The following is a 110,553-nucleotide window of genomic DNA, read 5'->3' as shown; positions in this document are numbered from 1 at the left end:
TCGCGCACGCACAACACGGCCTGCGGCATCACCGGCATTCTTTGCTACGGCGCCGGCACTTTCCTGCAAGCCATTGAAGGCGGGCGCACGGCCATCAGCGAACTGTATGGCCACATCCAGCGCGATGCGCGCCACAAGGATGTGGTGCTGCTGCACTACGAGGAAATTTCCGAGCGCCGCTTCGGCGGCTGGACCATGGGGCAGGTCAACCTCTCCAAGCTCAATGCCTCGACCCTGCTCAAGTATTCGGAGAAGCCTGAGCTCAATCCGTACGCGGTGTCGGGCAAGGTTTCTCTCGCGCTGCTCGAAGAGTTGATGGCCACCGCAGCCATCGTCGGGCGCCATTAAGCCCCGTTTTCCGGGGTGCCGCTTTCCGCCTTCGCGCTGATCCTGCTCGCCGGGATCATTCATGCCAGTTGGAACATCGCCGCCAAGAAGGCGAACGGCGATGCGCGCTTCGCGTTCCAGAGCGGCGTGTTCATGGCCATCGTGTGGGCCCCCGTGGGCATCACGCTGGGCTGGCGCGTGGTGCCTAACTGGGGTCTGCAGGAGTGGGGTTTCATCGCGCTGAGCGGCGTGCTGCACGTCTTCTACTACGTCATCCTGCTGCGCGGCTACCGCAAGTCGGATCTCACCGTGGTCTATCCGCTCGCGCGCGGCTCGGGCCCGCTGCTGTCGTCGCTGGTCGCGATCCTGTTCCTGGGCGAGCGCATCAGCCTCATGGGCGTTGCGGGCATCGCTGGCGTGGTGCTCGGCGTGTTCCTGGTGGCGGGCGGCCCGGGCCTGTGGCGCAGGAAGCATGACCCCGCCCAGCGGGCGCGGGTGCACAAGGGCATCCGCTACGGCGTGCTGACGGGCGCCTTCATCGCGGCCTACACGGTGGCCGACAGCTATGCGGTGAAGTTCCTGGCGATGTCGCCAATCCTGCTCGACTATTTCAGCAACTTCGTGCGCGTGGGCCTGCTGCTGCCCGCGGCGCTGCACGACCGCGCCACCACTGCGCGGATGTGGCGCGCGCAGTGGAAGTACGCGCTGCTGGTGGCGGCGATCAGCCCGGTCTCCTACGTACTCGTGCTCTATGCGGTGCAGCAGGCGCCCATATCCCATGTCGCACCGGCACGCGAGGTTTCGATGCTGTTCGCCGCGCTGATCGGCGGCCATCTGCTGCGCGAGGGCGACCGCCTGCTGCGGCTGCTGGGTGCCGGCTTCATTGCCGCCGGCGTGGTGGCACTCGCGCTGGGGTGAGGACGATGAGCCCGGCGCTGCTGTTCGGCTGCGATTTCTCTTGCGCACCCACTTCGCGAAAGCCGATCGTCGTGGCCAGCGGCAGCATCGGCAGCATCGGCAGCACCAGCGGCGATGTGGGCGAACTGGTGCTGGCGGGCCTGCAGCGCTTCACGGCACTCGATGCCTGGGCCGGGTGGCTGCGCCGCGAACCGGCGTGGATCGGCGGCTTCGATTTTCCATTCGGGCTTCCGCGCGAACTGGTGGAGCATCTGCAATGGCCGCGGGAGTGGAATGCGCTCATGAGCCACTATGCGGGCCTGAGCCGCGCCGAGATCCGCACCACCTTCGCGGCCTTCTGTGCCGCCCGCCCGGTCGGCGGCAAGTTCGCGCACCGGGCGACCGACGGGCCTGCCGGTTCGAGCACGTCGATGAAATGGGTCAACCCGCCCGTGGCCTTCATGCTCCATGCGGGCGTGCCGCCGCTCCTGGACGCGGGCGCGAGCCTGCCGGGGCTGCACGTCGGCAGCAACGGCAGCCGCGTGGCGCTGGAGGCCTATCCGGGGCTGCTCGCGCGCGAACTGGTCGGGCGCCGCAGCTACAAGAGCGACGAGCCTGCGAAGCAGACGCCCGAGCGGCTGGCGGCGAGAGCCGACCTGCTGGTGGCGCTCGAGGCCGGCACCACGCGGCTCGGCCTGCGGCTGGCGCTCAGCGGCGCCCAGCGCATCGAGCTGCTCGGCGACGCCCGGGGCGACCACATCGATGCAGTGCTTTGCCTCGTGCAGGCCGCCTGGAGCGCGCAGCGCGCTTCCACGCCCGGCCCGGGCTACGGCTTGCCGGAGCAGTTCGATCCGCTCGAGGGCTGGATCGTCACGGCTTGACCCTTCCGTCCTACAGGGTTTCGCGCCGCCGGCCATCCTTGCCTGCCCGGTCCGAAAGCTAGAGTGAGTCGTGGCCTCTGTCGGGCCACGACTTTTCCTGCTCCCTGCGAGCGACTGGAGGATTTCAAATGAACAATATTCGTCAAGCAATCATCGCCATGCCGTCTTCGCGCGCATGGTTCGCCGTGCTGCTGGCCGGCGCCGCGCTGACCCTCGCTGCGTGCGACAACGCGGGCAACCGCACGGCGGGCGAGAAGCTCGACAGCGCCATCGCAAAGACCGAGAAGGCGGCCGACACGGCCGCCGCCAAGACCGCGGAGGCGCTCAAGGACGCCAAGGCGAAGGTCGATGCCTCCAGCACCGCCGCCGAGGTGAAGGACGCCGCAAAGAGCGCTGGCGCTGCCGTGAGCGCCACGGTGGACGACGCCGCGATCACGGCGTCGGTGTCCGCGGGCCTTGCCAAGGATCCGGATCTGAGTGCGATCAAGATCGACGTCGACACCAAGGGCGGCGTTGTGAGCCTGAAGGGCCCCGCACCCACGGCGGCAGCCAAGGCGCGCGCCGAGGAAATCGCCAAGGGCGTGCAGGGTGTGACCTCGGTGAACAACCAGCTCGAGGTCAAGGGCTGACCGTTTCCTTCGCTCTCTCCCAGTAAAAAGCCCGGTTCGTCCGGGCTTTTTTGCTGGGAGAGAGAGGGCCGCTTTCGGCCCCGGAGACCGCGCTCAGTGGCCGAGCCAGTCCTTGAGCTCGTCCGCGTGCTCTTCCTCGTCGGAAAGAATGTCTTCCAGCATGCGCCGGGTGGTCGGATCCTTGTCGCCGATCAGCGCGATCATCTGCCGATAGGTTTCCACGGCGATGCGCTCGGCCACGAGATTGGCGCGCACCATGGCCTGCAGTTCGGTGGACTCGTCGTAGCTGGCGTGGCTGCGATCGAGCAGGTGCGTTGGATCGAAGTCCGGCTCTCCGCCCAGCTGCACGATGCGTTCCGCAATGCGGTCGGCATGGCCCGACTCTGCGTTGGCGTGCACCAGGAATTCTTCGGCGATCTTCGGCGACGACACGCCGTTGGCAGTGAAATAGTGGCGCTTGTAGCGCAGCACGCAGACCAGCTCGGTGGCCAGCGCGTCGTTCAGCAGCTTGAGGACATCGTCGCGCCAGGGGCCGTAGCTGGGCGTGACCGCTCCTTCGTCGAGGCTCTTGGCCGCGGCACCGATGGCCTGTTCGTCGAGCACCAGGCGCTGATGTCCTGCCGCACCCTTGGCGGTGGAAGCATGGGCATTCATGGAGAATCCTTTCGTGGGCTAGTGTTTTTCTGCATCAACGTGTTGACGACGTCAGCCACGTCGGATGTCTTGAGTACAGCCGCCAGCACCGCCGTGAAGGAGAGCAGGCGCCACGGCTTGGTCAGCACGATCACCGCCCCCGTGGCTGCCGCCAGCGCCATGAGCTTGGCGGGTTCCTTGCGGGCATAGTGTTCGAGCACGGGGCGCGCAAGCTGGCCCACCGCGTGGGCCGGATGACGGCGCCACCAGCGCTCGGTCATGCTGCGCGCCATCGATGTCCATTGATTGCGGCTGCGCGCCGAGGACTCACGGTCCATCGGTTCGCCGGCGGCGTGCATCCCTGCCGGATGTTCCTGCGCTGTGCGGCGCCTGCCGCGGTAGCCGTCCTCCGGCTCGTCCTCGCCGTTCAGCTGCCTGACGAGCGCACGGCGCGAGACGGCCAGCCGCTCCTGCGGCGTCAGGAAACTGCGCTCAGTTGCGTTCATGGCGAGCTCCCGCTTCGTGCAATGCCCTCAGGTCGGCATCGACCTGGGCACGCAGATCGTCGAATCCATAGCCGGGGAACGGCCGGGCCGCCATCCAGGCGCAGATCGCGGCGATCACCAGTGCAACGCCGGGCACCACCACCAGGACCCAGTGGAAGCTGCCTTGAAGCACGCCCAGCAACACGGCAACGCCGATGAGCCCCAGGGCGAGCATGGCGCTGGCCGCCGCCAGCACGCCGGCAACGATGCGGGCAACGAGGCCGCGCCCCGCTTCCGAGGCTTCCTGTCTTATCAGGGCGGCGTAATTGGCGGCGTGGTCGGCGATGAGTTCCGGATGCCCGAGCACCGTGGAAAAAATCGGATGAAGCATGGTGCGCGGAATCGGTGGAACTGCGTGCGCGTCTTCAGCGGATCAATAGTCGTCCCGGCGGTTGCGGCTGGCCAGCACGATGAGGGCGGTGATCGCGGCGCCGGCTGCGGCTGCAATCAGCACCGAGCGCACGGGCTGGTCGGAGATGTAGCGTCCGGTGACGTCAGCCGCCTGTTCCAGCCGGCGCTGTGCGCGTGCGCTCGTGGTCGAGGCTGCATCGAGGCCGCGCTGCACCGCCTGCTGTACGCGTGCTGCCAGTTGCTCGACCGCAGGTTCCGCGTCGCGGCGCAATTCGCGGACCTTCTCGCCGGCCGCATTCACCGCGTTCTGTGCATAAGCCCGGGTCGTTTCCACCGCATCGTTGGCGGTCTGGCGGGCCTCGTCGGCAAGTTGCGAGGGAGTCTTGGTCGTGTTCATGAATTTTCCTTTCCGGGAGAGATGAATTGCGGGAGCCTGTGGATCGTACCTACGCTACTTGCGTCGTAGCAAGCCGGCCAGGAAACTGGCGATGGCAAGCACGGCGAAGATCACGAAAAGGATCTTGGCGATCCCTACCGCGCTGGCTGCAATGCCGCCGAAGCCGAACACGGCGGCAATCAGCGCGATGACCAGAAACACCACGGCGTAATACAACATGTGGACTCCTTCGAGGCTTCGCTCGTCGTTTCGAAATTGCTCGTTCAAAGAGGAATGAACAGCACATGGCCAACCTTAAGTGGACCCCCTGCGAGGGGCTGTCAGCGGCTGGGCGCGGGGAGCGTAGGAGATGGCCGAGTTCCTCGCGCGCGGATCCATGCGGAAATACCGAAGGGGTGCCGGCCGGAGCTCAGATCGGCTTCGCGATGGGCAGCATGGCGCTCACGCGGGTTCCCCGGCCCGGCGTCGACGAGATCGTGAGCTTGCCGCGGGCCGTCTCGACCCGGTGGCGCATGCCGGCGAGTCCGTGCGTCGACGGACGCACGCGCTGGGGGTCGAAGCCCTTTCCGTTGTCGGCCACTTCCACGACCGCGTGGCTCTCGTAGTTCTTCAGGACGATCGTCGCTTCGCTGGCCTCGGCGTATTTGCCGATGTTGGTCAGGCTCTCCTGCACCATGCGGTAGATCGTGAGCTGGCGCGATTCGTCCATGGCCACCGGTTCCAGCGCCATCTGGACCTGGATGCCCGAGCGCTCGGCGAACTCGCGACCGAGAATCTCGAGCGAGGCGACCAGCCCGAGATTCGACAGCGACGACGGCCGCAGGTCTTCGATGATGCGGCGCTTGAGCGCGATGCCGCTGTTGAGCAGCTCGGTCAGGTGCTGCAGCCGCTGGGTGGCGTCGGGCGCCTCCAGCAGCCTCGACTTGAGGCGGGCGACGTCCAGCTTGGCGGCGGTCAGCAGCGAGCCGAGCTCGTCGTGCAGTTCCCGCGCGAGATAGCCGCGCTCGGTTTCGCGCACGTCCTGCAGGTGGGTGGCCAGTTCGGCCAGCGATGCGGTGCGTTCGCGCACTTCGTCTTCGAGCGCGTTGCGCTCGCGCTGCAGCGTTTCCTGCTGGCGCTCACCGATGGAGCGCAGCGCATGCGCCTGCCGCAGGTACAGGAAGAAGGCAATGAATGCGGCAAGCGCCACGATGGCGGTACCGATGCGCGCCAGCCGCAGCGACTTCATCACCTGGATCTGGCTCTGGTGCAGGGTTTCGCTGCTGATGTCCGCCAGCTCGCCAGCCGTCTTGCGAATGGAATCCATTTCCTCGCGTCCCACGTCCGTCGTGATGACGAATTTCCAGGCCTCGTCCTTGCCGTCCTGCCGCAGCCGCACGCTCATGTCCATTTCGGCGATCTTGCGCAGCACGTGGTTCGAAAGCTCCGCCAGCCGCGCGCGCTCGGCCGGGCGTTCGGCGTACAGTTGGCGTAACGCCGCAAGGTGGCCGTCGACCTGCTTGACCGCCGTGTCGTAGGGTTGCCGGTAGCTGGCCTCGCCGGTCAGGAGGTAGCCTCGCTGGCCGGTTTCGGCATCGAGCATGTTCTGCAGGATCTGGTTGAGCGTACTGCGCACCTTCAGCGCCGCGTCGATGTCTGCCAGGGCGCGGCTCGACTGGCGGTATCCGGCCTCGTTGATTCCAACGAGGGCCAGCGCGGCCAGTGCCGCGAGCAGCAGGCTCACGGCCATTTTTGGAGGGGCTAACCAATGCATGAAACTTTCGAAGGTGCTTTCAACACAAGTTCGTGAATAATTGACAACAACCAGGGGACCGGCATGCCGCGGCTTCCACAGACGCGACACAACGAAGAAAGTAACAGATGATCAAGATTGGAATTGTGGACGACCACGCCATCGTCAGATCGGGCCTGAGGCAGTTCTTTTCCGAACACGTGGACTTGCGCGTGGCCGGCGAAGCCGCCAGCGGGCGCGAGGCCATCGAGCTCGTGCGAACCACGGAACTCGACGTGCTGGTGATGGATCTTTCCATGCCGGGGCAGAGCGGCATCGACGCGCTCGCCATGATCCGCGCCAAGGCGCCGGACGTGGGCATCCTCATCCTGAGCGGCTACCCCGAAGAGCACTACGCGATGAATCTCATCCGCCAGGGTGCGAGCGGCTACCTCAACAAGGAGTGCGAGCCGATCGAGATCGTCAACGCCATTCGCACCATCTCGCTCGGCCGCCGCTACATCACGCCGGCCGTCGCAGAATTGCTGGCGCGCCAGCTCGACCGCAAGGACGACGCGGCACCGCACGAGCAGCTGTCGGAAAGAGAATTCCAGGTGTTCCTGAAGCTCGCCAAGGGCGAGACCGCGGGCGACATCGCCAAGACGCTGTCGCTGTCGGTGAAGACCGTCAGCACCTACCGCACCCGCTTGATGGAAAAGATGAACCTCTCTTCCAACAGCGACCTCACGTACTACGCACTGAAGAACAAGCTGATCGATTGACGGCAGCAACCGGCCGTCGCTGGAGAAGAGGCTGCCGGTTGCGGCTTCCTCTTCAGCCTGTGCCGCCGGTGGAGCGGTGAGCCGCCGCCTCGAGGATGCAGAAGTCGACCAGGGCGTCGATCTCGTTCGACTTGTCGAACACCGCATCCACGCCGAACTCGGCGCATCGCCGCCGGATGTCGGGGGTTGCATAGTTGCTGAGCACCACCACTTTCTGGTTCGCCCTGCGCGATGTGCAGGCCTGGAGCACGCCCAGGCCGCTGCCTTGCTTGAGGAAAAGATCGACCACCGCCAAGTCCCACTCTTCGCTGTGGTCGTGCAGCCACTGCCTCGCATGCGCTTCGGTTTCGGCGAAGCCGACCACCGCCGTGCAGGTAAGTTCTTCCAGGGTGCCAATGAGGTTTTCACGGATCGTGAGGTTGTCTTCGACGATGTATGTCTGCAATCTTGTCTCCATGCCGAACCGCGCTTCCTCTGACGTTGGCAGGTGTCTTCGACGCCCCGCGGGCGAATGCCTGCACACCGGAAATTTGAGGCGTCGCCGACGAGCATCATGCAAGGTTCGGAGGAAGGGTGTTGTAGGCGGGTTCTGACGAAGGCGCCGGCGAGGCCGTTCCGTAGGCAATGCCTCACGGTTTCTGCGGGCCATTGCCGACCTGCGATGCGCTGCATCGGATATATCCAGTTGGCATGGCAACGAACGTCCTTCACAACCGGCCGCTCTGGCTCAAGCTGCTCGCGGCTTTCGTGCTGCTGCTTGCCGCACTGGCGGTGCTCCTGGCGTTCTTCCCATGGGACACCTTGCGCGGGCCGGTGAATCGCTACGTCAGCGAGAAGACCGGGCGCAAGTTCGAGATCACGCGCCGACTCGACGTGGGGATCGGCCTGCGCGGAGCCACCGTCAAGGCCGACGGCATCGAATTTGCCAACCCGTCCTGGGCCCGCGACCCCTACCTGGTCAAGGCCGAGCGTGCCGAGATCGACATCCGGCTCTGGCCTCTCATCACGCAGAAGGTCGTGATCCCGCGCCTGACGCTTTCTTCGCCCACGCTGGGCCTGCAACTGGAGCCGGACGGGCGCCGCACGTGGGCGCTCGGCAAGGACACCTCCGATCCTGGCACCGTTCCCGTCATCGGCCTGATACAGGTCGACGGCGGCGCGGTCGATTTCCTGGTCAGGCACCTGGGCGTCGACCTGCATGCGGACGTGAGCTACGACACCAGCCGCGGCACGCTTCCGCTCGGCTATCGCATCAAGGGCCGCTACAAGGGCCAGCCGCTGAGCGCCGAGGGCCGCACCGGCGACGTGCTGCAGCTCAGGGCGGCCGGCCAGCCGCCGTTCCCGCTGGAGATCGATGCCGCGGCCGGCCACGCGCGGCTGAAGGCCTCGGGAACCGTGACCGACTTTGCCGGCCTCGACGGCATCGAGGCCAAGTTCGATCTCAAGGGCCAGACGCTTGGCGCCCTGTTCCCGTTGCTGGGCATCGCGCTGCCCGAGACCTCGCCCTACGCGCTGAGCGGCGATCTGCGCAAGCGCGGCAAGCTGTGGGAGGTGGCGGGACTCAAGGGCCGGCTCGGCCTTTCAGACATCGCCGGCGACATGCGCTTCGACAAGGCCGGCCAGGTGCCGCACCTCGCGGGCGAACTGCGCTCCCGGGTGATGGACATGGACGACCTGGGGCCGCTCATCGGCCTGCCGCCCACCGAGCGGTCGGCCAAGGCGGTGGAAGGCGTGGCGCCGCCGCCCACCATCACGCAGGTCAAGCGTCGGGCGGGCGGCAAGGTGCTGCCCACCGCGCCGCTGGATTTCGAGCGCCTGCGCGCCATGAATGCCGACGTCAAGTACACGGCGCAGCGCATCCAGAACGTACGCGAAATCCCGCTCGACCGCGGCGGCGTGCAGGTCAAGCTGAACAACGGCGTGCTGACGCTCGATCCGCTCGACTTGGGCGTAGGCGGCGGCAAGCTGGCCGGCGCGATCCGCATCGATGGCGCGAAGAACCCGGCCGATATCCGCGCATCGCTCGACCTGCGCGGCGTGCAGCTCGCCCGCCTGTTCCCGAAGCTGGAAACCACGGGCAACAGCGTGGGCCGGCTCGATGGCCGCATCAACCTGTCGGGGGCCGGCAGCTCCGTGGCCAACTGGCTCGGGGGCGCTTCCGGCGATGTCGCAGTGATTTCCGGGCGCGGCCAGTTCGGCAACCTGCTGCCCGTCTTCGCAACGCTCGTGGGGGGCGACATCATCAAGTTCCTGCTGCGCGGCGACCGCAACGTCGAGCTGCGCTGCGCGGCCCTGGCCTTCGACGTGGACAAGGGGCTCATGACCGGGCGCACCCTCGTGCTGGACACGACCAATGCCGTGTTCTATGCCACCGGCCAGGCCAACCTTGCGGCCGAAACGCTCGACTTCGTGATCCGTCCGGAGCCCAAGAGCAAGAACATCCTCTCGCTGCGCACGCCGTTGGTCGTCGGCGGCACTTTCGGTTCGCCGTCGGGTGGCGTCAAGGTGGCCCCGCTGGCAGGGCGCGGCTTGGCCGCGCTCGCGCTCGGCACCGTCAACCCGTTGCTGGCGTTGGCCGCGACCATCGAGACCGGGCCGGGGCAGGATTCGGACTGCAAGGGCGTGCTGTCGGATGCGAACCGCCCGACCGCCGGGGCCGCAGCCCAAGGCGCTGCCAGGGCGAAAGGCGCCCGGCAGCGTTGAGACAGGCGCTTCAGGCCGGGCGCTGCGCGCAAACGCTGCAATGCGGATCGCGCGCCACGCGCAGCGTGTCGAAGCTGGTGCTTCGTCCATCGAACATCAACAGCTTGCCTGCGAGCGAGGGGCCGATGCCGGCCAGCAGCTTGAGCGCTTCGCTGGCCTGCAGCGTGCCGATGGTTCCTACCACGGGGCCGAATACGCCCAGCACTGCGCAGCGCGTTTCCTCGAAGGCCGCGTCGGGCGGAAACAGGCAGGCGTAGCAGGGCGAGGCGGCATCGCGCGTGTCGTAGACGCTCAACTGGCCGTCGAAGCGGATCGCGGCGCCTGCCACCAGTGGCTTGGCATGCGCCACACAGGCGCGGTTGACGGCGTGCCGCGTGGCGAAGTTGTCGCAGCAATCGACCACCACGTCCGCCGCCGCGACGAGCCGCGAGAGCAATCCCTCGTCGGCGCGCAGGGCGTGCGTTTCGATGGCGATGTCGGGATTGATGTCGCGCATGGCCTGCGCGGCGGATTCGACCTTGGGGCTGCCCACGCGGGCGTGGGTGTGGGCGACCTGGCGCTGAAGGTTGGTGAGGTCGACGTCGTCGTCGTCGACCAGCGTGATGTGGCCGACACCCGCGGCCGCCAGGTAGAGCGCGACCGGCGAGCCCAGCCCGCCGGCACCGATGACAAGAACACGGCCGGCACCGACACGCGTCTGCCCGTCGATGCCGAACTCCTCGAGAAGAATGTGGCGCGAATAGCGCAGCAGGTCGTGATCGTCCATGCGCGCCTCGGCCCGCCTCAACGGCTTCAGTTTTCCTTCTTCTCTTCCTTGTTGTCGACGATGACCTGCGTCTTGCTGACCAGCACCGGCTGGCCCTTGAGGCGGTTGAGCGCCTGCACCAGCGGAAAGTCCTTGTCGGTGCCGAATTCGGGCACCTTGCGGTCCTGCGGCGGCTTCTTGGCTTCTTCCTCGAGGCGCTTGCGGGCTTCGTCGCGGGCCTTTTCGCGTTCCGGGTCCTTCGTTTCAGGGCCCTGGCCGCTGGCCAGGTGCTTCTCGAGGTCGGCCTCGCGCATGCGCAGGGCGGCGAAGGGGCTGCCCTCGGCGCTTTCGTCGATCAGCACGTTGGGCACGATGCCCTTGGCCTGGATCGAGGTGCCGCTTGGCGTGTAGTAGCGCGCCGTGGTGATCTTGAGGCCCGTGTCCGGTCCGAGCGGACGCACCGTCTGCACCGAGCCCTTGCCGAAGGTCTGGCTGCCCATGACGGTGGCGCGCTTGTGGTCCTGCAGCGCACCGGCCACGATTTCGCTCGCAGAGGCCGAGCCTTCGTTCACCAGCACCACCAGCGGCACGTTCTTGAGGGCCGCGGGCAGGTTGCGCAGCGGGTCGCTGCCGGAGCGGCGCTGGTAGAACTCGGGCGCCGCCTTGTAGACGGACTTGCTCTCGGCCAGCTGGCCGTCGGTCGAAACCACGGTGACGTTCTCGGGCAGGAAGGCGGCCGAGATGGCGACGGCCGCGTCGAGCAGGCCGCCCGGGTCGTTGCGCAGGTCGAGCACCAGGCCCTTGAGGTTGGGCTCTTCCTTGTAGATGTCCTCGACCTTCTTCACGAAGTCGTCGACCGTGCGCTCCTGGAACTGCGACAGCCGGATCCAGCCGTAGCCCGGCTCCATGACCTTGCCGCGCACCGACTGGGTACGGATTTCCTCGCGCGTGATCGTGACCGGGAAGGTGCGGCTTTCGTCCTTGCGGAAGATGGTCAGCAGCACCTTGGTGTTGGCCTCGCCGCGCATGCGCTTGACGGCCTCGTTGAGCGACAGGCCGCGCACGGCCGTGTCGTCGATCTTGGTGATCAGGTCGTTCGGCTTCAGGCCCGCGCGGAAGGCCGGCGAGCCCTCGATCGGCGACACCACCTTGATGAGCCCGTCTTCCTGGGAAATCTCGATGCCCACGCCGACGAAGCGGCCGGTGGTGCCTTCCCTGAATTCCTTGAAGGACTTCTTGTCGAAGTACTGGGAATGCGGATCGAGCCCGGCCACCATCCCCGAGATGGCGTCGGAAATGAGCTTTTTCTCGTCGACCGGCTCGACATAGTCGCTCTTGACCATGCCGAACACCGCGGCGAGCTGTTGCAATTCCTCCAGCGGGAGCGGCGCGAGCGAGCCGCGTGCAACAGTCTGCAACGAGACGGTGGTCAAGACGCCGGCAACGGCGCCAGCGGCGACCCAGCCGGTAATCTTCAGTTTCTGACCCATCATGAGTGATTGTCCTTGTCGGCTGTCGAACCAATATACACAGCTTGGAAGCAAATTGCCTGCCGGGGTTCCACGGGGGAGTGCCGCCGAGGGGTTTTCTTTCTTCAGCCCTTGCCTTGCGAGGCCACCGCTGCGGCGGCCTTTTCGGCGGCCGCAGCGTCGCCGAGGTAGTAGTGGCGCAGCGGCTTGAGTTCGTCGTCGAGCTCGTAGACCAGCGGAATGCCGTTCGGGATGTTCAGGCCGACGATGGCGTCGTCGGAGATGCCGTCGAGGTACTTGACCAGCGCGCGAATCGAGTTGCCGTGCGCCGCCACCACCAGGCGGCGCCCGGTGCGGATGGCCGGCGCCATCGACTCGTTCCAGAACGGCAGCACGCGCGCCACCGTGTCCTTCAGGCATTCGGTCAGCGGGATCTGCTCGGGCGACAGCTTGGCGTAGCGCACGTCGGAGCGTTCGCTGCGCGGATCGTCGGCTTCCAGCGGCGGCGGTGGCGTGCCGTAGCTGCGGCGCCAGACCAGCACCTGCTCGTCGCCGTACTTCTTGGCGGTTTCGGCCTTGTTCAGGCCCTGCAGGGCGCCGTAGTGGCGCTCGTTCAGGCGCCACGAATGCACCACGGGCAGCCAGGTGCGGTCGAGCTCGTCCAGGGTGTGCCAGAGCGTGCGGGTGGCGCGCTTGAGCACGCTGGTGTAGGCCACGTCGAAGTCGTAGCCCTCGGCCTTGAGCAGCCGGCCGGCCTGCTTGGCCTGCTCGATGCCGGTTTCGGTCAGGTCGACGTCGGTCCAGCCGGTGAAGCGGTTTTCGAGATTCCAGGTCGATTCGCCATGGCGGATCAGTACCAGTTTGTGCATGTGGGAAGCCTTTGGCAGCGCTTGGGAAAACCAGCATTCTAAAATCCCAGGTTTGCCATCCAAGGAACCCCCGTGAAATTGATCGAATTCGTCACCGCGAACTGGATGCTGATCCTGATCGCACTCAGTTCGGGTGGCATGCTGGCCTGGCCGCTGGTCCGCGGCGCCGGCGGCGGCACGCTCACGGCCCAGGGGGCGGTGCATCTCATCAACCGCGAACGCGCGGTGCTGGTCGACGTGCGCGAACCCGAAGAGTTCGCCACCGGCCACATGATCGGCGCCAAGAACGTTCCCCTGAACCAGCTCGAGGAGAAGCTGACCGGCGCGGTCAAGAACAAGGGCGTGCCGCTGCTGCTGGTGTGCGCCACCGGAGCCCGCGCCCAGCGCGCCGTGGCCATGGCCAAGAAACTCGGCTACGAGCAGGCCCAAGCGGTTTCCGGCGGCCTGAAGGCCTGGAAAGACGCTAACCTGCCGGTTGAAAAAGCTTAAGTCTTCCCAAGGTAGAGCGTATGCAAGCCGTCAAGATGTACACCACCGCCTTCTGCCCGTACTGCGTTCGCGCCAAGCAGATCCTCAAGTCCAAGGGTGTCGAAGAGATCGAGGAAATTCGCATCGACAGCGATCCCGCGGCCCGCAGCACCATGATGGAAATCACGCAGCGCCGCACGGTGCCGCAGATCTTCATCGGCGGCACCCACGTCGGCGGCTGCGACGACCTGGTGGCGCTCGACGACCGCGGCGGCCTGATGCCCCTGCTGCAAGGCGCCTGATGCACAAAGCAGCCGGGCGTCACGGAAGCGGTCCGGCCGCGGGGCGATAATCGCCTGCTCATTCATCTGCAGCCCGCTGCGGGAACCTCTCCCCGGCGGGCATTGTTTTGATCCTCGAAAGTTCAGCCATGGCCGACCAGCAAGCCCAAGATCCCGTTTTCCAGATCCAGCGCGTCTACCTCAAGGACCTGTCGCTCGAACAGCCCAATTCGCCGGCCATCCTGCTCGAGCAGGAGCAGCCCACGGTCGACATCCAGCTCGGCGTGGACGCCCAGCCGGTGGCCGAAGGCATCTTCGAGATCACCGTGTCGGCCACCGTGCAGACCAAGATCCAGGACAAGACCGTGTTCCTGGTCGAAGCCAAGCAGGCCGGCATCTTCGAGATCCGCAACCTGCCCGAAGACCAGATGGGACCGATCCTGGGCATCGCCTGCCCGCAGATCGTCTATCCGTACCTGCGCGGCAACGTGGCCGACGTGATCCAGCGCGGCGGTTTCCCGCCCGTGCACCTGGCGGAAATCAACTTCCAGGCGATGTACGAGCAGCAGCAGGCGCAGGCCGCCGGCCAGCCCTCGCCGATCGTCACGCAGTAAACCCGGCACAGCGCCGCCAACGCCGATGAAGATCTGCGTTCATGGCGCCGGTGCCTGGGGCACGGCGCTGGCTGTCAACGCGGCGGGACGCCACGAGGTCACGCTCTGGGCGCGCGATGCGGCCCAGGCGGAGGCGATTTCCAAGGCGCGCGAAAACGTCCGCTATCTGCCCGGCCTGGCACTGCCGCCCGCACTCACGGTGCGCGCCGGCGATCTGCACCAGGCCCAGGCGGGCGCCGAACTCGTCGTGGTGGCCACGCCCATGGCCGCCCTGCGCGAGCAGCTCATTGCCTTGCGCGGTACGACCGCGCCGGTGGCGTGGCTGTGCAAGGGGGTCGAACCGGCGCTCGATGCCTCTCCAGCCTCCTATGGCCTGCTGGCCCACGAAATCTGGGGACAGGTCGCTCCCGAGCTGATAGCGGGCGTGCTCAGCGGCCCGAGCTTTGCGCAGGAAGTCGCCGAAGGCCGCCCGACGGCGCTGGTGGCCGCAAGCCCGCATGCCGCGGTGCGCGACGCGCTGGTCGATGCATTCCACGGGCCGGCCCTGCGCGTCTATGCCAACGACGACATCGTAGGCGTCGAGGTCGGCGGCGCCGTCAAGAACGTGCTGGCCATCGCCACCGGGCTGTGCGACGGCCTGGCGCTGGGGCTCAATGCGCGCGCGGCGCTCATCACGCGGGGCCTGGCCGAAATGACGCGCTTCGGACTGGCGCTCGGTGCGCGCGCCGAGACGTTCATGGGCCTTTCTGGCCTTGGCGACCTGGTGCTGACGGCCACCGGCGACCTCTCGCGCAACCGCAAGGTGGGCTTGCTGCTGGCGCAGGGCCAGACGCTGGCGCAGGCCGTCGCTTCGCTGGGCCATGTCGCCGAAGGTGTCTATTGCGCGCGCACCGTGGTGCAGCGCGCGCGGGGCCTGGGCGTGGAAATGCCCATCGCCGAAGGCGTGGTCGCGCTGCTCGACGGCCGGCTGAGCCCGCAGGAGGCGGTGGCCTCGCTGACCGGCCGCGATCCGGTGCCCGAGTCGGTTCGTCCCTGGATGCGTCCGGGTCGCGTGCCATGACCATGAATTACACACAAGACTGAAGAGACAAGACAGCCATGAGCCTTCGCTTTGATTTTTCGGCGCCGGCCGTGGCCGCGCTGGCCCAGGCCGACGCCGCCCGTGCTCTGCAGGAAGACGTGGGCGATGGCGACCTGACCGCCTCGCTGGTCGACCCCGGCCGCCGCGCCCATGCCCGCGTGCTGGCGCGCGAATCGGCCGTGCTTTGCGGCGCGCCCTGGGTCGAAGCCACCGTGCGGCAGATCGATCCGCAGGCCCGCATCCGCTGGCTGTGCGGCGAGGGCGAGCGCTGCGCGGCCGACCAGACCGTGCTTGAGATCGAGGGCACGGCGCGCGCACTGCTGACGGCCGAGCGCACCGCGCTCAATTTCCTTCAGCTGCTGAGCGCGGTGGCCACCAAGACGGCCCTTTACGCCGATGCGGTGCGCGGCACGCGCGCGAGCATCGTCGACACCCGCAAGACCCTGCCGGGCCTGCGCCTTGCCCAGAAGTACGCGGTGCGCACGGGCGGCGGCGTGAACCACCGCATCGGCCTTTACGACGCGGTGCTCATCAAGGAAAACCACATCGCCGCGGCCGGCGGCGTGGCCGCGGCGTTGCGTGCGGTGGCCCCGGCGGCAAGGAGCGCGGCCTTCGTCGAGGTCGAGGTCGAAACGCTCGCACAGCTGCGCGAGGCGCTGGCGGCGGGCGCGCGCATGGTGCTGCTCGACAACATGGACCTGCCGACCTTGCGCGAGGCCGTTCGCATCAACGGCGAGGCCGGCGACGACCGCAAGGCCGTGCTCGAGATATCCGGCGGCGTGACGCTCGAGGGCCTGCGCGCCCTGGCCGACACCGGTGTCGACCGCATCTCCGTCGGCGCGCTCACCAAGGATGTGAAAGCGATCGATTTCTCCATGCGTTTCCAGGAAGGCTGAGCGCGTCCATGGCTGCCTCTTCTTTCGTCATCGACGTCGACTACGAACAACCCGCGGCCGAGGCCGGCGCGGCCTGCGACACGCGCCATGCCTGGGCGCGCGTGCCGCCCGAGCCCTCGCAAGATGAGCGCAGCGCGCTCAAGGAACGCATTCGCCGCCTGCTGCGCGAGCGCAATGCCGTGATGGTGTCGCACTTCTACGTGCACCCGGACCTGCAGGACTTGGCCGAGGAAACCGGCGGCATCGTGAGCGATTCGCTCGAGATGGCGCGCTTCGGCCGCGACCATGCGGCGCAGACGCTGGTGGTGTCGGGCGTGCGCTTCATGGGAGAGACCGCCAAGATACTCTCGCCCGAGAAGCGCGTGCTCATGCCCGACCTGGACGCCAATTGCTCGCTCGACCTGGGCTGCCCGGTCGATGAGTTCAGCGCGTTCTGCGACCGGCATCCCGACCGCACCGTGGTCGTCTATGCCAACACCAGCGCGGCCGTGAAGGCGCGCGCCGACTGGCTCGTCACCTCGAGCTGCGCGCTCGACGTGGTGAGCGCGCTGCACGCCCAGGGCCGCAAGATCCTCTGGGCGCCCGACCGCCACCTGGGCGACTACATCCAGCGCCAGACCGGCGCCGACATGGTGAGCTGGAACGGCGCCTGCATCGTGCACGACGAGTTCAAGGCGCTGGAGCTCGAGCTGCTCAAGAAGGCGCATCCGGCCGCGAAGGTGCTGGTGCATCCCGAATCGCCGGCCGACGTGATCGCGCTGGCCGATGCGGTGGGTTCCACCTCGGCCATCCTGGGTGCGGCGCAGCGCATGGACGCGAGCGAATTCATCGTTGCCACCGACACCGGCATGCTGCACAAGCTGCGCACGCTGAACCCCGGCAAGACCTTCATCGAGGCCCCCACGGCCGGCAATGGCGCCACCTGCAAGAGCTGCGCGCATTGCCCGTGGATGGCGATGAACGGGCTGGTGGAGCTGGCGAACGCGCTGGAAACCGGCGCGGGCGAAGTTCACGTCGATCCGGCGCTGGGGCTGCGCGCGCGCGTGCCGATCGATCGGATGCTGGCGTTCACGGCGGGGCTCAAGAACGGGCAGGCGCCGGGGCGCCTGGTCGCGGGCATCGGCGCGGCCTGAGGTCTTGTTCCCTCTCCCCGAGGGGAGAGGGAGCGAGATTCAGAACTCCAGCGTGCAGCTGTCGCCTAGCGCCTCGCGCCACACGCGCACTCGCGCGAGCGAGGGCCGGAATTCGGGCAGCGCGTCCGCAATGAACAGGCACAGGTTCTCGAGCGTCGGTGGATGCAGCCCCGCCACGTCGTCGAGCAAGTGATGGTCGAGCTGCTCACGCACGTCGTCGAGCCGCTGGCGCAGCAATCCCAGGTCGATGACCATGCCCGTCACGGGATCGCGCTGGCCCGCGATCCAGACTTCGGCATGGTAGGTATGGCCGTGGATACGGCGGCTGCCCTCGGTTTCGATCTCGCGCTTGAGCGTGTGCGCGGCGTCGAAGAAAAAGCGTTGGCTGATGGTGAATCGCATTGAAAGTCTCCGCGCTCAGCGGATGCCGGTGATCTTGTGGGTCTGCACGCTGAGGCGCCAGGCCGGATGGCGCATGCATTCGGCAATGCACAGCTCGGTATGGGCCACGCGGTCGGGCCCGTCCATCGGCTGCAGGAAGCGGTGCGTGAACTGGCCGGTGCGCGCCACCTCGTCGAGGTCGAACCCGCCCTGCGGCCACACCAGCTTCAGTTCCTGCCCGCGCTGCTGCACCCATGGCGCACCGGCCTTGGGGCTGATGCAAAGCCAGTCGATGCCCTCGGGTGCGGCGACCGTGCCGTTGCTCTCCACCGCGATGCGAAAGCGCCGCGCATGCAGCGCGTCGACCAGGGCGGCGTCCACCTGCAGCAGGGGTTCGCCGCCGGTGAGCACCACCAGCCGGTGCTCGGCATCGTCGGCCGGCCATTGCGCGGCGATGGTGTCGGTCAGCAGCTCGGCATCCTTGAACTTGCCGCCCAGCGTGCCGTCGGTGCCGACGAAATCGGTGTCGCAGAAACGGCAGACGGCCGTGGCGCGGTCCTCCTCGCGGCCCGTCCACAGGTTGCAGCCCGCGAAACGGCAGAACACGGCCGGCATGCCGGCCTGGCCGCCTTCGCCCTGCAGGGTGTAGAAGATTTCCTTGACGCTGTAGGTCATGAGGGCATTGCGTCGATTTCGAGGTTGTCGATCAGCCGCGTGCCGCCCAGCCGCGCCGCGGCCAGCGCCACGAGCGGTTCGCCAGCCGAGGGCGCCTGCAGGTCGGAACGGCGCCGCAGCACAAGATAGTCCGGTTGCCAGCCGCGCTGCGCCAGTGCCTGCATTGCCCATGCTTCGATCGCGGCCAGATCGCGTTCGCCGGCTTGCACGGCTTCGGCCATCGCCTTCAGCGCCTTCGAGAGCTGCACGGCTTCCGTGCGCTCGGCCTCGCTCAGGTAGCCGTTGCGCGACGACAGCGCGAGCCCATCGTCCGCGCGGAAGGTCTCGCTGCCCACGATCTCGATCGGCAGCGCGAACTGCCGCACCATGTGACGGATCATCATCAGCTGCTGGTAGTCCTTCTTGCCGAACACGGCCACGCGCGGCTGTACGCACTGGAAGAGCTTCATCACCACCGTGCACACGCCGACGAAGAAGCCCGGGCGGAAATGGCCTTCGAGGATGTCGGCCAGCGCCGGGTCCGGGTGCACCTTGCAGGTCTGCGGCTCGGGGTAGAGTGCCTTTTCGTCGGGTGCGAACAGCACGTCGCAGCCGGCCGTGCGCAGCTTCTCGCAGTCGCTGTCCCAAGTGCGCGGATAGGTGTCGAAATCCTCGTGCGGCAGGAACTGCAGGCGGTTGACGAAGATGCTCGCCACGGTGATGTCGCCCAGCGGCCTGGCCTGCCTGATCAGCGCCAGGTGGCCCTCGTGCAGGTTGCCCATGGTGGGGACGAACGCGGGGCGCTTGAAGGCAGCCAGATGGTCGCGCAGTTCGGCGATGGTGTGTGCGATGTACATGGTCTCGGTTCCTTACTTACCAGGCGTGGAGTTGATCGTCGGGGAAGCTGCCGTCCTTCACGGCGCGCACATAGGCTGCGAGCGCCTCGCTGATGCTCGAAGCGTCGGCCATGAAGTTGCGCACGAACTTCGGCATCCGACCGAGGTTGATGCCCAGCATGTCGTGCAACACCAGCACCTGGCCGGCGGTCCCCTTGCCGGCGCCGATGCCGATGGTGGCGCATTGCTTCAGCTCGGTGGTGAGCTCGGCGGCCAGCGCGGCCGGCACCATCTCGAGCACCAGCATCGTCGCGCCTGCGTCCTGCAGCGCATGGGCCTGCTGCTTGAGGAGCGCGCCGGCGTCGCCCTTGCCCTGCACGCGGTAGCCGCCCAGTGCATGCACGGTCTGCGGCGTCAGGCCCAGGTGCGCGCACACCGGAATGCCGCGCTCGACCAGGAAGCGCACCGTCTCGGTGGTCCAGCCGCCGCCTTCGAGCTTGACCATGTGCGCGCCGGCCTGCATCAGCATCGTGGCGCTGCGCAATGCCTGCTCGCGCGATTCTTGGTAGCTGCCAAAGGGCAGGTCGGCAATCAGCCAGGCCGTGCCCTGCACGCGGCGCAGGCCGCGCGAGACGCTGTCCGTGTGATAGCGCATGGTGTCCAGTGTCACGCCCACGGTGCTCGCAAGGCCCTGGCAGACCATGCCGAGCGAATCGCCTACCAGCAGGCAATCGATGCCGGCCGCATCGGCCATGGCCGCAAAGGTGGCGTCGTAGGCCGTGAGCATCGAAATCTTCTCGCCGCGCGCATGCATGTCGGCCAGGCGCGGCAAGCTCACGGGCTTGCGCTGGGCAGGCGGCGAGGCGGGCGGCAGCGTGCCGTAGGGCGTGGCAGCTGGCGGTTCGGAACGGGTGGTGGTGTTCGACATGGTTGGGTTTCTCCCTGCGGGCGTCGGTGGCCGGGCATCCTTGAGTGAAGAAAAGACGAAAACGGGGTGGGTCAGTCGGCCGGCGGCACCAGCACCGTGGGCGCGGTGGGCTCGGCGAGCGAGGGATAGTCGCGGCTGAAATGCAGGCCGCGGCTTTCGTGGCGGGCCTGCGCGGAGCGCACGATCAGCTCGGCCACCTGCACCAGGTTGCGCAGTTCGAGCAGGTCGCGCGTGACGTGGAAGTTCGCATAGAACTCCTGGATTTCGGCTTGCAGCAGCGCGATGCGGTGGCTCGCGCGTTCCAGGCGCTTGTTGGTGCGCACGATGCCGACGTAATCCCACATGAAGCGGCGCAGTTCGTCCCAGTTGTGGGAAATGACCACGGCCTCGTCGGCGTCGGTCACCCGGCTTTCGTCCCAGGCTGGCAATTCGATGCGCTCGCGCGCCGCTGCCGCGGCAATGGCGCCGGCCGCAGCGCGCGCGAACACCATGCACTCGACCAGCGAATTGCTCGCGAGGCGATTGGCGCCATGCAGCCCGGTGCAGGCGGTCTCGCCGATGGCGTAGAGGCCGGACACGTCGGTGCGCCCGGCAAGGTCGCTCAGCACGCCGCCGCAGGTGTAGTGCGCGGCCGGCACCACGGGAATGGGCTCGCGCGTGATGTCGATGCCCAGTTCCGCGCAGCGCGCGAGGATGTTGGGAAAGTGCTCCTTCAGGAACGCCGGGCTCTGGTGCGAGATGTCGAGGTACACGCAGTCCAGCCCGTGCTTCTTCATCTCGAAGTCGATGGCGCGGGCCACCACGTCGCGCGGCGCGAGTTCGGCACGCTCGTCGTGCCTGGGCATGAAGCGCGTTCCATCCGGCAACTTGAGCAGCCCGCCCTCACCGCGCACCGCCTCGCTGATCAGGAACGACTTGGCGTGCGGGTGGAACAGGCAGGTCGGGTGGAACTGGATGAATTCCATGTTCGACACCCGGCAGCCCGCGCGCCAGGCCGCCGCAATGCCGTCGCCGGTGGCGGTGTCCGGGTTGGTCGTGTAGAGGTACACCTTGCCCGCGCCGCCGGTGGCCAGGATGGTGTGCGGCGCGCGGAAGCTCAGCACTTCGTCGGTTTCGTCGTCCAGCGCGTAGAGGCCCAGGCAGGCCGGGTCGTCCAGGCCGAGCTTGGTTCCGGTGACCAGGTCGACCAGCGTGTGGTGCTCGAAGAGCGTGATGTTCGGCGTGCGGCGCACGCGCTCGATCAGCGTCTGCTGCACGGCCGCGCCGGTGGCGTCGGTCACGTGCACGATGCGGCGCTGGCTGTGGCCGCCTTCGCGCGTCAGGTGCAGGCCGCCGCCTTCCTCCGAGAACGGCACGCCGAGCTCGCGCAGCCAGCCGATGGTCTCGGGCGCATGCTCGACGACGAAGCGCGTGGCCTCGGGGTCGCAGAGGCCGGCGCCGGCCACCAGCGTGTCTTCGACATGGGCGTCGAAGCTGTCGCCCGCGGCCAGCACCGCGGCGATGCCGCCCTGCGCCCAGGCGCTGGAGCCGTCGTTCAGGGCGCGCTTGGTCAGCACGGCCACGCGGTGCGTGGGCGCCAGGTGCAGCGCGGCGGAGAGGCCTGCGAGGCCGCTGCCGACGATGAGGACGTCGAAGTCGTGCACGGCGGATATCTCGAAAAATAGGGGTGGGTTCAGGCCGGCGAGTAGGCCAGCCGCACGTAGATCGGCGCGAAGGCTTCCGCCTGCGTGATGTCGATCAGCGTTTCCTTCGCCAGCTCGAGCATCGCGATGAAAGTGACGATCAGCACCGGCGCGCCGCGCGACACGTCGAACAGCTTCTCGAACTCGACGAAACGCTGCCCTTGCAGGTGGCGCAGCACGATGCTCATGTGCTCGCGCACGTTGAGTTCCTCGCGCGAGATCTTGTGGTGCTGCACGAGCTTGGCGCGCTTCATGATGTCGGCCCACGCATCGCGCAGCTCGATCACGTTCACGTCGGGAAAGCGCGGCTTGAGCGACTGCTCGATGTAGACCTGCCCCTTCCAGAAGTCGCGCCCGTAGGTCGGCAGGGCGCTGATGGCGGCGGCCTGCAGCTTGGTCTGCTCGTACTCGAGCAGGCGGCGCACGAGCTCGGCGCGCGGGTCTTCGGCCTCTTCGCCGTCCGCCACCTTCTTGGGCGGCAGCAGCATGCGCGACTTGATCTCGATCAGCATCGCGGCCATCAGCAGGTACTCGGCCGCGAGCTCGAGGTTCGTCTGGCGGATCTCGTCGACGTAGCTCAGGTACTGCCGCGTGAGCCCCGCCATCGGGATGTCGAGGATGTTGAAGTTCTGCTTCCTGATCAGGTAGAGCAGCAAATCCAGCGGGCCTTCGAAGGCCTCGAGGAAGACCTGCAGCGCCTCCGGCGGGATGTACAGGTCCTTCGGCATCGCGAACAACGGCTCGCCATAGAGCCTGGCGAGCGCGACCTGGTCGACCACTTCGGGCATGCTGGCCACGAGCGTGTCGTTGTCCTCGTTGCCCTTCATCGGGTGTTTGCTATCATTTCAATAGCTATTGCGGCGGCGGCGAACGATGGATGCCGGCTGGGCACCATTACTTGACTTGGGTCTGGTAGACGTACGGCTGCTGCGGCACGCGGGCTTCGCTGTACTCCTCGAGCAGGCTGCGGTCGAGGTGCTTGTCCCAGAGCAGGGCGCGGCCGGCACGCTGTTCGGATTCCAGCGTCGGCTTCTTGGCTTTCATCTCCTCGATGAAGTTGGTGATCTCGGAGGTGTAGTGGGGGCGGCGGAAGATGGACATAGACTGGACCTTTGTAGCGCGAATTTTACCGGGGATGGAATGAAGCAGCGGCAACGGTGGCAGATCGGCATGGCAACGGCGTTGTTGGCGGGGGTGATCGGGCTTGCGGGCTGCGATCCGCAGCGCATTGGCGAACTGGAGGAAGGCGTCTCCACCGAAGCCGATGTGCGCGCCAGATTCGGCGAGCCCGAGAACATCTGGGACGTGCCGAACGGCCGCGTGCTCGAGTACAACCGCCAGCCGCAGGGCCAGAAGAACTACATGATCACCATCGGCGCCGACGGCAGGATGAGCGCGCTGCGCCAGGTGCTCACGCCCGAGAACTTCGCCAGGGTGCAGCCGGGCATGATGATGGAAGACCTGCGCAAGATGCTCGGCAAGCCGGCAAAGATCACGCCCTACGCGCTCAAGCGCGAAACCGAGTGGGAGTGGCGCTGGTTCCAGCCGCCGAATTCGCCCATGGTGTTCACCGCCACGCTGAACGACGACCAGCGCGTGGTGCGCAGCGGGTCTTCGCCCGACCGGGGCACCGAGGCGAACTAGGGCGTGTTAACACTAATTGAACCGACCATGAGGGATGCGAGATACTTCATGCATGGAGATCACTCAAGCCCAGTTCGCCCGGATCGAGCACTGCCTGCCTGTGCAGCGCGGCAATGTCAGCCTCTCGAATCTGAGTGTGTTGAACGCGATCCTGTATGTCGCCGAGCATGGCTGCAAGTGGCGAGGCCTGCCCAAGCGCTTCGGCAACTGGCACACCATCTACACGCGCATGAACCGATGGTCCAAGAGCGGCGTACTGGATCGCGTGTTTGCCGAGCTTCAGCAGGCCCAGGTCGTGCGCATCAGGATCGAGGTGGTGTCGCTGGACAGCACCATCGTGAAGGCTCATCCCGATGGCACCGGCGCGTTAAAAAAACGGCCCCCAGTCGATCGGAAGATCCAGAGGCGGGTGGACCACCAAGATTCATATGGTTGCCGCGGATGCTCGAACGGCCGTAACGTTCTCGCTGTCACCGGGCCAAGCGCACGATGCACCCGCAGGACGCGCTTTGCTGAGCAGCTTGGGTGCACCCGACAGACCTGTGCACCTGCTCATGGATCGCGCTTACGAGGGCAATGAGACACGACAGTTGGCGCTCGATCTGGGCTTCATCCCCGTCGTGCCGCCGCTGAAGACTCGGCTCGAGCCGTGGGAGTACGACCGCGAGATGTACAAACGCCGCAACGAGGTGGAGCGACTGTTCCGACGCCTGAAGGGCTATCGCCGCATCTTCTCTCGCTTCGAGAAACTCGACGTGATGTTCGTCGGCTTCATTAGCTTCGCGCTGATCGCCGACGGACTTCGTTTGTGTTAACAGGCCCTAGTCCGCCGCGTGCGGCTGGCCGCTCGTCAGCTCATCGGCAAACCCCGAGCGCACGATCACCTCGAGCGGCTGGGGCTGCAGCGATTCCACCCGCAGCAGCCCGCCGCGCGCCAGCACTGCCCGGTGCAATTGGCGCAGCGCGTCGACGCCCGTGGCGTCCAGATAGATGAGGTGCGTGGCGTCGAGCACCACCGTCATGCCGCGCGGCGCGCTTTCGGCGGCGTTGACGGCCTCGTCCAGCTTGGCCGCCGCCCCGAAGAACAGCGCGCCATAGAGCCGGTAGGTGAGCACCGGCGGCTGCATCGTGACCAGCTCGACGCTGAAAAGCCCGCTCATGCGCCGGACGAAGAGCGCGCAGGCGAGCACGATGCCCACCTGCACCGCCACCGTCAGGTCGAACACGACGGTGAGGAAGAAGGTGCCGAGCATCAGCAGCCGGTAGTGGCGGCTGAAGTGCCGCAGCTGCCCCAGCGTGAACTCGCGCCATTCGCCCATGTTCAGACCCACGAAAACGAGGATGCCCGCCAGCACCGCGAGCGGCACGTGGCGCGCGAGCGGCGCGGCCAGCAGCACCACCGCCATCAGCGTGAGCGCATGCACGATGCCCGCGATCGGCGAACTGCCGCCGGAGCGGATGTTGGTCACGGTGCGCGCGATGGTGCCGGTGGCCGGCATGCCGCCGAAGAAGGGCGTCACCAGGTTGGCGATGCCCTGCGCCATCAGCTCCTGGTTCGGGTCGTGGCGCGGCTGGCCGCTGAACTGGTCGGACACGCGCGCGCACAGCAGCGACTCGATGGCGCCCAAGAGCGCGATGGTGAGCGTCGGCGTGACCAGCTGCTTGACCGTTTCCCATGAAAAGTCGGGCAGCGCAAAGGCCGGCAGGCCTTCGGGAATGCCGCCGAAGCGCGTGCCGATGGTTTCCACCGGCAGCTCGAAGCCCCACGACACCAGCGTGAGCGTGACCAGCGCGACGATGGGCCCCGGCATGCGCGCGCCCACCTGCACCGCGCGCGTGCGCGCCATGCGCCCCGCCAGGCGCTGCACCGCATGGCCCACTTTCGATTCGCCCTGCAGCAGCAGCGGCCAGATCACCAGGCCGACCACGCAGGCCAGCCCCAGCGCGAAGGCGTAGGGGTTGAAGCTGCCGATCTGCAGCGCCATGGCATGCAGCTGCGAGAACACGTCCGCCGGCATCTTGGCGATCGTCAGTCCGAGCAGGTCCTTGAGCTGCGACAGAAGAATGAGCACCGCAATGCCGTTGGTGAACCCGACCACGATCGACAGCGGCACGAAGCGCACCAGCCGGCCGAGCCCGAACAGCCCCGCCGCGAACAGCAGCACGCCGGCGCAGGCGGTCGATATCAGCAGGTTCGCCACGCCGTAGCGCTCGACGATGCCGTAGACGATCACGATGAACGCGCCGGCCGGCCCGCCGATCTGTACCGCCGAGCCGCCCAGCAGCGAGATCAGGAAGCCCGCGATGATCGCCGTCCAGATGCCGGCCTCGGGCTTGAGCCCCGAGGCGATGGCAAAGGCCATGGCCAGCGGCAGCGCCACGATGCCCACCGTGGCGCCTGCCCCCAGGTCCCTCAAGAAGCGTTCCCGGCTGTAGTCCGCCATGGCGTCCAGGAGGCGCGGGCGAAAGCGGGTGATGTTCAGCGGTGACTGCATGTGGCGTCCATTGTGTACTGCGCGCTACGTGCGCAGGAAAGCTTGCGCCGTGGCGCAGGACGCAGCCGCAAAGGCGCTGCTGGCTCAGTCGCTGTCGGGAATCACCGCATCGGCGGCCGCGCCCACGGCCTTGCCGGTGATGCGCGCGGTGCCGATGGCTGCATCGGCCGCAAGGCCGACCGCGCCGGCGCCCACGCTCACGGCGGTGCCGGCCACGGTGACCACGGCGCAGCCGCCCAGCAGCAAGGCGCCAGCGAGGCCGAGCGCCGCGAGAACGAAAAGTCGGAAGCGGGAGCGAGGGCTTTGCATGCGCGGATTTTGCACCCGCGCGCTCACTGCCGCAGCAGCCCCGCCAGGATGGCTTCCCGGTCCTGGTCCAGCCGCGGCGGCTGCCGCAGGACCTGCGTGCGGTGTCCGCCCACGTGCACCGGATTGCCCGCCACCGTGAGCGACCGGCCGCCCTGCGTGCGAACCTGCACCAGCATCTCGCGCGCCTGCACCTGCGGGTCGTTCACCACCGCGGCCACGTCGTTGTAGTCGCCCGTGGGAATGTTGTGCTGCATCAGCAGCGCCTGCCAGTGCGTGCAGGGCGCCGAGGCCAGGCGCTGCTCGAGCACTTGCTTCAGCGCCTCATGGTGCCGGCAGCGCGCGGGATTCGTGGCAAAGCGCGCATCCTCGGGCAGCGCCGGCAGTTCGAGGGCCGCGCACAGGCGCTGGAACAGCGCGTCGTTGCCCGCCGCGATCACGAACCAGCCGTCCGCCGCGCGGAACACGTCGAACGGCGTGATCGACGGATGCCGCGAGCCGATGGGTCCCGGCGCGCGCCCGTCGGCCTCCATGCGCGAAATCGCGTTCTCCAGTAGCGCGACCTGGCAGTCGAGCATCGCCACGTCCACGCGGTCTCCCAGGCCGGTGCGCCCGCGCTGCAGCAGCGCGGCCTGCGTGCCGATGGCCGCGTACAGGCCGGCGCCCAGGTCGCCGATCGACACGCCCACGCGCGTCGGCGGCGCGCCTGGATGGCCGGTCAGGCTCATGATGCCGCCCATCGCCTGCACCACCATGTCGTAGGCGGGGCGCCGGCTGTAGGGGCCGGTCTGGCCGAAGCCCGAGACCGAGGTGAACACCAGCCGCGGAAAGCGCCCACGCAGCGTGGGCCAGTCGTAGCCGAGCTTCTCCATCGTGCCGGGCCGGAAGTTCTCGACCAGCACGTCGGCCGTGGCCAGCAGCTGCTCGAAGATGGCCCGGTCGGCCGGCGCCTTCAGGTCCAGCGCGATCGACTCCTTGTTGCGGTTGACCGACATGAAGTAGGCCGAGTCGCCCTCGACGAACGGCCCGATCTGCCGCGCGTCGTCGCCCAGGCCTGGTTGCTCCACCTTGATCACGCGCGCGCCCAGGTCGGCGAGCAGCAGCGTGCAGTAAGGCCCCGCAAGCACGCGCGTCAGGTCGATGACGGTGAAGCCCTGCAGCGGGCCGCCCTTCGATCCTTGCGATGTGGCCGGCGTCATTCGACGGTCGCGCCGGAACGCTCGGTGAGTTCCTTCGACTTCGCGCCCTCGGCGAGCGCCCAGCTGCGGAACTCGGCGAGCGACTTCGAGGGCGCCGATTCGTTGCCCGATTTCTCGAGCCGCGCCTTGACCTCGGGATCGTCGAGCGCAGCCACGCTGGCGTCGAACAGCTTCTGCGCCGTCTCCGGCGGCAGGCCTGCCGGCGCGAACAGCCCGAACCAGAAGGTGTAGTCGTAGCCCTTCACGCCGGCCTCGGCGACGCTCGGCACGTCGGGGAAGAGCGGCGAACGCCGGCCCGAGGTGACGGCCAGCACGCGCAGCTTCTGGCCCTGCGCCATCGGCAGCACCGAGGGCGGCGTGCCGAAAGTCAGCTGCACGTCGCCGGCGGCCACGGCCTGGATCGACGGAGCGCCGCCCTTGTACGGCACGTGCAGCATGGTCACGCCGGCCGCCTTCTCGAACGACAGGCCCGCCAGATGCGTCACCACGCCGGTGCCCGACGACGAATACGCCAGCTTGCCCGGCTTCTGCCGCGCCTCGGCGATGAGTTCCTGGACGTTCTTCGCGCTTACGTCCTTGTTGACCGCGAGCAGCATCGGCGCGGAGCTCCAGCGCGAGATGGGCACGAAGCTCCTGGCGCCGTCGTACTTCACGCCCTTGTAGAGCAGCTTGTCGCTGCCGTAGAGATTGCCGCTGCCCAGCAGCAGCGTGTAGCCGTCGGGCGCCGCCCGCGCGACCTGGTCCGATGCGATGGTGGTGCCCGCGCCGGGCTTGTTGTCGATGACGATCGGCTGCCCGAGGATCTTGCCCAGCTTGTCGGTCACGATGCGCGCCACCGTGTCGGCGCCGCCGCCGGCGGGGAAGCCCACCACCAGCGTGATCGGGCGCGAGGGGTAGCTGTCCGCAAGGGCGCCGGCCGAGGCCAGCAGCGCGGCCGCTGCGAATGAAATGGCGCGAGCCTGGTGCATGTCTTGTCTCCTGTGTGTTGTCGAGGGGCCGAGGGGGAGGGCGCGCTCAGCGGCCCTTGAAGACCGGCGGGCGCTTCTCGCGCCAGGCGCGGCCGCCCTCGGCCAGGTCTTCGGATGCGACGGCGCGCTGCACCTCGCGCTGGATCGAGGCGGCATCGGCCGTGCCGCGCGCGATCTGGTTCAGGTGCTTCTTCATGCCCAGCAGCGCGAGCGGCGCCATGCCGGCCAGCGTGGTGCGCAGGCGCAGAACCTCCGCGTCGAGCGCCGCCGCGTCCTCGACCAGGTGCGTGAGGAATCCGCATTCGCGCATCGCGCTGCCGTCGAGCTTATCGGCGGTCAGAAAGAGCCGCTTGGCCGTGTCCAGCCCGAGGCGGGAGACATAGCGCTCCATGCCGCTCTGGTAGTAGTGCAGGCCGAGCCGGGCCGCGGGCATGAACATCTCGGCGGCCCGCACGCCCACGCGGAAGTCGCAGGCCAGCACCAGGTCAGTGGCGCCGCCGAAAACGCCGCCGTGCACCGCCGCAATGGTGACGGCGCGGCAGTTTTCCAGCGCATCGACCATGTCGCCGAAGCTGCGGCCCTCGGTCTGGCTGCTGGAGGCAACCTCTGATATATCGTAGCCACTGCAGAAATGTTTGCCCTCCGAGCGAACGACCAGCACCAGCACGTCGGGCGAGCCGTTCACCGTCTCCAGGTGGCGAACGAGCGCGGGCAGGTCCTCCGGCGTCAGCTTGTTGGCGGACTGCGGACGGCGCAGCGTAAGGTAGGCGACGTGGCCGTCGATCTGGAGGGTGGGAAGCATTGATGTACCAAATAAGTCAATTGATATATCTACAAGGTTAGCTAATATCCGCACACCCATGCAACCCGCGAAAACCCTCGACGCAAGCAGCCTGCAGGACCAGATCCGCGGCCGGCTCGAAAAAGACATCCTGGACGGCACGCTGTCGCCCGGCATGCCGATTGACGAAAAGGCCCTGGCCGCGAGCTTCAACACCTCGCGCACGCCGGTGCGCGAGGCCTTGCTGCTGCTGAGCGCGCGCGGGCTGGTCGACATCGTTCCGCGCACTGGCATCTACGTGCGCCAGCTGCGCGCGAACGAACTCGTCGCCATGATGGAAGCGCTCGGCGAACTCGAAGGGGTGCTGGCGCGGCTGGCGGCGCTGCGCATCGGCCCGGCGCTGCGCGGCGAACTGCAGCGCGCGCTCGAAGGCACGGCCGCGTGCGCGCAGGCGGACGATGCAGAGGGCTACCAGCGCGCCAATGCCGCGCTGCACGACGTGATCTACCGCGCCAGCGGCAACCCCTTCATCGTCGAGCAGGCGCAGACGGTGCGCCTGCGCATCGCGGCCTACCGCGGGCGGATGTTCGAGAAGCCCGGGCGCCTGGCCGCCTCGCAGCGCGAGCACGAGCGGGTGGTGGAGTGGATCCTGAAGGGCCACGCGGACAACGCCGCGGAGGCGATGCGCGACCACATCTCGGTGGGCGGCAAGGTGTTTGCCGACCTCGTGCTGGTCAACAAGCTCGGCTAGTTACCCAGCCGTACCCTGTTTCTCAACGAACGCGCATGCCCGGCGTCGCGCCCGGCCAGGGCTCGAGCACATGGATGCCGGGGTTGGCTTTTTCGTCGCCATGGCTCGCCGCCAGCACCATGCCTTCGCTGAGGCCGAACTTCATCTTGCGCGGCGCCAGGTTGGCGACCAGCACCGTGAGCTTGCCCACGAGCTGCTCGGGCTGGTAGGCCGAGGCGATGCCGCTGAACACGTTGCGCGTCTTGCCCTCGCCCGCGTCGAGCGTCAGGCGCAGCAGCTTGGTCGAGCCCTCGACCTTCTCGCAGGCCACGATCTGCGCGATGCGCAGGTCGATCTTCGCGAAGTCGTCGATGGTGATGGTGGGGGCGATCGCTTCGCCGCCCGGCAGTGCATCGGTCGCCGTTTCCACGGCGGCAGCAGGCGCCGGCTCGTCGGGTTCGAACAGCTGGTCGACCATCTTGGCGTCGGCACGCTGCATCAGGTGCTTGTACTCGCCGATGGCGTGGCCGGTGGGCAGGCTCTGCGCGGCATCCGCCCACGTGAGCGGCTCGATCCCGAGGAAGGCCTCGACGTTCACTGCCAGCGCCGGCAACACCGGCTTCAGGTACAGCGTGAGCAGGCGGAAGGCCTCGATGCACACCGTGCACACGTCGTGCAGCCGGGCCTCCTGGCCTTCCTTCTTGGCCAGCTCCCAGGGCTTGTTCTGGTCGACGTACTCGTTCACCTTGTCGGCCAGCGCCATCACCTCGCGCAGCGCGCGGGCGTAGTCGCGGCCGTCGTAGAGCGAATGCAGCTGCGGCGCCGCGTCGCGCAGCGCGAACAGCAGTGCGTCGCCGTCGGCCGACACCTCGCCCAGCCGGCCGCCGAAGCGCTTGCCGATGAAGCCCGCCGCGCGGCTCGCGATGTTGATGTACTTGCCCACGAGGTCGCTGTTGACGCGCGCCACGAAGTCCTCGGGGTTGAAGTCGATGTCCTCGTTGCGGCCGTTGAGCTTGGCCGCGATGTAGTAACGCAGCCATTCGGGGTCCAGGCCGATCGAGAGGTACCTGAGCGGGTCGATGCCGGTGCCGCGGCTCTTGCTCATCTTCTCGCCGCTGACCGTGAGGTGGCCGTGCACGTACACCGCGTCGGGCGCCTTGCGGCCGCTGAAGTGCAGCATCGCGGGCCAGAAGAGGGTGTGGAAGGTGATGATGTCCTTGCCGATGAAATGCACCTGCTCCAGGTCAGGGTCGGCCATGTACTCGGTGTACGAGATGCCGTCGCCGGCGAGCTCGATGCAGCGCTTGTCGAGCAGGTTCTTCAGCGACGCCAGATAGCCCACGGGCGCGTCGAGCCACACATAGAAGTACTTGCCCGGCGCATCGGGAATCTCGATGCCGAAGTAGGGCGCGTCGCGGCTGATGTCCCAGTCGCCGAGGCCGCCCTTGCCTTCGTCGTCCTTGTAGAGCCACTCGCGGATCTTGTTCTGCACTTCGGACTGCACGTGGCCTGGCGCGGCGGTCCATTCCTTCAGGTAGGCCTCGCAGCGCGGGTCCGAGAGCTTGAAGAAGAAGTGGTCGGAGCTGCGCAGCTCGGGCTTGGCGCCCGACAGCGCCGAGTAGGGGTTGATCAGCTCGGTGGGCGCGTACACGGCGCCGCACACCTCGCAGTTGTCGCCGTACTGGTCCTTCGAGTGGCAGTTGGGGCATTCGCCCTTGATGAAGCGGTCGGCCAGGAACATGCCCTTGGCGGGGTCGTAGAACTGCTCGACGCTCTTGGTTTCGATGAGGCCGTTGGCGCGCAGGTCGCGGTAGATGTCCTGCGCGAGCTGGTGGTTCTCGGGCGCATCGGTCGAGTGCCAGTTGTCGAACGAGATGTAGTAGCCGTCGAGATACGGCTTGCGGCCGGCCGCGATCTCGGCCACGAAGGCCTGCGGCGTCACGCCGGCCTTGTCGGCCGCGATGGTGATGGCCGCGCCGTGCGCGTCGTCGGCGCAGACGAAGTTGACCTCGGCGCCATTCATTCGCTGGTTCCGCACCCAGATGTCGGCCTGGATGTATTCCATCATGTGGCCGATATGGAACTTGCCGTTGGCATACGGCAGGGCGGTGGTGACGAAGAGCTTGCGCGTGGCGGACATCGGGGAGGGCGCTTTCGGGGAGTGGCGAACTTGCGGGGAACCCGACATTTTAGGTGGCGGCACCGCAGCATGCCGAATGCCGTCGATCCGGGTGCCTGCATCGGCGGTTTTGCCGCGTCGGGCGGACCCCCGGTGACCCGAAAGGCGCCGGGGTGTCTCCGGCGCGACGTATGCTCCATGTCGCGCGTTTCGCCAACGCTCTCTCCTGATATGGCGAAGAGATATACAAGATGGATATACAGAAAGCGAGTTTCCGATGACCACCCCCATTCCCGCAACCCTGATTCCCGGCGATGGCATCGGCCCCGAAATCGTCGACGCCACCCTGGCCGCGCTCGATGCGCTGAAGGCGCCCTTCGAGTGGGACCGCCAGATTGCCGGCCTCGGCGGCGTCCAGGCCTCGGGCGATCCGCTGCCGCAGGCCACGCTGGACAGCATCCGCCGCACCCGCCTGGCCCTCAAGGGCCCGCTCGAGACGCCCTCGGGCGGCGGCTACCGCTCGTCGAACGTGCGGCTGCGCGAGGAGTTCCAGCTCTATGCCAACCTGCGTCCCGCGCGCACCATCATTCCGGGCGGCCGCTTCGACAAGATCGACCTGATGGTCGTGCGCGAGAACCTCGAAGGCCTGTACATCGGCCACGAGCACTACGTGCGCATCGACGGCGACCCGCACGCCGTCGGCATGGCCACCGGCATCAACACGCGCCAGGGCTGCCTGCGCGTGCTCGAATACGCCTTCGAGACCGCTATTGCCACGGGCCGCAAGAAGGTCACGCTGGTGCACAAGGCCAACATCATGAAGGTGCTGACCGGCCTGTTCCTCGAGACCGGCCTGCGGCTCTACGAAGAAAAGTACAAGGGCAAGTTCGAGCTCGACACCATCATCGTGGACGCCTGCGCGATGAAGCTGGTGCTCAATCCATGGCAGTTCGACATGCTGGTGACGACCAACCTGTTCGGCGACATCCTGTCCGATCTGGTGGCGGGTCTGGTGGGTGGCCTGGGCATGGCGCCCGGCGCCAACATCGGCGCCGATGCGGCGATCTTCGAGGCCGTGCACGGCTCGGCACCCGACATCGCCGGCAAGGGCATCGCCAACCCCACGGCACTGCTGCTGGCCGCCGCGCTGATGCTAGAGCACGTCAGGCTGCCCGAGATGGCCACGCGCCTGCGCAAGGCCATCGACGACACGCTCAACATCGACAAGGTACGCACCGGCGACCTGGGCGGCAGCGCCGGCACGGCGGCGTTCACCAAGGCGCTGGTCAGCCGCATTCAAAACGGCTGAAGCAACTGCGCCGCGGCTGCGGGGTTCCATGAGAAAGCTCCTGCTCCTGCTGGCCCTGTGCGTGGCCGGCGCAGCCAGCCTGGCATCCGCGGCCGCCGAGACGCGCTACACCGTCGTGAAGATCGATCTGCGCCGCGAACGGCTCGAGCTGTTCCTGCGCGACGACTCCGGTGTCGAGTTCAAGCGCCTCGACCGACTGGAAGCCTGGCTCGCCGCGCGCAACCGGCAGCTCCTGTTCGCGATGAACGCCGGCATGTACCACGCGGACTTTTCCCCGGTTGGCCTGTTGGTGCAGGAGGGGCGCGAGGTGGCGCCGCTCAACCTGGCGGCCGGTACGGGCAATTTCTTCCTCAAGCCGAATGGCGTGTTCCTGGTGTCGGATGCGGGGCCGCGCGTGGTCGAGTCGTCCGAATATGCGGCGCTGCCGAAGGAGGGCGTTCGGCTGGCGACCCAGTCGGGACCGCTGCTGCTGCGCCGCGGCGTGGTGCATCCCGCCTTCATTCCGGATTCCGACTCGCGAAAGATCCGCAACGGCGTGGGCGTGTCGGGACACACGGCAATCTTCGTGATCAGCGAGCAGCCGGTGAACTTTTACGAGTTCGCGCTCTACTTTCGCGACGTGCTGCATTGCCGCGACGCGCTCTATCTCGACGGCACCGTGTCGGCGCTGCATTCGCCCGCGCTGCGGCGCACCGACTTCACCAGGGAGCTGGGACCGATACTCGGCGTGGCGGTGCCGTGACCCCGGCCTTTGCCGCCAGCGTTTTCATTCAGGATTCCTTGAGCAATGACCCAGGCCCTTCCCATTCTTTCGCTCGTCGAAACCCGCGTGCTCGGCGTGCTGGCCGAGAAGCAGCGCACCGTGCCCGACAGCTATCCGCTGACGCTCAATTCGCTGGTGTCCGGCTGCAACCAGAAGACCAGCCGCAACCCGGTGCTCGAACTGAGCGAAGCCCAGGTGCAGGCCGCCATCGACAGCCTCAAGGGCTACAGCCTGGTGGCCGAAACCAGCGGTGGCCGGGCGTTCCGCTACGAGCACAACATCGACCGCGTGCTGCGCATTCCGTCGCAGTCGGTGATCCTGCTCACGGTGCTGATGCTGCGCGGCCCGCAAACGGCCGGCGAACTGCGCATCGCCTGCGACCGCATGCACAACTTCGCCGACATCTCGTCGGTCGAGGGTTTTCTCGACGAGCTCGCCGAACGCCCGGCCGGCGCGCTGGTGGTCAAGCTCGCGCGCCTGCCGGGCGCACGCGAAAGCCGCTGGGCGCATCTGCTGAGCGGCGTGCCGGCGGAAGAGCCGGCCGGGACTGGCGGCGCATCGGCCGACGGGGCGTATGCATCGCACGATGCATCGCACGATGCATCGCTCGGCGAGGTGGCCGCGCTCAAGGCCAACGTGGCGCGGCTCGAGGCCGAACTCGCATCGCTGAAGGCGCTGGTGGGACGGGTGTGCTCGGAGCTCGGGATTTCCGAAGCGGGTTAGCGATCGGCAACAGCCCATGCCCGAGCATTCGGATTTTCCGGCGAACGATGCGCGCTCGCAGGCCTTCATCCGCGACGGCTTCTTGCGCATCGACAACGCCTTTTCGCGCGAACTCGCGGCCGAGGCCCGCGCGATCCTTTGGCGCGACACCGGATGCGATCCGCACGATCCGTCGACATGGAGCAAGCCCGTCGTCCGGCTCGGCATGTACGCGCAGCAGCCCTTCGCCCAGGCTGCCAACACGCCGCTTCTGCACAGCGCCTTCGACCTGCTCGTCGGCCCGGGGCGGTGGCTGCCGTGCCGCAGCATGGGCACCTTCCCCGTGCGCTTTCCCTCGGCCGAAGACCCGGGTGACGCCGGCTGGCACATCGATATGAGCTTCGGCCTGGAGAACTCCGACTTCATGTCGTGGCGGGCGAACATCCGTTCGAAGGGGCGTGCGTTGCTGATGCTCTTCCTGTTCTCGGATGTGGGCGACGACGATGCACCCACGCGCATCCGCGTCGGCTCGCATGCCGACATCGCGCGGCTGCTGATGCCCGCGGGCGAGGACGGCCTGTCGCTGGGAGAGTTGGCGCGCAACGGTTTTGCCGAATCCGCCGAACGGCCCGAGGTGCTGGCGACAGGCGCGGCGGGCACCGTGTATCTTTGCCACCCGTTCCTCGTGCATTCGGCCCAGCCGCACCGTGGCACGCGGCCGCGTTTCATGGCGCAGCCGCCGTTGCTGCCTGCGCAACCCTTCAGTCTCGAGTCGCAGGCACGCTGCCCTGTGGAAGAAGCGATCCGGCAGGCGCTGAGCGGCTGAACGCGCCCGGCTGGCCCGGCACTACCGGCGCATCGATCGGTTTCGCCTGCGCAGGCTGCGCCTTGCTGGCCAGCTGCAGCAATTCGTCCACCTCCCAGTGATCGTCGGCATGCACGCCGTACTTGCAAGCCACGATGCGCCCGTGCGCGTCGACGAGAAAGTCCGCCGGCAGGCCCAGGATGCCGTTCTCGGCCTTGGTGTAGAAGCGCCTGGCCGCCAGGATCCACCGCAACCCGCTCCAGAAGACGCGGGGATTCAAAAGCGCCCGTACGGAGGTCTCGACCCCGAACGCCTTGAAGTGCTTCTTGCCTGCGTCGGCGACGCAATCGAACGGCAGCTGCGCCTGGTACTTGAGCATTTCTTCGCGCGAAGAATGAAAGAACACCACCTGGCGAATGCCCGCCGCGGCAATTTCCGCCTGGCGCCTGCCCATGGTGAGCAGATGGAAGTTGCACACGGGGCAGCCCGCGAAACGCCGGAACTGGAGATGCACATGACGCGGCACCGGGTCCGGAACGTGGACGGGCTTGCCGTGGATGGTGCTTGCGGCAATGGCGGGAGCCGTGTCCCCGGGCGCGAGTTTCATGCAATTCATTCCTTTAACGTACAGTGTACGTAATTGAATATACTCGCACCTTCAAAACTGCGTCAAGATCCGTTGCCATGGGACGACCCGCCAAATTCACGCATTCGCAACTCCAGGCCGCGGCGCTGGCGCTGGTCGACAGGGAAGGGCTTGCGGGCCTGTCCATGCGCGCACTTGCCGGCGAGCTCGGCACCGGCGCCATGACGCTCTACAACTATGTCTCGCAGCGCGAGGACATCGACCTGCTGGTGGTGGAGGCGGTGATCGGCGAAGCGCGCTGGCCGCTTGTCGACTACGCGCAATGGCAGGACGAAGTCCGGGCCATTGCCACGGCGTTGTGGCAGGCGGTACGGGCGCATCCGCATGCCATTGCGTTGATCCTCACGCGCCGCAGCCGCTCGCCGGCCGTGTTCGAGGTGACCGAAGCGCTGCTGCGCGCGCTGGCCCGCAACGGGCGCTCGGGACAGGCCCTGCTCGTCGCGTTCCGCGCCGTCTCCGGCCTGATCACGGGGCTTGCGCAATCGGAACTCGCCGGTCCGCTGGCGCTGCAGGCCTCGGAGTCGGCGGAACTCACCATCGCGCGGTTCCGGGCCTTGCCGGCCGAGCGCTTTGCACACCTGATCGACATTGCCAACGCAGCCGCGGGCAGCACGGCCGATACCGAATTTCAGGCGAGCCTGGATTTGCTGCTCGCGGGGCTGTCCGCAGACCGCGGCGGCGGTGATCGCTGATCGGCTTCAGGCGGCCTCGCCCCATCCGAAGAACCGCAGCACCTCGCCCTGCTGGCGCATCGCGTCGGCCCGCCCGAGCGCCATCAACTCGCGCGTATAGCCCGCCTCGAACAGCAGGTAGCTCGCGAGCGCGCCGCCCTTCACGTTGGCCGCAACCTTGGAGCCGCCCAGCAGGTGGCGCACCGCGCCGGGCAGCGCATCGACATGGCGCGCCGCGATCACGTCGAGCCGCTCCGACGGCGAGATCACCAGCAGGTCGAGTGGACGTAGCGAACTCGACTTGCGGGCCTCTTCGGGAATGAGGCCGAGCGTGAGGTTGATGCGCCGAAGCCGCTCGATGTCCACCGCCAGCGCATCGAGAAAGATGCTCGACAGCGCATGGCCCGCGATCTGCGCCATGGTGGGATAGCCGCTGTAGGTGTTGGGCGCGTCGGTGTCGCGCGGCTCGTGCATGCGTCCCGCGCCAACCACCAGGATGCGCTGGGCGCCGAGGTGGATCGCCGCCGCAATCGGCGCCGACTGGCGCATCGAGCCGTCGCCGAAATATTCGGTATGCCCCTGCATCGGCAGCGCAGTGGCCGGAAACACGAAGGGAATGGCCGACGAGGCCAGCAGGTGCGCATGGCTGATGCGGTCGCGCACCGACAGCCGCTGCGAACGCACCCAGGGCTCCATCGGCTCGGCGGCTTCGAAGAAGGTGACGTGCTCGCCCGAGCTGTAGCTGGACGCGGTCACGGCCAGCGCCTGCACGTGGCCTTCCTGCATGAGCCGGGGCAGCCGGTCGAGCGGCACCATGCGGGCCAGCAGGTCGGCCAGCGGCGCGTTGTCCAGCAGCGAACGCGGCTTGATGCGCATCCAGCTGGCCGCAAAACGCCCGAGACCGAGCAGCATGCGCCAGTGCGTGCCGCTGCCGATGACCGAGAGCGAATCGGGGCGGTAGACCTGCTCGGTGCGGGAATCACGCCAGACCTGCGCGATGCGCGCGACGGCGTCGTCGAAGTCGTCGGCGCCGCAGGCCAGCGCGGCCGCGTTGATGGCCCCGGCCGAGGTGCCTGTGATCACCGGAAAGGGATTGCGCTGGCCCGCAAAGCCCGCCACGCGCCGGATCTCGGCAATGGCCTCCAGCACGCCGACCTGGTAGGCGGCCCGGGCGCCGCCGCCGGTGAGCAGGAGACCGGTGGCGGGGGAGGTCTCTGGCATTTGATTGGTGTTGTTGTCCCCGGTGGGGGAAAGGCGAAGCGTGCGCACCTGGGAGCGAGCCATGAGACCCACTAGACTACCCGCCATTCAGGAGTTAGATCAATGGCACTCACCCCAGAAGGGATCATGGACGCGCTCAAGGCCGTCGCGGATCCCAACACCGGCAAGAATTTCGTGGCGACCCGTTCGCTCAAGAACCTGCAGATATCGGAGGGCGACGTGTCGTTCGACCTCGAGCTCGGCTACCCGGCCAAGAGCCAGCACGCGGCCATGCGCAAGGCGCTGGTGGCGGCCGCAAAGGCGGTGCCGGGCGTGAGCAACGTCTCGGTCAACATCACGACCAAGGTCATCAGCCATGCGGTGCAGCGCGGCGTGCAGCTGATGCCCAACGTGAAGAACATCATCGCGGTGGCGTCCGGCAAGGGCGGCGTGGGCAAGAGCACCACGGCGGCCAACCTGGCGCTGGCGCTGGCGTCCGAGGGCGCGGCCGTCGGGCTGCTGGACGCCGACATCTACGGCCCGAGCCAGCCGATGATGCTGGGCATCGAGGGCCGGCCCGAGAGCGAGGACGGCAAAACCATGGAGCCGCTCGAGAACCACGGCGTGCAGGTCATGTCGATCGGCTTCCTGGTCGACCAGGACGAAGCCATGATCTGGCGCGGACCCATGGCCACCCAGGCGCTGGAGCAGCTGCTGCGCCAGACCAACTGGAAAGACCTCGACTACCTGATCGTCGACATGCCGCCCGGCACCGGCGACATCCAGCTGACGCTTTCGCAGCGGGTGCCGATGACCGGCGCGGTGATCGTCACCACGCCGCAGGACATCGCGCTGCTCGATGCCAAGAAGGGCATCAAGATGTTCGAGAAGGTCGGCGTGCCGATCCTGGGCATCGTGGAAAACATGGCGGTGCACATCTGCTCCAACTGCGGCCACGTCGAGCACATCTTCGGCTCCGAGGGCGGCAAGAAGATGGCCGAGCAGTACCAGATGGAATACCTGGGCGCGCTGCCGCTGGACATCAACATCCGGCTGCAGGCCGACAGCGGCAAGCCGACCGTGGTTGCCGACCCCGACGGCGAAGTGGCCGGCATCTACAAGGCGGTCGCGCGGCAAGTGGCCGTGGGCATTGCCGAAAAGGCCAAGGACTTCTCGGCCAAGTTCCCGACCATCTCCATCAGCAAGAACACCTGATCGGCGGCGCGCCCGTGAATCTTCTCGCGTCGATGCGCTATCTCGTTGCGCTCAGCGAGCACAAGCATTTCGGCCGCGCGGCGCAGGCCTGCCACATCACGCAGCCGGCGCTGTCGAATGCGCTGCGCTCGCTCGAAAGCGAGTTCGGCGTGGTCATCGTCAAGCGGGGGCGCGCGTACGTGGGCCTCACGCACGAAGGCGAGCGGGTGCTGGCCACGGCCCAGCGCATGCTGCGCGACAACGAGGTGCTGCAGCAGGAACTGCGCAGCGAAGAGGGCCATCCGCGCGGGCGGCTCCGCATGGCGGCGGTGCCCACCGCCATTCCGATGCTGTCGCGCTTTGCCGCGATGCTGCACGAGCTGCATCCGGGCATCGTGCCGGCGGTGCTCTCGATGAGCTCGCAAGACCTGGAAACGGGGCTCGAAAGCCTCTCCGTCGACCTGGCGCTCGGCTACACCGAGCGCATGCACCTGCCGGGCATCAAGCTCACGGCATGGCCGCAAAGCGTGGAGCATTACTTCCTGCTGCGGCGCGCGGCCAAGCCCTCGGCCGACCGGCTGCGCATCGGCCGGCCGATGTCATGGGCCGAGGCCGGCAAGCTGCCGCTGTGCCTGCTCACGCCCGACATGCACAACCGCTCCATCATCGACCAGGCGCTGCGCGACGCCGGCATCGCGCTGGAACCGGCCATCGAGACCAACTCGGTACTTACCCTGGCATTGGCCGTGCTCGCGGGCACCGTCAGCAGCGTGTTGCCGGGGTCGATGGTCGCGGCCGTGCGCAGCTACCGCGAGCTGGAGGCGCTACCGCTGGTGGGGCCCGAGGTCAAGACCCCGCTGGGCTTCATGACCCAGACCGGCGTGCGCCCCTCGCGCGCGCTCGATGCCGCCCTGGTGTTCCTGCAGACGCCGGCGTGGCGCGAGCAGGTGCGGCTGCACAGCGGCGCGCTCGGCGAATAGACGGCCCGCGGGCCGTCGGGCCTGTTTCGGCGGTTTCCGCCATTTAGTTATTGAATCGATCGATGTGCCGATCGAATTTGACGCGCCCCGGGCCGCCCCACACACTCGGTCAGGCTCCAAGCATTGCTGGGGGCATTTCCGAGACATCGAAAAAAGGCCCAGGCAGTGAACAACCACCCAGCCACGACCCGCGAGACAACAACGGCGGCCAGCACGCACACCATCGTGCCGCTCGCCACCGCCGACGAGATGCGCGAGCGCATCCGCCGCAAGAGCAAGCTCAAGGGCCGCCAGCCCGAGGAAGCGGCGCTCGTCGAAGTGCGCACGCTGATCGGCGCGCGTCCCGCCGAGGGCCACCGGCGCGACCTGCTCATCGAGCACCTGCACAAGCTCAACGACGCCTTCCGCTGCCTGCACGACCGCCACCTGGTGGCGCTGGCGCGGGAAATGAACATCCCGATGGCCGAGGTCTACGAGGTTGCGACCTTCTATCACCACTTCGAGGTGGTGCGCGGCGACGATGCCGCGCCGGGCCTCACCGTTCGTGTGTGCGACGGGCTGGCCTGCGAACTGGCCGGCGCCAAGGATCTGATGGCGCGGCTGCCTGCGCTGCTCGGCGCCGAAGGCGGCGACGTGCGCGTGATTGCCGCGCCCTGCGTCGGCCGCTGCGAGCAGGCGCCCGCGGTGGTGGTCGACCGGCAGGCCGTGCCGCTCGCGACCGAAGAGAAAGTGCTTCAGGCCCTGAAATCCGTGCCGGAAGAAGCTACGGTTGCCTATTTCGACGCCGCCGCGTTCGCGCAGAAAAGCATTTCGCCACTGCCCGGCGCGGTCGAGCGCATGCCGGCCTTCACCGACTACGTCACCTACCGCGCGCATGGTGGATACGCGCTCGCCGCCGCACTCGTCAACGGCGAGGAAGACGCCGAGGCCATCATCAAGACGATGGAAGACTCGGGCCTGCGCGGCCTGGGCGGCGCGGGCTTTCCGGCCGGGCGCAAATGGCGCATCGTGCGTGACCAGCCGGCGCCCCGGCTCATGGCCGTGAACATCGACGAAGGCGAACCCGGCACCTTCAAGGACCGCACCTATCTCGAACGCGATCCGCACCGCTTTCTCGAAGGCCTGCTGGTGGCGGCGCAGATCGTCGGCATCGAGCAGTGCTACATCTACCTGCGCGACGAATACCACGACTGCCGCGCGCTGCTGGAGACCGAGCTGGCCCGGCTCCAGGCCGATCCGCCCTGCGCGCTGCCGCGCATCGAGCTGCGGCGCGGCGCGGGCGCCTACATCTGCGGCGAAGAGTCGGCCATGATCGAAAGCATCGAGGGCAAGCGCGGCGAACCGCGCATGCGCCCGCCGTACATCGCGCAGGTGGGCCTGTTCGGCCGCCCGACGCTGGAGCACAACTTCGAGACCCTCTACTGGGTGCGCGACATCGTCGAGAAAGGCGCGGCCTGGTTCAGCGGCTTCGGCCGCCACGGCCGCAAGGGCCTGCGCAGCTTCAGCGTGAGCGGCCGGGTGAAGCACCCGGGCGTCAAGCTCGCGCCCGCGGGCATCACCGTGCAGGAGCTCATCGACGAATACTGCGGCGGCATGCTCGACGGCCACTCGCTCTATGCCTACCTGCCGGGCGGCGCGTCGGGCGGCATCCTGCCGGCGCGCATGAACGACATTCCGCTCGACTTCGACACGCTGCAGCCCCACGGCTGCTTCATCGGCTCGGCCGCCGTGATGGTGCTGAGCCAGCACGACCGCGCCCGCGACGCCGCGCTGAACGTGATGCGCTTCTTCGAGCACGAGAGCTGCGGCCAGTGCACGCCCTGCCGCGTCGGCACCGCCAAGGCCGCGGCGCTGATGCATGCGCCGGTGTGGGACAACGCCACGCTCGAAGACCTGGCGCAGGTCATGGGCGACGCCTCCATCTGCGGGCTCGGCCAGGCGGCCCCCAACCCGATCCGCTGCATCCAGCAATACTTCCCGGAGGAGGTGGCATGAACGCCCCGTCCAAGCTCGCGGAGCTGATGCCGCAAACCATCGAATTCACCCTCGACGGGCAACCCATCCAGGCCTTCGACGGCGAGACCATCTTCAAGGCGGCCGAGCGTCACGGCGTCGACATTCCCCACCTGTGCTTCAAGGACGGCTACCGCCCCGACGGCAACTGCCGCGCCTGCGTGGTCGAGGTGAAGGGCGAACGCACGCTCGCTCCCAGCTGCTGCCGCAACGTGACGGCCGGCATGGAGGTGCAGGCCACCAGCGAGCGGGCTCTCAAGAGCCAGAAGATGGTGGTCGAGATGCTGCTGTCCGACATGCCCGACGAGGGCTACAAGTGGATCGGCGACGACGCCACCCAGCAGCACGGCGAACTCAGCGCCTGGGCGAAGAAGCTCGACATCGCGGCGCGGCCCGAACTCAAGGCGCTGCGCCGCAAGCAGCCGAAGGCCGACATCTCGCATCCTGCGATGGCCGTCAACCTCGATGCCTGCATCCAGTGCAACCGCTGCGTGCGCGCCTGCCGCGAGGAGCAGGTCAACGACGTCATCGGATACGCTCTGCGCGGTGGCGACAGCAAGATCGTGTTCGACCTCGACGACCCGATGGGCGACAGCACCTGCGTGGCCTGCGGCGAATGCGTGCAGGCCTGCCCGACCGGCGCGCTGATGCCCAAGAGCCACATCGGCTCGCAGCAGGTCGACCGCAAGGTCGATTCGGTGTGCCCGTTCTGCGGCGTGGGCTGTCTCGTGACCTACAACGTGAAGGATGAGAAGATCGTCAGCGTCGACGGCCGCGACGGCCCGGCCAACCACAACCGCCTGTGCGTGAAGGGCCGCTTCGGCTTCGACTACGCGCACCACCCGCAGCGCCTGACCAGGCCGCTGATCCGCAAGGCCGGCATGCCGAAGGACTTCGGCGATGCGCCGCGGCCCGGCGACTGGGGCGAGGTCTTCCGCGAAGCCACCTGGGAAGAAGCGCTCGCGCTCACCAGCGGCAAGCTCTCGGGCCTGCGCGACACCTACGGCGCCAAGTCGCTCGCGGGCTTCGGCTCGGCCAAGGGCAGCAACGAAGAGGCCTACCTGTTCCAGAAGCTCGTGCGCACGGGTTTCGGCAGCAACAACATCGACCACTGCACGCGGCTGTGCCACGCCTCCAGCGTGGCGGCGCTGCTCGAAGGCGTGGGCTCGGGCGCGGTGAGCAACCAGGTCAACGACGTGGAGCATGCGGGGCTGATCTTCGTCATCGGCTCCAACCCCACGGCCAACCACCCGGTGGCCGCCACCTGGATGAAAAACGCCGCCCAGCGCGGCGCCAAGATCGTGCTGGCCGACCCGCGCCGCACCGACATCAGCCGCCATGCCTGGCGCACGCTGCAGTTCAAGGCCGACACCGACGTGGCCATGCTCAACGCGCTGATCCACGCGGTGATCGACGAAGGCCTGGTCGACCAGGAGTTCGTGCGCACGCGCGCCAGCAACTACGAGGCGCTGCGCGAGAACGTCAAGGGCTACAGCCCCGAGGCGATGGCACCCATCTGCGGCGTGCCGGCGGAAACGCTGCGCGAAGTGGCACGCGCCTTTGCCAGCGCCAAGGGCGCGATGATCCTCTGGGGCATGGGCATCAGCCAGCACGTGCACGGCACCGACAACGCGCGCTGCCTCATCGCGCTGGCCACCGTCACCGGGCAGATCGGCAAGCCGGGCTCGGGCCTGCATCCGCTGCGCGGCCAGAACAACGTGCAGGGTGCGAGCGACGCGGGCCTGATCCCGATGATGTTTCCCAACTACCAGCGCGTCGACAACCCGGCGGTGCACGCGTGGTTCGAGAACTTCTGGGGCACGCCGCTCGATGCGACACCGGGCTACACCGTGGTCGAGATCATGCACAAGGCACTGGCGCCCGACAGCGATCCGCACAAGGTGCGCGGCATGTACATCATGGGCGAGAACCCGGCTATGAGCGACCCCGACCTGAACCATGCGCGCCATGCGCTCGCGAGCCTCGAGCACCTGGTGGTGCAGGACATCTTCATGACCGAGACCGCGTGGCTCGCCGACGTGGTGCTGCCCGCGAGCGCCTGGCCCGAGAAGACCGGCACGGTGAGCAACACCGACCGCATGGTGCAGCTGGGCAAGCGCGCGCTCAATCCGCCGGGCGACGCGCGGCCCGATCTCTGGATCATCCAGCAGATCGCCCGGGGCATGGGCCTGCACTGGAACTACGAGGGCGAGGAGTCCGGCGTGGCCGCGGTCTACGAGGAAATGCGCCAGGCCATGCATGCGGTGATCAGCGGCATCAGCTGGGAGCGGCTGCAGCGCGATTCGAGCGTGACCTACCCCTGCCTGAGCGAGGACGACCCGGGCCAGCCGACCGTGTTCATCGACGACTTCCCGACCGCCGACGGTCGCGTGAAGCTGGTGCCCGCCGACATCATTCCGGCGGACGAGCGGCCCGATGCCGAGTACCCGTTCGTGCTGATCACCGGTCGCCAGCTCGAGCACTGGCATACCGGCAGCATGACGCGCCGCGCCTCCGTGCTCGATGCGCTGGAGCCGATGGCCACCGCCTCGATGAACCAGTCCGACCTGCAGAAGCTCGGCCTCGAAGCCGGCGACGTGATCACCGTGCAGTCGCGCCGCGGCGAGGTGGCCATCCACGTGCGGCGCGACGACGGTACGCCCAGCGGCGCGGTGTTCGTTCCCTTCGCCTACTACGAGGCCGCGGCCAACCTGATGACCAATGCCGCGCTCGATCCGCTCGGCAAGATTCCGGAGTTCAAGTACTGCGCGGTGAGCATCCGGCGCGGCGGCCAGCCGATGGCGGCGGCCGGTTACGGAACCGGGTCGGGCGTGCTCGCGGCGGTGGACTGAGGCGGGCGGCGGCGGGAGCGCGGTCGCGGCCATGGTTTAACCTTGGCGCCAACCTCCCGCACCGTTCCCATCACCACCGGCATGAAAACCAGAGTCCAGTTCCGCCTGCGCATCTACAGGGACGACAGCATCGCGATCGGCCCCGGCAAGATCGCCGTGCTGGAGGCGGTGGCGGAAACCGGCTCGATCTCGGCCGCGGCGCGCCAGCTGGGCATGTCGTACCGGCGCGCCTGGATGCTGATCGATGAAATGAACCACGCCTTGAGCTCCCCGGCCGTGAACACCGCGGCCGGCGGCTCGCGCGGCGGCGGCACCGCGCTCACGCCGGTGGGCGAGGAAATCGTCAAGCACTACCGCGCCATCGAGAACGCCGCGCGCCTGGCCACGGCGGCCGACGTCCGCGCGCTGACGCGCCTGCTGGCGCCCTGATCCGTTCCCGCGCTGTATCCGAAAGGATATCGGCGCCATCCTCCCGCACCCGCCACGGACGCCCCTTCAGGGGGGAGCGTCCGTTCGTGCAACAATTGCGTTGTATCTTCATGAATACGACGAACTCCCTCATCGCCTCGGCCGACTGGTTTCCGCTGGTGCTGTCGCTCAAGGTGGCCGCGGTCGCGACCCTGCTGGCGCTCATTGCCGGCGTGGCGCTGGGCTGGGTGTTCGCGCGCAAGCGTTTCCCCGGCCACACGGTGCTCGAGGCAGTGTTCATGCTGCCGCTGGTGCTGCCGCCCACGGTCATCGGCTACGCCATCCTGGTGGCGGCGGGGCGCCACAGCCCGCTCGGCAGCTGGCTGCGCGAGCACTTCGACTACAGCATCATCTTCAGCTGGCATGGCGCCGTGGTGGCGTCGGCCGTGGTGGCGCTGCCGCTGGTGCTGAAGTCGGCCAGCGCGGCCTTTGCGGGTGTGGACCGCTCCCTCGAAGCCGCCGCCAGCACGCTGCGCCAGTCGCCGTTTTCGGTTTTCCTGCGCGTGACGCTGCCGCTGGCCTGGCCCGGCATCCTGGCCGGCACGCTGCTCGCGTTCGCGCGCGCCATGGGCGAGTTCGGCGCCTCGCTGATGGTGGCGGGCTCCATTCCGCAGCAGACCCAGACCCTGTCGATGGCCATCTACGACGCGGTGCAGGCCGGCCACGACGACCTCGCGCTGCTGCTGGTGGTGGTGACCTCGCTGCTGTCGGTCACCGTGCTGGTGCTGTCGAACCGCTTCTTTTCGCTGCGCTGACCGATCCATCCCCCAACCCGAGGAATCCTGCATGCGTCCGCTCCGCCTTCTGTCTCTTGTGCTTGCCTTGGCGCTGCCGCTGGGCGCGGCGGCCCAGCAGATCACGGTGTCCGCGGCTGCCAGCCTGACGGACGCATTCAAGGAGCTCGGGCCGAAATTCGAGGCCGCGAAGCCGGGCGCCACGGTGCGCTTCAATTTCGCGGCCTCGGGCGTGCTGCTGCAGCAGATCGGGCAGGGCGCCCCGGTCGACGTGTTCGCGAGCGCCGACCAGGAGACGATGGGCCGCGCCGCCGAGCAGAATCTCGTCGACACGGCCACGCGCCGGAACTTCGCGAGCAATGCCCTGGTGCTGATCGAGCCGGCCAAGGGCGCGGTCGGCGTCAAGTCGCTGCAGGACCTTGCCGGCGCGGGCGTCCGGAAAATCGCGGTCGGCAAGACCGCCACCGTGCCGGTCGGCCGCTACACGCGGCAGGTGCTAGATGGCGCGGGACTCTGGAGCGTGCTCGAGCCGAAGTTCGTACAGGCCGACAGCGTGCGCCAGGTGCTCGACTACGTGGCCCGCGGCGAGGTCGAGGCCGGTTTCGTCTACCGCACCGACGCGGCCGTGATGAGCGAGAAGGTCCGGGTCGCCTTCGCGCCAACCACCGCCATGCCGGTGACCTACCCGGTCGCGGTGGTCGCCGAAAGCCGCCAGAAAACCTTGGCCGGCGATTTCGTGGCCTTTCTTTCCAGCGACGCCGCGCGCGAGGTGCTCGCGCGCTACGGCTTCGGCAAGCCATGATCGACGTCGACCTGAAGCTCACGGTCACCGACGGCACGCGCCGCTTCGACCTGGCGGCGCGCTTCGCGACCGACGTGCCCTTTGCCGCGCTCTACGGCCCCTCGGGCGCGGGCAAGACGCTCACGCTGCAGGCCATCGCGGGGCTGCTGCATCCGTCCGCGGGCCATGTGCGGCTCGACGGCCGCACGCTCTACGACTCCGCCCGCGGCATCGACGTGCCCGCGCCGGCGCGGCGCATCGGCTACCTGTTCCAGAACTACGCGCTGTTCCCGCATCTGTCGGTGCGCGAGAACGTGGCTTTCGGCCTGACCGCCTGGCACCGGCGCGGGCTGCCGCCGCGCGAGGCCGAGATGGTGCAGTCGCTGCTCGAAGGCTTCGGCCTGGCGGCGCTGGCCGACAGCCGGCCGCAGAAGCTCTCGGGCGGCCAGCAGCAGCGCGTGGCGCTGGCCCGCGCGCTGGCCTGCCAGCCGCAGGTGCTGCTGCTCGACGAGCCTTTTGCCGCGCTCAACCCCATGCTGCGCAGCGAATTGCGCCAGGAACTCGCGCAGGTTCGCCGCCAGTGGGGCATTCCGGTGCTGATGATCACGCACGACATCGAGGACGTGCTGGCGCTGGCCGACGTGGCCTTCGTCTACAACCACGGCCAGGTGGTGCGCGAGATCGACCTGCACAACGCGCAGAGCCGCGATTTCGCGCTGCGCGAGGCGGGCGGCGTGCCGGCCGCCGAGGCCACGCCGCTGCATCGAAAGCTGCGCGGCCTGCTGCTGCAGGACGCGACCGGCGCTTGAACCTCCGGCACGGATGACCCTCGGCGCGAAAGCGGCATGCGGCGGCGCTACGATGGCCGGATGAATCCCTCCATCGATGTTGCCGTCGTGATGCGCCGCGAGCGCGTGGACAGCCGTTGGCAGTCCTGGCGCTGGATTCTCGAAAGCGTCGGCCCCGACCAGCCCGGTTTCGGCACCGAGCCGCGCCTGCTCGAGGCGAACGAAGGCGCACAGCGCTGGCTGCATCCGGGTTTCAAGACCGAGTTGTTCCGCGACGACGTGGAGGGCTACCACCTGAACGCCACCACGCCCGCGCCCTGCTGGTTCGTGCTCTGGCGCATGGAGGAAGAACCCACCGTCGCCGACGAGCCGATCGCGCGTCCGGTGGTGGTGAGCCTCAGCTACAACGAGGCCGGCCGCTGGCTCGACGCGCAGGAAACGGTGGAGCAGGTGCCCGCGCCCGAAGAGGTGATCGAGTGGATGCGCGGCTTCGTCCAGGCGCATTACGTGATCGAGCCCAAGCGCCGCAAGCGGCCCGAAAGTTTCCGTCCGCTGGTCGACCGCTTCGGCAACGCGGCCAGCGTGTCGACCGAGAAGAAGCGCGGACGCGGAGCGGGCGATGTCTGAGAATTTCTTCGACCGCTGGTCGCGGCGCAAGAAGGAAGCGCGCGAAGATGTGTCGTCCCCTCCCACCGTGCAAGAGGTGGAAGAGCCGCTGTCCGTGCCCGGCCTTCCCGCCGAAGGGCAGGGGGAAATACCCCCGCCCACGCTCGCCGAAGCACAAGCGCTCACGCCCGAGTCCGATTTCCGGCCCTTCATGGCCAGGAACGTCGCGCCCGAGGTGAAAAACACTGCTTTCAGAAAGCTCTTTGCCGACCCGCAGTTCAATGTGATGGACGGCTTGGACACCTACGTCGACGACTATTCCCAATCGACGCCCATCCCCGACAGCGTGCTGCGCCAGATGGCGAGTGCCAAGTTCCTCAGGCTGTTCGAGCACGAGGAAGAAGCCGAGGTGCCACAAGAACCCGCTGCCCCCGCGGAAACCCCGCAAGGCGCCGCACCGCCGGACGTGGCACAGTCCGAGCCTCCGGAGGATCTCCTCCCCAGCCAGCGGGTTGCCGACGTGCAGCCCGCAAGCCAGAAGACCGATGACCACAACGCTGATCTGCGACTGCAACCAGACGATGCCGCTCGAGCCGAAGACGCTCGGCGCGGCGCTGGCTGAGTCGCTGCCCCTTCATTCCACCCTGTGCCGCCGCGAGGCACCGGCGTTCCAGCGCGCCATCCGCTCGGGCGACGAAGTGGTGGTGGCCTGCACGCAGGAGCGCCGGCTGTTCACCGAGCTGGCCGAACAGACCGAAGGCGCGACCTCGCCCATCCGCTTCGTGAACATCCGCGAAACCGGCGGCTGGAGCCGCGACGCCAAGAGCGCCAGCCCCAAGATCGCCGCACTGCTGGCCGTGGCCCATCTGCCCGAGCCCGATCCGGTCTCGACCGTGAGCTACGCGAGCCAGGGGCGGCTCTTGATCGTCGGCCCGCTCGACGCGGCCGAGAAGGCCGCGGCACTGGTGGCCGACGCGCTGCAGGTCTCCATCTTTTCCACCGGCCCGGGCGCCGCGGGCGGCGCGCAGGAACGCCGCTGGCCCGTGATGGCGGGGCGCATCGCATCGCTCGAAGGCTGGCTCGGCAACTTCTCGCTGCGCTGGACGCGCGACAACCCCATCGACCTCGACCTGTGCACGCGCTGCAATGCGTGCCTCGGCGCCTGCCCCGAGCAGGCGATCGGGCTCGACTACCAGATCGACCTGGGCAGGTGCACTTCGCACCGCGACTGCGAAAAAGCCTGCAGCGTGGCCGGCGCCATCCACTTCGGCCGGGCGCCCGAGGCGCTCGATGCCGAGTTCGACCTGGTGCTCGACCTGGGCGCGAACGCGCTGATCGACTGGCATGCGCCGCCGCAAGGTTATTTCCACCTGGCGGGCGGGCTCGCGCATGCCGAAGGCCTGTCGACGCTGCTGCGCCTGCGCGAGCTGGTGGGCGAGTTCGAGAAGCCGAAGTTCTTCGACTACAAGCAGAAGCTCTGTGCCCACAGCCGCAACGAAGTGGTGGGCTGCAACGCCTGCGTCGAGGTCTGCTCGGCGCACGCCATCTCGAGCGACAAGGAGCGCCAGCGCATCGTCGTGAATCCGCAGCTCTGCGTGGGCTGCGGCGCCTGCACCACCGTGTGCCCGACCGGCGCGCTGGGCTACACCTACCCGCGCACGCCCGACCAGGGCCGCAAGCTGCGCACGCTGCTGGCCACCTACCTTGGCGCCGGCGGCCGCGACGCCACGGTGCTGCTGCACAACGAAGAAGGCGGACAGGCACTTGTCGAACAGCTCGGCCGCGCGGCCCAGCTGGGGCGCGGCAAGCGCGACGGGCTTGGCGGCGTGCCCGCGCATGTGCTGCCGGTGGCGCTGATGCACGTCGCGAGCACCGGCATCGACCTGTGGCTCAGCGCCATCGCCTTCGGCGCCTCGCAGGTGGCGGTGCTGTCCACCGGCGAGGAAGCGCCGCAGTACCTCGATGCGCTGAAGAAGCAGATGGCCGTCGCGCAGGCGCTGCTGACGGGCCTGGGCTACACCGGCACGCATTTCCACCTGATCGAGGCCGACGCGCCGGCTGCGCTCGACGCGGCCCTGGCCGGCCTGCGCGCCACGCGCCAGCGCGTGCCCGCCACCGCGGCGCGCTTCGCCGTGGGCGCCGAGAAGCGCGGCACGCTCGAGATGACGCTCGACCACCTGATGGCGCAGGCGCCCGTGCTTTCGGCGCCGCCTGCCGATGCCGCCGCACCGCTCGCCCCACCCCTTGAAATTGCGCTGCCCGCCGGCTCTCCCTTCGGCGCGGTCACGGTGAACAAGGACAGCTGCACGCTGTGCCTGGCCTGCGTGAGCGCCTGCCCCGCCAGCGCGCTGCAGGACAACCAGAACGCGCCGCAGCTGCGCTTCATCGAGAAGAACTGCGTGCAGTGCGGGCTGTGCGAAACCACCTGCCCCGAGAACGCGATTGCGCTCGTGCCGCGGCTCCTGGCCGCGCCCGAGCGCAAGCAGCCCGTGGTGCTCAACGAGGCCAAGCCCTGGGCCTGCATCCGCTGCGGCAAGCCGTTCGGAACGCAGAAAGCCATCGAGGCGATGCTCGGCAAGCTCGCGGGCCACGCCATGTTCCAGGGCGAGGCGCTCGAGCGGCTCAAGATGTGCAGCGACTGCCGGGTGATCGACCTGTACAGCGCGCAGAACGAAATGAAGATCACGCAGCTATGAGCCAGTTTCCTCCCATGACCTCGGCGCTCGACGAGGAAATTGCGCGCGCCGAGGTCTACGGCCTGCTCGCGCGCCTCTGGTATGCGGCGCCCGACGCCGACCTGCTCGGCGCCTTCGGCGTGGCGCCGACCGAGGCGCCCGCGGCGGGCGCCTTTCTCGAAGAGCCCTGGCGGCAGCTGGTCGGCCTGGCGCGCGGCACCGATGCGGCCGCGGTGCATGCCGAGTACGACGCGCTGTTCGGCGGCATGGGAAAGCCCGAGATCTACCTGTTCGGTTCGCACTACCTGAGCGGCTTTCTCAACGACAAGCCGCTGGCGCAGTTGCGCACCGACCTGGCACGGCTGGGGCTCGCGCGCGGCGAGGCCGTGTCCGAAAGCGAAGACCATGTCGCCTGCCTGTTCGAGGTCATGCGCTACCTGATTGCCGGCGACGACGCGGCGGTGGCCAACCTCGCGCAGCAGCAGGCCTTTTTCGCCGCGCATCTGCAGTCGTGGCTGCCGACGCTGTGCGATGCGGTGGCGCAACATCCCAAGGCGCATTTCTATGCGTCGCTGGCCGGCTTCACCCGCGCCTTCGCCGAGGTCGAGGTGCAGGGTTTCGACATGCTCGGTTGACCTTTATCAAAGGAAGAGCTTGATTGTCGGAAATAAGGGTCTGGACTAGTATCCAGAAGTATGCAAATCAGTTCATATCTGGTTTGCCCCCAGCCACTCCTGGAGATCACATGCAGGACAGCCAAGCGGCCGGCACCAAGCCGGCCTCGCGTCGAGGTTTCTTTCTAGGTGCCGCCGGCGCCGGTGCGGCGGTTGCCGCGGTTTCGGTGCTCCCCAAGGTCGCCCCGGCCCCAGCGGCCGTCGAGGCCGCTGCGCCCGCGGCGAAGCCCGCGCCTGAAAAAGGCGGCGGCTATTCGCTGAGCGAACACGTCAAGCGCTATTACAAGACCGCTTCGGCCTGAAGCGGAAGGTCCAAGATGTTGCTGACCAAGAAAACAGCCCCCGCGAACAATGTCTCGCGGCAAGGGGAGCGCGAGTCGTCCTCCCCCTTCATTCACAGCCTGCGGCGCGGCCTTTCCGGCGCGCTGCCCACCATGGACCGGCGCGCCTTCCTGCGGCGCTCCGGGCTTGGCGTGGGCGTGGGCCTGGCCGCGGGCCAGCTCACGCTGATGCGCAAGGCCGAGGCTGCCGGCGAAGCGCGGCCCACGGCGGTAGGCGCCGGCAAGGTCGAGATCAAGCGCACCGTGTGCTCCCACTGCTCGGTCGGCTGCGCCTCCGATGCGGTGGTCGAGAACGGCGTGTGGGTGCGCCAGGAGCCGGTGTTCGATTCGCCGATCAACCTCGGCGCGCATTGCGCCAAGGGCGCGGCCCTGCGCGAGCACGGCCACGGCGAATACCGGCTGCGCTATCCGATGAAGCTGGTCAACGGCAAGTACGAACGCATCAGCTGGGACACCGCGCTCGACGAGATCACCGCCAAGCTGAAGGAACTGCGCCAGGCCAGCGGGCCCGATTCGGTCTACTGGATCGGCTCGTCCAAGCACAGCAACGAGCAGTCCTACCTGCTGCGCAAGTTCGTGAGCTTCTGGGGCAGCAACAACTGCGACCACCAGGCGCGCATCTGCCACTCGACCACGGTCGCGGGTGTGGCGAACACATGGGGCTACGGCGCCATGACCAATTCGTACAACGACATGCGCGGCGCCAAGGTGGCGATGTACATCGGCTCCAACGCCGCCGAGGCCCATCCGGTCAGCATGCTGCACATGCTCCATGCCAAGGAGCATGGCTGCAAGATGATCGTGGTCGATCCGCGCTTCACGCGCACCGCGGCCAAGGCCGACGAGTACGTGCGCATCCGCTCGGGCTCCGACATCGCCTTTCTCTTCGGCATCCTGCACCACATCTTCAAGAACGGCTGGGAAGACAAGCAGTACATCAACGACCGCGTCTTCGGCATGGACAAGGTGCGCGAAGAAGTGCTGGCCAAGTGGACGCCCGACAAGGTCGAGGAGGCCTGCGGCGTGAAGGAGGCGCAGGTGCTCAAGGTGGCCACCTGGCTCAACGAGAACCGCCCCGGCACCATCGTGTGGTGCATGGGCCAGACGCAGCACACCATCGGCAACGCGATCGTGCGCGCCTCGTGCATCCTGCAGCTCGCGCTCGGCAACGTGGGCAAGTCGGGCGGCGGCACCAACATCTTCCGCGGCCACGACAACGTGCAGGGCGCCACCGACGTGGGCCCGAACCCCGATTCGCTGCCCGGCTACTACGGCCTGGTCGAAGGCTCATGGAAGCACTTCGCCGCCACCTGGGGCGTGGACTTCGAGTGGATCAAGAAGCAGTTCGCGTCGCCCGCGATGATGAGCAAGCCCGGCATCACCGTGTCGCGCTGGATCGACGGTGTGCTCGAGAAGAACGAGCTGATCGACCAGGACTCGAACCTGCGCGGCGTGTTCTATTGGGGCCACGCGCCCAACTCGCAGACCCGCGGCCTCGAGATGAAGCGCGCCATGGACAAGCTCGACCTGCTGGTGGTGGTCGACCCGTATCCTTCGGCCACCGCGGCCATGGCGGCCATGCCCGGCAACCCCGACGACCTCAACAAGAACCGCGCCGTCTACCTGCTGCCCGCGTGCACGCAGTTCGAGACCAGCGGCTCCGTCACGGCCTCGAACCGTTCGCTGCAGTGGCGCGAGAAGGTCATCGAGCCGCTGTGGGAAAGCCGCAGTGACCACATGATCATGCAGCAGTTCGCCGACCGCCTCGGCTTCGGCACGGAGCTGAGCAAGAACTACAAGATGCAGAAGGTCAAGGGCATGGACGAGCCCGTGCCCGACGACATCCTGCGCGAGATCAACAAGTGCGTCTGGACCATCGGCTACACGGGCCAGAGCCCCGAGCGGCTGCAGGCCCACATGCGCAACATGGGCGCCTTCGACGTGCGCACGCTCAAGGCCAAGGGCGGGACCAAGGACAAGGTCAACGGCTACGACATGACGGGCGACTACTTCGGCCTGCCGTGGCCCTGCTTCGGCACGCCCGAATTCAAGCACCCCGGCTCGCCGAACCTCTACGACACCTCCAAGCACGTGATGGACGGCGGCGGCAATTTCCGCGCGAACTTCGGCGTGGAGCGCGACGGCAAGAACCTGCTGGCCGAGGACGGCTCGCATTCGCTGGGCGCCGACATCACCACCGGCTATCCCGAACTCGACCACGTGCTGCTCAAGAAGCTGGGCTGGTGGGACGAGCTCACCGAGGCCGAGAAGCCGAAGGCCGAAGGCAAGAACTGGAAGACCGACAGCTCGGGCGGCATGATCCGCGTGTTCATGAAGAACCACGGCTGCCATCCCTTCGGCAATGCCAAGGCGCGTGCGCTGGTCTGGAACTTCCCCGACGCGATTCCGCAGCACCGCGAACCTCTTTACGGCAATCGGCCCGACCTGATGGCCAAGTACCCGACGCACGACGACAAGATGGCGTTCTGGCGCCTGCCCACGCTGTACAAGAGCGTGCAGCAGAAGAACATCGCCGACAAGGTGCACGAGAAGTTCCCGTACGTGATGACCTCGGGCCGGCTGGTCGAGTACGAGGGCGGCGGCGAGGAAACCCGCTCGAACCCCTGGCTCGCCGAGTTGCAGCAGGAGATGTTCATCGAGATCAACCCCAAGGTCGCGGCCGAGAAGGGCATTCGCAACGGCGAGCGCGCCTGGGTGCACACGCCCACCGGCGCCAAGCTCAACGTGCAGGCCCTGGTGACCGAACGCGTGGGGCCCGACACGGTCTTCATGCCGTTCCACTTCTCGGGCCATTGGCAGGGCGTCGACATGCTCGGCTACTACCCCGCAGGCGCAGCCCCCGTGGTGCGCGGCGAGGCGATCAACACCGCAACGACCTACGGGTACGACAGCGTGACCATGATGCAAGAGACCAAGACCACGGTCTGCAATGTGGAAAAGGCATAAGGAAGCACCATGGCACGAATGAAATTTGTCTGCGACGCGGAACGCTGCATCGAATGCAACGGCTGCGTCACTGCCTGCAAGAACGAGAACGAGGTGCCCTGGGGCGTGAACCGCCGCCGCGTGGTCACGCTCAATGACGGGGTGCCGGGCGAGAAGTCGATCTCGGTGGCCTGCATGCATTGCTCCGATGCGCCCTGCATGGCCGTGTGCCCGGTGCAGTGCTTCTACCGCACCGAAGAAGGCGTGGTGCTGCATGACAAGGACGTGTGCATCGGCTGCGGCTACTGCTCGTACGCCTGCCCGTTCGGCGCGCCGCAGTTCCCGTCGCAAGGCACCTTCGGCGTGCGCGGCAAGATGGACAAGTGCACCTTCTGCGCCGGCGGCCCCGAGGCCAACGGCTCCGAAGCCGAGTTCGAGAAATACGGCCGCAACCGGCTCGCCGAAGGCAAGCTCCCGGCCTGCGCCGAGATGTGCTCGACCAAGGCGCTCCTGGCCGGCGACGGCGACGTGGTGGCCGACATCTTCCGCACCCGCGTGGTCCAGCGCGGCAAGGGTGCCGAAGTCTGGGGCTGGGGCACCGCCTACGGCTCGCAGCAGGCTGGCACCCCGCCGGCCGGTGGAGTCCGCAAGTGAAGCGGCCGGGCCTCGTCTTCGCGGGCGTTGCGCTGGTCGCAACCTGCCTCGCGGCCTGCGGCGAGAAGCCGCAGACCAACGCGCAGGGCGTCAAGCGCGACGCCGTTCCCTGGAGCGGCACGGGCACGCAGGAGAACGCCGGCACGGTGTTCACCGCGCCTGGCTGGAAGGTCGGCGACAAGACCGCCTGGCAGCAGCAGCTCAAGACCCGCGCGCAGAACGGGCAGAACGAATACAACAAAGAGAACTGAACGGAGAGCCCATGAAGCAAGCGCTGACCGCTCTCGTTCTTCTTGCCGCGCTGGGTACGGCCTTCGCGCAGGCGCAGCCGCCGGCCGCCCCTGGAACGACGTCCGCACCCGCGGCACCTGCCGCAACCGCCGCGCCGGAGCCCGCCGCGGGCGGTATCCGCGGCCAGAACATCTTCGAGGTCAAGCCCGAAGCCAGCGCCGACCCCAACTACGCGAACCAGACCAATGGCGAGCGCATGAAGGTGCAGCCCGGCAACAACGCGCCGATGTGGCGCCAGGTGGGCCAGGGCGTGACCGGCTACAGCAGCCTGCCGAAAAGCGAGGCGCCCGAGGCCGGCAACCTGATCCAGCCTTTTGTGCAGTACCCGGGATCGCGCCTCACCAATGCCGGCGAAGCCTGGCGCCAGGTGCGCAACGACTGGATCATTCCCTACGGCGCGGCACTGCTGTTCGTCGTGCTGCTGGCGCTGGCCATCTTCTATTTCACGCGCGGTCCCATCCGCCTGCACGGCCAGGAAACCGGCCGCAAGATCGAGCGCTTCACCCCGTTCGAGCGGGCCACGCACTGGTCGAACGCCATCGCGTTCGTCACGCTCGCGATCTCCGGCATCGTGATGGCCTTCGGCAAGTTCTTCCTGATGCCGTGGATGGGCGCTGCGCTCTTCGGCTGGATTGCCTACGCGCTCAAGAACGTCCATAACTTCGTCGGCCCGCTGTTCGTCGTGACGATGGTGTTCATGGTGTTCACCTTCATTCGCGACAACCTCCCTCGCGCCAGCGACCTCCAATGGCTCGCGCGTTTCGGCGGCCTCTTCGGCGGCAAGGAAGTGCCGTCGCACCGCTTCAATGCCGGCGAGAAGGTGGTCTTCTGGGGCGGCGTGCTGTTCCTCGGCTTCTTCGTCATCGGCTCGGGGCTCTTTCTCGACAAGCTGCTGCCGGGCTTCGTCTACACGCGCGGCGAGATGCAGGTGGCGCACATGGTCCACGGCATCGCAACCCTGCTGATGATGGCGATGATCATGGGCCACATCTACATCGGCACGCTCGGCATGACAGGCGCCTACAAGGCCATGCGCACCGGCTACGTCGACGAGACCTGGGCCAGGGAACACCACGAACTCTGGTACGACGACATCGCCGCGGGCAAGATTCCTGCGCAGCGCACGGTGCCCACCGATTCGGCTGCACCGGCTGCGCGGCCTGCGAGACCCGCCGAAGGAACGCCCTCATGAAGAAGCCGATGCTGCCCTTGAATCTCTGCACGCTGGTGCTCGCGCTGGCCGCGCCCGCGGCATGGGCCAAGCTGGCGCCGCCGCCCGCCACACCCGAGGCCAAGGCCAAGGCCGCCGAAGCCGCCGCCAAGACCGCCTGGAGCGGCAAGGTCGACACCTACAAGCTCTGCCAGGCGCAGGACCGCGTCGTGGCCAGGTACCGCGCCAGTGCGACCACGGCCGGCAAGCCGGTGCCGGCCGCGCCTGCCACGCCGCCCTGCGCCGACCCCGGCCCCTTCGTCTTCACGCCGCCGGCGGAAGCCAAGCCCATCGAGGCTTCGGGGGCGCATTCGCCGGCCACCACGGCTGCATCGCCGCCCAGCACCGCGCAGCCTGCCGCCACCGCCAATCCCACGCCGAAGGCGCAGTGACGACGCCGCTGTCGTTGCCGCTCCCGCGTCTCACCCAGGCCCGCGCCGCGCTGACGCGCGAGGTCGAGGTCGTCGATGAGCATGGCGCGCGCGGCACCGTCTCCATTCCCGCCGAACGCGATCTGACGGTGTACGTGGACCGGCGCGAACTCGTCACGCTGATGACGCTCGGCGCCCAGCCCGAGCTGCTGGTGCTGGGTTATCTGCTGAACCAGCGCCTCATCGAATCGGCCAGCGACGTCGAATCGGTCACGGTCGACTGGGAGGTCGGCGCCGCTGCCGTCAAGACGCACGCCGGCATCGACCGCATCGAGGAGCGCACCGCAAAGAAGGTGGTGACCACCGGCTGCGGCCAGGGGAGCGTGTTCGGCGACCTGATGGCCGACATCGACAATCTCCAGCTGCCGCCCACGCGCATGACGCAGGCCCAGCTCTATGCGCTGGTCAACGCGATCCGGCTCCAGGAGAGCACCTACAAGTCGGCCGGGTCGGTGCACGGCTGCGCGCTGTTCACGCTCGAGCCCGGCGGCACCGAGGCGACGATGCACTGCTTCGTGGAAGACGTCGGCCGCCACAACGCCATCGACACCATCGCGGGCTGGTGCGCCATGCAGCCGCCGGATGCGCTGGCCGGCGACCGGGTCTTCTACACCACCGGCCGGCTCACGAGCGAGATGGTGATCAAGTCGGCGCAGATGGGCGTGCCCATCGTGGTCTCGCGCAGCGGCATCACCCAGATGGGCCACGAGGTGGCGACGCGCGTGGGCCTGTGCGCCATCGGCCGCGCGACCAACCGGCACTTCGTCTGCTACGCGGGCGTCGATCGGCTGGTGCTGCAGCCGGAACTCGCGCGCCGCAGTCCGGCCTGAGGCCTGTTCCCCTACTCGCGACAAGCCCCTGAAAAGGCGCCGGCGCGCGCACGTCGGCTATCGTCTCGCCCATGAATGCCTCCTTCCGCCTTGGCTGGCGCACCCTCTGGCGCGATCTGCGTGCCGGCGAACTGCGCCTCTTGATCGTTGCCGTGTTGCTGGCCGTGGCCGCGCTCACGGCGGTCGGCTTCTTTGCCGATCGGCTGCAGGGGGGCTTGCAGCGCGATGCGCGGCAACTGCTCGGCGGCGACGCGGTGGTCGTGAGCGACAACCCCACGCCTGCGACCTTCATCGCGCAGGCCCGCGCATTCGGACTCGAGGGCACCGGCACCTACGGCTTCCCCACCATGGCGCGGGCCGACGATGCTCAGGGCGGCGCCAGCAAGCTGGTGGCCCTGAAGGCCGTGACCGCGGGCTACCCGTTGCGCGGCAACCTGCAGACCGCGCATGCCGCCGATGCGCCCGGCAGCATCACGCGCGACATCCCGCCGGCGGGCGAGGTCTGGGTCGATGCCTCGCTGCTCGACTCGCTCGCGCTCAAGGTGGGGGATGCGCTTCTTCTGGGCGACAGCAGTTTACGCATCGGCCGCGTGATCACGCTCGAGCCCGACCGCGGGGCGGGCTTCATGAGTTTTTCGCCACGGGTGATGCTCAACCAGGCGGACGTGCCGCGCACCGGCCTCGTGCAACCCGCGAGCCGTGTCGGCTACCGCTACGCGGTGGCGGGAGAGGATGCGGCTGTCAAGCGCTTTTCCGACTGGGCCGAGGCCGCGATCAAGAAGGGCGAGCTGCGCGGCGTGCGGCTCGACTCCTTCGAAGGCGGGCGCCCCGAGATGCGCCAGACGCTGGACCGCGCCGAGAAATTCCTGAGCCTGGTCGCGCTGCTCGCGGCGCTGCTCTCGGCCGTGGCGGTGGCGCTGGCGGCGCGCGGATTCGCGGCCAGCCATCTCGACGATTGCGCCATGCTGCGCGTGCTCGGCCAGAGCCAGCGCACCATCGCGCTGGCCTATTCGTTCGAATTTGCCGTCGTCGGCATCGTGGCCAGCAGCCTCGGCGTGGCGATCGGCTTCGGCGTGCACTACGTGTTCGTGGTGCTGCTCGCGGGGCTGGTGGAAGCGGCGCTGCCCGCGGCCACCCTGTGGCCCGTGGCCTTCGGCCTGGGCATGGGGCTCACGCTGCTGTTCGCCTTCGGCCTGCCGCCGGTGCTGCAGCTGGCCAGGGTGCCCCCGCTGCGCGTGATCCGGCGCGACGTCGGCGGGCTCAAGCCCGCGTCGCTCGCGGTGCTGGGCATTGGCGTGGCCGGCTTCGCGGCTCTGCTGATCGCGGCCAGCAGCGACCTGAAGCTGGGCCTGATCGCCGTCGGCGGCTTCGCGGGCGCGGTGGCCGTGTTCGCACTGCTGAGCTGGCTCGCGGTGAAGGTGCTGCGCCGCAGCGTCAATGAAACCACCGCGCCGCGTTGGCTGGTGCTGGCCACGCGCCAGATCTCGGCGCGGCCGGCCTACGCGGTGGTGCAGGTCAGCGCGCTGGCCGTGGGCCTGCTCGCGCTGGTGCTGCTGGTGCTGCTGCGCACCGACCTGGTCGCGAGCTGGCGCAAGGCGACGCCGCCCGATGCGCCGAACCGCTTCGTGATCAACGTCATGCCCGACCAGAGCACGGCGTTCCAGAAGTCGCTGCGCGATGCGGGTGTGAACAAGTTCGACTGGTATCCGATGATACGCGGCCGCCTGGTGGCCGTGAACGGCAAGCCGGTGTCGCCCGACGACTACGCGGAAGACCGTGCCAAGCGCCTGGTGGACCGCGAGTTCAACCTCAGCAACAGCGCGGAGGCGCCGGCGCACAACAGCATCGTGGCAGGGGCGTGGAAGCCCGATGCGCCGGGCGAAGTGAGCGTGGAGGAAGGCCTGGCCGAGACGCTCGGCCTCAAGCTCGGCGACATGCTGCGCTTCGACATCGGCGGCATGCAGAACGATGCGCGCATCACCTCGCTGCGCAAGGTCGACTGGGGCTCGATGCATGCGAACTTCTTCGTGATGTACACCGTGGCCGCATTGCCCGACGTGCCGGCGACCTACATGGGCGCCTTCCGCGCGCCCGAGACGCGGGGCTTCGACAACGCGCTGGTGCGCAGCTACCCCAACGTGACCAACGTCGACATGAGCGCCACCATCAACCAGGTGCAGCGCGTGCTCGACCAGGTGATCCGCGCGGTCGAGTTCCTGTTCGGCTTCACGCTTGCGGCGGGGCTGGTGGTGCTGTTCGCCGCGGTCACGGCCACGCGTGAGGAGCGTGCGCGCGAGTTCGCCGTGATGCGCGCGGTGGGCGCGCGGGCCAGCCTGTTGCGCCAGGTGCAGCGCGCCGAGCTGGCCGGTGTGGGCCTGCTGGCGGGCTTCCTGGCGAGCATTGTGGCGTCGGCCATCGGCTGGGGCCTGGCGCGCTACGTGTTCGACTTCACCTGGACGGCGTCGCCCCTGGTGCCGATTGCCGGTGCGCTCGCGGGCGCGGTGCTGGCGCTGGCGGCGGGCTGGTGGGGCTTGCGCGACGTGCTGCGCAGGCCGGTGGTCGATACGCTGCGGCGCGCGGCGGAGTAGATTTTTCTTTCCATGGGGGCGAAGAGGGCCGGGGAATGCAATACATTCCCCGGCCCTGCAATCATTCGATGAGAAGAAAACCCCTCCATGCGCTTGGCGTCATTCCAGATCACCAACTTTCGCTCGATCAACGACAGCGGCCCCATCGATACCCCACAGATCACGGCGATCCTCGGTCGAAATGACAGCGGCAAATCGAACCTGCTGCGCGCATTGCACAGCCTGAACCCGGCCGAAGGCCTGGCCGAACTCAGTCCGATCAAGGACTTTCCGCGGCACCGCCGCCTGGAGGAATGCCACGGCGACACGCCCGTCGTCGCGACGCGCTGGAGCCTCGACGACAGCGAGCGGGCCGAGCTCGCGCAGATCCTTCCGCGCGCGGCCGGCGTGCGCCACGTCACCGCGGGCCGGGGCTATGGCACGGCGCGCTGGACGGGCCTGGAGGGCCTCGGCGACCTCTCGCTCGACGTGTCCGACATCAAGGGCAAGGTGCGCAAGATCGTGCCCGCGGTCAAGGCCGCGGCCGAGAAGCTCGCCGAGCAGGCGCGTGCGACGCTGGAGCAGGCGGCCGACGCCTTCGACGCCGCGATGATCCTGAGCCCGGACTACATCCGGTGGTCGGCGGGGGCGGTGGCAGCGCTGCAGTCGCTGCGCAAGGCCATGGCTGCCGCGGATGCCGAACTCAGCGACAAGCAGGAGCAGATGCTGGTCGAGCTCGAGGAGGTGGCCCGCTCGATCGCCAACGACACGCCGGCGCTCGCGAGGGCGAAGGAGTGGGTGCTGCAGAAGCTGCCCCGGTTCATCTGCGTGGACGAGTACCCGGCGCTGCCCGGCCGCCAGAACATTGCCGAGCACCTCGCGCGCAAGGGCTGGGGGCAGGCCGCGCCGGAGCAGCGCAACTTCGAGAAGCTCTGCAAGGTCGCGGGGCTCGATCCGCAGCAGCTGCAGGATCTGCTGGAGAAGAACGACCAGGCCACGCGCAACCAGCTCGCCAACCGCGCCGGCTCCGTCGTCACCGCCGAGATCCGCCGGCTCTGGAAGGACCGCGAGCTCAAGGTCCGCTTCAATCTGGACGGGCCGTACATGGACACGCTGGTGTCCGACCCCAACCGCGCCTACGACGTGGAAGTGAACCTCGACGAGCGCAGCCGCGGCTTCCAGTGGTTCTTCTCGTTCTACGTCACCTTCTTCGCGGACACGAAGGGTGCCGGCGATGCCGTCCTGCTGCTGGACGAGCCCGGCCTGCATCTGCATGCGCGCTCGCAGGCCGACCTGCTCGCGCACTTCGAGCAGGATTTCGGCAACCAGATCATCTACACCACGCACTCGCCGTTCATGGTGCCCGTGCACCGGCCCGACGCGGTGCGCACGGCCAGCACGAGCGAAGCCGCCGGCACCACCGTGAGCAACAAGGCCGAGGGCGATGCGCGCACGCTTTATCCGCTGCAGGTGGCGCTCGCGCTGAGCCGGACGGCAGGCGAGGCCGCGAAGCCGCAGCCAAAGGAGAGCACGGCGCGTGCCGGGGTGCCATCGCGCGAGGTCAGCGAACCGGTGGCAAGTCTTCCCTGAACATGTGCTCGCTCGCGAAGTCCACGAAGGCCCGCACCTTCGGCGACAGCTGCCGGCTCGACGGCCACAGCGCCGAGAACTGCCCCTGGCGCACCAGGTGCGTTTCGAGCACGCGCTGCAGTTCGCCGCGGCAGAGCGAATCGCGCGCGAGAAAGTCGGGCATGTAGGCCACGCCGAGGCCGGCCACCGCCGCGCCGAGCATGGCTTCCATGTTGTTGCACAAGAGGCCGGGCGGTAGCTGCGCGGGCAGGCCCGGCAGGTCCCAGTCCTCGATCCTGCCGCCGGTCACGAACTTGTAGCGCAGGCAGCTGTGCTGCGCGAGGTCGGCCGGCACCTGTGGCACGCCGTGGCGCGCCAGGTAGTCCGGAGATGCGACGAGCACGAAGCAGAACGGACCGAGCCGGCGCGCCACGAGTTGCGAATCGCCCAGCTCGCCGCTGCGGATCGCCACGTCCACGCCTTCGGCGATCACGTCGACCAGCCGGTCGTTGAAGTCGAGGTCGAGTTCGATCTCGGGATAGCGCGCCTTGAAGGCCGGCAGCACCGGCAGCAGGAAGCGGTAGCCGATGGTCGGCAGGCTCACGCGCAGGCGGCCGCGCGGGGCCGCTGCGGCGTCCTGCATCATCGCGCGCGCATCGTCGAGCTCGTCGAGGATGCGGCGGCAGCGCTCGTGGAACATCGCGCCTTCCTCGGTCAGCCGCACATGCCGCGTGGTGCGGTTGAAAAGCCTGAGGCCCAACTGCTGTTCGAGCCGCGCAACGTTCTTGCCCACGGCCGAGGCCGAGATACCCAGCAGGCGGCCGGCCTTGGCAAAGCTCAGCAGGTCGGCCGCCCGCACGAAGGATTCGAGTCCGCTGAAGCTGTCCATGGATTGGCAACCTTGGGTTGGGAGTTTGAGGATCGAAGACGCCATTCTCATTCCATTGATTCCTTTCTATCTTCTATGCCTTCGTCCTCCTTTTGCGTGAAAGCCTTCGATGTCCTCGCCTTCCCACAACAAGAACTGGCTGCTGGCCGCCGTCTGCCTCGCGGCGCTGGGCATGCCGCTGAGCTTCACCGGCCCGGCGGTGGTGCTGCCCGCGATCCGCGATGCGCTGGGCGGCAGCCCGGTGCAGCTCAACTGGGTGACCAACGCCTTCATGCTGAGCTTCGGCGCCACGTTGATGGCGGCCGGCGCCCTTGCCGACGCCTGTGGCCGCAAGCGTGTCTTCCTGCTGGGGCTGGCGGTGGTTGCGCTCAGCAGTTCGCTGCTGACGCTCGCGCCCGGCATCGTTGTCTTCGATCTCGCACGTGGGTTGCAGGGGCTGGGGTCGGCCGCGGCCTTCGCGGCCGGCACTGCGGCACTGGCGCAGGTGTTCGACGGCGCGGCGCGCACGCGGGCGTTCAGCCTGATCGGCACTTCGTTCGGCGTGGGGCTGTCGTGCGGCGCCATCCTCTCGGGCTGGCTCGCAGAATCCTTCGGCTGGCAGTCGGTGATGCTGAGCCCCGGCGCGATCAGCCTCGCTGCGCTGTGCATTGCGGCGCCGAGCATGCGCGAGTCGCGCAATCCGGACGCGATGGGGCTGGACATGCCGGGCACGGTCACGTTCACCGGCGCGCTGAGCCTGCTGACGCTCGGCGTGCTGCAGGCGCCCGACAGCGGCTGGGGCAGCCCGCGGGTGATCGCCGCGCTGGCAGGCGCCGTGCTGATGGGCGCGGCCTTCATCGCCATCGAGCGGCGCGTGGCGCATCCGATGCTCGACCTGTCGCTGTTCCGCTTTCCGCGCTTCGTGGGCGTGCAGTTGCTGGCCGCAGCGCCGGCCTATGGCTTCGTGGTGCTGCTGGTGTTGCTGCCGATCCGCTTCATCGGGCTGGAGGGGCGCAGCGCGCTGGAGGCGGGCAGCTTCATGTTCGCGCTCTCGGGGCCGATCCTCGTGGTGCCGACGCTCGCGGCCTCGCTCGCGCACCGGTTCTCGGCGGGCACGATCTCGGCCGCGGGCCTGCTGGTGTGCGCGGCGGGGCTGTTCTGGCTCAGCCGCTGCGCGCCGGGCACGCCGCTGCACGTCATCGCGTGGCCGTTGCTGCTGATCGGCGCGGGCATCGGATTGCCCTGGGGCCTGATGGACGGGCTCGCGGTGAGCGTGGTGCCGCGCGAGCGCGCCGGCATGGCGTCGGGCATCTTCAACACGGTGCGGGTGGCGGGCGAGGGCATTGCGCTCGCGCTGGTGGGGGCGGGTTTGACGGCGCTGGTCATGCTGCAACTGGGCCGCCTGCCGGCGCATCCGGGCGTGACGTCGCAGGCGGCGCAGCGGGTAACGACGGGCGACTTGTCGCAGGCCCTTGCACTGTTGCCGGGCGTGGACCGCGCGGCGCTGTTGCAGGCCTACGGCGCGGCCTTCGGCACGCTGCTGTGCGTGCTGGCCGGCGTCACTGTGCTGACGGCGCTGGTGGTGTTCGTGTTCCTGCGTGGCGAGGCGCACGTTGAAGCGGGCGCGGTGGCATTGGAGTCATCGGCCTGTTGAGGGGTGTGTCTTGCTCCTTCCCCTTCCGGGGGAAGGCTGGGATGGGGGCACGCGGCCTTTGCAACCCCGCCGGTGCTTGATACGCCGCCAGCCCCCACCCCGACCCTCCCCCGGAAGGGAGGGAGCAAGACAGCAAGGGTCAGGGCTCCGCAGCTTCGAAGATGTCGCGCAGCCATTGCGTGAACACGCGCACGCGCGACGACAGCTGGCGGTTCTGCGGGTAGAGCACCGAGACGGGCATCGGCGGCGGCGCGAAGCCGGGCAACAGCACCTTCAGGCGGCCGTCCGCGAGTTCGCCGGCCACGCGGTAGCGCGGCACCTGCACCAGCCCGAGCCCCGCGACGGATGCGCCGGTGTAGAGGTCGGCGCCGGTCACCGAGACGGTGGCAGGCAGGTCCACGGCCGTCACGCGGCCGTCGACCGTGAATTCGAGCGGCACCACCTTGCCCGTGCCGCTGGAGACGTAGTTGACGGCGCGGTGCGAAGCCAGCGCCTCCATGCTGTCCGGCTCGCCATGCCGCGCCAGATAGCCGGGGCTCGCGACCGTGACCTGCGGCAGCAGCGCGACGCGCCGCCCGACCATCGAGGAGTCCTGCAGGTTGCCCGCGCGCAGCACGCAGTCGACGCCTTCGCGCACGAGGTCGACCAGCCGGTCGTCCTCGCCGATGTGCAACTCCAGCCCGGGATAGCGCGCCAGGAAGCCGGGCAGCGCCGGCACCACGAAATGCCGCGCCAGCGTGCCCTGCAGGTTCACGCGCAGCAGGCCCTTGGGTGCCTCGTTGCGGAACGCGCCCTCGGCCTCTTCCATGTCGGCCAGCAGCCGCACGCAGCGGCGGTAGTAGGCCTCGCCGTCCTGCGTGAGGCGCACGGTGCGGGTGGTGCGCTCCAGCAGCCGCGTGCCGATGCGCTCTTCCATGCGCTTGATCAAGGTGGTGACGGTGGCGCGCGGGATCTGCAGGTCTTCGGAGGCCTGGGTGAAGCTCTGCCGTTCGGCGATGCGCACGAAGGCCTGCATTTCCTGGAAGCGGTCCATGGGGCTGGGTCTGTGTTGCCTATTGTTTGAGTAAATGGAATTGTATTGGCGATTGAAGGTGGATTATCTTTTTGATGGAACGATCGATCATTCGTCTCACCTACCAACCACTGCAAAGGAATCGCACCATGACCACCTCCCGCAACACCCGGGTCGCCATCGTCACCGGCGCCTCGCGCGGCATCGGTGCCGCCGTCGCGCAGCGCCTCGCCAGGGACGGTTTTGCCGTTGCCATCAACTACGCCTCGGGCTCGGCACAGGCCGAGGCGCTGGCCGCCGAACTCACGGCCGCCGGCGGCAAGGCCATCGCGGTCAAGGCCGACGTGGCCAATGCCGAGGAAGTGCGCGCCATGTTCGACACCGTCGAAGCGCAGCTGGGCAAGGTCGACGTGCTGGTCAACAACGCCGGCGTGCTCAAGACCGTGCCGCTGGCCGATCACAGCGACGCGCTCTACGGCCAGGCCTTCGACATCAACGTGCGCGGCACCTTCAACACGCTGCGCGAAGCCGCAACGCGCCTCAACGAGGGCGGCCGCACCGTCAACTTCTCGAGCACCACGCTCGCGCTGAACCTGCCCGGCTACGCGATCTACAACGCCACCAAGGCGGCGGTCGAAGCCTTCACGCACGTGTTCGCCAAGGAGCTGCGCGGCCGCAACATCACGGTGAACGCCGTGGCGCCCGGCCCCATTGCCACCTCGCTCTTCCTCGACGGCAAGACCGACGAGCAGGTCCAGGCCTTCGCGAAGATGCCGCCGCTGCAGCGCCTCGGCCAGCCGGAGGACATCGCCTCGGTGGTGGCCTTCCTGGCCGGCCCCGATGCGGGCTGGGTCAATGGCCAGGTCCTGCGCGCCAACGGCGGCCTCGCCTGAGTCCGCTCATCCATCTTCCGGAGCCAAGCACCATGCAAAAGCAGATCATCCTCGTCACCGGCGCGGGCACCGGCATCGGCAAGCTCAGCGCCCGATCCCTGGCCGAAGCCGGCCACGTGGTCTACGCGTCGATGCGCGACATCGCGGGCCGCAACTGTGGCCGCGCCGCCGAGATGCGCAGCCATGCGGCGGCCAAGGGCCTGCAGCTGCATCCGCTCGAACTCGACGTGCTCTCGCAGGCGTCGGCCGATGCCGCCGCGGCCACCATCGTTCGCGAGCAGGGCCACATCGACGTGGTGATGCAGAACGCCGGCCACTTGGTGGTCGGGCCGACCGAAGCCTTCACGCCCGAAGAGATCGCGAAAGTGTTCGACACCAACGTGCTTGGCGCGCAGCGCGTGAACCGCGCGGTGCTGCCGTACCTTCGAAGGCAGGAGTCCGGCCTGATGCTGTGGATCGGCAGCACCACCACCAGGGGCGGCTTCCCGCCGTTCATTGGGCCCTACGGCGCGGCCAAGGCGGCAATGGATTCGCTGGCCGTGACGCTGGCCTACGAGATCGCGCGCTTCGGCATCGAGACCTCGATCGTCGTGCCCGGCGCGTTCACCCAGGGCACCGACCACTTCCCGAGCGCGGGCAAGCCGGCCGACGCGGCCACCGCGGCCGCCTACAGCCGCTACGACGGCGTGATGGACCAGATCGGCGAGCGCCTTTTCGCGCTGACGCCCCACGATGCCGATCCGCAGGCCGTGGCCGACGAGATCGTGCGCATCGTGGGCCTGCCGGGCGGCATGCGGCCGATGCGTTCGGTGATCGACTTCGTGGGTGACGGCGCGAAGGAGGTGCTCGAGGTGTCGGAGCGCGTGCGGATCGACTTCGCGAAGCGCATCGGCATGGGCGACCTGCTCGAAGCGAAGGTCAGGCGCTAGGCAGGGCGTCACAAAAAACCGGTGGATCTTCCTGTCCAATAGCGGCATGGACTATCCACCGAACGAGCTCGCAGAGCGCCTGACCGAACTCGAGATCAAGTCGAGCTATGCTGAAGACTTGCTGGAGCAGCTCAACATGACGATCTACCGGCAACAGCAGCAGATCGACAGCCTGATCCTGCAGGTCACCCAGCTCAAGCAGCAAAGCCAGAACGCGGGGCAGGAGGGGGCGGCGCGCAACTTGCGCGACGAGCTGCCGCCGCATTACTGAGAGCCTTGTTTCGGGGCGCGCTCCCGCCGACGGGGTACGCGGCGAAGCGAATGTCCCCCGCCCTTCGGGCTCCTCCTTGATTTCGCTGCCCAAGGCACCCCATCGACGTGATCGTTATTCAGAGCGGTCGTTGATCAGCGGTACACCCAGAGCGTGGCCTGTGCACACGCCCTGAACAACAGCGCCCAAAACAAGATCAGCCGTGCGAATGCCAGAGCACCGCAAAGAAGTGGCAGGTGCTGCCCGCCAGCACGAACAGGTGCCACACCGAATGGGCAAAGCGCACCTTGTTGTCGAACAGGAAGACCACCGCACCCGCGGTGTAGAACAGCCCGCCGGCCACGAGCCAGCCCAGGCCCGCCGGCGACATGCGCTCGTACAGCGGCACCGCCGCCATCAGCGCCATCCATCCCATCGCCACGTAAAGCCCGGTCGACCACAGCGGATGCCGCAGCCGGTTGAACAGCTTGGCGCCCACGCCCAGCGCCGCCGCGGCGCAGATGCAGCCGAACAGCGTCCAGCCCCAGGGCCCGCGCAGCACGCCGAAGAGAAACGGCATGTAGCTGCCTGCAATGAAGAGGTAGATGGCCGCGTGGTCGAGCCGGTTGAACCAGGCCTTGGCCCTGCCCAAGGGCAGCGCGTGGTACAGCGTGGAAATCAGGTACAGCACGATGGCCGTGCCAGCGAAAAGCGAGGCGCCGACGATGCTCGCGGCCTGGCCCTTCTGGGCCGCGCTGTAGACCAGGATGGGCAGCGAGGCAATGGCCAGCAGCAGGCCGAGGCCATGGCTCAGTGCATTGAAGAGCTCTTCCATCGCGCTCTGGTCGCGGACCGCGGACGCCGGTTTGTTGGGAGTCATGCTATTTCACCTGCTGTTTGCCGAGTTTGCGCGCCAATGTGCGCCGGTGCATGCCGAGGCGCCGCGCAGTCTCGGAAATATTGAAACCGGTCTCGGCCAGCGTCTCGTGGATGCGTTCCCATTCGAGCGTCTTGATCGAGGTCGAGCGGTTGGTCAGCTCCACCTCCGTGGTGCCGGTGGCGCGGCCGAAGGCGGCCTCGATGTCGTCGGTGTTCGACGGCTTGGCCAGGTAGTGGCAGGCGCCGAGCTTGATGGCCTCGACGGCCGTGGCAATGCTGGCAAAGCCCGTGAGCACCACGATCAGCATCTTCGGGTTGTGCCGGTGCAGCATCTGCACGCAGGCCAGGCCCGAGGCTTCGCCGTTGAGCTTCAGGTCGACCACCGCATAGCCGTAGCCGGGCGAATGGGTCTGCAGCAGCGTCTCGACCTCCTCGGCATTGCTGGCATGCGTGACCGCATAGCCGCGGCGCTCGAACGACTTGCCGAGCGTGCGCGCAAAGGCCGCGTCGTCCTCGACGATCAGCAACTGGCGCTCAGCTTCAGCGGTTTCCGTCATGGGTTTTCGTTTCCATGGTCTTGGCGGTGCCGATGGCTTCGGTCTCTTCGTCCTCTTCTTCTTCGTCGTCTTCTTCTTCTTCCAGCACGATGGCCGCGAGCGGCAGCGTGATGGCCACGATGGCGCCGCCTTCGGGCCGGTTGTGCACTGCCACGCGGCCGCCCAGGGTGCGCGCCACGTTGACCACCAGGAACAGCCCGAGCCCGCCGCCCGGGCGGCCCTTGCTCGACTGGTAGGGCTTGCCGAACTCCTTCAGGATGGCCGGCAGGAACCCCGGGCCGGCATCGGTGACCGTGAGGGTCAGCGCATCCGCATCGTGCGCCACTTCGAAGCGCAGCCAGTGCGGCGAGGCTTCCAGGGCATTGTCGAGCACGTTGCAGATCATCTGCTTCAGGGCCGAGTCGGAGACCATGGGCAGGTCCTGGCCGAAGCGGTTCTCGTAGTCGAACTCCTCGACCGGACGCGTGGTGCGCCATTCCTCGACGAGCTCGTCGAGGAAGGTGCTCACGGTGGTTTCTTCCGACGATTCGCCGCGCGCCTCGCCGGCCGACAGCAGGATGCCGCTCACGATGCTCTTGCAGCGCTGGATCTGCAGTTCCATCTCGGCCACCTCGGTCAGCAGCTCGGGGTCGGAGCTGAAATGCGGCAGCCGGCGCCAGTCGCCGAGGATCACGGCCAGCGTGGCAAGCGGTGTGCCCAGCTCGTGCGCGGCGCCCGAGGCCAGCAGCCCCATGCGCACGATGTGCTCTTCTTCCGATGCACGCTGGCGCAGGTCGGCCAGCCGCGCATCGCGTGCGCGCAGGTTGCGGCTGATGCGCGTGATGAACACCACCAGCAGCGCGGCGTTGAGCGCAAAGCAGATCAGCATGCCCTGCACGTAGGGGCTCCAGAGACCGCGGTCGTGGTCGAGCGGCAGCGCGAGCGGGCGCGAGAAAAGCGCCAGCCCCGCAAAGCAGAGGCTGGTGACGACCACGATGGTCCAGGTCGACCAGGCCTTGAGCAGCACGGCGCCCAGGATGACCTGCAGCAGGTACAGGAAGACGAACGGATTGGTGGCGCCGCCGCTCAGGTAGAGCTGGGCGGTGAGCGTGGCCACGTCGACCAGCAGCGCGAGAAAGAGCTCGCCGTTGGTCACGCGGCGCGGGCTGCGCGAGCGCAGCAGGCTCACGCCGTTGAAGAGCGCGAGGCAGGTCAGCACCTGCAGCATGTGGTCCAGCGGCAGCCGGATGCCGAAGCCGTAGTGCACCACCAGGATGGTGGCGACCTGCCCGACTACCGCGAACCAGCGCAGCTGGATCAGCTGCTGCATGTTCTTGTGGCCGGTGGCGTTGTCCAGGCTCACGATGCCCGCGCGCGGCGCGTGCAGTTCCCCCGCGACCGCGAGGGGTTCAGTCGCGGCGGGCATCTGGACGGGAGGTGGCGTCGGCATGGGCCGTATTTTCGCCGCTGCCGCCATCGGCCCTGCCGGCGGCGTGCCGGCGCCCGTCGCGCCAGACGTACCAGGCCGCGCCCAGGACCATCAGCGCGAGGCCGTACCAGGTGATCGCGTAGGCGAGGTGGCTGTTGGGAAAGGCGATGACGGTCAGGCCGCCGGCGGGCCAGGCAGGCGATGCGCCGGGCGGAGAGGGCGCGGCCTCGACATCGACGAAATACGGTGCCACGTTGTGGAGCCCGCGCGCCGCGGCAATGGCCTGAACGTCGCGCGAGAACCAGCGCTCGGCGGCCGGCTCGTTCCTGCGCAGGAAGCCGCCCTTGGGCTCGGTGATGCGCAAGAGGCCGGTCACGGTGGTGTCGCCCTGGGGATCGGTGGCCGCGCGGGTGGCGCGGTCGCGCGCCTCGGGCGGCACGAAACCCCGGTTGACCAGCACGACGCTGCCGTCGGCGGCCTGCAGCGGCGTCAGCACCCAGAAGCCGGCGCCGAGGCGGGTACTGGCCTGCACCAGGGTTTCCTTGTCGTGGAGGAAGGTGCCGGCGATGCGCAAGTGCCGGTATTCATCGGCCGCCGCGTTCACCTGCGGCCAGCGGTCGCGCCCGGGGGCCTCGGAGGCCGGGGCATGCACGCGCTGTTCGACGCGGGCAATGAGATCGAGCTTCCAGGCCCGGCGCTCGACCTGCCAGGTGCCGAGCGCGAAGAAGCCGGCAAAGGCAAGGGCCGCACAGACCGCCAGAGCCACCCGGGCCGCCGCGGAGCGCTCGCGGCCGGCCGGTGTGTCATGGGTGCTGGGGTCTGGCGGCGGGGGCGTCAAGGCATGTTCTTCATGTCGTGCACCGACATCGGCATCATGTTCGCGTTCATGTGGTACATGACCCAGAGCGATCCGGCCAGCGTGATGACGACGAGCACGATCGTGAAGATCAGCGCCAGCATGTTCCATCCGCTCTCGGACTTGGCGTCCATGTGCAGGAAGTAGATCATGTGGACCACGATCTGCACCGCGGCAAAGCCCAGGATCACGAGCGAGGTGGTGCTCGGCTTGCCGAGCACGTTGCCCATGACGAGCCAGAACGGAATCGCGGTGAGGATCACGGCCAGCACGAAGCCGGTCATGTAGCCCTTGAAGGTGCTGTGGCTGACGGGGCCATCGTCGTGATGGTCGTCGTGCGCATCGTGTGCGCCATGGCCGTGCGCTGCGGTTTCGGTGTGGGCGGTGCTCATGCCATCGATCCCATCAGATAAACAAACGTGAAGACGCCGATCCACACCACGTCCAGGAAGTGCCAGAACATCGACAGGCACATCAGGCGGCGGCGGTTGGCGGCGGTGAAGCCATGCTTGGGCAGCTGGATCATCAGCACGATGAGCCACACGATGCCGAAGGTCACGTGCAGGCCATGGGTGCCCACCAGTGCGAAGAACGACGACAGGAACGCGCTGCGCTGCGGGCCCGCGCCTTCGTGGATCAGGTGCGCGAACTCATAGAGTTCGAGGCCGATGAAGCCCGCGCCCAGCAGGCCGGTGATGGCCAGCCACGCCAGCGTGCCGCCCATGCGCCTGCGCTGCATTTCGAGCACTGCGAAGCCATAGGTGATCGACGACAGCAGCAGCAGCGAGGTGTTGACCGCCACCAGCGGCAGGTCGAACAGGTCGGCGCCCGAGGGGCCGGCCGCATAGCTGCGGCCCAGCACGCCGTATGTCGCGAACAGGCAGGCGAAGACCAGGCAGTCGCTCATCAGGTAGAGCCAGAAGCCCAGCAGCGTGCCGTTTTCGGGGTGGTGGTCGTTGTCGACGTGGAACAGGTCGAACGTGGGCGACTTGCCGGCAAGACTGCCGGCAGCGCTGGAGGAGAGTGCAGTGGTATCAGACATGGGCAGCCGCCAGGAGTCGCGTGCGGGCGTCTTCGGTGCGAACGACTTCTTCCGCGGGGATGTGGTAGTCGCGCTTGTAGTTGAAGGTGTGGACGATCACGGCCGCCAGCATGGCGAAGAAGCCCACGCCCGCCACCAGCCACATCTGCCAGATCAGCGCGAAGCCGCAGGTCGCAGCCAGGGCCGCGATGATGAAGCCGGCCGCGGTGTTCTTGGGCATGTGGATGGGCGTGAAGCCGGCGAGCGGGCGCTCGTAGCCGCGCTTCTTCATGTCGGTCCAGGCGTCGTTGTCGTGGATGCGCGGCGTGAACGCGAAGTTGTAGGCCGGCGGCGGCGACGAGGTCGACCACTCGAGCGTGCGGCCGTTCCACGGATCGCCCGTGGTGTCGCGCAGCGACTCGCGGCGGACGTAGCTCACCACCAGCTGGATGATGAACGAGGCGATGCCCAGCGCGATCAGCACGGCGCCGAAGGCAGCGACCTGGAACCAGATCTGCAGCGACATGTCCTGGAAGTGGCTCATGCGGCGCGTGACGCCCATCAGGCCCAGGATGTACAGCGGCATGAACGCGAACCAGAAGCCCACCAGCCAGAACCAGAACGAGCACTTGCCCCAGAACGGATCGAGCTTGTAGCCGAAGGCCTTCGGAAACCAGTAGGTGATGCCCGCCAGCATGCCGAACAGCACGCCGCCGATGATCACGTTGTGGAAATGGGCGATCAGGAACAGGCTGTTGTGCAGCACGAAGTCAGCCGGGGGCACCGCGAGCAGCACGCCCGTCATGCCGCCGATCACGAAGGTGATCATGAAGCCGATGGTCCACATCATGGGCAGCTCGAAGCGGATGCGGCCGCGGTACATGGTGAAGAGCCAGTTGAAGATCTTCGCGCCCGTCGGGATCGAGATGATCATCGTTGTGATGCCGAAGAACGAGTTCACGCTGGCGCCGGAGCCCATGGTGAAGAAGTGGTGCAGCCAGACCAGGTACGACAGGATGGTGATCACGACCGTGGCGTAGACCATCGAGGCGTAGCCGAAGAGGCGCTTGCCGCTGAAGGTGGAGACCACTTCGGAGAAGATGCCGAAGGCCGGCAGGATCAGGATGTACACCTCGGGGTGGCCCCAGATCCAGATCAGGTTCACGTACATCATGGCGTTGCCGCCGAGGTCGTTCGTGAAGAAGTTGGTGCCGACGTAGCGGTCCAGCGACAGCAGCGCGAGCACGGCCGTGAGCACCGGGAAGGCGGCCACGATCAGCACGTTGGTGCAGAGGGCCGTCCAGGTGAACACCGGCATCTTCATCATGGTCATGCCGGGCGCGCGCATCTTCACGATGGTGGCCAGCAGGTTGACGCCGGAGAGCAGGGTTCCGACCCCCGCTATCTGCAATGACCAGATGTAGTAATCGACCCCCACGTCGGGGCTGAAGAGAATGCCCGACAGCGGCGGGTAGGCGAGCCAGCCGGTCTTGGCGAATTCGCCCACGAACAGCGACGCCATCACCAGCCCGGCGCCGAAGGTGGTCATCCAGAAGCTGAAGTTGTTCAGGAACGGGAAGGCCACGTCGCGCGCGCCGATCTGCAGCGGCACCACGAAGTTCATCAGACCCGTGACCAGCGGCATCGCCACGAAGAAGATCATGATCACGCCGTGGGCGGTGAAGATCTGGTCGTAGTGGTGCGGTGGCAGGAAGCCGGCGTTGTCGCCGAAGGCGATGGCCTGCTGGGCGCGCATCATGATCGCGTCGGCAAAGCCGCGCAGCAGCATCACCAGTCCGAGAATGATGTACATGATGCCGATCTTCTTGTGGTCGATGCTGGTGATCCAGTCGCGCCACAGCGTGCCCCACAACTTGAAGTAGGTGAGCGCGCCGAGGACGGCGAGGCCGCCCAGCACCACTGCCACGAAGGTCGCGAGCAGGATCGGCTCGTGGTAGGGAATCGCCTCCCACGTGAGGCGGCCGAAGATGAGCTTCGTCAGGTCAAGGTTCTCGAACATCGTCATTCTTCGGTGGTGCACATTGCCGTGACGTACTTGCGCTTGGGCGAATTGGTGAGGGTGTCAGCCTGCCAGGCTTGCCTGGTGGCGATGTTGAACGCGCCGGGCTTGCCCAGCCCGCCATCCGCGTCGATGGCCATCATTTCCTTCATGCACATCTTGTTGCGATCGACACAGAGGTTGAGGATGGCGTCGTACAGGTCGGGCGCCACCGCGGCGTAGTGCCGCACCGGCTCGCGCTCGCTCGGCACTTCGAGCTTCCTGTACTGCTCGCGCGTGAGTTCGCCGTCCTTGCCGGCCTTGACCTTCTGCACCCACTGGTCGAAGTCGCCGTTGCTCAGGCCGTGGAACTTGAAGCGCATGCCCGAGAAGCCGGCGCCGCTGTAGTTGGCCGAGAAGCCCTCGAACTCGCCCGGCTTGTTGATGACCGCGTGCAGCTTGGTTTCCATGCCCGGCATGGCGTAGATCTGGCCGGCCAGCGCGGGAATGAAGAAGGAGTTCATCACCGAGGAGGCCGTGATCTTGAAGGTGATCGGCCGGTCGACCGGCGCGGCCATCTCGTTCACCGTGGCAAAGCCCTGCTCGGGGTAGATGAAGAGCCATTTCCAGTCGAGCGCCACCACTTCGACCACCAGCGGCTTGGCTTCGGCGGGAACCGGGCGCTCGGCGTCGAGCCGGCTCAGGGGGCGGTACGGGTCGAGCGTGTGGGTGCTGATCCAGGTGATGGCGCCCAGCGCGATGATGATCAGGAGCGGTGCGGCCCAGATCGCGAGCTCGAGCTGGGTGGAGTGGTCCCAGTCGGGGCTGTAGTCGGCCTCCTTGTTCGACTGGCGATAGCGCCAGGCAAAGAAGAGGGTCAGCGCGATCACCGGAATGATGATGATCATCATCAGCACGGTGGAGACGACGATGAGGCGTCCCTGCTGGTTGGCGATGTCGCCGGAAGGGTTCATGAGCACCGTGTTGCAGCCTGCCAGCAAGGCAAGCGGAAGCAACAGGGGCCATCGGCGAAAGGATTTGAGGGTGGGCATGCCGAAAGAAAGAAGTGCGTGGGCTGCGCAAAGACTCCACAATCTACGGCGAAAGGTTCCCGCCGCCTATTGGACGTTTTGTCCTATGGCGGGAATCCCCATTCGGTGAGACGCTTGGACCCTGTTCAATGGTCTACCTTTGTCACTGCCGGTGACACCCGAATTAAAAAACGCAATGACGACGACGTCCAGCATCAGTCCGCAAGGCGCACAGCCTGTGCCGAACACGTCCGGAAACGACGCCCGGCAGGGCGACGAACATTCACACATCGCACCAGGCGAAATTGCCGTGGGCGTGATCATCGGCCGGGCGTCGGAATATTTCGATTTCTTCGTCTACGGCATTGCCTCGGTGTTGGTGTTTCCGGCGGTCTTCTTTCCGTTCGAGGCGCGCCTCGAGGGAACCCTCTACGCTTTCGTGGTTTTTTCCTTCGCATTCATTGCGCGGCCGTTCGGAACTGTCATTTCGATGGCCATCCAGCGACGGTTCGGGCGGGAAGCCAAGCTCACGATTGCGCTGTTCGTGCTGGGAACCTCCACCGCGGGCATTGCCTTCTTGCCGGGCTACGCGAGCCTCGGGTTCACGTCGATCGTGCTGCTGTCGGTGTTCCGCTTTGCCCAGGGCCTGGCGCTCGGCGGCTCGTGGGACGGCCTGCCGTCGCTGCTGGCGCTGAATGCGCCGCAGAATCGCCGCGGCTGGTACGCCATGCTGGGCCAACTGGGCGCGCCGCTCGGCTTTTTCGTGGCCAGCGCGCTGTTCGCCTACCTCTACGCCAACCTGCCGCTCAAGGACTTCCTCGACTGGGGCTGGCGCTACACCTTCTACGTGGCCTTCGCGATCAACGTGGTGGCGCTGTTCGCGCGCCTGCGGCTGGTGGCGACCGAAGAGTATTCCCGCCTGCTCGAAGAGCGCGAGCTGCAGCCCACCAGCGTGGTCGAGCTGACCCGCTCGCAGGGCGCCAACCTGCTGATCGGCGCGTTCGCGGCGCTGGCCAGCTATGCGCTGTTCCACCTGATCACGGTGTTCCCGCTGTCGTGGATCACGCTGTATTCGGACCAATCGATCACCGAGTTCCTGGTGGTGCAGATGATCGGTGCGGTGTTCTGCGCCGGCGGCATCGTGGCCTCCGGCCTGATTGCCGACCGCGTGGGACGCCGTTTCACGCTGGGCGGCCTGGCCGCGATGATCGCGGTGTTCAGCGGCTTTGCGCCCACGCTGCTCGACGGCGGCCGCATTGGGCAGGACATCTTCATCCTGCTGGGCTTCGTGCTGCTGGGCCTGTCCTACGGCCAGGCGGCCGGCGCGGTGACCTCGAACTTCGAGCCCAAGTACCGCTACACCGGCGCCGCGCTGACGGCCGACCTGGCCTGGCTCATCGGTGCCGCCTTCGCGCCGCTGGTGGCGCTGGGGCTGTCGGCGAATTTCGGGCTGGCCTACGTGAGCGTCTATCTGCTGTCCGGGGCTGTCGGCACGCTGGCGGCGCTGGGGCTCAACCGGGCGCTGGTGCGCGACTGAGAGGCGTATCGACGCCGTTTATCCAAAGGGGCCGTTTGGCCCCTTTTTTATTTTCCGGCGCACGGGCTAGGATCGCCTCATGTTCGCCGCCGCCATCTTCGACATGGACGGGCTGCTCATCGATTCGGAGCGGCCCATCATGGCCGCCTGGATCGAAGCGGCCCGCACGCTCGACATCGAGCTTTCGCACGCCCAGTACCTGCAATGCGTGGGGCTGGCCATGGGCGAGTCGAAGCAGATCCTTGCGGCGCTGCTCGGCGGCACGGCCGCCTACCAGCACGCGGCTGCGCAAGTGACCGCCGCGCTGCAGCTGCAGCGCGCCGATGGCGACGTCCGGCCGCTCTTTCCCATCAAACCCGGCGCGGCCGAGTTGCTCACTGCCTTGCGCGGACGCGGCACACGCTGCGCGGTCGCCTCGTCGTCCACGCGCGGCCAGATCGCGGCCTGCCTGGGCAGCCTCGACGTGCTCCATCACTTCGACGCCTTTGCAGGCGGCGACGAGGTGGCGCGCGCCAAGCCCGATCCGGCGCTTTACCTGCTCGCGGCGGAGCGCCTTGGCGTCGACCCCGCGGAATGCGTGGCCTTCGAGGACAGCGAGAACGGTGCCAAGGCCGCGCTGGCGGCGGGCCTCAGGGTCGTGGTCGTGCCGGACCTCAAGCACCCGCCCGCTGCGATCACCGAGCGGGCGTTCCATGTGCTCGACTCGCTGCACGAGGCCATCGCGCACGTGCCGCGCTGGTTCCCCGTGCCGCTGGCGAAGCCCGCGTAATCCGGGGTCATGTAATCCGGGGTCAGAGCACTTCGTCGCGCAACTGCGGAAACACCTTCGACACCTTGGCGAGCAGGTAGTCGCCGTAGCGCCCGTTGAAGGCGTGCACGTTGGCGCGGTCCCAGCGCTCGGCGCTGTCGTCGCGCGCCTGGGCACCCGACAGGCCTTCGATGCGCTGCACGCGCGCTTCGAAGTTCGGATCGAAGAACAGCGGAAACGAGAGCCGGTCGCGGCCCGAGGTGTTGCGCTTCACGCGGTGCGGCGTCGACTTGTAGAGCCCGCCGGTCATGCGGTCGAGCATGTCGCCGATGTTGCAGACGAAGGAGCCGGGAATCGGCGGCGCATCGATCCAGCCGCCGGGCGTGTGCACGGCGAGGCCGCCCACTTGGTCCTGGTGCAGGAGGGTGAGCAGGCCATAGTCGGTGTGCTCGCCCACGCCCCATTGCACGTCGAGCCCTTCGGGCACGGGCTGCGAGGGGTAGTTGAAGAGGCGCAACAGGATCAGCGGGTCGGCCGTGTAGCGCTCGGCGAAGTACGCCGTCGGCAGGCCGAGGCTCAGCGCGATGCCCTCCATCAGCCGGTGGCCCAGCTGCGTGACGGCCGCCATGTAGGCGAGGATGGTCTCGCGCAAACCCGGCACGTCGGGGAACAGGTTGGGCCCGTGCACCGGCGTCTTCGCCTGCACCAGCGGATGCGATGCGGGCAACTCGGCGCCGAGGTAGAGGCCTTCCTTCCAGTCGGGCCGGCCCGAGGTCAGTTCGCCGCCGAGCGGGAAGAAGCCGCGCCAGGCGCGCCCGCCCAGGGCCATGCGCCACTGCATCTTGGTGGCTTCGGGCAGTTCGAAGAATCGATGGCTCAGGTCTTCGAGCCGCCGCACCAGCGCCGCGTCGACGCCATGGCCCGTGACATAGAAGAAGCCGTGCGCGCGGCAGGCGGCGCCGATCTGCGTGGCCACGCCGACGCGGCCGGGCGCGCCGGCCACGAGCGGAGCGACATCGATCACGGGGAGCGTCTGTGTGTCGGTCATGGGTGTGGAGAGCATGTCATGCGCCGCGCGCGAAGGGCGAGCGGATGTCCGAAAGAAACTGCTGCGCGCGGGGGTGCTGCGGCCGGTTGAAGAAGTCGTCGGGCGTTGCGCGTTCGAGCACCTTGCCCTCGTCCATGAAGAGCACGCGGTCGGCCACCTCGCGCGCGAAGCCCATCTCGTGGGTCACGCAGACCATGGTCATGCCATCGCGCGTGAGGTCGCGCATCACCAGCAGCACCTCGCCCACCATCTCGGGGTCGAGCGCACTGGTGGGTTCGTCGAACAGCATCAGCGGCGGCTGCATGGCGAGCGCGCGCGCGATCGCCACGCGCTGCTGCTGGCCGCCCGACAGCTCGCTCGGCCATGCGTTGGCCTTGTTGGCCAGGCCCACGCGCTGCAGCAAGGTCATCGCGCGCTCGTCGGCCTCCTTGCGCGTGAGGCCGCGCAGCTGCATCGGTGCCATCGTGCAGTTCTGCAGCACCGTGAGGTGCGGGAACAGGTTGAACTGCTGGAACACGAAGCCGATGCGCGAGCGGAACGCATTCACGTCGGTGCCCGGTGCATGGATGTCCTTGCCTTCGAAAAGGATGCGGCCCGACTGGATCGGCTCCAGCCGGTTGAAGGTGCGGATCAGCGTCGACTTGCCCGAACCCGAAGGGCCGCAGACGACTACGACCTCGCCCCTGTGGATGGTTTCGTCGATGTCGACCAGGGCGTGGTAGCTGCCGTACCACTTGTTGACGTTCTGGAGTTCGATCATGCGGACACCTTGGGGGCCGAGGCGGAGTTGGCCATGGACATGCCGCGCCGCGCGAGCCGGCGTTCGAGCCAGTAAGCGAAGCGCGACAGGCCGAAGCAGAGGATGAAATAGGTCAGGCCCAGGATCAGGTAGATCTGCGCCGGCTTGGTGAACACCTGCGTGTTGATCTGCGTCGCGATGAACGACACCTCGGCCAGCCCGATGATGTAGCCGAGCGAGGTCTCCTTGATGGTCGAGACGAACTGGTTCACCAGCGAGGGCAGCATGCTCCGCAGGGCCTGTGGCAGCACCACCAGGCGCATCGCGCGGCCGTAGTCCAGGCCCAGCGCGCGGGCGGTCTCCATCTGGCCGCGCGGCAGGCCCTGAATGCCGGCGCGCACGATCTCGGCAAGGTAGGCCGCATCGAACACCACGAGCGCGATCAGCATGGTGGTGAACTGGTCGGTCTTCACGCCCGTGACGCTGGGCAGGAAGAAATAGGCCCAGAAGATCACCATCAGCAAGGGGAGGCCGCGCACCACGAAGACGAAGCCCGTCACCGGCCAGCGCAGCCAGCGCCACGGGCTCACGCGCGCCAGGCCCAGCACGATGCCCAATGGCAGCGCGAGCACCAGGCCGCAGGAGGCGAGCAGCAGCGTGAGCACGAGTCCGCCGAGCGGCCCGTTCGGATACTGCCCGATGAGGAAGTAGACCCAGTAGTCGTTGATGATTTCTAACATCTCATCAACATCCCTAGATGGTCCTCACCGGGAACCGGTGGTGGTACCAGGTCGCCAGGCCGGTGATGGCCAGCGACACCGTCAGGTACGCCGCGCTCGCGAACGCGAACGACTCGAAGCTGCGAAAGGTCGCGCTTTCGACCTGCCCGGCCTGGTACATCAGCTCGGCCACGCCGATCACGGTGGCAATCGAGGTGTTCTTCCACAGGCTCAGCGTCTGCGAGATGAGCGGAGGCACCGTCACGCGCAGCGCCTGCGGCAGCACCACGCGCCGCATGGTGGACAGAAAGCCGAAGCCCAGCGCGCGGCCGGCCTCGAACTGCACGGTGGGAATCGCGCGGATGCCGCTGCGGATGTCTTCCGCCATGAACGCGGCCGTGTAGAGCGACAGCGCGATGATGGCGCTGTAGGCTTCGATATGGCCTGCATAGAGCCATTGCTTGATCCCTTCGGGCAGCAGTTCGGGCGCCCCGAAGTACCAGAACAGCATGTGCGCGAGCAGCGGGATGTTGCGGATGGTCTCCACGTACGCAAAGCCGAGCCAGCGCAGCGGTGCGAGCGGCGAAAGGCGCAGCAGCGCCACCACCAGCGCGATCGGCAGCGCCAGCACGAGCGAGGCCGCCAGCAGCTGCAGCGACAGCAGCAGGCCCGCGACCAGCATGTCGTGGTACTTGCCGGTCAGCAGCAGCGAATAGTCGAACAGGGGCATGGGGGGCGACAGTATCACCGCCGCGGACTGTTCAGAGGCCGCAAGCCCCCATCCCTGCCTTCCCCCCGGAAGGGGAAGGAGAAACGCGGGGTCAGTCGATCTTGTCGCTTTCGAGCTTGAAGTCGCGCGTCTGGAAGCCTGATGCGGTATTCGGGCCATACCACTTGACGAAGATCTTCTGCGCTTCGCCCGACTTCTCGAGTTCGCGCAGCGTGTCATCCACCACGGCCTTCAGGCCGCTCTCGCCCTTCTTGATGCCGATGGCCAGTGCCTCGGTGCTCAGGTTCTGCTTGAGCACCACGTACTGGGTCTTCTGCGGGCCGAGCTTGGCGTAGCTGCGCAGCAGCGCGGCCTCGTCGTCCACATAGCCCACGCCCTTGCCCTGCTGCAGCGCCTGGAAGGCCTGCTGGCTGGTGTCGAAGGTCACGACCTCGGCGGTGGGCACGGCCTTGCGGATGTTGGGCTCCTGCGTGCCGCCGCGGATGGTCAGTACCTTCTTGCCGGCGAGCAGCGGCACGTCGGTGATGCCGCTGTCCTTCTTCACGATGGCCTTCTGGCCGGTGACGAAGGTGGTCAGCGAGAAGTCGATCTGCGCCTCGCGCTCCTTGTTGTGCGTGAGGCCGGCGGCGACCAGGTCCACGTGGCCCTGCTGCAGCTCGGGGATGCGCGCGGCCACGGCGATCTGCTTGAGCACCGGCTTCACGCCGATCTTCTTCGCGATGGCGTTCACCAGGTCGACCTCGTAGCCGACGATCTGCCGCGTCTTCGGGTCGATGAAGGTCGCGGGCTCGTCGGTGCCGAGCACACCGACCACGAGTTCGCCCTTTTTCTTGATGTCGGCGAGCTGATCGGCATGGGCGGCGATGCCCGTCAGCAGGGCGGAGGCGGCGAGGGCCGCGGCGAGCAGGGTGTGGCGCATGGTTGTTCTCACTCCAGATGGAAAAAATTCAGGGCTGGACCCTATCAATAAAACTTCAGATTATTAAATCCTCAATCGACATATGCATATGGCCTTGCAGGATCGGCCCCGGCACGGCCTGGGTTAAATTCGCGGCGCGAAAACCTGCGGCCCGGCCCCACGGCATCCATCTTCAGCGAGTTCTTCATGATCATCAAACCGCGCGTGCGTGGCTTCATCTGCGTCACGACCCATCCTGCGGGCTGCGAAGCCAACATCAGGCAGCAGATCGACTACGTCAAGGCGCAGGGAAGGATCGCAGGCGGACCGAAGAAGGTCCTCGTCATCGGCGCATCGACCGGCTACGGGCTCGCCGCGCGCATCACTGCGGCCTTCGGCTGCGGTGCCGACACGCTCGGTGTCTTCTTCGAGCGGCCTGGCAGCGAAAGCAAGCCCGGCTCGCCCGGCTGGTACAACTCGGCCGCCTTCCACCGTGCAGCCGCGCAAGAGGGTCTCTACGCAAAGAGCATCAATGGCGACGGTTTTTCCGACGACCTGAAGCAGAAGGCCATCGATGCGATCCGCGAGGACCTGGGCCAGGTCGACCTCGTCGTCTACAGCCTGGCCGCGCCGCGGCGCACGCATCCGAAGACCGGCGAGGTCTTCAATTCGACGCTCAAGCCCATCGGCAAGGCCGTGAGCCTGCGCGGCCTCGACACCGACAACGAGGTCGTCAGGGAAACCGTGCTCGAACCCGCCACGCAGCAGGAAATCGACGACACCGTGGCCGTGATGGGCGGCGAGGACTGGCAGATGTGGATCGATGCGCTGCAGGCCGCCGGCGTGCTGGCCGATGGCGCGAAGACCACCGCCTTCACCTACCTCGGCGAGCGGATCACGCACGACATCTACTGGAACGGCTCCATCGGCGCCGCCAAGAAGGACCTCGACCAGAAGGTGCTGGGCATCCGCGCCGGCCTGGCTGCGAAGGGCGGCGATGCGCGCGTCTCGGTGCTGAAGGCGGTGGTCACGCAGGCAAGCTCCGCCATTCCGGTGATGCCGCTGTACCTGTCGCTGCTGTTCAAGGTGATGAAGGCAGAGGGCTCGCACGAGGGCTGCATCGAGCAGGTGCACGGGCTTTATGCCGAAAGCCTCTACGGCAGCGCGCCGCACATCGACGAGGAGGGCCGGCTGCGCGCGGACTACAGGGAACTGTCCCCGCAAGTGCAGGCGCGCGTGGTGGCGCTCTGGCCGCAGGTCACGAGCCAGAACGTCCACGAACTCACCGATCTCGCTGGTTACAAGGCGGAGTTCCTGCGCCTCTTCGGGTTCGGCATCGAAGGCGTGGACTACGAGGCCGACGTGAATCCCGACGTGGGAATTCCGAACCTCGTCCAGGCTTGACGGGCGCACAGAGGGATACTCCTGCCATGCAGATTCACGAAAAGCCTCCCGCCGATACCCCCTTCGAGTGGATCGGCGGCGAACCCAGGGTGCAGGCGCTGGTCGATCGCTTCTACGACCTGATGGAGCTCGAACCGGCCTATGCGCAGCTGCGCGCGGTGCACGGCCCGAGCCTCGACAACGCACGCCAGCGCCTTTTCTGGTTCCTGTGCGGCTGGCTCGGCGGCCCGCAGCACTACACGGACCGCTTCGGCCATCCGATGCTGCGCGCACGGCATCTGCCGCAAAGCATTGGCGGCCACAGCATCGGCATCAAGGAGCGCGACCAATGGCTGGCCTGCATGGACCAAGCCATGGGCGAGACCGGCGTGCCCGAGGGATTGCGCGCGCGGTTGCGCGATTCGTTTTTCCAGACCGCCGACTGGATGCGAAACCGCGGCGAGTAAGGCTCGCCCCCAGTCTGCGCGCACTTCGTGTCGCTTCGCCAACCCCCTACCGGGGGCAACACCAGAGGCCCGGCAAAGCCGGATCCTCGGTGTTCCACGAAGGAATACCGAATTACCGAACTGCCGAATAAACAACGACTCGAAGGATCTGTCCCCATGAATTCCATCGTCATCATCGGCGGCGGCCACGCCGCGGCCCAGCTTTGCGCGGGCCTGGCCGAAGCCGGGCAGGGCGCACGCGTGCACCTGGTCTGCGAGGAGGCTTGCGAGCCGTACCACCGTCCCCCGCTGTCGAAGGCCTTTCTCAAGAGCGCCGAGGAAACCACGCAGCCGCACAAGGCCGCCGATTGGTACCGCGAAGCGGGCATCACGCTGCATCTTGGCGATGCGGCCGTGGCCATCGACCGGGAGGCGCACACCGTCACGCTGCGTTCGGGCGCGATCCTGCCGTGGGAGCGGCTGGTGCTGGCCACCGGCACGCGCGCGCGCCAGATGCCCGACCTGAAGCCGGGTCTCGAGAACGTCGCAAGCCTGCGCGCGGCCGACGAAGCGCATCGCCTGCGTTCCCGGCTGGCCGCTGCGCAACACGTCACGGTGCTGGGCGGCGGCTTCATCGGACTTGAGGTGGCGGCCACGGCCAAGGCGCTCGGCAAGAGCGTGCAGGTGATCGAAAGCGCGCCGCGGCTGCTGGGCCGTGCCGTGTCTCCCGAGCTATCGGCGCACGTGCTCGCAACGCATCGCGCAGCGGGCATCGACGTCGTGCTTGGCGCACGCACCGGCGCGTTCGAGGTCGAGGGCGACCGGCTGCTGTCGATCCAGGTCAACGGCGTGAAGCAGCCGGTGGACCTGCTGCTGCTCGGCATCGGCGCGGTGCCCGAGACCGCGCTGGCGCATGCCGCAGGCATCGAGTGCGCCGACGGCATCGTGGTCGACGGCCACATGCAGACCAGCGCGGCCGATGTGCTCGCCGTGGGCGACTGCACGCGCTTTCCCGATCGCCGCGCAGGCCGCGCGCTGCGGCTCGAATCGGTGCAGAACGCGAACGACCAGGCGCGCACGGCCGTGGCCACGCTGACCGGCGCGCCGCGGCCGCACGACGCGGTGCCATGGTTCTGGTCCGACCAGGGCAGCATGCGCCTGCAGATGGTCGGCCTGATGCCGGCCGAGGGCACACCGGGCCTGGCCAGCGTGCGCCGCGCCGGGCCCAAGCCCGAGGCGTTCTCGCTGTTCCACTATGTCGACGGGCAGCTGGTGTGCGTCGAATCGGTCAATGCGCCGGTCGATCACATGATGAGCCGCAAGCTGCTCGAGGCGGGCCGCAGCCCCGATGCGGTGGCAGTGGCGGATGCGTCGATACCGCTGAAGAACCACTTGTCTTAGCGGCCTGCCGCAGTCAGCGCCGCGCCGGCGCCAGCAGCACGACCAGCGCACCGGCCCCGCCCTCGGCCGGCTTGGCCTGCACGAAGGCGATCACCTCGTTCTTCTGGATCAGCCAGCGCTGCGCCTTGGTCTTGAGCACCGGCTGCTTGCCGGGCGAGCCCAGGCCCTTGCCGTGCACCACGCGCACGCAGCGCAGCCCCTGCTTGTAGGCGTTGCGGATGAAGCCGCCAAGCGCCTCGCGCGCCTCGTCGCTGCGCAGGCCGTGCAGGTCGACCTGCGCCTGGATGCTCCAGTCGCCCTTGCGCAGCCGCGCGGTCACGTCGGTGCCGACGCCGGAGCGGCGAAAGCTCATGGCGTCGTCGACGTCGAGCAGGGTCGTCACGTCGAACTCGTCGGACAGCGACTCGCGCAGCACGCGCTGCTCGTCGAGCTGGTGCTGCACCGGGATGGGGGCCGGCGGCTCGGGCGCGAGCGGCACCACGGCCTTGCGGCGCAGCGGCTCGGTCGCGCCGATGGCGCGCGAGAACAGGTCTTTTCGGCGGCGCGCTTGCGTTCCGCCACCGCCTTGGCAGCGGCTGCCGCCGCTTCGCGCTCGCGGGTCTCGGCCAGCGTGCGCTGCACCTGCTTCAGGTCGGCCAGGTTCTTGATGGGTGGCGTGCGGGAGGCCATCAGAGCAGCCCTTTCTCGGCCATCGAAAAGCTCTGGCCGGCGCTGACGATCACATGGTCGAGCACGCGCACGTCGATCAGCGAAAGTGCGGCCTTGAGCGTCTGCGTGAGCGACTCGTCGGCCCGCGAGGGCTCGATGCTGCCGCTGGGATGGTTGTGCGACAGCACGACGGCCGCGGCCTGGTGGTGCAGCGCACGCGTGACCACTTCGCGCGGGTAGACGCTGGTCTGGGTGAGTGTTCCGCGAAACAGTTCCTCGAGCACGATCAGCCGGTGCTGCGCATCGAGAAACAGCACCGCGAACACTTCGTAGGGGCGCGATCCGATGTGCAGCTGCAGGTACTGCTTGACCGTCCCGGGCGAGTCGAACACCGTGCGCTCCTTCAGGCGCTCGGCCATGGCGCGGCGCGCCAGTTCGAGCACGGCAATGAGCTCGGCGCGCTTGGCGTCGCCGCCCATGCCCTTGATCACCTTCAGGTCCTCGGCGCCGGTCTGCAGCAGGCCCGAAAGGCCTCCGAAGTGGTCGAGCAGCTCCTGGGCGAGCTGGAGCACGTTTTTTCCGGCCACGCCCGTGCGCAGCAGCAGCGCCAGCAGCTCGGCGTCGGCCAGCGCGGCGGCGCCTCGGGCAATGAGCTTTTCGCGCGGGCGGGCGTGGGCGGGGAGATCCTTGAATGCCATCGAAAACCTGGGTGAAACCTTGAAAGGGCAGGCGGAAGCTCCCGCTCCTTAAAATGCAGTCCAGTTTATCGGGACACCCACCTTGTCTTTGCTTACCTCCGCTGCGCCCATGTCCCACGTTGTGACTTCCGGCTCGTTCCTGACCCTGCATTACCGGCTGGCCGGTCCGGCGGGCGACATCATCAACACTTTCGCCGACAAGCCCGCGACCCTGTCGCTGGGCACCGGCGAGCTTTCGCCCGCCATGGAGCAGCGGCTCATGGGCCTGGAAGAGGGCACCCACGCCACCTTCGAGCTGCCCGCCGGCGAGGCCTTCGGCGAGCGCAATCCCGAGATGCAGCAATGGGTGGCCAGGAAGCTGCTGGCGCAGATGGGCGATCCCGACGAGCAATACGCGGTCGGCGACGTGGTGCAGTTCCCCACGCCCGACGGCGCGGGCAGCTACGCGGGTGCGGTGGTCGAAACGAACGAGACCGCGGTGCGCTTCGACTTCAACCATCCGCTGGCGGGCCAGCCCGTGACCTTCGAGGTCCGGTTGATCGGGGTGCTATGACGCCCCCACGCTCATCGCTTCGCGTATCGCTGCCCCCCGAGGGGGCGCATGCCTCCTTTGGGGCGGCCCGGCAGGAGGCACGATGAACCCAAACATCGAGGAAGTCATCCTCGCCGAGCCGCGCGGCTTCTGCGCCGGCGTGGACCGCGCCATCGAGATCGTCGAGCGTGCCATTGCCAAGTTCGGCGCGCCGATCTACGTGCGCCACGAGATCGTGCACAACACCTACGTGGTGAACGAACTCAAGGCCAAGGGCGCGATCTTCATCGAGGACCTGGCCGACGTGCCGCCCGGCGCCACGCTGGTGTTCAGCGCGCATGGCGTGAGCAAGGCGGTGCAGCAGGAGGCGCGCGACCGCGGCTTCGACGTCTTCGATGCCACCTGCCCGCTGGTGACCAAGGTGCACGTCGAGGTCGCCAAGCTCGCCAAGGAAGGCTACGAGTTCATCATGATCGGCCACAAGGGACACCCCGAGGTCGAAGGCACCATGGGCCAGCTCTCGAGCGGCATCCACCTGGTGGAAGACGTGGAAGACGTGGCGAAGGTGTCGCCCGCGCAGACCGAGAAGCTCGCCGTGGTCACGCAGACCACGCTCAGCGTCGACGACGCGGCCGAGATCGCGGCGGCCGTGCGCGCGCGCTTTCCGAAGGTGCGCGAGCCCAAGCAGCAGGACATCTGCTATGCCACGCAGAACCGCCAGGACGCGGTCAAGATCCTGAGCCCGCAGGTCGACCTGGTGATTGTGGTCGGCAGTCCCACCAGCTCCAACAGCAACCGGCTGCGCGAACTGGCGCAGCGCCTGGGCACCGAAAGCTACATGGTCGATTCGGCCGACGAGCTCAAGCCCGAGTGGTTCGAGGGCAAGGGCCGCATCGGCCTCACGGCCGGCGCCTCCGCCCCCGAGGTGCTGGTGCGCGAAGTGATCGAGCGCGTCAGGGCGCTCGGCGCGGTGTCGGTCCGCAAGATGGACGGCATCGAGGAAACCATCAAGTTTCCGCTCCCCAAGGGCCTCAAGCTCGACGACATTCCCCCTCCTGGACACATCTCTTGAACAACGAAAACACCCATTGGCGCTCTGAAACAGAGAGCGCCTCCCGCAGGCTGCGCGAACGCGCCGGCGGCTTCCTGCGCCAGACCCCGCTCTGGAAGCTGCCGTCCGCGGCCTTCGGTCTGGCGGTGCCGGGCGTGGAGGTGTGGCTCAAGCTCGAGCACATGCAGGTGAGCGGCAGCTTCAAGGCCCGCGGCATGATGAACCGCCTGCTGGCCAACGACATTCCCGAAAGCGGCGTGATCGTGGCCTCGGGCGGCAATGCGGGCATTGCCACCGCGGCGGCGGCCAAGGCGCTGGGCGTGCGCTGCCAGGTGTTCCTGCCCGGCGTCTCGCCCGAAGCCAAGCGCGCCCGCCTGAGGGCGCTCGGCGCCGAGGTGGTCGTGGTCGGCGAACTCTATCCCGATGCCCTGGCGGCCTGCCTCGCGCGCCAGAAGGAAACCGGCGCCTTGCTGACCCATGCCTACGACCAGCCCGAAGTCGTGGCCGGCGCAGGCACCCTCGGCCATGAAATCGAGATGCAGGGCGGCCTCCCTGACTCCGTGCTCGTGAGCGTGGGCGGCGGCGGCCTGATCGGCGGCCTCGCCGGCTGGTTCGAAAAGCGTGCCCGCGTGGTGGCGCTGGAGCCGGAAAAGGCGCCCACCCTGTACCGTGCCCGCGAAGCCGGCGAGCCGGTCGATGTCGACGTGGGCGGCATTGCCGCCGATTCGCTCGGCGCGCGCCGCATCGGCGCCATTTCCTGGGAAATTACCCAGAAATATGTGCAGGATGCGCTGCTGCTGTCCGACGAATCCATCCGCGCGGCCCAGCAATGGCTGTGGAAGGAAATGAAGCTCGCCGTCGAGCCGGCCGCCGCGCTGCCGCTGGCGGCGCTGCAGACCGGTGCCTACGTGCCGCGCGAAGGCGAGAAGGTCTGCCTGATCGTCTGCGGGGCGAACGTCGATCCGGCCACCGTGGCCTGAGGCGGCCCTACTTCTCGCAATTGACCATCCACGGCACGCCGAACTTGTCCTTCAGCATGCCAAAGCCGGCGGCCCAGAACTGCGGGCCGTACGGCATCGTGACCTCGCCGCCTGCGGCCAGTGCGTCGAAGAGCTTTTTTCCTTCGTCCACGCTGTTGCCCTGCACCGACAGCGAGAAGCCCTTGTGGCCCTCGAAGGGCATGCCGGGCGGGATGTCGGAGGCCATCAGCTGGTGCCCACGGGCTTCCAGCGTGGCGTGCATGATCTTGTCCTTGTACGCGGCGGGCGTTTCGGCGCCCATGGGGCTTTCGCCAAAGCTCATGCTGAAGATGACCTTGCCGCCCAGCGCCTTGGCGTAGAAGGCCAGTGCCTCGGCCGCGTTGCCGTTGAAAGTCAGATAGGCTTGCATCGCTCTTTCCCTTCGATGGAAGTATGGGGGAGCGAGATGCTACGCCCACCTAAAATCCCCCTATGCTTGACATCACCCTGCTCCGCAAAGACTTGGCCTCCGCTGTGGCCGGCCTCGAAAAACGCAAGAAGAACCAGCCCTACCTCGACGTGTCGGCGTTCACCGCGCTCGAGGCCGAGCGCAAGACGCTGCAAACCCGCACCGAGGAAATCCAGGCCCGCCGCAACACGCTGAACAAGCAGATCGGCCCGTTGAAGGCCAAGGGCGAATCGGTCGATGCGCTGATGGCCGAGGTCAACGCGCTGAAGGCCGAGCAGGAGTCGCAATCCGGGCGCCTGGAGGAGATCCAGCCCGAGCTGCACGCATTGCTGCTGGCGGTACCCAACCTGCCGCACGCGAGCGTACCGGTCGGCGAGGATGAAACCGGCAACGTCGAGATGCGCCGCTGGAGCCCGCAGGGCGGTGCCGGTGCAGATGCCACGCCGCTGGCGTTCGCTGCCAAGGACCACGTCGACCTTGGCGCGCCACTGGGGCTCGACTTCGAGATGGGCGCCAAGCTCGCGGGCTCGCGCTTCACCGTCATGAAGGGGCCGATCGCCCGGCTGCACCGCGCGCTCGCGCAGTTCATGCTCGACATCCAGACCGAGAAGCATGGCTATGCCGAGTGCTACGTGCCCTACATCGTCAACGCCGCCACGCTCAGCGGCACCGGCCAACTGCCCAAGTTCGAAGGCGACCTGTTCGCCGCCAAGAAGGGCGGCCAGGACGGCGAGCCCGCGCCCGACCACTCGGCGCTCTACCTCATTCCCACCAGCGAAGTGCCGCTGACCAACTTCGTGCGCGACGAGGTGGTGGCCGAGGCGCAGCTGCCGATCAAGCTCACGGCCCACACGCCATGCTTCCGCTCCGAAGCCGGCAGCGCCGGGCGCGACACGCGCGGCATGATCCGCCAGCACCAGTTCGACAAGGTCGAGATGGTGCAGATCGTCCACCCCGAAAAGAGCTACGACGCGCTCGAGCAGATGACCGGCCACGCCGAAGCCGTGCTGCAGGCGCTGGAACTGCCATACCGCGTGGTGCTGCTGTGCACCGGCGACATGGGCTTTGGCGCCACCAAGACCTACGACCTCGAAGTCTGGCTGCCGGCGCAGAACACCTACCGGGAGATCAGCTCGGTCTCCAACTGCGAAGCCTTCCAGGCGCGCCGTCTGCAGGCTCGGTTCAAGAACGCGCAGGGCAAGAACGAACTCGTGCACACGCTGAATGGCTCGGGCCTGGCGGTGGGGCGCACGCTGGTCGCGGTGCTGGAAAACCACCAGAACGAAGATGGCTCGATCAATGTGCCCGCCGCGCTGCGGCCCTACCTCGGCGGCCTCGAACTGTTGCGCGGTTGAGAGGCCGTGCGACGGGGCTTCGAAAAGCGGGTTTCTATCCGCTATAATCGAGGGCTCGACAGCACCGGAGAGGTGGCAGAGTGGTCGAATGTACCTGACTCGAAATCAGGCGTACTAGCGATAGTACCGAGGGTTCGAATCCCTCCCTCTCCTCCAAGAATGGCCCCGCAAAGGGGCTATTTTTTTGCCCATTCGATGGCCCGGCCATCCGCGCTGGCGAAACCGGAGCCTTTCGTTTCCATGCGTTCGCGTTTTTCTCGACCGCTGTCCGCGGCGTCCAGCCAAGCTTCGAAGCAACTGTATCGGCCCGTTAAGATCGCCACCTCCCCATGCTCCCGCATGCCGGGATTTTTCCTTGTAGTCGAATGAACAACAAGAGGCTCCGCGCCACATGGCCAATCCGTCGATCGCAAGCGTGACACCGGTCCCGGCTTCGGCCGACGAAGCTGAATCCTGGGTGCGCGGCGAGTTGATCCGCAGCCTGATGCGCTCCGCGCGCGGGTCCTATATCGTCTCTGCGGCGCTCATGCCGGCGATGGTCGGCCTGAACTGGATTTATGTGCCCCGGTGGGAACTGCTGACCTGGCTCGCCGCGGGTCTCATTGCCACGGCCTGCCGTGCCTGGGGCGCCAGGGTCTATGCCGTGCGCTACGCCGGCAGGAGCGCGGCGGCGCAGCAGCAGTTCACAGAGCGCTATGGCTTCATCTGGAGCACCAGCGCGGTCGTCTGGGGCCTGTCGATCCTGCTGTTCTTCGAGCGCACGCCGCAGGTCAACCAGTTCATGAGCTGGCTCATCGTGGCCGGCGTCGGAACCTTTCCGCTCAACGGGCTGGCGCTGCATCCGCCACTGCTCAAGCGCTACGTCAACACGCTGTTCATCACGATGCTCGGGGCGGTTCTGATCCGGCTCGTGAGCATCAACCTCGTGGAGCCGCATTTCCAGTACGGCTTCCTGATGCCGATCCTGCACTGGTTCCTGCTGCTGCGCGCCGGGCGCCACATTCACGAGACGGCGCGCAACAGCCTGGAGCTGCTGTTCCACAACCACATCCTGATCAAGTCGCTCACGCAGCAGCGGCAGGCCGCGGTGGCGGCCGTGGCCATGAAAAACCGTTTTCTCGCGAGCGCCGCGCACGACATGCGCCAGCCGGTGCTGGCGTTGTCGCTCTATGCCGACTGGCTGCGCAACGAACCCGAACTGGTGCTGGAACTTGCGCCCAAGATCGTTCGCGCCACGCATGCGGTGAATGCGCTGTTCGATTCGATGTTCGACCTTGCGCGCATCGATTCGGGCCAGGTGCGCCTGCACATCGAGCGCGTGGACGTGGCCGAGCTGCTGCACGACCTCGAACTGCAATACCGCCCGGTGGCCGAAAGCCGGGGGCTCGATTTTCGCGTGCACGTGACCGAAGGCAGCTTCCTGACCGATCCGATCCGGGTGCGCCGCATGATCGGCAACCTGCTTGCCAACGCGATCAAGTACACCACCGATGGCGGCGTGCTGCTGGCCTCGCGGCAAACGCGCGACGGCCTGCGCGTGGAGGTGTGGGACACCGGCATCGGCATTGCGCCCGAGCACCTGCGCGACGTGTTCCTGGAGTTCTACAAGGTGGCCGACCACGCCGGCACGTCCGACGGTTTCGGCCTGGGCCTGGCCATCGTCGCCCGGCTCTCGCACGTGCTGGGCCATCCCGTCAGCGTGCGCTCCCGCCTGGGCAGCGGCAGCGTGTTCCGCGTCGCCCTGCACGACGCCGACGAAGCCGTGGCCCAAGCCCGCGTCAGCGCCTCCGGCGGCTGAGCTCCAGCCAATAAAAAACCGCGCACAAGGCGCGGTTCAAACCCTCCAGGAACACCGCGGAACCGGCTTTGCCGGGCCGCTGGTGTTGCCCCCTGCAAGGGGGTTGGCGAAGCGACACGAAGTGCGCGAAGACTGGGGGTGAGCCAAGTGCCACCGTGGAACCGGCTTTGCCGGGCCACTGGTGTTGCCCCCGGTAGGGGGAGGGAGAAGCGACACGAAGTGCGCGGAGCCTGGGGGCGAGCTCAGTTTCCGGAAAGCAGCCCGTTGGTGCGCGCGTAGTGCAGCGCCTGCGTGCGGCTCTTCACGCCCAGGCGGCGGAACAGGCGCCACAGGTGCACCTTCACCGTGTGCTCGCTGATCTCGAGGTCGGTGGCGATGTCGCGGTTGCTCATGCCCTTGTCGAGCATGGCGATCAACTGCGTCTGGCGCTTCGACAGCTTGCTGTTGCTGGCCAGCGCCGGCTCGTCCGCCTCTTCCGAACCGGCCATGAGCAGGCCGCGCAGCGCAGCGGCCAGTTCGGCCGAGCTGGCCGACTTCTCGATGTAGGTGTCGGCGCCGGCTTCGATGCAGGCGTCCTCCATGTCTCCGGCCGGTGCCGCCGAATAGACGGCGATCGGCACGTTGGGATAGACCTGCTTGACAGCGACCACGCCCGAGACGCCATTGGTGTCGGGCAGCTTCAGGTCAAGGCAGAAGAGCGTTGGCTCGCCGCGCTGCTGGACCGAACTCGCGAGCTTGTCGAGGCGCTCGAGCTCGACGATGTTTTCGGCTGGCCGCAGACGCCGCAACACCATCACGATCGCGTCGCGCATCAGGGGGTGGTCGTCGATGACATAAATGCTCATGTTTTCTTCCTTAGTGATCGCACCGTCTTCTCTCGTCTGTCCTCGGCGGGTAAGCCGATGGATATTGCCGGATCAACTTCCGTTGGTAGAGGTTGTTGTCTCCGCCAGTGCTTCCAGCGCCTCGTTCGCGGCGCGCAATTCTTCCGGGCCGGTCGGCTCGAGCTGCTCGGCGAGCGTGGCCAGTGCCGCGCCGCGCTGCTGCTGCAGGGCGGCGATGGCGCGGCCGGCTTCCTGCGGCGAGGCGAATCCGCGGCTCTGCAGCAGGGTGGCACCGTGCGCGTCGAGCAGCTTGAAATAGAACAGTCCGTCGCGCTCGCGGTACTGCTTGAAGCTTGGCTTGGCAACCTTGGCCGCCTTGCGGGCACCGCCCTTGTCGCGGCCCGCCGCGAGATTGCGCAGCCCCACTGCATAGCGCAACTCCGCCATGAAAGGGCGCGAGATACTGCGCGCCTTTTCGGCGCCGATGAGCAGGATGCGCTCGATCTCTGTCGGGTCGTTCATCAGTGCTTCGTAGCGCGCGCGCAGCGGCGCCACTTCGAGGTCGATGCGCTCGAAGAGCAACTGCTTCGCGTCGCCCCAGCCGATGCCGTCGGCATAGGCCTTGCGCAGCGCTTCGGTTTCTTCGGCGGTGGCAAAGGCCTGGTAGATCTGGAACAGCGCCGAGCCTTCGGTGTCCTTGGGCTCACCGGGTGCGCGCGAGTCGGTCACGATGCTGGCAATCTGCTTTTGCAGTTGCGCGCGCGGCGCGAACATGGCGATCGTGTTGCCGTAGCTCTTGCTCATCTTGCGGCCGTCGAGGCCGGGCAGGGTGGCGACGGCATCGTCGATCTCGGCTTCGGGCAGCGTGAAGTGCTCGCCGTACTGGTGGTTGAAGCGCTGCGCCATGTCGCGCGCCATTTCGATGTGCTGCACCTGGTCGCGCCCCACGGGCACCTTGTGCGCGTTGAACATCAGGATGTCCGCGCCCATCAGCACCGGGTACATGAAGAGGCCGGCCGTCACGTCGGCATCCGGGTCTTCGCCCTTGGCGATGTTCTTGTCGAGCTGCGCCTTGTAGGCGTGGGCGCGGTTGAGCACGCCCTTGCCCGTCACGCAGGTGAGGAACCACGTCAGCTCGGGAATCTCGACGATGTCCGACTGGCGATAGAAGGTGACGCGTTCCGGATCGAGCCCGCAGGCCAGCCAGCTGGCGGCGATCTCGAGCGTGGAGCGCTGGATGAGCGCCGGCTCCTGCACCTTGATGAGCGCGTGGTAGTCGGCCAGGAAGAAGAAGCTCTCGACGCCCGGCGCGACGCTCTGCCGCACCGAATGGCGGATCGAGCCGACGTAGTTGCCGAGGTGCGGCGTGCCGGACGGCGTGATGCCGGTCAGCACGCGCAGGGGAGCGGAAGAAGACGAAGCCATGGCAGGAGAGGAACTTAACGCAGCAAAGCCGTGAGCGGGGAAATGAGCAGGTTGATGGCCATGTAGCCGACGTCCATCAGCGGACGCAGCCAGAAGGTGCTGACGATGCCCGCGAGCACCAGGCCCATCACGATGAAGAAACCGAAAGGCTCGATGCGCGCCAGGAAATTCTGCGCCGGTCCGTTGGGAAGCAGGCCTGCGAGCACGCGGCCGCCATCGAGCGGGGGCAGCGGAAAGAGATTGAAGGCCCACATCACGAGGTTGACCAGCACGCCGCCCTGCGCCATCTTGATGAAAAAGGTTTCATCGATGCCGGCTGCAACGAGCCCCACCAGCACCAGTGCCCACAGAATGGCCTGCACGAAGTTGGATGCGGGCCCCGCCAGCGCCACCCAGATCATGTCGCGCTTCGGATGGCGCAGGCGCCCGAAGTTCACCGGCACCGGCTTGGCGTAGCCGAACAGGAAGGCCCCAGAGGTTGCGAAGTAGAGCATCAGCGGCATCAGGATGGTCCCGATGGGGTCGATGTGCTTCATCGGGTTGAGCGTGACGCGACCCATCGCCTCGGCGGTGTCGTCGCCGAAATGGCGCGCCACATAGCCGTGCGCCGCTTCGTGCACCGTGATCGCGAAGACCACGGGCAAAGCGTAAATAAGTACGGTCTGTATCAGATTGGAAATATCCACTGGGCGATTGTGTCAGACAGAGTAGAAGCTTCGGTGCCGCTTGTCAGAGGCCAAGCACCGCCAGCGCGCCGCGGCCCTGCCGCACCACCACCGGATCGTCGCCCGTGCCCATGGGCGTGAGGTCCACCACGGTGGTGGGTTGCGAAGGGCAGGCACCCGCGTCGATGACGGCGCCGATCTGTTTCTCGAAGCGTTCGCGGATGGTCTGCGCGTCGTTCAGCGCCTCGGTTTCGCCGGGCGCGATCAAGGTGGTGGCCAGGAGCGGCGCGCCGTGCAGCATCAGCAGTTCCAGCAGCACCTTGTGGTCGGGCACGCGCAGGCCGATGGTCTTGCGCTGCGGATGGCTCACGCGCCGCGGCACTTCCTTGGTGGCCTCGAGCAGGAAGGTGTAGGGCCCGGGCGTGGCGGCCTTCAGCAGCCGGTACTGCTTGTTGTCGACGCGCGCGTAGTTGGCCAGCTCGCTGAGGTCGCGGCACAGCAGCGTCAGATGGTGCTTCTCGTCGACCTGGCGGATGCGTCGCAGCTGGTCGACCGCATCCTTGTCGTCCAGGTGGCAGGCGAGCGCATAGCTCGAGTCGGTGGGCACGGCCACGATCTCCCCGCGCTGGAGCAGCGCGGCGGCTTGCTTCAGCAGGCGCTGCTGCGGGTTCTCGGGATGGACTTCGAAGTACTGGGCCATGAAGAAAGACTCCTGATTACGATTCCGCCGGCTCGATGGGCACGCGCCGTTCGCGCACCGTGAGCCAGGCGCCGGCCGCGCCGCAGACCGCGATCATGGCCATGCCGATGAGCGAGAAGCGGTCGGGCATGTGGGAAAAAACAATCCAGCCGCCGAGCATGGCAAAGGCGATCTGCGCATAGAGGTACGGCGTGAGCGTCGATGCCGGCGCGCGCTGGTAGGCCAGGATGAGAATGAAATGCCCCACCGTGCCCATGAATCCCATGAGGCACAGTAAAGCCCACCAATGCCAGGAGGGCAGGGCCGTCCACGCGAAGGGCAGTGCCAGCGAGGCGATCAGCGCGCCCACCCAGCCGGTATAGAAATGCATCGTGAGCGGATTCTCGGTTTGCGCCAGCTTGCTCGTGAGCACCTGGAACCAGGCGTTGGTCAGCACCAGCCCAATGGGCAACAGCACGGCCCAGCTGAATGCATCGCCGCCCGGGCGCAGGATGACCAGCGTACCGGCGAAGCCGCCCGCCACCAGCACCCATCGCAGCGCGGAGACCTGCTCCTTGAGCGTGGTGGCCGCAAGCAGGGTGATGACGAGCGGGGCGATGAGCACGATGGACGTGAACTCGGCCAGCGGCATGTAGCGCAGGCTCAGGAAGGCCAGCGTGCTCGACACCAGCAGCAGTGCGCCGCGCAGCAGCTGGTAGCGCGGATGCCGAGTGCGCAACAGCGCCGTTCCGTGCCGCGGCAGCAGCACCGCGGTGGTGGCCACGGCCTGGAAGGCATAGCGGAACCACACGCCCATGAGAATGGGCACCGCGGCGGTGGACGTCTTGGTGGCGGTGTCGAGCGTGGCAAAGCAGGCCACGGCCACCAGCACCATGCCAATGCCCGCGAGGATGCGTTCGGATTCGAGGTCGCGCGTCTGGCGCGCCGCGGCGCGGGCGCTCGCCAGCGCCGCCGCTGCTGCGCTGCCGTTGCCGGGCCCGGGGCTCTGGCTCACTGCTGGATGCGGTGGCTGAGCAGTTCCCACACCGGCGTGAGCGCACCGGGCAACGGTGGCAGCTTGCCGAGATCGCAATGGCTTTCGTCGGGGCTGTGGAAATCGCTGCCGCGCGAGGCGGCGAAATCGAACTCGAGCGCCTTGTCGGCGTACTCGACGTATTCGGCTGTCGTATGGCTGCCGGTGACGACCTCGATCGCCTGCCCGCCATGCGCCTTGAACTCGAGGAACAGTGCGTATTCCTCGTTCGCGGTGAACTTGTAGCGCCCCGGATGCGCAATGATGGCCATGCCCTTGGCGGCCGTGATCCAGTGCACCGCATCCTTCAGCGAGGCCCAGCGGTGCGGCACGTAGCCGGGCTTGCCTTCGGTCAGGTACTTGCGGAACACCTCGGAGGTGTCGCGGCAGTGGCCCTGCTCGACCAGGAAGCGCGCGAAGTGGGTGCGCGAGATCAGCTCGGGATTGCCGACGAACCTGAGGGCACCTTCATACGCGCCGTGGATGCCGACCCTGGCCAGCCCCTCGGACATTTCCTGCGCGCGCTTGCCGCGGCCGCCGCGCGTGTCGTAGAGACCCTGCGTCATCGCGGCGTCGTCGGGGTCGAAGCCCAGGCCCACGATGTGCACGGTTTCGTTGGCGAAGGTCACCGAGATCTCGGTGCCGGTGAGATAGCGGATGCCGTTCGCGCGCGCCGCGGCGGCCGCGCGATGCTGGCCGCCGACCTCGTCGTGGTCGGTGAGCGCCCAGAGTTCGACCCCGTTGGCCGCGGCGCGCGCGGCCAGTTCTTCGGGCGTCAATGTGCCGTCGGAAACCACGGAATGGCAGTGCAGATCGGCATTGAGAATAGAGGACACATTTGCATTCTATTGGGTCTGGAACATCGATGCGGGCGCATGGATGCTATTGTGGTTGCTATTAAATAAATAGCATTACTGCGACGGCCGATGCGGCTCAGCGCTTCTTGCGAAAAGCCGCCCATGCGGCCACTGCGGTGAAGCTCGCGACGATCGCCACCACGATCCAGAACCCGTGCCTGTGCTCGGCCAGCGGAATGCCGCCCACGTTCATTCCGAACAGGCCGGCCAGGATGTTGATCGGCAGCGCGAGCACGGTCACCACCGTCAGCACGAACAGGCTGCGGTTGTTGTCCTCGTTCACGTTGGCGGCAATTTCTTCCTGCAGCAGCTTGATGCGCTCCTGCAGCGCCTGCATGTCGCGCAGCACCACCGAGAACTCCTCCGTCGAGCCGCGCAGCTCCTGCGCGTCGGGCTCGGCCATCCAGGCCGGCGGCCCCTGCAGCAGGCGGAAGAGGGCGGCGGGTTCGGGTGCCAGCAGGCGCTGGAGCCGCACCAGCAGCCGGCGCAGCACGCCGAGCCGCGCGCGCTTGTGGTCGAGCCGGCCGGCCAGAAGCTCGTCTTCGATGCGGTCGATGCGCGAAGTGACGCCGCGCACGATCTTGACCAGCACGTCGGCCTGCGCGCGCAGCAGGTGCTCGAGCAGTTCGGTGCTCGAGCGCGGCGCGTCGCCGGCCTTGACCGCCGTTCGCAGCGCGTCGACCGAGCGCAGCGGCTTGGTGCGCGCCGTGACCACCAGTCGCGGTCCCACGCTGATCCAGAGCGTGGAGATGTCCGAGGGCTCGAAGCTGAACTCGAAGTGCACGTCGTTGATGACCGCGATCAGCGAATCGTCGGCGCGCTCGATGCGCGTGGAGGGCAGGCCCTCGTGCAGCGTTTCGTAGAAGGTGTCGGAGAGCCGTGCATGGCGCAGCAGCCAACGTTCGGCCTGGGCGTGGCTCAGGTTGAAATGCAACCACGCGTATGCATTGCTCGCGATTCCGTTGCTGCAGCCCTGCTCACCGAGCCATGCCGCAGCCTGCGCCGAGTCGATCGCCCGCACGGGCTCCGACGCTTCGGTGTCGAACAGATAGCCGCAGATCAGTCCGGCTTCGTCGCCGCCGTATGAATTGGCGGCCAGGTCATGGAGTGCCGGCAAGGTGCGTTGAATCAGGAAAGACGGAGGGTGTGCCCCGGATGGTGTTCGCCGTATGTGACAACTTCGTGTCGGCAGCCCGCGGACCGTCACGCAACGGTCATATGCGACGGGCAGCATGCCCCGTTCCACCCCACACCTCCCTTCTTCCCCATGATGCTGACGAGCGCACTTCCAGACCACGAAGACCTGATGCAACGCATCGCCCGCGACTTGATCGACAGCTATGACGAGGAGCTCGAGCTGGAGATCGAGGACCGCAACATCGACGGCCTCGACCCCGCGGCGCGTTCGAGCGACAAGGCCGCACGCCAGGCCTACTTCAAGGAACTGTTCCGGCTGCAGGGCGAACTCGTGAAGCTGCAGGACTGGGTGCAGCACAGCAAGCAGAAGGTGGTCATTCTTTTCGAAGGCCGCGACGCGGCGGGCAAGGGCGGTGTCATCAAGCGCATCACCCAGCGCCTGAATCCGCGCGTGGCCCGCGTGGCCGCGCTGCCCGCGCCCAACGACCGCGAACGCACGCAGTGGTACTTCCAGCGCTATGCTGCGCACCTGCCCGCCGCGGGCGAGATGGTGCTGTTCGACCGCAGCTGGTACAACCGCGCCGGCGTGGAGCGTGTGATGGGCTTTTGCAGCGACGACGAATACGAGGAGTTCTTCCGCACCGTGCCGGAGTTCGAGAAGATGCTGGTGCGCTCGGGCATCAAGCTCATCAAGTACTGGTTCTCCATCACCGACGAGGAGCAGCACATGCGCTTTCTCGGCCGCATCCACGACCCGCTCAAGCAATGGAAACTGAGCCCCATGGATCTCGAAAGCCGCCGCCGCTGGGAGGAATACACCAAGGCGAAGGAAATCATGCTGGAGCGCACCCACATTGCGGAAGCGCCGTGGTGGGTGGTGCAGGCAGTCGACAAGAAGAAGGCGCGGCTGAACTGCATCAGCCACCTGCTGGGCCAGATGCCTTACCAGGAGGTGCCGCATCCGCCGGTGGAACTGCCGGCGCGCGAGCGCCATGCGGACTACCTGCGCCAGCCGGTGCCGGCCAGCATGATCGTGCCGGAGATCTACTGAGGCCTCGCGCCGCTTGTTTGGACGGCCGGCGCTTTGCCCTCACACTGCGACCATGGCCCGTCGTTCCACTGCTTCCCTGTTCGCCCGCGCGTATGAGCGCAATCTGAAGGCACTCACGAAGATCACGCTCGGCAACAGCAAGCGCGTGACGGGCCAGGTGCAGCGCGCAACTGCCAAGCGGCTCAAGCCGCCGCCGGGCAAGGGCGACTGGCTCGGCGGCATGGCGCTGGGGCCCGGCGGCGCGCGCGGCTATCACCTGTTCCGTCCGGCCGGCCTGCAACTGCAGCCCGGCGAGAAGCTGCCGCTCATGGTCATGCTGCACGGCTGCGGCCAGACCGGGCGCGACTTTGCAGCCAGCACGCGCATGAACGCGCTGGCCGTGCGCCAGCGCTTCCTGGTGCTCTACCTGGAGCAGGACAGGCTGGCCCATCCCCAAGGCTGCTGGAACTGGTATGAGCGGCGCTCGGGCAAGGCCGACGCCGAGGCTGCCACGTTGATGGCGGCCATCGACCAGGCCTGCATGCTCTATCCGGTGGACCGCGAGCGGGTGGCGCTGGCCGGCCTGTCGGCGGGGGCCAGCATGGCGGCGCTGCTGGCCACGCGCTACCCGCTGCGCTTTCGCGCCGTGGTCATGCATTCGGGCGTCGCGCCGGGCGCCGCGAAATCTTCGGCCACTGCCTTGGGCGCGATGCGCGGACAGCACACGCCGCCCATGCCGACCACCGCCGTCGGCAAGGCCATGGGCGCGGCCGCCGTGTTCGCGACCCTGCCGCCGATGCTGGTGATCCACGGCGACGCCGACGCCGTGGTGGCGCCGAGCAATGCCGTCAACAGCGCAGCCGTGTGGGCCACGGCCGTGGGCGCCAAGCCGGGGCTCACGCGCACGCTTCAGCGCGGCAAGCGGCACGCCATGCGGCTGACCGAGTTCCGGCGCAAGGGGCGCACGCTGGTCATGCTGTGCGAGATCGCGGGACTCGGGCATGCATGGAGCGGCGGCGCTGCCGCGATGCTTTTCAGCGACCCGGGCGGGCCCGATGCCACGCGCATGGTCTGGGCCTTTGCGGCGGCGCGGTTCAAGCTCGCGGCCAGGACCAAGGCGGGCCTTCCAGCGAGCGCCTAGGCGGCAACGCCGTCCCGCGCTGCCGCACGCCATGCGCCGGGGGCCATGCCCATCCGGCGCTTGAAGGCCTTGCTGAACGCGGCTTCCGATTCATAGCCCACCGCGCCTGCAATCGTGCTGACCGCGGCATGGCCTTGGCCGAGCATGTTGCCGGCCTTGAACATGCGCCAGTGCGTCAGGTATTCGAGCGGCGCCTGGCCCACCTTCTCGCGAAAGCGCTGCGCAAATGCCGAGCGCGACAGGCTGGCGGCCGATGCCAGCGTCTCCACCGTCCAGTTGCGCGCCATGTCCTTGTGCATGGCGCGCAGCGCCGGGCCGATGCGCGCGTCGGCCAGCGCGCCGAGCCAGCCCGTCTGCGACTGGCCTTGCGCCGCGGCATGCGCGCGCACCGCCTGCACGAACACGATGTCGGCCAGCCGGCTCACGAGCAGGCCCGAGCCCAGGCCGGGCTCACCCGTTTCCATCGCAAGCAATTGCAGGGTGCCTTGCAGCGCGATGGCGCGCGCCTGCTCCATCTTCACGTGCAGCAGCACGGGCAGCAGGTCGAGCAGCGGCCGGGCCGCGCGCTGGTCGAAATGGAACCAGCCGCAGATCACCGAGGCCGCGGTGCCGGTGCCGCCCAGCTCGACCACGCCGCCGATGCGGTCGCGCACCACCGAGGCGCAACTGACCGTGGGCGTGTTCGGATGGTCGCGCAGCACGTAGGGTGTGCCGTGCGCGAGCACATAGCAGTCGCCCGCGGCCAGGGCCACGGGCTGCGCCACGCCAGGTGCTTCGAGCAGGCAGCTGCCGCGCACCACCAGGCCGAAGCGGGCGCTCTCTCCGCCAGCCAGGCTCACGCCCCAGGGCGTGCGCGCCTCGAGCCGCGCATAGAGCGCGCTGCGTACGCGCATGGCGGCGAACACGTCATCGAGCGGGTCCAAGGGAACTCCTGTGGCAATGGACGAATGGACAAGATTTTCGGCTTTTCAGGCATTCGCTGTCCACTCTTGGCGCCGGAAACTGCGGTCTCGCTCTTCCGCTTCGCCAACCCGGCAAGGACTCCGAATCATGACTGCCCGCATCCCTCTTGCCGAACTCGCCGATCGCTACGTCGCCGCCTGGAACGAGACGGATGCCGCATCGCGCCGCGCCGCCATCGCCCAGCTGTGGGTGCCCGAAGGCGAGCACTACGTGCGCACCCTGCAGGTCAAGGGCTACGAGGCGCTGGAGCAGCGCGTCATCGGTTCGCATGAAAAGAACGTGCAGGGCGGTGGCTTTCGCTTTGTGGCCGCCGGCGACGCGCAGTTCCTGCACGGTACGGTGATGTTCCATTGGCACATGGTTCCGGCCGCCGGTGGGCCCGTTGCCGCGCTCGGCCTGGAGTTTCTCCTGCTCGCCGAAGACGGCCGCATCGCAGTGGACTACCAGTTCATCCTGCCGACGCCCGCTGCCTGAGGCCCGGCGATGACCTCTGAGGTCATTGCCCCGGCGCCGCTCCAATCCAACACTCGAAGTCATCATGTCGCAGTCATCGAACATCGCTGCCCCGGCAGCATCGCTTTCCTCCGCCGCAAGCCGCGGCGCCGGCACCCTCGGCCTCTGGGTCATGCTCAGCGGCACCTTCCTGGTGGTGCTGGACTTCTTCATCGTCAACGTGGCGCTGCCTTCGATGCAGCGCGAGCTGCACGCCTCCGCGGGCACCTTGCAGATGGTGGTGGCCGGCTACGGCCTGGCCACGGCCGCGGGGCTGATCACCGGCGGACGGCTCGGCGACCTGTTCGGCCGCCGCCGCATGTTCATGTTGGGCCTGCTGCTGTTCACGCTGGCGTCCGCCGCGTGCGGCCTAGCGCCCAACGCTGAACTGCTGGTGGCGGCCCGCGTGCTGCAAGGCCTGGCCGGGGCGCTGCTGCAGCCGCAGGTGCTGGCGATGATCGGCCTGGCCTACACGGGCGAAAACCGTGCGCGCGCATTTGCAGCCTACGGGCTCACGCTGGGCCTGGGCGCGACGCTCGGGCAACTGGTGGGCGGGCTGTTGATCCACGCCGACCTGGCCGGTCTCGGCTGGCGCAGCTGCTTTCTGATCAACCTGCCGATCGGCCTGCTGGCACTGGTGCTCGCACCGCGCGTGATTCCGCCGCTGGCGAACGGCGGCAGCGGCGCCGGGAGCCGGCTCGACCCTGTCGGCATGCTGCTGGTGGCTGCGGGTTCGGTGGCCGTGGTGCTGCCGCTGGTCGAAGGGCGCCAGCAAGGCTGGCCGCTGTGGAGCTGGCTGTGTCTGGCGGCTGCGTTGCCGCTGCTGGCTGTCTTCGCAATGCAGCAGCGCCGCCTCGCTGCACGCGGCGGTGCGCCGCTGGTGGCGCCGGCCTTGCTGGCGAATGGCCGCTTCGTGACCGGGCTTCTCACGACGCTGGCCTTCTACGTCGGCAATGCCTCGTTCTATTTCGTGCTCGCACTCTACCTGCAGCAAGGCTTGGCGCTGGATCCGCTCAGCTCGGGCATCGTTTTCACCGCCTTGGCGATCGGCTTCTTCGCGACGTCGATGGCTGGCGCGCACCTCGCACGCCGCTTCGGCGGCAAGCCGCCCATCGCGCTCGGCGCCCTCGTGCTGGCGGCGGGGCATGCGCTGCAGTTCGTCAACGTGGCGGGATGGCCGGGCCATTCGCATGTGGTGGCGTGGATGGTGCCTCTCCTGCTGGTGCAAGGCGCCGGCCTCGGCATGGTGATGGCACCGCTGGTGTCCACCGTGCTGGCCGGCCTGCCGCCGCAGCATGCGGGCGTGGCCTCCGGCGTGCTGTCGATGGTGCAGCAGGCGAGCAATGCGCTGGGCGTGGCGCTGATCGGCATCCTGTTCTACGGGCGGCTGGGCAGCGCGGCCGGCACGGGCGGCCATGGCGCCGCGTTTGGCGTGGCGCTGGTCTACCTGATGGCGTCGGCCTTGCTGGTGGCGGTGCTGCAGCGGCGGGGCAGCCGGCTGCAGCCGGCAAAGGAATGAAGGCGCCGCAGCCATCACCGCCCTGAGTACCTCCGTGTACGCCACCCGGCGTATTTCTCGCGGGCGGGCGAATCCGCAGACTCCCCTCCATCGTCCGGCCCGTACCGGCGACCAGGTTTCAACCACCCCGGAGCAGGAGTCCACATGCAACGTCGTTTCACACTCAAGGCGCTCACCGCCGCCGTCGCCCTGGCCAGCATTTCCGCTGCGCCTGCCTTTGCCGCCGACACCATCAAGGTCGGCGTGCTGCACTCGCTGTCGGGCACGATGGCCATCTCGGAAACCGTGTTGAAAGACACCGTGCTGATGGCCATCGACGACATCAACAAGAAGGGCGGCGTGCTGGGCAAGCAGCTCGAGCCCGTGGTGGTCGACCCGGCTTCCAACTGGCCGCTGTTCGCTGAAAAAACCAAGCAGCTGCTTGGCCAGGACAAGGTCTCGGTGATCTTCGGCTGCTGGACCTCGGTGTCGCGCAAGTCGGTGCTGCCGGTGGTCGAGGAAATGAACGGCCTGCTGTTCTACCCTGTTCAGTACGAAGGCGAAGAACTCTCCAAGAACGTGTTCTACACCGGCGCGGCGCCCAACCAGCAGGCCATTCCGGCGGTCGACTACCTGATGAGCAAGGAAGGCGGCGGCGCCAAGCGCTGGGTGCTGCTGGGCACCGACTACGTCTACCCCCGCACCACCAACAAGATCCTGCGCGCCTACCTCAAGAGCAAGGGCGTGAAGGACACCGACATCGACGAGAAGTACACCCCCTTCGGTCACAGCGACTACCAGACCATCGTCGCCGACATCAAGAAGTTCTCGGCCGGCGGCAAGACGGCAGTTGTTTCGACCATCAACGGCGACTCGAACGTGCCGTTCTACAAGGAACTCGGCAACGCCGGCCTCAAGGCCAAGGACGTGCCGGTGGTGGCCTTCTCGGTCGGCGAGGAAGAACTGCGCGGCGTGGACACCAAGCCGCTGGTGGGCCACCTCGCTGCATGGAACTACTTCATGTCGATCAAGAACCCGACCAACACGGCGTTCATCAAGCAGTGGAGCGACTACGCCAAGGCCAAGAACATCGCCGGCCACAAGGACAAGCCGCTCACCAACGACCCGATGGAAGCCACCTGGATCGGCATCCACATGTGGAAGCAGGCCGTGGAGAAGGCCAAGAGCACCGACACCGACAAGGTGATCGCGGCGATGGCCGGCCAGACCTTCACGGCCCCCTCGGGCATCGTGTCGAAGATGGACGAGAAGAACCATCACCTGCACAAGAGCGTGTTCATCGGCGAGATCAAGGCCGACGGCCAGTTCAGCGTGGTGTGGAAGACGCCGGGCCCGGTCAAGGCCAAGCCGTGGAGCCCGTACATCGAAGGCAACGACAAGAAGCCGGATCAGCCGGCCGGCAAGTCGCTGTAACTGGCTCATCGCCAAGCCCCTTCTCTTGCTCCCTCTCCCCCCGGGGAGAGGGGGCAACACGAAACTCACGATGCTTCGACGACCCCTTCACTGTGCACTCGCCGCCATGCTGCTCATGGCATCGGCCGTCCACGCGCTGACCGCCGACGAAGCCCGCGCCATCGCCTCCGGCGAATCCGAAGCGCGCATCACCGCGCTCAACAAGGCCGTGCTCACGGCCGACGACAAGACCGCCGCCTTCATCCAGGCCATGTCCGAGGACGCGGTCAAGTACACCGAAGACAAGGTCTTCGTGATGAAGGACGACAAGGGCTACGACCCGGTGACCGGCGCCGAGCTGAAGGTGCCCGACACGGCCGAGGACGTAGTCAACAACAACCTCATGCGCGGCGCGCTCGACGCCGCGCAGGCCGCGCTCAAGCTCACGAGCAAGGACGACGCGGTGCGCGCCGAAGCCGCGCAGGCGCTCTTCAAGGAGCCCGACGAATCGCGCGTTCCAATGGTCGAGAAGGCGCTGGCCGCCGAGACCAACCCCGGCATCAAGGCGCAGCTCCAGCTGGTGCGCGCCGCCAGCATGCTCACCAGCGCCGACAAGGCCAGGCGCCTTGCCGCGGCCAAGGAACTCGGCGCCAACAGCAGCCCCGACACCAAGCTGCTGCTCAACCAGCGCCTTGCCGACGAGACCGAGGCGGACGTCAAGGCTGCCATCGTCGCTTCCATTGCCAGCATCGATGGTTCGCTGGTGTGGGGCGACCGCATCAACGCGGTGTTCAGCGGCATCAGCCTGGGCTCGGTGCTGCTGCTCGCCGCGCTGGGCCTGGCCATCACCTACGGGCTGATGGGCGTCATCAACATGGCGCACGGCGAGCTGATGATGATCGGCGCCTACGCCACCTACGTGATGCAGGGCATCTTCCAGCGCTACATGCCCGAGGCGGCCTTCGGCTGGTACCTGGTTGCGGCGATTCCGGTGGCGTTCCTGAGTTCCGCGCTGGTGGGCGCGGTGCTCGAGCGCGGCGTGATCCGCTTCCTTTACGGCCGGCCGCTCGAGACGCTGCTCGCCACCTGGGGCATCAGCCTGATGCTGCAGCAGCTCGTGCGTTCGCTGTTCGGCGCGCAGAACGTCGGCGTGGAAAACCCCGGCTGGATGAGCGGCGGCTTCACCATGCTGAGCAACGTCACGCTGCCGTGGAACCGCATCTGCATCATCATCTTTGCCGTGCTGGTGCTGCTTGCGATGGGCTGGCTCATCGGCCGCACGCGCCTGGGCCTCTTCGTGCGCGGCGTCACGCAGAACCGCCCGATCGCATCCTGCATGGGCGTGAACACCGCGCGCATCGACACCTACGCCTTCGCGCTCGGCTCCGGCATTGCCGGCCTCGCGGGCTGTGCGCTGAGCCAGATCGGCAACGTCGGGCCCGACCTGGGACAGAGCTACATCGTCGACAGCTTCATGGTGGTCGTGATGGGCGGCGTGGGCCAGCTCGCGGGCACGGTGTATGCGGCCATGGGCCTGGGCATTCTCAACAAGTTCATCGAAGGCTGGGCGGGCGCGGTGCTCGCGAAGATCGCGGTGCTCGTTTTCATCATCATCTTCATTCAAAAGAGACCTCAAGGCATCTTCGCGATGAAGGGCCGGAGCGCAGAAGCATGAGCAAGGTTGTGTTGCCAACCAAAGGTCCGCTCTTGAGCGGCAAGGGCTGGACAGCCTTCTTCATCACGTTGATCGTCGTTTGCGCCGTGGCGCCGGTGCTCAACATGGTGGTGCCGGCCGGCAGCCCGCTGCACATGAGCGACTACGCAGTGGCGCTGGTCGGCAAGATCATGTGCTACGCGATCTGCGCGCTGGCCATGGACCTGATCTGGGGCTACACCGGCATCCTCTCGCTGGGCCACGGCCTGTTCTTTGCGCTCGGCGGCTACATGATGGGCATGTACCTGATGCGCCAGATCGGCCGCGACGGCAACTACAAGAGCGACCTGCCGGACTTCATGGTGTTCCTCGACTGGAAGACGCTGCCCTGGCACTGGACCTTCAGCGACAGCTTCATCGCCACGCTGGTGCTGATCGTCGCGGTGCCGGGCCTGATTGCCTTCGTGTTCGGCTTCTTCGCGTTCCGCTCGCGCATCAAGGGCGTGTACTTCTCGATCATCACGCAGGCCATGACCTTCGCCGCGATGCTGCTGTTCTTCCGCAACGAGACCGGCTTCGGCGGCAACAACGGCTTCACCGACTTCAAGCGCATCCTGGGCATTCCGATCGCCACGCAGGAAATGCGCATGACGCTTTTCGCGCTCACGGGCCTCACGCTGCTGGGCTTCTTCCTGTTTGCCAGGTGGCTCATCGCAAGCAAGTTCGGCCGCGTGCTGCAGGCCATCCGCGACGCCGAAACGCGCGTGATGTTCTCGGGCTACAACCCGCTGCCCTACAAGCTCACGATCTGGGTCATCTCGGCCATCATGTGCGGCGTGGCCGGTGCGCTGTATGTGCCGCAGGTCGGCATCATCAACCCGGGCGAGATGAGCGCGGCCAACTCCATCGAGATCGCGATCTGGGCCGCGGTGGGCGGACGCGCCACGCTCATCGGCCCGATCATCGGCGCCTTCATCGTCAACGGCGCGAAGAGCTGGCTGACGGTGGCGTACCCCGAGTACTGGCTGTACTTCCTGGGTGCCTTGTTCATTGCTGTCACGTTGTTCCTGCCGAACGGCATCGTGGGCCTGGTGCGCAAGTGGCTGTCGAGGGAGAAGGCGCCGGCCGGCGTGAGCGCCGGCCGCGAAGAAGCACAGCGCGCCATGGCCGCCGCGCAAGGCGTGGAGCCGGAGGCGCTGCACGCGCCGCTGGTGGCCGAAGTGAAGGGAGCGCGCGCATGAGCCGCCGGGCCGCTCCCAAGGCGAATACCGCAGCGCGAAGCGCGGAGGTTTCTGAATGACGCCCGACCTGATGGAAGCCGGCGCCGAGCGCGCCGCCCGCGCCAAGGGCATGCACTACGTGAGCGGCAGCACCGAATCTGGCGGCCGTTCCGCGGACTTCGGCCGCATTGCAACGCCGGGCGAAGTGGACGTGACGCACGGCCGCATCCTCTACCTCGAGGACGTGAGCGTGAGCTTCGACGGCTTCAAGGCCATCAACAAGCTGTCGCTCGACATTGCGCCGGGCGAACTGCGCTGCATCATCGGCCCGAACGGCGCGGGCAAGACGACGATGATGGACATCATCACCGGCAAGACGCGGCCCGACGAGGGCACGGTGTTCTTCGGCAGCACCATCGACCTGCTGCGCCATCGCGAGGCCGACATCGCGCAGCTGGGCATCGGGCGCAAGTTCCAGAAGCCGACGGTGTTCGAGCATCTCACGGTGTTCGAGAACCTCGAGCTCGCGCTCAAGACCAACAAGGGCGTTCGCGCGTCGATGCTGTTCAGGCTCGACTCGGCGCAGAGCGACCGGCTCGCCGAAGTGCTGGAGACCATTCACCTGGCCGGCAGCGTGTCGCGCCTGGCCGGCAACCTGAGCCATGGCCAGAAGCAGTGGCTCGAGATCGGCATGCTGCTGATGCAGGACCCGAAGCTGCTGCTGCTCGACGAGCCCGTGGCCGGCATGACCGACGAGGAAACCGCCCGCACGGCAGAGCTGTTCCTCACGCTCAAGGGCAAGCACTCGCTGATGGTGGTGGAGCACGACATGAGCTTCATCCGCACCATTTCCGAGATCGTCACCGTGCTGTGCGACGGGTCTGTGCTGGCGCAGGGCACGCTGGACGAAGTGCAGGCCGACGAGCGCGTGATCGAGGTCTATCTTGGCCGCTGAGGAATCGATTTCATGCTGACAGTCAAAAACATCCACCAGTACTACGGCGGCTCCCACATCCTGCGAGACGTGAGCTTCGAGGCCACGCTCGGCAAGGTCACGGTGCTGCTGGGCCGCAACGGCGTAGGCAAGACCACGCTGCTCAAGTCGCTCATGGGCCTGGTTCCCATCAAGAGCGGCAGCATCGAGCTCGAAGGCAAGCCGATCCACAAGGCC

The 110,553-nt window shown here is 67.5% G+C and carries 114 protein-coding genes, 1 tRNA gene and 1 pseudogene (2 of these 116 only partly in view); 65 read left to right on the top strand and 51 right to left on the bottom strand.

The window, feature by feature from the left end; all coding sequences use genetic code 11:
- The 4 genes from VAPA_RS21110 to VAPA_RS21095 all read left to right on the top strand — a co-directional run.
- Positions 1-348, top strand: partial view of a BLUF domain-containing protein gene (locus tag VAPA_RS21110; RefSeq protein ID WP_021008796.1) — the 3' portion only. The gene continues 75 nt to the left of window position 1, outside the view; the window shows 348 of its 423 coding nt (coding positions 76-423); its start codon lies beyond the left edge, outside the window; it ends in the stop codon at positions 346-348.
- 15 nt (positions 349-363) lie between these two features.
- Positions 364-1,245 carry a DMT family transporter gene (locus VAPA_RS21105; protein ID WP_021008795.1) on the top strand — a complete coding sequence of 294 codons (882 nt, stop codon included), beginning with the start codon at positions 364-366 and terminating at the stop codon, positions 1,243-1,245.
- Between the two features lie 5 nt (positions 1,246-1,250).
- A complete protein-coding gene (locus tag VAPA_RS21100; protein WP_021008794.1) occupies positions 1,251-2,105 on the top strand; it encodes a DUF429 domain-containing protein in 855 nt (284 codons plus the stop codon).
- Positions 2,106-2,233: 128 nt separating this feature from the next.
- Positions 2,234-2,734: a BON domain-containing protein gene (locus tag VAPA_RS21095; protein ID WP_021008793.1), complete on the top strand. Its 501-nt coding sequence runs from the start codon at positions 2,234-2,236 to the stop codon at positions 2,732-2,734.
- 93 nt (positions 2,735-2,827) lie between these two features.
- On the opposite strand, the gene VAPA_RS21090 is transcribed toward VAPA_RS21095, so the two are convergent.
- From VAPA_RS21090 to VAPA_RS21065, 6 genes are all read right to left on the bottom strand, one after another.
- Positions 2,828-3,388 carry a ferritin-like domain-containing protein gene (locus VAPA_RS21090; protein ID WP_021008792.1) on the bottom strand — a complete coding sequence of 187 codons (561 nt, stop codon included), beginning with the start codon at positions 3,386-3,388 and terminating at the stop codon, positions 2,828-2,830.
- Positions 3,385-3,873 (bottom strand): hypothetical protein, encoded by a 489-nt coding sequence (locus VAPA_RS21085; protein WP_021008791.1) that lies wholly within the window; start codon positions 3,871-3,873, stop codon positions 3,385-3,387. Before VAPA_RS21085 ends, VAPA_RS21090 begins: the two co-directional genes overlap by 4 nt.
- A complete protein-coding gene (locus VAPA_RS21080) occupies positions 3,860-4,243 on the bottom strand; it encodes a phage holin family protein (RefSeq protein WP_021008790.1) in 384 nt (127 codons plus the stop codon). The genes VAPA_RS21085 and VAPA_RS21080 overlap by 14 nt, the downstream gene beginning before the upstream one ends.
- 42 nt (positions 4,244-4,285) lie before the next feature.
- Positions 4,286-4,660 (bottom strand): hypothetical protein, encoded by a 375-nt coding sequence (locus tag VAPA_RS21075; RefSeq protein WP_021008789.1) that lies wholly within the window; start codon positions 4,658-4,660, stop codon positions 4,286-4,288.
- 54 nt (positions 4,661-4,714) lie between these two features.
- Positions 4,715-4,879: a DUF1328 domain-containing protein gene (locus tag VAPA_RS33960; protein WP_015866884.1), complete on the bottom strand. Its 165-nt coding sequence runs from the start codon at positions 4,877-4,879 to the stop codon at positions 4,715-4,717.
- A 190-nt stretch (positions 4,880-5,069) separates the two neighbouring features.
- Positions 5,070-6,389 (bottom strand): CHASE3 domain-containing protein, encoded by a 1,320-nt coding sequence (locus VAPA_RS21065; RefSeq protein ID WP_041946183.1) that lies wholly within the window; start codon positions 6,387-6,389, stop codon positions 5,070-5,072.
- Positions 6,390-6,520: 131 nt separating this feature from the next.
- On the opposite strand from VAPA_RS21065, the gene VAPA_RS21060 reads away from it, so the two are divergent.
- On the top strand, positions 6,521-7,153 hold the full coding sequence (locus tag VAPA_RS21060) for a response regulator (RefSeq protein WP_021008787.1): 633 nt from the start codon (positions 6,521-6,523) through the stop codon (positions 7,151-7,153).
- 52 nt (positions 7,154-7,205) lie between these two features.
- Here VAPA_RS21060 and VAPA_RS21055 read toward each other — a convergent pair whose 3' ends face one another.
- Entirely contained in the window at positions 7,206-7,610 is a 405-nt protein-coding gene (locus VAPA_RS21055; RefSeq protein ID WP_021008786.1) for a response regulator, read from the bottom strand.
- Positions 7,611-7,843: 233 nt separating this feature from the next.
- On the opposite strand from VAPA_RS21055, the gene VAPA_RS21050 reads away from it, so the two are divergent.
- Positions 7,844-9,856, top strand: coding sequence for an AsmA family protein (locus VAPA_RS21050; RefSeq protein WP_021008785.1), 2,013 nt, complete (start codon positions 7,844-7,846; stop codon positions 9,854-9,856).
- 10 nt (positions 9,857-9,866) lie between these two features.
- Here the strand turns inward: VAPA_RS21050 and VAPA_RS21045 are convergent, their stop codons facing one another.
- From VAPA_RS21045 to gpmA, 3 genes are all read right to left on the bottom strand, one after another.
- Positions 9,867-10,622: a HesA/MoeB/ThiF family protein gene (locus VAPA_RS21045; protein ID WP_021008784.1), complete on the bottom strand. Its 756-nt coding sequence runs from the start codon at positions 10,620-10,622 to the stop codon at positions 9,867-9,869.
- Between the two features lie 26 nt (positions 10,623-10,648).
- Positions 10,649-12,091 carry a S41 family peptidase gene (locus tag VAPA_RS21040; RefSeq protein ID WP_041946543.1) on the bottom strand — a complete coding sequence of 481 codons (1,443 nt, stop codon included), beginning with the start codon at positions 12,089-12,091 and terminating at the stop codon, positions 10,649-10,651.
- Between the two features lie 104 nt (positions 12,092-12,195).
- Positions 12,196-12,939: a 2,3-diphosphoglycerate-dependent phosphoglycerate mutase gene (gene gpmA, locus VAPA_RS21035; RefSeq protein ID WP_021008782.1), complete on the bottom strand. Its 744-nt coding sequence runs from the start codon at positions 12,937-12,939 to the stop codon at positions 12,196-12,198.
- Between the two features lie 105 nt (positions 12,940-13,044).
- Between gpmA and VAPA_RS21030 the strand changes: the two genes are divergently transcribed.
- The 6 genes from VAPA_RS21030 (at position 13,045) to nadA (ending at position 17,412) form a co-directional block, all read left to right on the top strand.
- On the top strand, positions 13,045-13,428 hold the full coding sequence (locus VAPA_RS21030) for a rhodanese-like domain-containing protein (protein WP_413470485.1): 384 nt from the start codon (positions 13,045-13,047) through the stop codon (positions 13,426-13,428).
- A gap of 20 nt (positions 13,429-13,448) precedes the next feature.
- Complete coding sequence (gene grxC / locus VAPA_RS21025; RefSeq protein ID WP_021008780.1) at positions 13,449-13,709, top strand: glutaredoxin 3; 261 nt, start codon at positions 13,449-13,451, stop codon at positions 13,707-13,709.
- A gap of 128 nt (positions 13,710-13,837) precedes the next feature.
- The gene (gene secB / locus VAPA_RS21020; protein ID WP_015866874.1) at positions 13,838-14,302 is read left to right on the top strand and encodes a protein-export chaperone SecB; all 465 of its coding nucleotides are present in this window, start codon (positions 13,838-13,840) and stop codon (positions 14,300-14,302) included.
- A gap of 25 nt (positions 14,303-14,327) precedes the next feature.
- Positions 14,328-15,362, top strand: coding sequence for an NAD(P)H-dependent glycerol-3-phosphate dehydrogenase (locus VAPA_RS21015; RefSeq protein ID WP_021008779.1), 1,035 nt, complete (start codon positions 14,328-14,330; stop codon positions 15,360-15,362).
- 38 nt (positions 15,363-15,400) lie between these two features.
- The gene (nadC, locus tag VAPA_RS21010) at positions 15,401-16,279 is read left to right on the top strand and encodes a carboxylating nicotinate-nucleotide diphosphorylase (protein WP_021008778.1); all 879 of its coding nucleotides are present in this window, start codon (positions 15,401-15,403) and stop codon (positions 16,277-16,279) included.
- Positions 16,280-16,287: 8 nt separating this feature from the next.
- Entirely contained in the window at positions 16,288-17,412 is a 1,125-nt protein-coding gene (gene nadA, locus VAPA_RS21005; protein ID WP_021008777.1) for a quinolinate synthase NadA, read from the top strand.
- A 39-nt stretch (positions 17,413-17,451) separates the two neighbouring features.
- Here nadA and VAPA_RS21000 read toward each other — a convergent pair whose 3' ends face one another.
- From VAPA_RS21000 to VAPA_RS20970, 7 genes are all read right to left on the bottom strand, one after another.
- Positions 17,452-17,814, bottom strand: a complete 363-nt coding sequence (locus tag VAPA_RS21000; RefSeq protein ID WP_021008776.1) for a 6-carboxytetrahydropterin synthase — start codon at positions 17,812-17,814, stop codon at positions 17,452-17,454.
- Positions 17,815-17,829: 15 nt separating this feature from the next.
- Entirely contained in the window at positions 17,830-18,468 is a 639-nt protein-coding gene (gene queE, locus VAPA_RS20995; RefSeq protein ID WP_021008775.1) for a 7-carboxy-7-deazaguanine synthase, read from the bottom strand.
- The gene (gene panC, locus VAPA_RS20990; protein WP_021008774.1) at positions 18,465-19,304 is read right to left on the bottom strand and encodes a pantoate--beta-alanine ligase; all 840 of its coding nucleotides are present in this window, start codon (positions 19,302-19,304) and stop codon (positions 18,465-18,467) included. Before panC ends, queE begins: the two co-directional genes overlap by 4 nt.
- Positions 19,305-19,320: 16 nt before the next feature.
- Positions 19,321-20,211: a 3-methyl-2-oxobutanoate hydroxymethyltransferase gene (gene panB / locus VAPA_RS20985; protein WP_021008773.1), complete on the bottom strand. Its 891-nt coding sequence runs from the start codon at positions 20,209-20,211 to the stop codon at positions 19,321-19,323.
- 71 nt (positions 20,212-20,282) lie between these two features.
- A complete protein-coding gene (gene nadB / locus VAPA_RS20980; protein WP_021008772.1) occupies positions 20,283-21,854 on the bottom strand; it encodes an L-aspartate oxidase in 1,572 nt (523 codons plus the stop codon).
- Positions 21,855-21,883: 29 nt separating this feature from the next.
- Positions 21,884-22,720 (bottom strand): segregation and condensation protein A, encoded by an 837-nt coding sequence (locus VAPA_RS20975; RefSeq protein WP_021008771.1) that lies wholly within the window; start codon positions 22,718-22,720, stop codon positions 21,884-21,886.
- Between the two features lie 67 nt (positions 22,721-22,787).
- Positions 22,788-22,994 (bottom strand): DUF3460 family protein, encoded by a 207-nt coding sequence (locus tag VAPA_RS20970; protein ID WP_021008770.1) that lies wholly within the window; start codon positions 22,992-22,994, stop codon positions 22,788-22,790.
- A 69-nt stretch (positions 22,995-23,063) separates the two neighbouring features.
- Between VAPA_RS20970 and VAPA_RS20965 the strand changes: the two genes are divergently transcribed.
- Positions 23,064-23,537 carry an outer membrane protein assembly factor BamE gene (locus tag VAPA_RS20965; RefSeq protein ID WP_080666867.1) on the top strand — a complete coding sequence of 158 codons (474 nt, stop codon included), beginning with the start codon at positions 23,064-23,066 and terminating at the stop codon, positions 23,535-23,537.
- A 52-nt stretch (positions 23,538-23,589) separates the two neighbouring features.
- A protein-coding gene (locus VAPA_RS34535; protein ID WP_155248086.1) for an IS5 family transposase occupies positions 23,590-24,352 on the top strand; the annotation gives its coding sequence in 2 pieces (ribosomal slippage) (positions 23,590-23,909 and positions 23,908-24,352; 765 coding nt in all).
- 6 nt (positions 24,353-24,358) lie between these two features.
- Here VAPA_RS34535 and VAPA_RS20950 read toward each other — a convergent pair.
- The 5 genes from VAPA_RS20950 to VAPA_RS20930 all read right to left on the bottom strand — a co-directional run bounded on the left by VAPA_RS20950 (position 24,359) and on the right by VAPA_RS20930 (position 29,307).
- Complete coding sequence (locus VAPA_RS20950; RefSeq protein WP_021008766.1) at positions 24,359-26,032, bottom strand: SulP family inorganic anion transporter; 1,674 nt, start codon at positions 26,030-26,032, stop codon at positions 24,359-24,361.
- A gap of 84 nt (positions 26,033-26,116) precedes the next feature.
- A complete protein-coding gene (locus VAPA_RS20945; protein WP_021008765.1) occupies positions 26,117-26,341 on the bottom strand; it encodes a hypothetical protein in 225 nt (74 codons plus the stop codon).
- A gap of 23 nt (positions 26,342-26,364) precedes the next feature.
- Positions 26,365-27,537, bottom strand: a complete 1,173-nt coding sequence (locus VAPA_RS20940; RefSeq protein WP_021008764.1) for a CaiB/BaiF CoA transferase family protein — start codon at positions 27,535-27,537, stop codon at positions 26,365-26,367.
- Complete coding sequence (locus VAPA_RS20935) at positions 27,534-28,505, bottom strand: Bug family tripartite tricarboxylate transporter substrate binding protein (protein WP_021008763.1); 972 nt, start codon at positions 28,503-28,505, stop codon at positions 27,534-27,536. The genes VAPA_RS20940 and VAPA_RS20935 overlap by 4 nt, the downstream gene beginning before the upstream one ends.
- A gap of 46 nt (positions 28,506-28,551) precedes the next feature.
- Positions 28,552-29,307: an enoyl-CoA hydratase/isomerase family protein gene (locus VAPA_RS20930; protein ID WP_021008762.1), complete on the bottom strand. Its 756-nt coding sequence runs from the start codon at positions 29,305-29,307 to the stop codon at positions 28,552-28,554.
- A gap of 58 nt (positions 29,308-29,365) precedes the next feature.
- Between VAPA_RS20930 and VAPA_RS20925 the strand changes: the two genes are divergently transcribed.
- Positions 29,366-30,037: a GntR family transcriptional regulator gene (locus VAPA_RS20925; RefSeq protein WP_021008761.1), complete on the top strand. Its 672-nt coding sequence runs from the start codon at positions 29,366-29,368 to the stop codon at positions 30,035-30,037.
- A 22-nt stretch (positions 30,038-30,059) separates the two neighbouring features.
- On the opposite strand, the gene metG is transcribed toward VAPA_RS20925, so the two are convergent.
- Positions 30,060-32,156, bottom strand: coding sequence for a methionine--tRNA ligase (gene metG / locus VAPA_RS20920; RefSeq protein ID WP_021008760.1), 2,097 nt, complete (start codon positions 32,154-32,156; stop codon positions 30,060-30,062).
- A gap of 256 nt (positions 32,157-32,412) precedes the next feature.
- Here metG and VAPA_RS20915 point away from each other — a divergent pair, with 256 nt between their 5' ends.
- The 4 genes from VAPA_RS20915 to VAPA_RS20900 are packed head-to-tail and all read left to right on the top strand — an operon-like array spanning position 32,413 to position 35,735.
- Positions 32,413-33,444 (top strand): isocitrate/isopropylmalate dehydrogenase family protein, encoded by a 1,032-nt coding sequence (locus VAPA_RS20915; RefSeq protein ID WP_021008759.1) that lies wholly within the window; start codon positions 32,413-32,415, stop codon positions 33,442-33,444.
- Between the two features lie 28 nt (positions 33,445-33,472).
- Positions 33,473-34,186 carry a phosphodiester glycosidase family protein gene (locus tag VAPA_RS20910; RefSeq protein ID WP_021008758.1) on the top strand — a complete coding sequence of 238 codons (714 nt, stop codon included), beginning with the start codon at positions 33,473-33,475 and terminating at the stop codon, positions 34,184-34,186.
- Between the two features lie 45 nt (positions 34,187-34,231).
- Positions 34,232-34,930, top strand: coding sequence for a YceH family protein (locus VAPA_RS20905; protein WP_021008757.1), 699 nt, complete (start codon positions 34,232-34,234; stop codon positions 34,928-34,930).
- 16 nt (positions 34,931-34,946) lie between these two features.
- Positions 34,947-35,735, top strand: a complete 789-nt coding sequence (locus VAPA_RS20900) for a phytanoyl-CoA dioxygenase family protein (protein ID WP_021008756.1) — start codon at positions 34,947-34,949, stop codon at positions 35,733-35,735.
- On the opposite strand, the gene VAPA_RS20895 is transcribed toward VAPA_RS20900, so the two are convergent.
- Positions 35,671-36,321, bottom strand: coding sequence for a redoxin domain-containing protein (locus VAPA_RS20895; RefSeq protein WP_021008755.1), 651 nt, complete (start codon positions 36,319-36,321; stop codon positions 35,671-35,673). The genes VAPA_RS20900 and VAPA_RS20895 overlap by 65 nt on opposite strands.
- A gap of 77 nt (positions 36,322-36,398) precedes the next feature.
- Here VAPA_RS20895 and VAPA_RS20890 point away from each other — a divergent pair, with 77 nt between their 5' ends.
- Positions 36,399-37,052: a TetR/AcrR family transcriptional regulator gene (locus tag VAPA_RS20890; RefSeq protein WP_021008754.1), complete on the top strand. Its 654-nt coding sequence runs from the start codon at positions 36,399-36,401 to the stop codon at positions 37,050-37,052.
- 6 nt (positions 37,053-37,058) lie between these two features.
- Here VAPA_RS20890 and VAPA_RS20885 read toward each other — a convergent pair whose 3' ends face one another.
- Positions 37,059-38,252, bottom strand: a complete 1,194-nt coding sequence (locus tag VAPA_RS20885) for a patatin-like phospholipase family protein (protein ID WP_021008753.1) — start codon at positions 38,250-38,252, stop codon at positions 37,059-37,061.
- Between the two features lie 102 nt (positions 38,253-38,354).
- On the opposite strand from VAPA_RS20885, the gene apbC reads away from it, so the two are divergent.
- From apbC to VAPA_RS20780, 21 genes are all read left to right on the top strand, one after another.
- On the top strand, positions 38,355-39,446 hold the full coding sequence (gene apbC / locus VAPA_RS20880; protein WP_021008752.1) for an iron-sulfur cluster carrier protein ApbC: 1,092 nt from the start codon (positions 38,355-38,357) through the stop codon (positions 39,444-39,446).
- A gap of 14 nt (positions 39,447-39,460) precedes the next feature.
- On the top strand, positions 39,461-40,405 hold the full coding sequence (locus VAPA_RS20875) for a LysR substrate-binding domain-containing protein (RefSeq protein WP_021008751.1): 945 nt from the start codon (positions 39,461-39,463) through the stop codon (positions 40,403-40,405).
- A 249-nt stretch (positions 40,406-40,654) separates the two neighbouring features.
- Complete coding sequence (locus VAPA_RS20870) at positions 40,655-42,400, top strand: NAD(P)H-dependent oxidoreductase subunit E (protein WP_051255399.1); 1,746 nt, start codon at positions 40,655-40,657, stop codon at positions 42,398-42,400.
- Positions 42,397-45,270, top strand: a complete 2,874-nt coding sequence (gene fdhF, locus VAPA_RS20865) for a formate dehydrogenase subunit alpha (RefSeq protein ID WP_021008749.1) — start codon at positions 42,397-42,399, stop codon at positions 45,268-45,270. The genes VAPA_RS20870 and fdhF overlap by 4 nt, the downstream gene beginning before the upstream one ends.
- An 81-nt stretch (positions 45,271-45,351) precedes the next feature.
- Positions 45,352-45,699 carry a winged helix-turn-helix domain-containing protein gene (locus VAPA_RS20860; protein ID WP_021008748.1) on the top strand — a complete coding sequence of 116 codons (348 nt, stop codon included), beginning with the start codon at positions 45,352-45,354 and terminating at the stop codon, positions 45,697-45,699.
- Positions 45,700-45,809: 110 nt separating this feature from the next.
- Positions 45,810-46,493 carry a molybdate ABC transporter permease subunit gene (gene modB, locus VAPA_RS20855; RefSeq protein WP_021008747.1) on the top strand — a complete coding sequence of 228 codons (684 nt, stop codon included), beginning with the start codon at positions 45,810-45,812 and terminating at the stop codon, positions 46,491-46,493.
- A 31-nt stretch (positions 46,494-46,524) separates the two neighbouring features.
- Positions 46,525-47,274, top strand: a complete 750-nt coding sequence (gene modA, locus VAPA_RS20850; protein ID WP_021008746.1) for a molybdate ABC transporter substrate-binding protein — start codon at positions 46,525-46,527, stop codon at positions 47,272-47,274.
- Positions 47,271-48,062: an ABC transporter ATP-binding protein gene (locus tag VAPA_RS20845; protein ID WP_021008745.1), complete on the top strand. Its 792-nt coding sequence runs from the start codon at positions 47,271-47,273 to the stop codon at positions 48,060-48,062. Before modA ends, VAPA_RS20845 begins: the two co-directional genes overlap by 4 nt.
- Positions 48,063-48,098: 36 nt before the next feature.
- Positions 48,099-48,668, top strand: coding sequence for a DUF3305 domain-containing protein (locus VAPA_RS20840; protein ID WP_021008744.1), 570 nt, complete (start codon positions 48,099-48,101; stop codon positions 48,666-48,668).
- Positions 48,661-49,269, top strand: a complete 609-nt coding sequence (locus tag VAPA_RS20835) for a DUF3306 domain-containing protein (protein WP_021008743.1) — start codon at positions 48,661-48,663, stop codon at positions 49,267-49,269. Before VAPA_RS20840 ends, VAPA_RS20835 begins: the two co-directional genes overlap by 8 nt.
- A complete protein-coding gene (locus VAPA_RS20830) occupies positions 49,193-51,343 on the top strand; it encodes a 4Fe-4S dicluster domain-containing protein (protein ID WP_021008742.1) in 2,151 nt (716 codons plus the stop codon). Before VAPA_RS20835 ends, VAPA_RS20830 begins: the two co-directional genes overlap by 77 nt.
- Positions 51,340-51,957 carry a TorD/DmsD family molecular chaperone gene (locus tag VAPA_RS20825; RefSeq protein ID WP_021008741.1) on the top strand — a complete coding sequence of 206 codons (618 nt, stop codon included), beginning with the start codon at positions 51,340-51,342 and terminating at the stop codon, positions 51,955-51,957. Before VAPA_RS20830 ends, VAPA_RS20825 begins: the two co-directional genes overlap by 4 nt.
- 110 nt (positions 51,958-52,067) lie before the next feature.
- Positions 52,068-52,298, top strand: a complete 231-nt coding sequence (locus VAPA_RS20820; RefSeq protein ID WP_021008740.1) for a hypothetical protein — start codon at positions 52,068-52,070, stop codon at positions 52,296-52,298.
- 15 nt (positions 52,299-52,313) lie between these two features.
- Positions 52,314-55,304, top strand: a complete 2,991-nt coding sequence (locus VAPA_RS20815; protein ID WP_021008739.1) for a formate dehydrogenase subunit alpha — start codon at positions 52,314-52,316, stop codon at positions 55,302-55,304.
- 9 nt (positions 55,305-55,313) lie between these two features.
- A complete protein-coding gene (fdh3B, locus tag VAPA_RS20810; RefSeq protein WP_015866837.1) occupies positions 55,314-55,937 on the top strand; it encodes a formate dehydrogenase FDH3 subunit beta in 624 nt (207 codons plus the stop codon).
- Positions 55,934-56,188, top strand: coding sequence for a hypothetical protein (locus VAPA_RS20805; protein WP_021008738.1), 255 nt, complete (start codon positions 55,934-55,936; stop codon positions 56,186-56,188). Before fdh3B ends, VAPA_RS20805 begins: the two co-directional genes overlap by 4 nt.
- 11 nt (positions 56,189-56,199) lie before the next feature.
- The gene (locus VAPA_RS20800; protein ID WP_021008737.1) at positions 56,200-57,420 is read left to right on the top strand and encodes a formate dehydrogenase subunit gamma; all 1,221 of its coding nucleotides are present in this window, start codon (positions 56,200-56,202) and stop codon (positions 57,418-57,420) included.
- The gene (locus tag VAPA_RS20795) at positions 57,417-57,830 is read left to right on the top strand and encodes a hypothetical protein (protein WP_021008736.1); all 414 of its coding nucleotides are present in this window, start codon (positions 57,417-57,419) and stop codon (positions 57,828-57,830) included. The genes VAPA_RS20800 and VAPA_RS20795 overlap by 4 nt, the downstream gene beginning before the upstream one ends.
- Positions 57,827-58,699, top strand: coding sequence for a formate dehydrogenase accessory sulfurtransferase FdhD (locus tag VAPA_RS20790; RefSeq protein ID WP_021008735.1), 873 nt, complete (start codon positions 57,827-57,829; stop codon positions 58,697-58,699). The genes VAPA_RS20795 and VAPA_RS20790 overlap by 4 nt, the downstream gene beginning before the upstream one ends.
- A gap of 71 nt (positions 58,700-58,770) precedes the next feature.
- On the top strand, positions 58,771-61,287 hold the full coding sequence (locus VAPA_RS20785; protein ID WP_021008734.1) for an ABC transporter permease: 2,517 nt from the start codon (positions 58,771-58,773) through the stop codon (positions 61,285-61,287).
- 87 nt (positions 61,288-61,374) lie between these two features.
- Positions 61,375-62,856 carry an AAA family ATPase gene (locus tag VAPA_RS20780; protein ID WP_021008733.1) on the top strand — a complete coding sequence of 494 codons (1,482 nt, stop codon included), beginning with the start codon at positions 61,375-61,377 and terminating at the stop codon, positions 62,854-62,856.
- On the opposite strand, the gene VAPA_RS20775 is transcribed toward VAPA_RS20780, so the two are convergent.
- Positions 62,828-63,724: a LysR family transcriptional regulator gene (locus VAPA_RS20775; protein WP_021008732.1), complete on the bottom strand. Its 897-nt coding sequence runs from the start codon at positions 63,722-63,724 to the stop codon at positions 62,828-62,830. The genes VAPA_RS20780 and VAPA_RS20775 overlap by 29 nt on opposite strands.
- A 109-nt stretch (positions 63,725-63,833) precedes the next feature.
- On the opposite strand from VAPA_RS20775, the gene VAPA_RS20770 reads away from it, so the two are divergent.
- Positions 63,834-65,357, top strand: coding sequence for an MFS transporter (locus tag VAPA_RS20770; RefSeq protein WP_021008731.1), 1,524 nt, complete (start codon positions 63,834-63,836; stop codon positions 65,355-65,357).
- Between the two features lie 139 nt (positions 65,358-65,496).
- On the opposite strand, the gene VAPA_RS20765 is transcribed toward VAPA_RS20770, so the two are convergent.
- Entirely contained in the window at positions 65,497-66,390 is an 894-nt protein-coding gene (locus VAPA_RS20765) for a LysR family transcriptional regulator (protein ID WP_021008730.1), read from the bottom strand.
- Positions 66,391-66,518: 128 nt separating this feature from the next.
- Here VAPA_RS20765 and VAPA_RS20760 point away from each other — a divergent pair, with 128 nt between their 5' ends.
- From VAPA_RS20760 to VAPA_RS20750, 3 genes are read left to right on the top strand one after another with little or no spacing between them, the layout of a single operon-like run.
- The gene (locus VAPA_RS20760; RefSeq protein ID WP_021008729.1) at positions 66,519-67,262 is read left to right on the top strand and encodes an SDR family oxidoreductase; all 744 of its coding nucleotides are present in this window, start codon (positions 66,519-66,521) and stop codon (positions 67,260-67,262) included.
- A 32-nt stretch (positions 67,263-67,294) separates the two neighbouring features.
- Positions 67,295-68,191, top strand: a complete 897-nt coding sequence (locus VAPA_RS20755) for an SDR family NAD(P)-dependent oxidoreductase (protein WP_021008728.1) — start codon at positions 67,295-67,297, stop codon at positions 68,189-68,191.
- 46 nt (positions 68,192-68,237) lie between these two features.
- A complete protein-coding gene (locus VAPA_RS20750) occupies positions 68,238-68,462 on the top strand; it encodes a SlyX family protein (RefSeq protein ID WP_021008727.1) in 225 nt (74 codons plus the stop codon).
- A 196-nt stretch (positions 68,463-68,658) separates the two neighbouring features.
- Here the strand turns inward: VAPA_RS20750 and trhA are convergent, their stop codons facing one another.
- Genes trhA through cyoA form a run of 8 tightly spaced genes read right to left on the bottom strand, consistent with a single transcriptional unit; the run spans position 68,659 to position 76,213 of the window.
- On the bottom strand, positions 68,659-69,321 hold the full coding sequence (trhA, locus tag VAPA_RS20745) for a PAQR family membrane homeostasis protein TrhA (protein ID WP_021008726.1): 663 nt from the start codon (positions 69,319-69,321) through the stop codon (positions 68,659-68,661).
- Between the two features lies 1 nt (position 69,322).
- Positions 69,323-69,877 carry a response regulator transcription factor gene (locus tag VAPA_RS20740; protein WP_021008725.1) on the bottom strand — a complete coding sequence of 185 codons (555 nt, stop codon included), beginning with the start codon at positions 69,875-69,877 and terminating at the stop codon, positions 69,323-69,325.
- Positions 69,861-71,282 carry an ATP-binding protein gene (locus VAPA_RS20735; RefSeq protein WP_021008724.1) on the bottom strand — a complete coding sequence of 474 codons (1,422 nt, stop codon included), beginning with the start codon at positions 71,280-71,282 and terminating at the stop codon, positions 69,861-69,863. Before VAPA_RS20735 ends, VAPA_RS20740 begins: the two co-directional genes overlap by 17 nt.
- Positions 71,266-72,123: an SURF1 family protein gene (locus VAPA_RS20730; RefSeq protein WP_021008723.1), complete on the bottom strand. Its 858-nt coding sequence runs from the start codon at positions 72,121-72,123 to the stop codon at positions 71,266-71,268. The genes VAPA_RS20735 and VAPA_RS20730 overlap by 17 nt, the downstream gene beginning before the upstream one ends.
- Positions 72,120-72,533 (bottom strand): cytochrome o ubiquinol oxidase subunit IV, encoded by a 414-nt coding sequence (cyoD, locus tag VAPA_RS20725; RefSeq protein WP_021008722.1) that lies wholly within the window; start codon positions 72,531-72,533, stop codon positions 72,120-72,122. Before cyoD ends, VAPA_RS20730 begins: the two co-directional genes overlap by 4 nt.
- The gene (cyoC, locus tag VAPA_RS20720) at positions 72,530-73,183 is read right to left on the bottom strand and encodes a cytochrome o ubiquinol oxidase subunit III (protein WP_021008721.1); all 654 of its coding nucleotides are present in this window, start codon (positions 73,181-73,183) and stop codon (positions 72,530-72,532) included. The genes cyoD and cyoC overlap by 4 nt, the downstream gene beginning before the upstream one ends.
- On the bottom strand, positions 73,176-75,188 hold the full coding sequence (gene cyoB, locus VAPA_RS20715) for a cytochrome o ubiquinol oxidase subunit I (RefSeq protein ID WP_041946181.1): 2,013 nt from the start codon (positions 75,186-75,188) through the stop codon (positions 73,176-73,178). Before cyoB ends, cyoC begins: the two co-directional genes overlap by 8 nt.
- Positions 75,185-76,213 carry a ubiquinol oxidase subunit II gene (gene cyoA / locus VAPA_RS20710; RefSeq protein WP_021008719.1) on the bottom strand — a complete coding sequence of 343 codons (1,029 nt, stop codon included), beginning with the start codon at positions 76,211-76,213 and terminating at the stop codon, positions 75,185-75,187. The genes cyoB and cyoA overlap by 4 nt, the downstream gene beginning before the upstream one ends.
- A 175-nt stretch (positions 76,214-76,388) precedes the next feature.
- Between cyoA and VAPA_RS20705 the strand changes: the two genes are divergently transcribed.
- Together VAPA_RS20705 and VAPA_RS20700 are read left to right on the top strand one after the other, a co-directional pair.
- Entirely contained in the window at positions 76,389-77,729 is a 1,341-nt protein-coding gene (locus tag VAPA_RS20705) for an MFS transporter (protein ID WP_021008718.1), read from the top strand.
- Between the two features lie 79 nt (positions 77,730-77,808).
- The gene (locus VAPA_RS20700; RefSeq protein WP_021008717.1) at positions 77,809-78,498 is read left to right on the top strand and encodes an HAD family hydrolase; all 690 of its coding nucleotides are present in this window, start codon (positions 77,809-77,811) and stop codon (positions 78,496-78,498) included.
- A 22-nt stretch (positions 78,499-78,520) separates the two neighbouring features.
- Here the strand turns inward: VAPA_RS20700 and VAPA_RS20695 are convergent, their stop codons facing one another.
- The 5 genes from VAPA_RS20695 to VAPA_RS20675 all read right to left on the bottom strand — a co-directional run bounded on the left by VAPA_RS20695 (position 78,521) and on the right by VAPA_RS20675 (position 82,632).
- Positions 78,521-79,525 carry an isopenicillin N synthase family dioxygenase gene (locus tag VAPA_RS20695; RefSeq protein ID WP_230558900.1) on the bottom strand — a complete coding sequence of 335 codons (1,005 nt, stop codon included), beginning with the start codon at positions 79,523-79,525 and terminating at the stop codon, positions 78,521-78,523.
- 16 nt (positions 79,526-79,541) lie between these two features.
- Positions 79,542-80,285, bottom strand: a complete 744-nt coding sequence (locus VAPA_RS20690) for an amino acid ABC transporter ATP-binding protein (RefSeq protein ID WP_021008715.1) — start codon at positions 80,283-80,285, stop codon at positions 79,542-79,544.
- Positions 80,282-81,004: an amino acid ABC transporter permease gene (locus tag VAPA_RS20685; RefSeq protein ID WP_021008714.1), complete on the bottom strand. Its 723-nt coding sequence runs from the start codon at positions 81,002-81,004 to the stop codon at positions 80,282-80,284. Before VAPA_RS20685 ends, VAPA_RS20690 begins: the two co-directional genes overlap by 4 nt.
- Before the next feature lie 13 nt (positions 81,005-81,017).
- Positions 81,018-81,713 carry an amino acid ABC transporter permease gene (locus VAPA_RS20680; protein ID WP_021008713.1) on the bottom strand — a complete coding sequence of 232 codons (696 nt, stop codon included), beginning with the start codon at positions 81,711-81,713 and terminating at the stop codon, positions 81,018-81,020.
- Positions 81,714-81,804: 91 nt separating this feature from the next.
- A complete protein-coding gene (locus VAPA_RS20675) occupies positions 81,805-82,632 on the bottom strand; it encodes an ABC transporter substrate-binding protein (RefSeq protein WP_021008712.1) in 828 nt (275 codons plus the stop codon).
- 186 nt (positions 82,633-82,818) lie between these two features.
- On the opposite strand from VAPA_RS20675, the gene fabV reads away from it, so the two are divergent.
- The 3 genes from fabV to VAPA_RS20660 all read left to right on the top strand — a co-directional run bounded on the left by fabV (position 82,819) and on the right by VAPA_RS20660 (position 85,841).
- The gene (gene fabV / locus VAPA_RS20670) at positions 82,819-84,015 is read left to right on the top strand and encodes an enoyl-ACP reductase FabV (RefSeq protein WP_021008711.1); all 1,197 of its coding nucleotides are present in this window, start codon (positions 82,819-82,821) and stop codon (positions 84,013-84,015) included.
- Positions 84,016-84,041: 26 nt separating this feature from the next.
- Positions 84,042-84,461 carry a group II truncated hemoglobin gene (locus VAPA_RS20665; protein WP_021008710.1) on the top strand — a complete coding sequence of 140 codons (420 nt, stop codon included), beginning with the start codon at positions 84,042-84,044 and terminating at the stop codon, positions 84,459-84,461.
- A 156-nt stretch (positions 84,462-84,617) separates the two neighbouring features.
- Positions 84,618-85,841 (top strand): NAD(P)/FAD-dependent oxidoreductase, encoded by a 1,224-nt coding sequence (locus tag VAPA_RS20660; RefSeq protein WP_021008709.1) that lies wholly within the window; start codon positions 84,618-84,620, stop codon positions 85,839-85,841.
- Between the two features lie 13 nt (positions 85,842-85,854).
- Here VAPA_RS20660 and VAPA_RS20655 read toward each other — a convergent pair.
- Together VAPA_RS20655 and radC are read right to left on the bottom strand one after the other, a co-directional pair.
- Positions 85,855-86,510: pseudogene (locus VAPA_RS20655) on the bottom strand (Smr/MutS family protein).
- Positions 86,510-87,187 (bottom strand): RadC family protein, encoded by a 678-nt coding sequence (gene radC, locus VAPA_RS20650; protein WP_021008707.1) that lies wholly within the window; start codon positions 87,185-87,187, stop codon positions 86,510-86,512. Before radC ends, VAPA_RS20655 begins: the two are co-directional and overlap by 1 nt.
- A gap of 109 nt (positions 87,188-87,296) precedes the next feature.
- Between radC and VAPA_RS20645 the strand changes: the two genes are divergently transcribed.
- From VAPA_RS20645 to VAPA_RS20635, 3 genes are all read left to right on the top strand, one after another.
- Positions 87,297-87,740, top strand: coding sequence for an FKBP-type peptidyl-prolyl cis-trans isomerase (locus VAPA_RS20645; RefSeq protein ID WP_041946180.1), 444 nt, complete (start codon positions 87,297-87,299; stop codon positions 87,738-87,740).
- Positions 87,741-87,822: 82 nt separating this feature from the next.
- Positions 87,823-88,791 (top strand): 4-hydroxy-3-methylbut-2-enyl diphosphate reductase, encoded by a 969-nt coding sequence (ispH, locus tag VAPA_RS20640; protein WP_021008705.1) that lies wholly within the window; start codon positions 87,823-87,825, stop codon positions 88,789-88,791.
- Positions 88,788-89,750 carry a threonine/serine dehydratase gene (locus tag VAPA_RS20635; RefSeq protein ID WP_021008704.1) on the top strand — a complete coding sequence of 321 codons (963 nt, stop codon included), beginning with the start codon at positions 88,788-88,790 and terminating at the stop codon, positions 89,748-89,750. Before ispH ends, VAPA_RS20635 begins: the two co-directional genes overlap by 4 nt.
- 7 nt (positions 89,751-89,757) lie before the next feature.
- Here VAPA_RS20635 and VAPA_RS20630 read toward each other — a convergent pair whose 3' ends face one another.
- Complete coding sequence (locus VAPA_RS20630) at positions 89,758-90,159, bottom strand: VOC family protein (RefSeq protein ID WP_021008703.1); 402 nt, start codon at positions 90,157-90,159, stop codon at positions 89,758-89,760.
- Positions 90,160-90,221: 62 nt separating this feature from the next.
- Between VAPA_RS20630 and serS the strand changes: the two genes are divergently transcribed.
- From serS to shkS, 3 genes are all read left to right on the top strand, one after another.
- The gene (gene serS / locus VAPA_RS20625) at positions 90,222-91,553 is read left to right on the top strand and encodes a serine--tRNA ligase (protein ID WP_021008702.1); all 1,332 of its coding nucleotides are present in this window, start codon (positions 90,222-90,224) and stop codon (positions 91,551-91,553) included.
- A 66-nt stretch (positions 91,554-91,619) separates the two neighbouring features.
- Positions 91,620-91,709 (top strand) — tRNA-Ser (locus tag VAPA_RS20620).
- A gap of 235 nt (positions 91,710-91,944) precedes the next feature.
- Entirely contained in the window at positions 91,945-93,351 is a 1,407-nt protein-coding gene (shkS, locus tag VAPA_RS20615; protein ID WP_021008701.1) for a surface-behavior sensor histidine kinase ShkS, read from the top strand.
- A gap of 242 nt (positions 93,352-93,593) precedes the next feature.
- Here the strand turns inward: shkS and VAPA_RS20610 are convergent, their stop codons facing one another.
- From VAPA_RS20610 to VAPA_RS20580, 7 genes are all read right to left on the bottom strand, one after another.
- The gene (locus VAPA_RS20610) at positions 93,594-94,196 is read right to left on the bottom strand and encodes a response regulator transcription factor (RefSeq protein WP_021008700.1); all 603 of its coding nucleotides are present in this window, start codon (positions 94,194-94,196) and stop codon (positions 93,594-93,596) included.
- A 72-nt stretch (positions 94,197-94,268) separates the two neighbouring features.
- Positions 94,269-95,600 (bottom strand): tryptophan--tRNA ligase, encoded by a 1,332-nt coding sequence (locus tag VAPA_RS20605; protein ID WP_021008699.1) that lies wholly within the window; start codon positions 95,598-95,600, stop codon positions 94,269-94,271.
- Positions 95,601-95,614: 14 nt separating this feature from the next.
- Positions 95,615-96,286, bottom strand: a complete 672-nt coding sequence (locus tag VAPA_RS20600; RefSeq protein ID WP_021008698.1) for a site-2 protease family protein — start codon at positions 96,284-96,286, stop codon at positions 95,615-95,617.
- Positions 96,287-96,329: 43 nt separating this feature from the next.
- Positions 96,330-96,965: an L-threonylcarbamoyladenylate synthase gene (locus tag VAPA_RS20595; protein WP_021008697.1), complete on the bottom strand. Its 636-nt coding sequence runs from the start codon at positions 96,963-96,965 to the stop codon at positions 96,330-96,332.
- A gap of 16 nt (positions 96,966-96,981) precedes the next feature.
- Positions 96,982-97,959: a DMT family transporter gene (locus tag VAPA_RS20590; protein ID WP_021008696.1), complete on the bottom strand. Its 978-nt coding sequence runs from the start codon at positions 97,957-97,959 to the stop codon at positions 96,982-96,984.
- Positions 97,956-98,813 (bottom strand): 3',5'-nucleoside bisphosphate phosphatase, encoded by an 858-nt coding sequence (locus tag VAPA_RS20585; protein WP_021008695.1) that lies wholly within the window; start codon positions 98,811-98,813, stop codon positions 97,956-97,958. Before VAPA_RS20585 ends, VAPA_RS20590 begins: the two co-directional genes overlap by 4 nt.
- A 97-nt stretch (positions 98,814-98,910) precedes the next feature.
- A complete protein-coding gene (locus tag VAPA_RS20580) occupies positions 98,911-99,951 on the bottom strand; it encodes a transporter (RefSeq protein ID WP_021008694.1) in 1,041 nt (346 codons plus the stop codon).
- A gap of 150 nt (positions 99,952-100,101) precedes the next feature.
- Here VAPA_RS20580 and ppk2 point away from each other — a divergent pair, with 150 nt between their 5' ends.
- Together ppk2 and VAPA_RS20570 are read left to right on the top strand one after the other, a co-directional pair.
- Positions 100,102-101,022, top strand: a complete 921-nt coding sequence (ppk2, locus tag VAPA_RS20575; RefSeq protein WP_041946179.1) for a polyphosphate kinase 2 — start codon at positions 100,102-100,104, stop codon at positions 101,020-101,022.
- A gap of 52 nt (positions 101,023-101,074) precedes the next feature.
- Positions 101,075-102,142 carry an extracellular catalytic domain type 1 short-chain-length polyhydroxyalkanoate depolymerase gene (locus VAPA_RS20570; RefSeq protein WP_021008692.1) on the top strand — a complete coding sequence of 356 codons (1,068 nt, stop codon included), beginning with the start codon at positions 101,075-101,077 and terminating at the stop codon, positions 102,140-102,142.
- Here the strand turns inward: VAPA_RS20570 and VAPA_RS20565 are convergent.
- Positions 102,139-103,065, bottom strand: coding sequence for an AraC family transcriptional regulator (locus VAPA_RS20565; protein ID WP_021008691.1), 927 nt, complete (start codon positions 103,063-103,065; stop codon positions 102,139-102,141). The genes VAPA_RS20570 and VAPA_RS20565 overlap by 4 nt on opposite strands.
- A 127-nt stretch (positions 103,066-103,192) precedes the next feature.
- Between VAPA_RS20565 and VAPA_RS20560 the strand changes: the two genes are divergently transcribed.
- The 7 genes from VAPA_RS20560 to urtE form a co-directional block, all read left to right on the top strand.
- A complete protein-coding gene (locus tag VAPA_RS20560) occupies positions 103,193-103,579 on the top strand; it encodes a snoaL-like domain-containing protein (RefSeq protein ID WP_021008690.1) in 387 nt (128 codons plus the stop codon).
- Positions 103,580-103,643: 64 nt separating this feature from the next.
- Positions 103,644-105,116 (top strand): MFS transporter, encoded by a 1,473-nt coding sequence (locus VAPA_RS20555; RefSeq protein ID WP_021008689.1) that lies wholly within the window; start codon positions 103,644-103,646, stop codon positions 105,114-105,116.
- A gap of 144 nt (positions 105,117-105,260) precedes the next feature.
- The gene (urtA, locus tag VAPA_RS20550; RefSeq protein WP_021008688.1) at positions 105,261-106,529 is read left to right on the top strand and encodes an urea ABC transporter substrate-binding protein; all 1,269 of its coding nucleotides are present in this window, start codon (positions 105,261-105,263) and stop codon (positions 106,527-106,529) included.
- Positions 106,530-106,635: 106 nt separating this feature from the next.
- Positions 106,636-108,183, top strand: coding sequence for an urea ABC transporter permease subunit UrtB (gene urtB, locus VAPA_RS20545; protein ID WP_041946178.1), 1,548 nt, complete (start codon positions 106,636-106,638; stop codon positions 108,181-108,183).
- A complete protein-coding gene (urtC, locus tag VAPA_RS20540; RefSeq protein ID WP_021008686.1) occupies positions 108,180-109,403 on the top strand; it encodes an urea ABC transporter permease subunit UrtC in 1,224 nt (407 codons plus the stop codon). Before urtB ends, urtC begins: the two co-directional genes overlap by 4 nt.
- A gap of 55 nt (positions 109,404-109,458) precedes the next feature.
- The gene (gene urtD / locus VAPA_RS20535; RefSeq protein WP_021008685.1) at positions 109,459-110,337 is read left to right on the top strand and encodes an urea ABC transporter ATP-binding protein UrtD; all 879 of its coding nucleotides are present in this window, start codon (positions 109,459-109,461) and stop codon (positions 110,335-110,337) included.
- Between the two features lie 12 nt (positions 110,338-110,349).
- Positions 110,350-110,553, top strand: the beginning of a protein-coding gene (urtE, locus tag VAPA_RS20530; RefSeq protein ID WP_021008684.1) for an urea ABC transporter ATP-binding subunit UrtE. The gene runs 489 nt beyond the window's last position; 204 of the gene's 693 nt are visible here — the first part of the coding sequence; it begins with the start codon at positions 110,350-110,352; its stop codon lies beyond the right edge, outside the window.

It is taken from the genome of Variovorax paradoxus B4 (genome assembly GCF_000463015.1).
Classification (GTDB): Bacteria; Pseudomonadota; Gammaproteobacteria; order Burkholderiales; family Burkholderiaceae_C; genus Variovorax; species Variovorax paradoxus_E.
Note: the sequence above shows the minus strand (reverse complement) of the source record. Positions and strands in the feature narration are given on the sequence as shown.

Coding starts and splice junctions, on each gene's coding strand:
- VAPA_RS21060 (WP_021008787.1), top strand. CDS start 6,521: ATGATCAAGATTGGAATTGTGGACGACCACGCCATCGTCAGATCGGGC.
- VAPA_RS20645 (WP_041946180.1), top strand. CDS start 87,297: ATGTCCCACGTTGTGACTTCCGGCTCGTTCCTGACCCTGCATTACCGG.
- VAPA_RS21055 (WP_021008786.1), bottom strand. CDS start 7,610: ATGGAGACAAGATTGCAGACATACATCGTCGAAGACAACCTCACGATC.
- nadC (WP_021008778.1), top strand. CDS start 15,401: ATGAGCCTTCGCTTTGATTTTTCGGCGCCGGCCGTGGCCGCGCTGGCC.
- queE (WP_021008775.1), bottom strand. CDS start 18,468: ATGACCTACAGCGTCAAGGAAATCTTCTACACCCTGCAGGGCGAAGGC.
- VAPA_RS21095 (WP_021008793.1), top strand. CDS start 2,234: ATGAACAATATTCGTCAAGCAATCATCGCCATGCCGTCTTCGCGCGCA.
- VAPA_RS20630 (WP_021008703.1), bottom strand. CDS start 90,159: ATGCAAGCCTATCTGACTTTCAACGGCAACGCGGCCGAGGCACTGGCC.
- VAPA_RS20905 (WP_021008757.1), top strand. CDS start 34,232: ATGACCCAGGCCCTTCCCATTCTTTCGCTCGTCGAAACCCGCGTGCTC.
- VAPA_RS20820 (WP_021008740.1), top strand. CDS start 52,068: ATGCAGGACAGCCAAGCGGCCGGCACCAAGCCGGCCTCGCGTCGAGGT.
- VAPA_RS20765 (WP_021008730.1), bottom strand. CDS start 66,390: ATGGACCGCTTCCAGGAAATGCAGGCCTTCGTGCGCATCGCCGAACGG.
- VAPA_RS20570 (WP_021008692.1), top strand. CDS start 101,075: ATGGCCCGTCGTTCCACTGCTTCCCTGTTCGCCCGCGCGTATGAGCGC.
- VAPA_RS20950 (WP_021008766.1), bottom strand. CDS start 26,032: ATGCAGTCACCGCTGAACATCACCCGCTTTCGCCCGCGCCTCCTGGAC.
- VAPA_RS21045 (WP_021008784.1), bottom strand. CDS start 10,622: ATGGACGATCACGACCTGCTGCGCTATTCGCGCCACATTCTTCTCGAG.
- VAPA_RS33960 (WP_015866884.1), bottom strand. CDS start 4,879: ATGTTGTATTACGCCGTGGTGTTTCTGGTCATCGCGCTGATTGCCGCC.
- VAPA_RS20915 (WP_021008759.1), top strand. CDS start 32,413: ATGACCACCCCCATTCCCGCAACCCTGATTCCCGGCGATGGCATCGGC.
- ppk2 (WP_041946179.1), top strand. CDS start 100,102: ATGATGCTGACGAGCGCACTTCCAGACCACGAAGACCTGATGCAACGC.
- VAPA_RS20770 (WP_021008731.1), top strand. CDS start 63,834: ATGTCCTCGCCTTCCCACAACAAGAACTGGCTGCTGGCCGCCGTCTGC.
- VAPA_RS20795 (WP_021008736.1), top strand. CDS start 57,417: ATGAAGAAGCCGATGCTGCCCTTGAATCTCTGCACGCTGGTGCTCGCG.
- fabV (WP_021008711.1), top strand. CDS start 82,819: ATGATCATCAAACCGCGCGTGCGTGGCTTCATCTGCGTCACGACCCAT.
- VAPA_RS20800 (WP_021008737.1), top strand. CDS start 56,200: ATGAAGCAAGCGCTGACCGCTCTCGTTCTTCTTGCCGCGCTGGGTACG.
- VAPA_RS20775 (WP_021008732.1), bottom strand. CDS start 63,724: ATGGACAGCTTCAGCGGACTCGAATCCTTCGTGCGGGCGGCCGACCTG.
- VAPA_RS20560 (WP_021008690.1), top strand. CDS start 103,193: ATGACTGCCCGCATCCCTCTTGCCGAACTCGCCGATCGCTACGTCGCC.
- VAPA_RS21065 (WP_041946183.1), bottom strand. CDS start 6,389: ATGGCCGTGAGCCTGCTGCTCGCGGCACTGGCCGCGCTGGCCCTCGTT.
- VAPA_RS21100 (WP_021008794.1), top strand. CDS start 1,251: ATGAGCCCGGCGCTGCTGTTCGGCTGCGATTTCTCTTGCGCACCCACT.
- serS (WP_021008702.1), top strand. CDS start 90,222: ATGCTTGACATCACCCTGCTCCGCAAAGACTTGGCCTCCGCTGTGGCC.
- VAPA_RS20785 (WP_021008734.1), top strand. CDS start 58,771: ATGAATGCCTCCTTCCGCCTTGGCTGGCGCACCCTCTGGCGCGATCTG.
- VAPA_RS20815 (WP_021008739.1), top strand. CDS start 52,314: ATGTTGCTGACCAAGAAAACAGCCCCCGCGAACAATGTCTCGCGGCAA.
- VAPA_RS20595 (WP_021008697.1), bottom strand. CDS start 96,965: ATGGCCCAGTACTTCGAAGTCCATCCCGAGAACCCGCAGCAGCGCCTG.
- VAPA_RS20900 (WP_021008756.1), top strand. CDS start 34,947: ATGCCCGAGCATTCGGATTTTCCGGCGAACGATGCGCGCTCGCAGGCC.
- VAPA_RS20885 (WP_021008753.1), bottom strand. CDS start 38,252: ATGCCAGAGACCTCCCCCGCCACCGGTCTCCTGCTCACCGGCGGCGGC.
- secB (WP_015866874.1), top strand. CDS start 13,838: ATGGCCGACCAGCAAGCCCAAGATCCCGTTTTCCAGATCCAGCGCGTC.
- VAPA_RS21050 (WP_021008785.1), top strand. CDS start 7,844: ATGGCAACGAACGTCCTTCACAACCGGCCGCTCTGGCTCAAGCTGCTC.
- VAPA_RS20755 (WP_021008728.1), top strand. CDS start 67,295: ATGCAAAAGCAGATCATCCTCGTCACCGGCGCGGGCACCGGCATCGGC.
- VAPA_RS20660 (WP_021008709.1), top strand. CDS start 84,618: ATGAATTCCATCGTCATCATCGGCGGCGGCCACGCCGCGGCCCAGCTT.
- VAPA_RS20895 (WP_021008755.1), bottom strand. CDS start 36,321: ATGAAACTCGCGCCCGGGGACACGGCTCCCGCCATTGCCGCAAGCACC.
- panB (WP_021008773.1), bottom strand. CDS start 20,211: ATGTCGAACACCACCACCCGTTCCGAACCGCCAGCTGCCACGCCCTAC.
- VAPA_RS20665 (WP_021008710.1), top strand. CDS start 84,042: ATGCAGATTCACGAAAAGCCTCCCGCCGATACCCCCTTCGAGTGGATC.
- cyoA (WP_021008719.1), bottom strand. CDS start 76,213: ATGCCCACCCTCAAATCCTTTCGCCGATGGCCCCTGTTGCTTCCGCTT.
- urtA (WP_021008688.1), top strand. CDS start 105,261: ATGCAACGTCGTTTCACACTCAAGGCGCTCACCGCCGCCGTCGCCCTG.
- VAPA_RS20975 (WP_021008771.1), bottom strand. CDS start 22,720: ATGAAGGGCAACGAGGACAACGACACGCTCGTGGCCAGCATGCCCGAA.
- trhA (WP_021008726.1), bottom strand. CDS start 69,321: ATGACTCCCAACAAACCGGCGTCCGCGGTCCGCGACCAGAGCGCGATG.
- VAPA_RS21080 (WP_021008790.1), bottom strand. CDS start 4,243: ATGCTTCATCCGATTTTTTCCACGGTGCTCGGGCATCCGGAACTCATC.
- VAPA_RS20610 (WP_021008700.1), bottom strand. CDS start 94,196: ATGAGCATTTATGTCATCGACGACCACCCCCTGATGCGCGACGCGATC.
- VAPA_RS20835 (WP_021008743.1), top strand. CDS start 48,661: ATGTCTGAGAATTTCTTCGACCGCTGGTCGCGGCGCAAGAAGGAAGCG.
- VAPA_RS21015 (WP_021008779.1), top strand. CDS start 14,328: ATGAAGATCTGCGTTCATGGCGCCGGTGCCTGGGGCACGGCGCTGGCT.
- apbC (WP_021008752.1), top strand. CDS start 38,355: ATGGCACTCACCCCAGAAGGGATCATGGACGCGCTCAAGGCCGTCGCG.
- cyoD (WP_021008722.1), bottom strand. CDS start 72,533: ATGAGCACCGCCCACACCGAAACCGCAGCGCACGGCCATGGCGCACAC.
- urtD (WP_021008685.1), top strand. CDS start 109,459: ATGACGCCCGACCTGATGGAAGCCGGCGCCGAGCGCGCCGCCCGCGCC.
- VAPA_RS20830 (WP_021008742.1), top strand. CDS start 49,193: ATGACCACAACGCTGATCTGCGACTGCAACCAGACGATGCCGCTCGAG.
- VAPA_RS20760 (WP_021008729.1), top strand. CDS start 66,519: ATGACCACCTCCCGCAACACCCGGGTCGCCATCGTCACCGGCGCCTCG.
- VAPA_RS20555 (WP_021008689.1), top strand. CDS start 103,644: ATGTCGCAGTCATCGAACATCGCTGCCCCGGCAGCATCGCTTTCCTCC.
- nadA (WP_021008777.1), top strand. CDS start 16,288: ATGGCTGCCTCTTCTTTCGTCATCGACGTCGACTACGAACAACCCGCG.
- VAPA_RS21040 (WP_041946543.1), bottom strand. CDS start 12,091: ATGGGTCAGAAACTGAAGATTACCGGCTGGGTCGCCGCTGGCGCCGTT.
- panC (WP_021008774.1), bottom strand. CDS start 19,304: ATGTACATCGCACACACCATCGCCGAACTGCGCGACCATCTGGCTGCC.
- VAPA_RS20735 (WP_021008724.1), bottom strand. CDS start 71,282: ATGCCCGCCGCGACTGAACCCCTCGCGGTCGCGGGGGAACTGCACGCG.
- VAPA_RS20740 (WP_021008725.1), bottom strand. CDS start 69,877: ATGACGGAAACCGCTGAAGCTGAGCGCCAGTTGCTGATCGTCGAGGAC.
- VAPA_RS20870 (WP_051255399.1), top strand. CDS start 40,655: ATGCGCGAGCGCATCCGCCGCAAGAGCAAGCTCAAGGGCCGCCAGCCC.
- VAPA_RS20965 (WP_080666867.1), top strand. CDS start 23,064: ATGGCAACGGCGTTGTTGGCGGGGGTGATCGGGCTTGCGGGCTGCGAT.
- VAPA_RS20925 (WP_021008761.1), top strand. CDS start 29,366: ATGCAACCCGCGAAAACCCTCGACGCAAGCAGCCTGCAGGACCAGATC.
- VAPA_RS20705 (WP_021008718.1), top strand. CDS start 76,389: ATGACGACGACGTCCAGCATCAGTCCGCAAGGCGCACAGCCTGTGCCG.
- VAPA_RS21075 (WP_021008789.1), bottom strand. CDS start 4,660: ATGAACACGACCAAGACTCCCTCGCAACTTGCCGACGAGGCCCGCCAG.
- VAPA_RS20845 (WP_021008745.1), top strand. CDS start 47,271: ATGATCGACGTCGACCTGAAGCTCACGGTCACCGACGGCACGCGCCGC.
- modA (WP_021008746.1), top strand. CDS start 46,525: ATGCGTCCGCTCCGCCTTCTGTCTCTTGTGCTTGCCTTGGCGCTGCCG.
- VAPA_RS20910 (WP_021008758.1), top strand. CDS start 33,473: ATGAGAAAGCTCCTGCTCCTGCTGGCCCTGTGCGTGGCCGGCGCAGCC.
- VAPA_RS20825 (WP_021008741.1), top strand. CDS start 51,340: ATGAGCCAGTTTCCTCCCATGACCTCGGCGCTCGACGAGGAAATTGCG.
- VAPA_RS20890 (WP_021008754.1), top strand. CDS start 36,399: ATGGGACGACCCGCCAAATTCACGCATTCGCAACTCCAGGCCGCGGCG.
- VAPA_RS20690 (WP_021008715.1), bottom strand. CDS start 80,285: ATGATCGAACTCCAGAACGTCAACAAGTGGTACGGCAGCTACCACGCC.
- metG (WP_021008760.1), bottom strand. CDS start 32,156: ATGTCCGCCACGCGCAAGCTCTTCGTCACCACCGCCCTGCCGTATGCC.
- urtC (WP_021008686.1), top strand. CDS start 108,180: ATGAGCAAGGTTGTGTTGCCAACCAAAGGTCCGCTCTTGAGCGGCAAG.
- VAPA_RS20930 (WP_021008762.1), bottom strand. CDS start 29,307: ATGCTTCCCACCCTCCAGATCGACGGCCACGTCGCCTACCTTACGCTG.
- VAPA_RS20945 (WP_021008765.1), bottom strand. CDS start 26,341: ATGCAAAGCCCTCGCTCCCGCTTCCGACTTTTCGTTCTCGCGGCGCTC.
- fdhF (WP_021008749.1), top strand. CDS start 42,397: ATGAACGCCCCGTCCAAGCTCGCGGAGCTGATGCCGCAAACCATCGAA.
- cyoB (WP_041946181.1), bottom strand. CDS start 75,188: ATGACGATGTTCGAGAACCTTGACCTGACGAAGCTCATCTTCGGCCGC.
- VAPA_RS20680 (WP_021008713.1), bottom strand. CDS start 81,713: ATGCCCCTGTTCGACTATTCGCTGCTGCTGACCGGCAAGTACCACGAC.
- VAPA_RS20605 (WP_021008699.1), bottom strand. CDS start 95,600: ATGGCTTCGTCTTCTTCCGCTCCCCTGCGCGTGCTGACCGGCATCACG.
- cyoC (WP_021008721.1), bottom strand. CDS start 73,183: ATGTCTGATACCACTGCACTCTCCTCCAGCGCTGCCGGCAGTCTTGCC.
- gpmA (WP_021008782.1), bottom strand. CDS start 12,939: ATGCACAAACTGGTACTGATCCGCCATGGCGAATCGACCTGGAATCTC.
- VAPA_RS21000 (WP_021008776.1), bottom strand. CDS start 17,814: ATGCGATTCACCATCAGCCAACGCTTTTTCTTCGACGCCGCGCACACG.
- VAPA_RS20685 (WP_021008714.1), bottom strand. CDS start 81,004: ATGTTAGAAATCATCAACGACTACTGGGTCTACTTCCTCATCGGGCAG.
- VAPA_RS20935 (WP_021008763.1), bottom strand. CDS start 28,505: ATGCACCAGGCTCGCGCCATTTCATTCGCAGCGGCCGCGCTGCTGGCC.
- ispH (WP_021008705.1), top strand. CDS start 87,823: ATGAACCCAAACATCGAGGAAGTCATCCTCGCCGAGCCGCGCGGCTTC.
- VAPA_RS20675 (WP_021008712.1), bottom strand. CDS start 82,632: ATGCGCCACACCCTGCTCGCCGCGGCCCTCGCCGCCTCCGCCCTGCTG.
- VAPA_RS20780 (WP_021008733.1), top strand. CDS start 61,375: ATGCGCTTGGCGTCATTCCAGATCACCAACTTTCGCTCGATCAACGAC.
- shkS (WP_021008701.1), top strand. CDS start 91,945: ATGGCCAATCCGTCGATCGCAAGCGTGACACCGGTCCCGGCTTCGGCC.
- VAPA_RS20970 (WP_021008770.1), bottom strand. CDS start 22,994: ATGTCCATCTTCCGCCGCCCCCACTACACCTCCGAGATCACCAACTTC.
- VAPA_RS20700 (WP_021008717.1), top strand. CDS start 77,809: ATGTTCGCCGCCGCCATCTTCGACATGGACGGGCTGCTCATCGATTCG.
- VAPA_RS20940 (WP_021008764.1), bottom strand. CDS start 27,537: ATGACGCCGGCCACATCGCAAGGATCGAAGGGCGGCCCGCTGCAGGGC.
- radC (WP_021008707.1), bottom strand. CDS start 87,187: ATGGCATTCAAGGATCTCCCCGCCCACGCCCGCCCGCGCGAAAAGCTC.
- grxC (WP_021008780.1), top strand. CDS start 13,449: ATGCAAGCCGTCAAGATGTACACCACCGCCTTCTGCCCGTACTGCGTT.
- fdh3B (WP_015866837.1), top strand. CDS start 55,314: ATGGCACGAATGAAATTTGTCTGCGACGCGGAACGCTGCATCGAATGC.
- VAPA_RS20695 (WP_230558900.1), bottom strand. CDS start 79,525: ATGACCGACACACAGACGCTCCCCGTGATCGATGTCGCTCCGCTCGTG.
- modB (WP_021008747.1), top strand. CDS start 45,810: ATGAATACGACGAACTCCCTCATCGCCTCGGCCGACTGGTTTCCGCTG.
- VAPA_RS21030 (WP_413470485.1), top strand. CDS start 13,045: ATGCTGATCCTGATCGCACTCAGTTCGGGTGGCATGCTGGCCTGGCCG.
- VAPA_RS20750 (WP_021008727.1), top strand. CDS start 68,238: ATGGACTATCCACCGAACGAGCTCGCAGAGCGCCTGACCGAACTCGAG.
- VAPA_RS20860 (WP_021008748.1), top strand. CDS start 45,352: ATGAAAACCAGAGTCCAGTTCCGCCTGCGCATCTACAGGGACGACAGC.
- VAPA_RS21085 (WP_021008791.1), bottom strand. CDS start 3,873: ATGAACGCAACTGAGCGCAGTTTCCTGACGCCGCAGGAGCGGCTGGCC.
- VAPA_RS21090 (WP_021008792.1), bottom strand. CDS start 3,388: ATGAATGCCCATGCTTCCACCGCCAAGGGTGCGGCAGGACATCAGCGC.
- VAPA_RS20840 (WP_021008744.1), top strand. CDS start 48,099: ATGCGGCGGCGCTACGATGGCCGGATGAATCCCTCCATCGATGTTGCC.
- urtB (WP_041946178.1), top strand. CDS start 106,636: ATGCTGCTCATGGCATCGGCCGTCCACGCGCTGACCGCCGACGAAGCC.